The sequence below is a fragment of the Paenibacillus caui genome (genome assembly GCF_019904135.1).
GTDB classification, from domain to species: domain Bacteria; phylum Bacillota; class Bacilli; order Paenibacillales; family Paenibacillaceae; genus Fontibacillus; species Fontibacillus caui.
In genome coordinates, this window is sequence record NZ_JAIOGQ010000008.1 from 1 (window position 1) to 115,343 (window position 115,343).

104 protein-coding genes, 1 tRNA gene, 1 other RNA gene, 2 pseudogenes and 1 other annotated feature (1 of these 109 running past the window's edge) are annotated in these 115,343 nt (G+C 51.4%); of the genes and pseudogenes, 22 read left to right on the forward strand and 86 right to left on the reverse strand.

What is annotated here, in order from left to right; translation table 11 throughout:
* Positions 1 to 193: 193 nt before the first annotated feature.
* Positions 194 to 694, reverse strand: coding sequence for a YpuI family protein (locus tag K7397_RS06410; RefSeq protein ID WP_223067126.1), 501 nt, complete (start codon positions 692 to 694; stop codon positions 194 to 196).
* Between the two features lie 261 nt (positions 695 to 955).
* On the opposite strand from K7397_RS06410, the gene K7397_RS06415 reads away from it, so the two are divergent.
* Positions 956 to 2,848 (forward strand): S8 family peptidase, encoded by a 1,893-nt coding sequence (locus K7397_RS06415; RefSeq protein ID WP_337926688.1) that lies wholly within the window; start codon positions 956 to 958, stop codon positions 2,846 to 2,848.
* Between the two features lie 89 nt (positions 2,849 to 2,937).
* On the opposite strand, the gene rnpB is transcribed toward K7397_RS06415, so the two are convergent.
* The 25 genes from rnpB to K7397_RS06540 all read right to left on the reverse strand — a co-directional run bounded on the left by rnpB (position 2,938) and on the right by K7397_RS06540 (position 31,709).
* Positions 2,938 to 3,338: RNase P RNA component class A (gene rnpB / locus K7397_RS06420), an RNA gene on the reverse strand.
* 73 nt (positions 3,339 to 3,411) lie between these two features.
* Complete coding sequence (locus tag K7397_RS06425; RefSeq protein ID WP_223067127.1) at positions 3,412 to 4,527, reverse strand: Nif3-like dinuclear metal center hexameric protein; 1,116 nt, start codon at positions 4,525 to 4,527, stop codon at positions 3,412 to 3,414.
* Positions 4,503 to 5,261 carry a tRNA (adenine(22)-N(1))-methyltransferase gene (locus tag K7397_RS06430; protein WP_223067128.1) on the reverse strand — a complete coding sequence of 253 codons (759 nt, stop codon included), beginning with the start codon at positions 5,259 to 5,261 and terminating at the stop codon, positions 4,503 to 4,505. The genes K7397_RS06425 and K7397_RS06430 overlap by 25 nt, the downstream gene beginning before the upstream one ends.
* Before the next feature lie 190 nt (positions 5,262 to 5,451).
* Positions 5,452 to 6,582, reverse strand: a complete 1,131-nt coding sequence (rpoD, locus tag K7397_RS06435) for an RNA polymerase sigma factor RpoD (protein ID WP_223067129.1) — start codon at positions 6,580 to 6,582, stop codon at positions 5,452 to 5,454.
* 47 nt (positions 6,583 to 6,629) lie between these two features.
* Positions 6,630 to 8,447 carry a DNA primase gene (dnaG, locus tag K7397_RS06440; RefSeq protein ID WP_223067130.1) on the reverse strand — a complete coding sequence of 606 codons (1,818 nt, stop codon included), beginning with the start codon at positions 8,445 to 8,447 and terminating at the stop codon, positions 6,630 to 6,632.
* Between the two features lie 41 nt (positions 8,448 to 8,488).
* A complete protein-coding gene (locus tag K7397_RS06445; protein ID WP_223067131.1) occupies positions 8,489 to 8,944 on the reverse strand; it encodes a YaiI/YqxD family protein in 456 nt (151 codons plus the stop codon).
* A gap of 37 nt (positions 8,945 to 8,981) precedes the next feature.
* Positions 8,982 to 11,063 carry a glycine--tRNA ligase subunit beta gene (gene glyS, locus K7397_RS06450; RefSeq protein WP_223067132.1) on the reverse strand — a complete coding sequence of 694 codons (2,082 nt, stop codon included), beginning with the start codon at positions 11,061 to 11,063 and terminating at the stop codon, positions 8,982 to 8,984.
* A complete protein-coding gene (gene glyQ, locus K7397_RS06455; RefSeq protein WP_223067133.1) occupies positions 11,056 to 11,940 on the reverse strand; it encodes a glycine--tRNA ligase subunit alpha in 885 nt (294 codons plus the stop codon). The genes glyS and glyQ overlap by 8 nt, the downstream gene beginning before the upstream one ends.
* A 51-nt stretch (positions 11,941 to 11,991) precedes the next feature.
* On the reverse strand, positions 11,992 to 12,225 hold the full coding sequence (locus K7397_RS06460) for a hypothetical protein (protein ID WP_223067134.1): 234 nt from the start codon (positions 12,223 to 12,225) through the stop codon (positions 11,992 to 11,994).
* Positions 12,226 to 12,305: 80 nt separating this feature from the next.
* Positions 12,306 to 13,052, reverse strand: a complete 747-nt coding sequence (recO, locus tag K7397_RS06465) for a DNA repair protein RecO (protein WP_223067135.1) — start codon at positions 13,050 to 13,052, stop codon at positions 12,306 to 12,308.
* Positions 13,053 to 13,115: 63 nt separating this feature from the next.
* A complete protein-coding gene (locus tag K7397_RS06470; RefSeq protein WP_223067136.1) occupies positions 13,116 to 13,253 on the reverse strand; it encodes a YqzL family protein in 138 nt (45 codons plus the stop codon).
* Between the two features lie 138 nt (positions 13,254 to 13,391).
* Positions 13,392 to 14,291, reverse strand: coding sequence for a GTPase Era (era, locus tag K7397_RS06475; protein WP_223067137.1), 900 nt, complete (start codon positions 14,289 to 14,291; stop codon positions 13,392 to 13,394).
* A 56-nt stretch (positions 14,292 to 14,347) separates the two neighbouring features.
* Complete coding sequence (locus K7397_RS06480) at positions 14,348 to 14,782, reverse strand: cytidine deaminase (RefSeq protein ID WP_223067138.1); 435 nt, start codon at positions 14,780 to 14,782, stop codon at positions 14,348 to 14,350.
* Between the two features lie 180 nt (positions 14,783 to 14,962).
* Entirely contained in the window at positions 14,963 to 15,337 is a 375-nt protein-coding gene (locus K7397_RS06485) for a diacylglycerol kinase family protein (protein ID WP_223067139.1), read from the reverse strand.
* A complete protein-coding gene (gene ybeY / locus K7397_RS06490; RefSeq protein WP_223067246.1) occupies positions 15,337 to 15,834 on the reverse strand; it encodes an rRNA maturation RNase YbeY in 498 nt (165 codons plus the stop codon). Before ybeY ends, K7397_RS06485 begins: the two co-directional genes overlap by 1 nt.
* Entirely contained in the window at positions 15,806 to 18,091 is a 2,286-nt protein-coding gene (locus tag K7397_RS06495) for an HD family phosphohydrolase (RefSeq protein ID WP_223067140.1), read from the reverse strand. The genes ybeY and K7397_RS06495 overlap by 29 nt, the downstream gene beginning before the upstream one ends.
* A 168-nt stretch (positions 18,092 to 18,259) precedes the next feature.
* Positions 18,260 to 19,228: a PhoH family protein gene (locus K7397_RS06500; protein WP_223067141.1), complete on the reverse strand. Its 969-nt coding sequence runs from the start codon at positions 19,226 to 19,228 to the stop codon at positions 18,260 to 18,262.
* 6 nt (positions 19,229 to 19,234) lie between these two features.
* Complete coding sequence (gene yqfD / locus K7397_RS06505) at positions 19,235 to 20,416, reverse strand: sporulation protein YqfD (RefSeq protein WP_223067142.1); 1,182 nt, start codon at positions 20,414 to 20,416, stop codon at positions 19,235 to 19,237.
* On the reverse strand, positions 20,413 to 20,706 hold the full coding sequence (gene yqfC, locus K7397_RS06510; protein WP_223067143.1) for a sporulation protein YqfC: 294 nt from the start codon (positions 20,704 to 20,706) through the stop codon (positions 20,413 to 20,415). Before yqfC ends, yqfD begins: the two co-directional genes overlap by 4 nt.
* Before the next feature lie 266 nt (positions 20,707 to 20,972).
* Positions 20,973 to 21,416, reverse strand: coding sequence for a GatB/YqeY domain-containing protein (locus K7397_RS06515; RefSeq protein ID WP_223067144.1), 444 nt, complete (start codon positions 21,414 to 21,416; stop codon positions 20,973 to 20,975).
* 16 nt (positions 21,417 to 21,432) lie between these two features.
* Positions 21,433 to 21,606, reverse strand: coding sequence for a 30S ribosomal protein S21 (rpsU, locus tag K7397_RS06520; RefSeq protein WP_005547957.1), 174 nt, complete (start codon positions 21,604 to 21,606; stop codon positions 21,433 to 21,435).
* 170 nt (positions 21,607 to 21,776) lie between these two features.
* On the reverse strand, positions 21,777 to 22,139 hold the full coding sequence (locus tag K7397_RS06525; RefSeq protein WP_223067145.1) for a histidine triad nucleotide-binding protein: 363 nt from the start codon (positions 22,137 to 22,139) through the stop codon (positions 21,777 to 21,779).
* Positions 22,140 to 22,520: 381 nt separating this feature from the next.
* On the reverse strand, positions 22,521 to 26,579 hold the full coding sequence (gene addA, locus K7397_RS06530; RefSeq protein ID WP_223067146.1) for a helicase-exonuclease AddAB subunit AddA: 4,059 nt from the start codon (positions 26,577 to 26,579) through the stop codon (positions 22,521 to 22,523).
* A complete protein-coding gene (gene addB / locus K7397_RS06535) occupies positions 26,567 to 30,091 on the reverse strand; it encodes a helicase-exonuclease AddAB subunit AddB (RefSeq protein WP_223067147.1) in 3,525 nt (1,174 codons plus the stop codon). The genes addA and addB overlap by 13 nt, the downstream gene beginning before the upstream one ends.
* Positions 30,092 to 30,344: 253 nt before the next feature.
* Positions 30,345 to 31,709 carry a class I SAM-dependent rRNA methyltransferase gene (locus K7397_RS06540; protein ID WP_223067148.1) on the reverse strand — a complete coding sequence of 455 codons (1,365 nt, stop codon included), beginning with the start codon at positions 31,707 to 31,709 and terminating at the stop codon, positions 30,345 to 30,347.
* A gap of 191 nt (positions 31,710 to 31,900) precedes the next feature.
* Between K7397_RS06540 and K7397_RS06545 the strand changes: the two genes are divergently transcribed.
* Entirely contained in the window at positions 31,901 to 32,884 is a 984-nt protein-coding gene (locus K7397_RS06545; protein ID WP_223067149.1) for a Na/Pi cotransporter family protein, read from the forward strand.
* A 22-nt stretch (positions 32,885 to 32,906) separates the two neighbouring features.
* Here K7397_RS06545 and K7397_RS06550 read toward each other — a convergent pair whose 3' ends face one another.
* The 7 genes from K7397_RS06550 to K7397_RS06580 all read right to left on the reverse strand — a co-directional run bounded on the left by K7397_RS06550 (position 32,907) and on the right by K7397_RS06580 (position 38,029).
* Positions 32,907 to 33,338 (reverse strand): NUDIX hydrolase, encoded by a 432-nt coding sequence (locus K7397_RS06550; protein WP_223067150.1) that lies wholly within the window; start codon positions 33,336 to 33,338, stop codon positions 32,907 to 32,909.
* A 91-nt stretch (positions 33,339 to 33,429) separates the two neighbouring features.
* Positions 33,430 to 34,773, reverse strand: coding sequence for a tRNA (N(6)-L-threonylcarbamoyladenosine(37)-C(2))-methylthiotransferase MtaB (gene mtaB, locus K7397_RS06555; protein ID WP_223067151.1), 1,344 nt, complete (start codon positions 34,771 to 34,773; stop codon positions 33,430 to 33,432).
* Between the two features lies 1 nt (position 34,774).
* Positions 34,775 to 35,539 (reverse strand): RsmE family RNA methyltransferase, encoded by a 765-nt coding sequence (locus K7397_RS06560; protein WP_223067247.1) that lies wholly within the window; start codon positions 35,537 to 35,539, stop codon positions 34,775 to 34,777.
* A 106-nt stretch (positions 35,540 to 35,645) separates the two neighbouring features.
* On the reverse strand, positions 35,646 to 36,332 hold the full coding sequence (locus K7397_RS06565) for a site-2 protease family protein (RefSeq protein ID WP_223067152.1): 687 nt from the start codon (positions 36,330 to 36,332) through the stop codon (positions 35,646 to 35,648).
* Positions 36,333 to 36,334: 2 nt separating this feature from the next.
* Positions 36,335 to 37,258: a 50S ribosomal protein L11 methyltransferase gene (gene prmA / locus K7397_RS06570; protein WP_237690740.1), complete on the reverse strand. Its 924-nt coding sequence runs from the start codon at positions 37,256 to 37,258 to the stop codon at positions 36,335 to 36,337.
* Between the two features lie 221 nt (positions 37,259 to 37,479).
* The gene (locus tag K7397_RS06575; RefSeq protein WP_223067154.1) at positions 37,480 to 37,656 is read right to left on the reverse strand and encodes a YfhD family protein; all 177 of its coding nucleotides are present in this window, start codon (positions 37,654 to 37,656) and stop codon (positions 37,480 to 37,482) included.
* 31 nt (positions 37,657 to 37,687) lie between these two features.
* The gene (locus K7397_RS06580) at positions 37,688 to 38,029 is read right to left on the reverse strand and encodes a hypothetical protein (RefSeq protein ID WP_223067155.1); all 342 of its coding nucleotides are present in this window, start codon (positions 38,027 to 38,029) and stop codon (positions 37,688 to 37,690) included.
* Positions 38,030 to 38,163: 134 nt separating this feature from the next.
* Between K7397_RS06580 and K7397_RS06585 the strand changes: the two genes are divergently transcribed.
* The 3 genes from K7397_RS06585 (at position 38,164) to K7397_RS06595 (ending at position 39,402) form a co-directional block, all read left to right on the forward strand.
* On the forward strand, positions 38,164 to 38,511 hold the full coding sequence (locus K7397_RS06585) for a hypothetical protein (protein WP_223067156.1): 348 nt from the start codon (positions 38,164 to 38,166) through the stop codon (positions 38,509 to 38,511).
* A 189-nt stretch (positions 38,512 to 38,700) separates the two neighbouring features.
* Entirely contained in the window at positions 38,701 to 39,120 is a 420-nt protein-coding gene (locus K7397_RS06590; RefSeq protein ID WP_223067157.1) for a hypothetical protein, read from the forward strand.
* A 3-nt stretch (positions 39,121 to 39,123) separates the two neighbouring features.
* Positions 39,124 to 39,402 (forward strand): YxcD family protein, encoded by a 279-nt coding sequence (locus K7397_RS06595; RefSeq protein WP_223067158.1) that lies wholly within the window; start codon positions 39,124 to 39,126, stop codon positions 39,400 to 39,402.
* 132 nt (positions 39,403 to 39,534) lie between these two features.
* Here K7397_RS06595 and dnaJ read toward each other — a convergent pair whose 3' ends face one another.
* The 10 genes from dnaJ to gpr form a co-directional block, all read right to left on the reverse strand.
* Complete coding sequence (gene dnaJ / locus K7397_RS06600; protein ID WP_223067159.1) at positions 39,535 to 40,662, reverse strand: molecular chaperone DnaJ; 1,128 nt, start codon at positions 40,660 to 40,662, stop codon at positions 39,535 to 39,537.
* A 186-nt stretch (positions 40,663 to 40,848) separates the two neighbouring features.
* Positions 40,849 to 42,693, reverse strand: a complete 1,845-nt coding sequence (gene dnaK / locus K7397_RS06605; RefSeq protein ID WP_223067160.1) for a molecular chaperone DnaK — start codon at positions 42,691 to 42,693, stop codon at positions 40,849 to 40,851.
* 179 nt (positions 42,694 to 42,872) lie between these two features.
* Complete coding sequence (grpE, locus tag K7397_RS06610) at positions 42,873 to 43,463, reverse strand: nucleotide exchange factor GrpE (RefSeq protein ID WP_223067248.1); 591 nt, start codon at positions 43,461 to 43,463, stop codon at positions 42,873 to 42,875.
* Between the two features lie 90 nt (positions 43,464 to 43,553).
* Positions 43,554 to 44,582 carry a heat-inducible transcriptional repressor HrcA gene (hrcA, locus tag K7397_RS06615; protein ID WP_223067161.1) on the reverse strand — a complete coding sequence of 343 codons (1,029 nt, stop codon included), beginning with the start codon at positions 44,580 to 44,582 and terminating at the stop codon, positions 43,554 to 43,556.
* A gap of 108 nt (positions 44,583 to 44,690) precedes the next feature.
* A complete protein-coding gene (locus tag K7397_RS06620) occupies positions 44,691 to 45,158 on the reverse strand; it encodes an N-acetyltransferase (protein WP_223067162.1) in 468 nt (155 codons plus the stop codon).
* A gap of 172 nt (positions 45,159 to 45,330) precedes the next feature.
* Positions 45,331 to 46,515 carry a radical SAM family heme chaperone HemW gene (hemW, locus tag K7397_RS06625; protein WP_223067249.1) on the reverse strand — a complete coding sequence of 395 codons (1,185 nt, stop codon included), beginning with the start codon at positions 46,513 to 46,515 and terminating at the stop codon, positions 45,331 to 45,333.
* A 145-nt stretch (positions 46,516 to 46,660) separates the two neighbouring features.
* On the reverse strand, positions 46,661 to 48,478 hold the full coding sequence (lepA, locus tag K7397_RS06630; protein ID WP_223067163.1) for a translation elongation factor 4: 1,818 nt from the start codon (positions 48,476 to 48,478) through the stop codon (positions 46,661 to 46,663).
* Positions 48,479 to 48,592: 114 nt separating this feature from the next.
* Complete coding sequence (locus K7397_RS06635) at positions 48,593 to 49,114, reverse strand: hypothetical protein (protein WP_223067164.1); 522 nt, start codon at positions 49,112 to 49,114, stop codon at positions 48,593 to 48,595.
* Positions 49,115 to 49,133: 19 nt separating this feature from the next.
* On the reverse strand, positions 49,134 to 50,462 hold the full coding sequence (locus K7397_RS06640) for a stage II sporulation protein P (RefSeq protein WP_223067165.1): 1,329 nt from the start codon (positions 50,460 to 50,462) through the stop codon (positions 49,134 to 49,136).
* Between the two features lie 272 nt (positions 50,463 to 50,734).
* Entirely contained in the window at positions 50,735 to 51,745 is a 1,011-nt protein-coding gene (gene gpr / locus K7397_RS06645) for a GPR endopeptidase (protein ID WP_223067166.1), read from the reverse strand.
* Positions 51,746 to 51,921: 176 nt separating this feature from the next.
* Here gpr and rpsT point away from each other — a divergent pair, with 176 nt between their 5' ends.
* The gene (gene rpsT / locus K7397_RS06650; protein WP_223067167.1) at positions 51,922 to 52,194 is read left to right on the forward strand and encodes a 30S ribosomal protein S20; all 273 of its coding nucleotides are present in this window, start codon (positions 51,922 to 51,924) and stop codon (positions 52,192 to 52,194) included.
* 133 nt (positions 52,195 to 52,327) lie between these two features.
* On the opposite strand, the gene holA is transcribed toward rpsT, so the two are convergent.
* From holA to K7397_RS06690, 8 genes are all read right to left on the reverse strand, one after another.
* Positions 52,328 to 53,347: a DNA polymerase III subunit delta gene (holA, locus tag K7397_RS06655; RefSeq protein WP_223067168.1), complete on the reverse strand. Its 1,020-nt coding sequence runs from the start codon at positions 53,345 to 53,347 to the stop codon at positions 52,328 to 52,330.
* Between the two features lie 376 nt (positions 53,348 to 53,723).
* Positions 53,724 to 54,992 carry a zf-HC2 domain-containing protein gene (locus tag K7397_RS06660; protein ID WP_223067169.1) on the reverse strand — a complete coding sequence of 423 codons (1,269 nt, stop codon included), beginning with the start codon at positions 54,990 to 54,992 and terminating at the stop codon, positions 53,724 to 53,726.
* Positions 54,989 to 55,537: an RNA polymerase sigma factor gene (locus K7397_RS06665; protein ID WP_223067170.1), complete on the reverse strand. Its 549-nt coding sequence runs from the start codon at positions 55,535 to 55,537 to the stop codon at positions 54,989 to 54,991. The genes K7397_RS06660 and K7397_RS06665 overlap by 4 nt, the downstream gene beginning before the upstream one ends.
* 174 nt (positions 55,538 to 55,711) lie before the next feature.
* Positions 55,712 to 58,384, reverse strand: coding sequence for a DNA internalization-related competence protein ComEC/Rec2 (locus K7397_RS06670; RefSeq protein WP_223067171.1), 2,673 nt, complete (start codon positions 58,382 to 58,384; stop codon positions 55,712 to 55,714).
* 97 nt (positions 58,385 to 58,481) lie between these two features.
* Entirely contained in the window at positions 58,482 to 59,000 is a 519-nt protein-coding gene (locus K7397_RS06675; protein ID WP_223067172.1) for a deoxycytidylate deaminase, read from the reverse strand.
* An 18-nt stretch (positions 59,001 to 59,018) separates the two neighbouring features.
* Positions 59,019 to 59,594 carry a ComEA family DNA-binding protein gene (locus K7397_RS06680; RefSeq protein ID WP_223067250.1) on the reverse strand — a complete coding sequence of 192 codons (576 nt, stop codon included), beginning with the start codon at positions 59,592 to 59,594 and terminating at the stop codon, positions 59,019 to 59,021.
* 102 nt (positions 59,595 to 59,696) lie between these two features.
* Positions 59,697 to 62,138, reverse strand: a complete 2,442-nt coding sequence (gene leuS, locus K7397_RS06685; RefSeq protein WP_223067173.1) for a leucine--tRNA ligase — start codon at positions 62,136 to 62,138, stop codon at positions 59,697 to 59,699.
* Between the two features lie 133 nt (positions 62,139 to 62,271).
* Positions 62,272 to 62,546: a binding site (T-box leader), on the reverse strand.
* A gap of 131 nt (positions 62,547 to 62,677) precedes the next feature.
* On the reverse strand, positions 62,678 to 63,556 hold the full coding sequence (locus K7397_RS06690; RefSeq protein WP_223067174.1) for an ROK family protein: 879 nt from the start codon (positions 63,554 to 63,556) through the stop codon (positions 62,678 to 62,680).
* Positions 63,557 to 63,763: 207 nt separating this feature from the next.
* On the opposite strand from K7397_RS06690, the gene K7397_RS06695 reads away from it, so the two are divergent.
* A tRNA-Pro gene (locus K7397_RS06695) sits at positions 63,764 to 63,837 on the forward strand.
* Positions 63,838 to 64,055: 218 nt separating this feature from the next.
* Here the strand turns inward: K7397_RS06695 and K7397_RS06700 are convergent.
* From K7397_RS06700 to K7397_RS06710, 3 genes are all read right to left on the reverse strand, one after another.
* Entirely contained in the window at positions 64,056 to 64,619 is a 564-nt protein-coding gene (locus tag K7397_RS06700) for a hypothetical protein (protein WP_223067175.1), read from the reverse strand.
* A gap of 310 nt (positions 64,620 to 64,929) precedes the next feature.
* A complete protein-coding gene (locus K7397_RS06705) occupies positions 64,930 to 65,271 on the reverse strand; it encodes a hypothetical protein (RefSeq protein WP_223067176.1) in 342 nt (113 codons plus the stop codon).
* 78 nt (positions 65,272 to 65,349) lie between these two features.
* A complete protein-coding gene (locus K7397_RS06710) occupies positions 65,350 to 65,571 on the reverse strand; it encodes a hypothetical protein (RefSeq protein ID WP_223067177.1) in 222 nt (73 codons plus the stop codon).
* Between the two features lie 169 nt (positions 65,572 to 65,740).
* Between K7397_RS06710 and K7397_RS06715 the strand changes: the two genes are divergently transcribed.
* The 6 genes and pseudogenes from K7397_RS06715 (at position 65,741) to K7397_RS06740 (ending at position 75,256) form a co-directional block, all read left to right on the forward strand.
* On the forward strand, positions 65,741 to 70,477 hold the full coding sequence (locus tag K7397_RS06715; protein WP_223067178.1) for an HAD-IC family P-type ATPase: 4,737 nt from the start codon (positions 65,741 to 65,743) through the stop codon (positions 70,475 to 70,477).
* 45 nt (positions 70,478 to 70,522) lie between these two features.
* Positions 70,523 to 70,822, forward strand: a complete 300-nt coding sequence (locus K7397_RS06720; protein ID WP_223067179.1) for a DUF5132 domain-containing protein — start codon at positions 70,523 to 70,525, stop codon at positions 70,820 to 70,822.
* Positions 70,803 to 71,027 (forward strand): hypothetical protein, encoded by a 225-nt coding sequence (locus tag K7397_RS06725; protein ID WP_223067180.1) that lies wholly within the window; start codon positions 70,803 to 70,805, stop codon positions 71,025 to 71,027. Before K7397_RS06720 ends, K7397_RS06725 begins: the two co-directional genes overlap by 20 nt.
* A gap of 641 nt (positions 71,028 to 71,668) precedes the next feature.
* Positions 71,669 to 73,108 (forward strand): annotated as a pseudogene (locus K7397_RS06730) (NCS1 family nucleobase:cation symporter-1).
* 50 nt (positions 73,109 to 73,158) lie between these two features.
* Positions 73,159 to 74,499 (forward strand): allantoinase, encoded by a 1,341-nt coding sequence (locus K7397_RS06735; protein ID WP_223067251.1) that lies wholly within the window; start codon positions 73,159 to 73,161, stop codon positions 74,497 to 74,499.
* Between the two features lie 235 nt (positions 74,500 to 74,734).
* Positions 74,735 to 75,256 carry a Crp/Fnr family transcriptional regulator gene (locus tag K7397_RS06740; protein WP_223067181.1) on the forward strand — a complete coding sequence of 174 codons (522 nt, stop codon included), beginning with the start codon at positions 74,735 to 74,737 and terminating at the stop codon, positions 75,254 to 75,256.
* On the opposite strand, the gene K7397_RS06745 is transcribed toward K7397_RS06740, so the two are convergent.
* The 3 genes from K7397_RS06745 to nirB are packed head-to-tail and all read right to left on the reverse strand — an operon-like array spanning position 75,241 to position 78,411.
* The gene (locus K7397_RS06745; RefSeq protein WP_223067182.1) at positions 75,241 to 75,600 is read right to left on the reverse strand and encodes a cupin domain-containing protein; all 360 of its coding nucleotides are present in this window, start codon (positions 75,598 to 75,600) and stop codon (positions 75,241 to 75,243) included. The genes K7397_RS06740 and K7397_RS06745 overlap by 16 nt on opposite strands.
* Before the next feature lie 20 nt (positions 75,601 to 75,620).
* Positions 75,621 to 75,938, reverse strand: a complete 318-nt coding sequence (gene nirD, locus K7397_RS06750; RefSeq protein WP_223067183.1) for a nitrite reductase small subunit NirD — start codon at positions 75,936 to 75,938, stop codon at positions 75,621 to 75,623.
* Positions 75,939 to 75,978: 40 nt separating this feature from the next.
* Positions 75,979 to 78,411: a nitrite reductase large subunit NirB gene (gene nirB / locus K7397_RS06755; RefSeq protein ID WP_223067184.1), complete on the reverse strand. Its 2,433-nt coding sequence runs from the start codon at positions 78,409 to 78,411 to the stop codon at positions 75,979 to 75,981.
* A gap of 448 nt (positions 78,412 to 78,859) precedes the next feature.
* Here nirB and K7397_RS06760 point away from each other — a divergent pair, with 448 nt between their 5' ends.
* On the forward strand, positions 78,860 to 79,642 hold the full coding sequence (locus K7397_RS06760) for a (S)-acetoin forming diacetyl reductase (protein WP_223067185.1): 783 nt from the start codon (positions 78,860 to 78,862) through the stop codon (positions 79,640 to 79,642).
* A gap of 232 nt (positions 79,643 to 79,874) precedes the next feature.
* Positions 79,875 to 80,894 carry a Gfo/Idh/MocA family protein gene (locus K7397_RS06765; RefSeq protein ID WP_223067186.1) on the forward strand — a complete coding sequence of 340 codons (1,020 nt, stop codon included), beginning with the start codon at positions 79,875 to 79,877 and terminating at the stop codon, positions 80,892 to 80,894.
* Here the strand turns inward: K7397_RS06765 and K7397_RS06770 are convergent.
* Complete coding sequence (locus tag K7397_RS06770) at positions 80,883 to 81,050, reverse strand: hypothetical protein (RefSeq protein WP_223067187.1); 168 nt, start codon at positions 81,048 to 81,050, stop codon at positions 80,883 to 80,885. The genes K7397_RS06765 and K7397_RS06770 overlap by 12 nt on opposite strands.
* Positions 81,051 to 81,226: 176 nt before the next feature.
* Between K7397_RS06770 and K7397_RS06775 the strand changes: the two genes are divergently transcribed.
* Genes K7397_RS06775 through K7397_RS06795 form a run of 5 tightly spaced genes read left to right on the forward strand, consistent with a single transcriptional unit; the run spans position 81,227 to position 86,635 of the window.
* Complete coding sequence (locus K7397_RS06775) at positions 81,227 to 82,915, forward strand: spore germination protein (RefSeq protein ID WP_223067188.1); 1,689 nt, start codon at positions 81,227 to 81,229, stop codon at positions 82,913 to 82,915.
* A 49-nt stretch (positions 82,916 to 82,964) separates the two neighbouring features.
* On the forward strand, positions 82,965 to 84,161 hold the full coding sequence (locus K7397_RS06780; protein WP_223067189.1) for a Ger(x)C family spore germination protein: 1,197 nt from the start codon (positions 82,965 to 82,967) through the stop codon (positions 84,159 to 84,161).
* Between the two features lie 6 nt (positions 84,162 to 84,167).
* A complete protein-coding gene (locus tag K7397_RS06785; RefSeq protein ID WP_223067190.1) occupies positions 84,168 to 84,401 on the forward strand; it encodes a hypothetical protein in 234 nt (77 codons plus the stop codon).
* Between the two features lie 15 nt (positions 84,402 to 84,416).
* Positions 84,417 to 85,520, forward strand: coding sequence for a GerAB/ArcD/ProY family transporter (locus K7397_RS06790; protein ID WP_223067191.1), 1,104 nt, complete (start codon positions 84,417 to 84,419; stop codon positions 85,518 to 85,520).
* A gap of 5 nt (positions 85,521 to 85,525) precedes the next feature.
* Complete coding sequence (locus tag K7397_RS06795; protein WP_223067192.1) at positions 85,526 to 86,635, forward strand: GerAB/ArcD/ProY family transporter; 1,110 nt, start codon at positions 85,526 to 85,528, stop codon at positions 86,633 to 86,635.
* Positions 86,636 to 86,897: 262 nt separating this feature from the next.
* Here K7397_RS06795 and namA read toward each other — a convergent pair.
* From namA to spoVAC, 16 genes and pseudogenes are all read right to left on the reverse strand, one after another.
* Positions 86,898 to 87,850, reverse strand: a pseudogene (gene namA / locus K7397_RS06800) (NADPH dehydrogenase NamA).
* 183 nt (positions 87,851 to 88,033) lie between these two features.
* Positions 88,034 to 88,816 (reverse strand): class I SAM-dependent DNA methyltransferase, encoded by a 783-nt coding sequence (locus K7397_RS06805; protein WP_223067193.1) that lies wholly within the window; start codon positions 88,814 to 88,816, stop codon positions 88,034 to 88,036.
* Between the two features lie 102 nt (positions 88,817 to 88,918).
* Positions 88,919 to 89,827 (reverse strand): CvfB family protein, encoded by a 909-nt coding sequence (locus tag K7397_RS06810; protein WP_223067194.1) that lies wholly within the window; start codon positions 89,825 to 89,827, stop codon positions 88,919 to 88,921.
* Entirely contained in the window at positions 89,824 to 90,171 is a 348-nt protein-coding gene (gene rsfS, locus K7397_RS06815) for a ribosome silencing factor (protein ID WP_223067195.1), read from the reverse strand. Before rsfS ends, K7397_RS06810 begins: the two co-directional genes overlap by 4 nt.
* A gap of 65 nt (positions 90,172 to 90,236) precedes the next feature.
* Positions 90,237 to 90,845 carry a bis(5'-nucleosyl)-tetraphosphatase (symmetrical) YqeK gene (gene yqeK / locus K7397_RS06820; RefSeq protein ID WP_223067196.1) on the reverse strand — a complete coding sequence of 203 codons (609 nt, stop codon included), beginning with the start codon at positions 90,843 to 90,845 and terminating at the stop codon, positions 90,237 to 90,239.
* The gene (locus K7397_RS06825) at positions 90,826 to 91,431 is read right to left on the reverse strand and encodes a nicotinate-nucleotide adenylyltransferase (protein WP_223067197.1); all 606 of its coding nucleotides are present in this window, start codon (positions 91,429 to 91,431) and stop codon (positions 90,826 to 90,828) included. Before K7397_RS06825 ends, yqeK begins: the two co-directional genes overlap by 20 nt.
* A gap of 17 nt (positions 91,432 to 91,448) precedes the next feature.
* On the reverse strand, positions 91,449 to 91,742 hold the full coding sequence (gene yhbY, locus K7397_RS06830; protein ID WP_223067198.1) for a ribosome assembly RNA-binding protein YhbY: 294 nt from the start codon (positions 91,740 to 91,742) through the stop codon (positions 91,449 to 91,451).
* Positions 91,743 to 91,783: 41 nt separating this feature from the next.
* Positions 91,784 to 92,647, reverse strand: coding sequence for a shikimate dehydrogenase (gene aroE / locus K7397_RS06835; RefSeq protein ID WP_273545583.1), 864 nt, complete (start codon positions 92,645 to 92,647; stop codon positions 91,784 to 91,786).
* An 18-nt stretch (positions 92,648 to 92,665) separates the two neighbouring features.
* A complete protein-coding gene (gene yqeH / locus K7397_RS06840; protein WP_223067199.1) occupies positions 92,666 to 93,796 on the reverse strand; it encodes a ribosome biogenesis GTPase YqeH in 1,131 nt (376 codons plus the stop codon).
* Complete coding sequence (locus K7397_RS06845) at positions 93,793 to 94,320, reverse strand: YqeG family HAD IIIA-type phosphatase (RefSeq protein ID WP_223067200.1); 528 nt, start codon at positions 94,318 to 94,320, stop codon at positions 93,793 to 93,795. The genes yqeH and K7397_RS06845 overlap by 4 nt, the downstream gene beginning before the upstream one ends.
* Positions 94,321 to 94,472: 152 nt before the next feature.
* Entirely contained in the window at positions 94,473 to 96,734 is a 2,262-nt protein-coding gene (locus tag K7397_RS06850) for a transglutaminase TgpA family protein (RefSeq protein ID WP_223067201.1), read from the reverse strand.
* Positions 96,731 to 97,900 carry a DUF58 domain-containing protein gene (locus tag K7397_RS06855; RefSeq protein ID WP_337926691.1) on the reverse strand — a complete coding sequence of 390 codons (1,170 nt, stop codon included), beginning with the start codon at positions 97,898 to 97,900 and terminating at the stop codon, positions 96,731 to 96,733. The genes K7397_RS06850 and K7397_RS06855 overlap by 4 nt, the downstream gene beginning before the upstream one ends.
* A 98-nt stretch (positions 97,901 to 97,998) precedes the next feature.
* Positions 97,999 to 98,955: an AAA family ATPase gene (locus K7397_RS06860; protein WP_223067203.1), complete on the reverse strand. Its 957-nt coding sequence runs from the start codon at positions 98,953 to 98,955 to the stop codon at positions 97,999 to 98,001.
* Positions 98,956 to 99,197: 242 nt separating this feature from the next.
* Positions 99,198 to 99,548 (reverse strand): stage V sporulation protein AE, encoded by a 351-nt coding sequence (gene spoVAE, locus K7397_RS06865; RefSeq protein ID WP_223067204.1) that lies wholly within the window; start codon positions 99,546 to 99,548, stop codon positions 99,198 to 99,200.
* Positions 99,549 to 100,565, reverse strand: a complete 1,017-nt coding sequence (gene spoVAD, locus K7397_RS06870; RefSeq protein ID WP_223067205.1) for a stage V sporulation protein AD — start codon at positions 100,563 to 100,565, stop codon at positions 99,549 to 99,551.
* Positions 100,565 to 101,068: a stage V sporulation protein AC gene (spoVAC, locus tag K7397_RS06875; protein ID WP_223067206.1), complete on the reverse strand. Its 504-nt coding sequence runs from the start codon at positions 101,066 to 101,068 to the stop codon at positions 100,565 to 100,567. Before spoVAC ends, spoVAD begins: the two co-directional genes overlap by 1 nt.
* Before the next feature lie 459 nt (positions 101,069 to 101,527).
* Here spoVAC and K7397_RS06880 point away from each other — a divergent pair, with 459 nt between their 5' ends.
* Together K7397_RS06880 and K7397_RS06885 are read left to right on the forward strand one after the other, a co-directional pair.
* Positions 101,528 to 102,601 (forward strand): M42 family metallopeptidase, encoded by a 1,074-nt coding sequence (locus K7397_RS06880; protein WP_223067207.1) that lies wholly within the window; start codon positions 101,528 to 101,530, stop codon positions 102,599 to 102,601.
* Between the two features lie 361 nt (positions 102,602 to 102,962).
* Positions 102,963 to 103,895 (forward strand): S-layer homology domain-containing protein, encoded by a 933-nt coding sequence (locus K7397_RS06885; RefSeq protein WP_223067208.1) that lies wholly within the window; start codon positions 102,963 to 102,965, stop codon positions 103,893 to 103,895.
* A gap of 152 nt (positions 103,896 to 104,047) precedes the next feature.
* Here the strand turns inward: K7397_RS06885 and K7397_RS06890 are convergent, their stop codons facing one another.
* The 12 genes from K7397_RS06890 to K7397_RS06945 form a co-directional block, all read right to left on the reverse strand.
* Positions 104,048 to 105,547 (reverse strand): MFS transporter, encoded by a 1,500-nt coding sequence (locus tag K7397_RS06890; protein ID WP_337926689.1) that lies wholly within the window; start codon positions 105,545 to 105,547, stop codon positions 104,048 to 104,050.
* On the reverse strand, positions 105,511 to 106,143 hold the full coding sequence (locus K7397_RS06895; RefSeq protein ID WP_223067209.1) for a cysteine hydrolase family protein: 633 nt from the start codon (positions 106,141 to 106,143) through the stop codon (positions 105,511 to 105,513). The genes K7397_RS06890 and K7397_RS06895 overlap by 37 nt, the downstream gene beginning before the upstream one ends.
* Positions 106,144 to 106,165: 22 nt before the next feature.
* Positions 106,166 to 107,203, reverse strand: coding sequence for an ABC transporter substrate-binding protein (locus tag K7397_RS06900; RefSeq protein WP_223067254.1), 1,038 nt, complete (start codon positions 107,201 to 107,203; stop codon positions 106,166 to 106,168).
* A gap of 45 nt (positions 107,204 to 107,248) precedes the next feature.
* Complete coding sequence (locus tag K7397_RS06905; protein WP_223067255.1) at positions 107,249 to 108,127, reverse strand: ABC transporter permease; 879 nt, start codon at positions 108,125 to 108,127, stop codon at positions 107,249 to 107,251.
* 21 nt (positions 108,128 to 108,148) lie between these two features.
* Positions 108,149 to 108,931, reverse strand: a complete 783-nt coding sequence (locus tag K7397_RS06910; protein WP_223067210.1) for an ABC transporter ATP-binding protein — start codon at positions 108,929 to 108,931, stop codon at positions 108,149 to 108,151.
* Between the two features lie 183 nt (positions 108,932 to 109,114).
* Complete coding sequence (locus K7397_RS06915; RefSeq protein ID WP_237690733.1) at positions 109,115 to 109,492, reverse strand: Na-translocating system protein MpsC family protein; 378 nt, start codon at positions 109,490 to 109,492, stop codon at positions 109,115 to 109,117.
* A 197-nt stretch (positions 109,493 to 109,689) separates the two neighbouring features.
* Entirely contained in the window at positions 109,690 to 110,331 is a 642-nt protein-coding gene (locus K7397_RS06920) for an NAD(P)-dependent oxidoreductase (RefSeq protein WP_223067211.1), read from the reverse strand.
* 296 nt (positions 110,332 to 110,627) lie between these two features.
* Positions 110,628 to 112,070 (reverse strand): glycan biosynthesis hexose transferase WsfD, encoded by a 1,443-nt coding sequence (gene wsfD / locus K7397_RS06925; protein WP_223067212.1) that lies wholly within the window; start codon positions 112,068 to 112,070, stop codon positions 110,628 to 110,630.
* On the reverse strand, positions 112,067 to 112,555 hold the full coding sequence (locus tag K7397_RS06930; RefSeq protein WP_223067213.1) for a GtrA family protein: 489 nt from the start codon (positions 112,553 to 112,555) through the stop codon (positions 112,067 to 112,069). The genes wsfD and K7397_RS06930 overlap by 4 nt, the downstream gene beginning before the upstream one ends.
* Positions 112,545 to 113,549 (reverse strand): glycosyltransferase family 2 protein, encoded by a 1,005-nt coding sequence (locus K7397_RS06935; RefSeq protein ID WP_223067214.1) that lies wholly within the window; start codon positions 113,547 to 113,549, stop codon positions 112,545 to 112,547. The genes K7397_RS06930 and K7397_RS06935 overlap by 11 nt, the downstream gene beginning before the upstream one ends.
* A gap of 287 nt (positions 113,550 to 113,836) precedes the next feature.
* A complete protein-coding gene (locus K7397_RS06940; protein WP_223067215.1) occupies positions 113,837 to 114,535 on the reverse strand; it encodes a hypothetical protein in 699 nt (232 codons plus the stop codon).
* A gap of 92 nt (positions 114,536 to 114,627) precedes the next feature.
* Positions 114,628 to 115,343: the 3' end of a PrsW family glutamic-type intramembrane protease gene (locus K7397_RS06945; RefSeq protein ID WP_223067216.1), read on the reverse strand. 1,315 nt of this gene lie beyond the right edge of the window; the window shows 716 of its 2,031 coding nt (coding positions 1,316–2,031); its start codon lies beyond the right edge, outside the window; it ends in the stop codon at positions 114,628 to 114,630.

Below are 115,343 nucleotides of genomic sequence, written 5' to 3' on the forward strand. Positions count from 1 at the left end.
GATACTTTCGTCGACGCGCTTCTACGTACAGATTTCGCCATACGCAGGCATCCCAGCTACGCGGGGGCTTGGCCCCTCCCGCGACCGGACTTTCACCGGCAAGAAGATGCGTGCTTCTGGGCACGCGAAAATGTAAAGGGATGCCTTTGTGCAGGCATCCCGGGTTCATTGGTAAGTTGTCATTCCCTTGTTTTTAGCAGCCGCTTTTTTGCATGCGGAGCTGCGTTAAATAGTCGCTTTCATAGTAAGTCAAATCATCACGAAGCTCTTCATAAATTTTTGTAACATCAAGAACCACATCCCGTGCAGCACGGACGGGCTTGCGCCGGAAACGGATTGCGTCTTGTCCTGTATAGGCATAGCGGCCATCCTCGGCATAACCTTCACTTTTCGGATAGAAGAAATTGTTAACGCAGTCGTGATAAACATGATAAAGCGCCTTCTCTGCAGCTTCCTTATCGAAGTTCGGCCGACGAAGCAATACACCGAGCTTTTCGTAGTTCGCCTCCGTAAAAACCAGCAAATGGCGAAGATCACTTAAAAACCCTTTGTAGAAACGAGTGGTTTCTTCATCCGGTTCCTCCGCGAGCTGTGGCAGCGAATAATGATTCAGAAATTGTTCAAGTCTTTCTGCGGCTGTCTTCAATTTGTCTCTTGCGGATTCACATAGATGTTGGGTATTCGCTTCAGGCATACAGTCAGTTCTCCTTCCATTCTGTCAAAAGAGGATCTAAAGTTCATTCGAATTATAGAACCTATCCATAGTGATATTCTACCATAAAATACTTTCCAAAGGTATCCCGTCTTGTCCGGGCAAACGCCTTATCCATAAATTCCTAGCCTTCTTCCCGGGGCTATACGAGAATAAAATCTTCGGTGTCGTCGAACGCTAAATTCGGGCTGTAAATCCAAAAACAAGGGGAACGCAAACAAATTATTCAAGAAGGTGGCTATCGTGACGATAAAAAAAGGGTCGATCATCGGCTTATCCGCGGCTTTATTGGCCGCATGCTTGCTTCCTGCCTGCAACTCCGGGACGGCCAGGTCCGGACGGGACGTGGAACAATCGAAGCCGAAAACGGAGCAGCATTTGAAGCACAACATGCTCAAACAGGATATTACGGCGACAGAACGTCTGGCAAGAAGGGATGCCCGCCAGCATCTGGCCGATCTGACCTTAAGATATAACCTCTCCCCGAAAGAGGCTGACCAGTATGTAAAAAAACTTCAGAAAAACCATAGCCATCTGCTGTCCATTGTCCCGGTTGGCAGCTATTCTGGAAAGAGCGCAATCAAGAGCAGCGGGTTCAAGCCTTCACCGGCAGAAGAAAAGGAACTTGGTACTTACATGCGATTTGCAAAAAAGTCACTGCAAAGAGGCAAAAAGTACGAGTCTCCCTCCTTTCCGGAAAATGATCCTCGCTATTTCATTATGGCGCAGCCGGATGAAAGCAAACGTAGAGGCATTATCGGCGTGTTCAGCACCAGTATATTAAAAAGCGTCGAAAATCACCAGCGGAAAAATTTACGCCTCATTCCTTATCCCAAGGAAGGCAGATACAATGTGGAATCGGCTCATCCCGACACGATGCGGGACATCACGGTAAAGACCGGCCACGATAACGAAAATGCCAGCCATTTTTACGAGAACGAAGTAGTCGTTACCTTCAACCAGCCGCTTAACGGGGCCGATCTTCGCCGTATTGAAAAGGATCTTGGCTGCAAGCCCGCTCAAATGATCAGGAATACGTATATTTTTCATTCCGATCATAAAAATACGAAGGAACTGAGCGCGTACTTCAAGCAAAAATGGCATCCTCTTTACGTGGAGCCCCACTACCTGTACTTGACAAACGAAGCTGACGACGATTACGGTATCGGGCTTGATGATACAAGAGATGTAACGGAAGTGCCCAATGATGCCCTGTTCTCGGATTATCAATGGAACCTGCCCATCACAAACACCAATCAGGGCTGGAAGCTCTCTACAGGGGCAAGCGACGTTATCGTTGCCGTCGTCGATACCGGCGTTGATCTGGATCATCCCGATCTCCAGGGCCGCTTGCTTCCCGGATACAATGTCGTCTCGCCGAACGATAAGCCCATGGACGATGTAGGGCACGGCACGCATGTGGCCGGGATTATTGCCGCCAATGTCAACAACAGGGAAGGCATCGCCGGCATGACCTGGAGCACGAAAATTCTTCCCGTTAAAGCGCTGGACAGCAGCGGGTCGGGAACCACCTATTCGGTGGCACAAGGCATTATTTGGGCCGTTGATCAAGGGGCCAAGGTCATCAACCTTAGCCTGGGCAATTATGCGGAAGCCCAATTTCTCCATGATGCGATCAAGTACGCATTTGACCATGACGCCGTCGTGATCGCTGCCACCGGAAATGACAATACGGAGCGTCCCGGCTATCCGGCGGCATATCCCGAGGTACTGTCCGTATCCGCGACGGATTCCAATCTGAAACGGGCGTCTTTCTCCAATTTCGGCGATTATATTGACGTTATGGCTCCCGGAGAGAGCATTGCAAGCACGTATCCCGGCAACCAATACGCCGCGCTTTCCGGCACATCGATGGCAAGCCCGCATGTGGCCGCACTCGCCGCGCTAATTCGTTCGGTCAACCCGGATTTGAAAAATACGGAAGTGATGGACATCATCCGCAAAAATGTGAAGGATCTCGGAACGGCCGGCCGGGATAAATACTTTGGCTACGGCCAAATCAATGTCTATGCAGCCCTTCAGGCCGCTGGAAACAACCGGAGCCCGATTCAGCTTTGGCCGCAGAATGTGGAGCATAAATTAAACGGGCTGCTGGAAAGACAGCCTGCCAAATAAAAACCCCCGGTTAAAGGAAATGCAGCCTTCTTGCAAGGCCTGGACAATTCCTTTAACCAGGGGTTTCGTTGTTATATAAATGTTGCAGTGACGGAAGTTTTCCGTAAGCCGGGTTCTGTACTTGTAGTGGTTGTAACGGGAACTACCCTCCCACCATAAGTGACAATCATCTATCTAGGCCGTTTATTGCTAAACGGCTCCAGCGACCAACCCGAACGCGCCTCGGGCTAAGGCTGCTCTTTAAAAGCTGCGTTCCATTAGGTCTTGCTCCAGATGGGGTTTACCAGGAACGAAGTCACCAACGCTCCTCGGGGTCTCTTACACCTCGGTTCCATCCTTGCCTGTGCCGCATGAAAGCGGCCATCGGCGGTCCATTTCTGTGGCACTATCCTTCGGCTCGCGCCGACTGGACGTTATCCAGCATCCTGCCCTATGGAGCCCGGACTTTCCTCCCGCAGCGGTTGCTGCCGGCGATTGTCTGTCAAACTTCCAAACAACATCTGTTAGTATACAAAAATTTTATGGGTAGCACAACCCCAAAATACAGGAAAATAGCCCATAAATTACCTGAAAGTAAATACTTCGGTATTGACCTCGGATGCCGTCACTTTCGTATCGCTTTTCTGCTCCGCCAGCTTGCCTGCCAGCCAGTCCGCCACTTTCCTTTTCATGATCTTCTCGGCGTTATGGCCGGGGTCGATAAAAGAAATGCCTGCCGCCAAGGCATCCTGCGCCGTATGATAATCGACGTCTCCGGTGACCAGCACGTCCGCCCCGCGAAACTGCGCGCTGCGCCAGTACTTCCCGCCTGAACCGCCGATAACAGCAGCCTTGCGAATTATTTTATCCGGATCTCCTACTACCCGGACGAAGGGAACGTCCAACTCCTGCTTCACCCTTTCCGCGAAGGCTCCGAGCGTCACCGGCTCTTTCAGCTTGCCGACCCGGCCCAGTCCGAAGGTGCGGCCCTTCAAATCCACAGGATACAGATCATACGCCACTTCTTCGTATGGATGATTTTTCAGCATCGCCTGAATGACTTTGTTTCGAATGCTGTTTGGGACAATCGTTTCAATCCGCATTTCCTGGGCTAACTCCAGCTTGCCAGGCTCACCGATATACGGATCGGTTCCCTCGCCCGGCTTGAATGTGCCATATCCTTCAATATTAAAGCTGCAGTGGCTGTAATTGCCGATCCAGCCCGCGCCGGCGTTCAGAACCGCATCCAGAACCTTCCGGTGATGATCCTTCGGCACAAACACGACCAGCTTGAACAGCTTGTCGGTATGTACATCTTCCAGCGAATCCGAGCCATCAATGCCAAGCGCCTCAGCCATCCAGTCGTTCATGCCGCCTTCCGTCACGTCCAGATTCGTATGGCTGATATAGACGGCTATATCATGCTTGATCAGCTTCTCGTAAAGCCGGCCCGCCGGCGTATCCGTCGCAATCTGCGCAAGCGGGCGGAAAATGATCGCGTGATGGGCAATAATCAGATCGGCGCCGAGCCGGATCGCTTCCTCCACAACCTCGTCATTGACGTCAAGCGCTACAAGCACCTGCTTGATCTCTTTTTGCAGCGTTCCGAGCTGCAGTCCGATTTTATCTCCCTCCATCGCCACATGCTTTGGAGCAAGCTGCTCCATCAGCTGAATTACCGTTTGGCCTTTTGCAAACACGACAATACCTCCTTCATCTGCTTCATTTGAATATCAAGCTCCGCTTCTTTCAGTCGTGCCGACGGCTGTTCGGACTTTGACATCTGCCTGCGAATTTTAGCAAGCTTGTCCAGTTCGGACTCCCATTTGGCAAAAAAAACGTCCGGCGGGTTTTTCGTCAAATGCGGTCCAAGCAAGATAAGCCATTCCTTTGTCAAGGGCGGCGCTCCCGGCAGGGTTCGCTCCCGATAGAGCTCTTCATTCAGGGATTCTGCTTCTTCGGTCCGGTCGGCGACCAAAATTTCATAAATTTTGCCGTCTTCTTTAAGAATATGCTCGGCAGTTAAATACCATCCCTGTTCCAGCAGCCAGCGGCGCACCACATCTTCCCCGACATTGGGCTGCAGCACAAGCCGCTTAACCCCTGCAAGCTTGTCCATACCCTCGCCCAAAATATTCGAAATCAGCGCGCCGCCCATGCCCGCAATTGTAATGGTATCCACTTCGCCGTTTCGGATAACGGCCAAGCCGTCTCCTTTGCGGACCGAAATTTTACCGCCAAGCCCGGCAGAAGCCACCTGCCGTTTGGCCGCTTCAAGCGGTCCGTCGTTCACCTCTCCCGCCACAGCGCTTGCCGCGCGGCCGTCAAGAACCGCCGCTACGGGCAGCAGCGCATGGTCGGAACCGATATCGGCGAATTTGCAGCCCGCAGGCAAATAATCCGCCACTTTTTGCAATCTTGCTGATAGTTTCATGTAGCCACCCACATTATCCATTTTTTCAGAATTTGATAAATAACAACACCATTTGCATTATCCAGGCAAAAAAGCTAAAATAAAACTCATACAAACAAAATAAATACATAAATCCCAAATAAAAGAAATTGATTGAGCGTATATTCAGAAAAAAAGACCTTGCTGCATGCCGCAGAAGGTCCGGGGATCTCTATTCGAGAAAATCCTTCAGCCGTTTGCTCCGGCTGGGATGACGAAGCTTGCGGAGCGCCTTGGCTTCAATCTGGCGAATACGCTCCCTCGTTACGCCGAACACCTTGCCGACTTCTTCAAGAGTCCGGGTGCGTCCGTCGTCGAGACCAAAGCGCAGCCGCAGCACGTTTTCTTCGCGTTCGGTCAGCGTATCGAGCACGTCTTCCAGCTGCTCCTTAAGCAGTTCATAAGCAGCCGCATCCGCCGGGGCCAGCGCTTCCTGATCCTCGATGAAATCCCCCAGGTGGGAATCGTCCTCTTCTCCGATCGGCGTCTCGAGCGATACCGGTTCCTGAGCGATTTTCATAATTTCGCGCACTTTCTCTACGCTCAGGTCCATCTCCGCTGCGATTTCCTCCGGCGTAGGTTCACGGCCCAGCTCCTGAAGCAGCTGACGGGAAACCCGAATCAGCTTGTTGATCGTCTCCACCATATGCACCGGAATGCGGATCGTTCTGGCCTGGTCCGCAATAGCGCGTGTAATGGCCTGTCTGATCCACCATGTAGCATAGGTGCTGAATTTAAAACCTTTCGAATAATCGAATTTCTCCACAGCCTTGATAAGGCCCATATTTCCTTCCTGAATTAGATCCAGAAACAGCATGCCTCTGCCAACATAGCGTTTCGCAATGCTGACGACGAGCCGCAGATTTGCTTCGGCAAGCCGCCGTTTGGCTTCCTCATCGCCGTTCTCGATCCGCTGAGCGAGCTCGATCTCTTCATTGGCCGACAGAAGCGGAACGCGTCCGATTTCTTTCAGATACATCCGTACCGGGTCGTTGATTTTGATACCCGGAGGCAAGCTGAGGTCATCGTCAAAGCTGAAATCATCATGATCCCCATTGTCGCCCTCATCACGCTGGCGGGAGGACAGTTCCTCATCGCTGACGTTGGTGACATCGATTCCCGTGTCGCTCAGCTGCTCAAAAAATTCATCCATCTGCTCAGGATCCTGCTCAAAAGGGGAGAGCTTTTCCATGATTTCTTTGTATGTCAGAGAAGACCGCTTCTTGCCCTGTTCCAAGAGCTGATCCTTGACCTGCTCAAGCGTTAATTCCGTTTCTAGTTCAGTATGCTGTTCATTCGTCATATTGGGGCTCCCTCCTCCCTAGAAACTTACGCCTCATCCACTTGTGTTCATTGTCTTTCTAGGGCTATAATCTCACTTGCAATTTGGGCGGCGGTTAAAAAGTCGCCTGCTTTCTCCGCCGCGATCATTTCTTCTTTCTTGCGATCAATGCTGCTCTTCAGGGGTACCTTGCGAATCTCCTTGATGCAATCATCAAGCTCCTGAACCGACCATTCCAGCGGCGTGTCCATTACGGCAATGGAGCTGACTACCTTCTCCAGCTTCTCATCCTGGAGCGATGAGACAAACCGGCTGACATCGGGGGTTTTTCCCTGAGCGTAGTAGGCATATAGATAAGCGGCGATCGCCGCATGTTCCTTAATATTGAATTGATCTCCGAGATGCTCGCTTACGTAACTTGCAACTTCATCATCCTGCAGCATGAACGATAACAGCCGCCGTTCTGCCACATGATAGGCCGGAAGCAACACCGGAGCTTCGGACTGCCTTTTTTTATGCCTACCAGTATTCCACCAATTGGCGTTATTATCCCCATCCGCCCGGTTTTTTTGCATATCGTGCCGGAACTGATTGCATTCCTGCTTCAGGCTGTCAAAGGAGACCTGAAGATCGGCGGAAAGCTCCTTCAAATAGATTTCCCGTTCTGTCGGGGATGGGAGCGGAGCGATCACTTCAATCGCTTCCCTGATGTAGGCAACTTTACCTGCTTCTTCTAGCAGTATATGGTTTTTCTTCAGATATATAAGCTTAAATTTAACCGCTGAAACAGCACCCTCAATCACCTGACTCAGAAAGCGCTCCCCGCCGTATTTCCGGATATATTCGTCAGGATCCAGCCCCTCGGCAAGCAAGGCAATCCGGACCTTGAATCCCGCTCCTTCCAGAATGGGAATACTCTTCATCGCCGCCGATTGTCCGGCTCTGTCGCCATCATAGCAAACAATCGCTTCGTCACAGGTCGATTTCAGGATTGCCGCATGGCTCTCGGTCAATGCAGTGCCCATCGTCGCCACGCTGTTATGGACTCCCGCTTCCCAAGCGCTGATAACATCCCCAAAGCCTTCGAAAATCACAACCTGTCTCTTCTTGCGAATTTCATTCTTCGACTGGTGCAGGTTGTATAGCGTGCGGCTCTTGCTGAACAGCCTGCTTTCCGGCGAATTCAAGTATTTCGGCTGTCCTTCCCCCAGAATCCGCCCGGCGAAAGCGATCACTTTGCCGCTGCGGTTATAGATCGGAAACATCACCCGGTCACGGAAGCGGTCAACAAAGCCCGTGCCGTCGTTCTTTGCCGAAAGCAGCCCGCCTTTCTCCATTGCCGAAAGATCGAACGAACGTTTGTCCAGAAATTGGACAAGCGTATCCCACCGGGCCGGCGCATATCCGATGCCAAACCGGTCAATCAGCCGGTCGCCGATTCCCCGGCCTTTCAAGTAGTCCATGGCCTGCTTGCCATGCTCCGTATTTTTCAGCAGAAAATGATACAGCTTCGCCGACCACTCATTGGCCTGAAGCAGAGCGTCAAGCTCCGGATTATGCGGTGCAGCCGCAGAGCCGTTTAGATCCGTAAATGGAATATGAGCCTCTTCGGCCATCAGCTTAACCGCTTCCGGGAATGACAGTCCTTCCATTTCCATTCTGAATTTGATTGCATTGCCTCCCGCACCACAGCCGTAGCAATGAAAGATCTGCCGGTCCGGGGTAACGGTAAAAGAAGGGGTTTTCTCCGAATGAAACGGACACAACCCTTTTAAATATTTTCCCTGTTTGGTGAGATGAACATGCCTGCTTACGGTGTCAACGATATCATGGTGTAGCAATACAGCTTCAATGACTTCCTCCGGAATGTTTCGTCCGGTACTCATCTTAACCACCTTCATCTCTTTTGCACGTTAATAGTAATTCGCTAAAATTGCCCGTTTTCCTGCCGCCCTTGTAAAAGTTTTGTCAGGTTTTGCTGAAAATGCTGCCGGTCCTCATCCGTAAAGGGACGCGGGCCCCTGGAATGTCGGCCAGCCCGGCGGGCTTTGGCCTGAGCGTGACGGCGTTCCAGCAGATAGTCGATATTGCCGGTATCGTAAATGTCTCCGCGTGGAGACAGAACATCGCAGCACTTGGCAATAGCCAGTGCTGCGAGTCCATAATCCTGAGTGACGACAATATCACCGGAAGCAATATGATTGGCAATAAACAAATCGGCGCTTTGCGAGCTTCGGTCCACCCGGACCACCGAAACGCCTTCCCCGCCCTGCAGCAGATGGTCGAATGAAGCAACCATCAGAACCGGAACCGAGAATTTTCTTGCCGTTTCTGCAATTTCCTGTTTGACAGGACAGGAATCCCCGTCCACAACAATTCTCATTCTTCGGCTCCTCCTAATCCGGAAAGACTTTGAAGAATTAAGCCCACACCAGCTTGCTGAAGTCGGCAAAGCGCTTCAGGTCGCCATCAATCGCGGCCAGAAGGGCAAGCCGGTTAGTCCGGATTTGCTCGTCCTCCGCCATGACCATGACAGCCTCAAAGAAAACGGTAATCGGATCTTTCAGTCCGCCTAGAACCTTGAGCGCACCCTCGGAGTGTTTCTGATCCAGAGCGCTTTGGAATTCGGCCGAAACCGTCTGCCAGGCCTGATATAATTCACGTTCAGAAGCTTCGCTAAGCAAATCGGATCTGACTTTGGGCGAAGAAACAGCTTTGGCCGCCAAGTTGCTGACGCGGTTGAACGATTCAACTGTCGTCTTGAAATCATCCTGCTCGCTTACCGCTGCCGCTAGTGCATTCCCCCGATTTACGACGGACACGACGTCGTCATAACCCGCCGCAATAACCGCATCAACTACATCATAGCGTAGATCATCCGACAATTTCTTTTTTACCCTGAGGCCGAAAAATTCATTCATATCCTGGGTGATTTGCGCTGCAGTCCGTTTCAGTCCTCTTAATTCCTCATGCGCCTCAATCCCGAGCGCAAAAATGTCGCTGAGACCGACAGGCAGCTGGTGGTCAAGCACGATTTGCACAATGCCGGCAGCCTGTCGTCTCAGGCCATAAGGATCCTGGGAGCCTGTCGGAATGATCCCGATCGAAAAGCATCCGACGATGGTGTCGATCTTGTCGGCAATGCTCACGATCGAGCCGGCCAGCGAAGCCGGCGCAGCGTCACCCGCGAAACGCGGCTGATAGTGCTCGTAGACCACGTCCGATACCGGCTTGGATTCACCCGCTTTAAGCGCATAATCCTGCCCCATAACACCTTGAAGCTCCGGAAATTCATACACCATCTGCGTCACCAGGTCGAATTTGCAAATTTCCGCGCCTCGGTTTACGGTCTCTTGGGCACTGATGTCCACTTTGAGCGCGGCGGCAAGACTGCCCGCAATCCGGCGAATCCGGCGCACTTTGTCGCCGACCGTTCCCAGCTCTTCATGGAATACAATGCTCTCAAGCTTTGAAAGCGCGTCCTTGATTTCGAGCTTTTGATCTTCTTCATAGAAGAATTTCGCATCGGACAGGCGTGCGCGCAGCACCTTCTCGTTGCCTTTTGAAATCAAATCAAGCGATTCGGAACCCCCGTTTCTGACCGTTACAAAGAACGGAAGCAGCGAGCCGTCCTTGCCCAGCACAGGGAAGTAACGCTGATGCTCGCGCATCGAAGTAATCAGTACTTCCTTGGGGATATTCAGGAAGGATTCATCAAATGTGCCGAACAGCACGGTCGGCGTTTCCACCAGAAACAGAACTTCTTCGAGAAGATCTTCTTTAATGGCGATGTTCCAGTCTTTTTCAGCCGCAAGCTCTTCAATCTGGGTCACGATCATATTCTTGCGCTCTTCCGTATCCGCTATGACATGCTGCTTCCGAAGAATATCCAAATAAGCGGAAGGCTCGGAAATGACGGCCTCGGTACCGAGAAAACGATGTCCTCTCGTTACATTTCCCGTATTGACGCCGGTAACGGTGAATGGAATGACATCCTGTCCAAACAGAGCGACTAGCCAGCGGATCGGCCGGACAAACTTGAAATCGTTGCTGGCCCAGCGCATATTTTTGGGAAAAGTCATCGCGCTAAGAATGCCAAGGAGCCCGTCCGCCAAAATGTCGGCGGTGTGAATCCCTTTGGTGCTCTTGCTGACATAAATATATTCCGTCCCTCCAAGTTCACGGAAGGTGAATTGTTCCGGATCGGCCCCTTGGCTGCGGGCAAAACCAAGAGCCGCCTTGGTCCAGTTGCCGTTCTCGTCCAGTGCGATTTTGCGGGACGGTCCCTTTACTTCTTCGTGAACGTCTTCCTGCTTCTCCGCCACATCCTTGACAAGGACGGCCAGGCGGCGAGGGGTTGCATATGCGTAGGCAGTCCCGTGGGCAATGCCCGAGCCATCCAGCCATTTCAGCGTCCGCTCCTTGAGCTGATCCACAGCCCCGCGAATAAAGCGGGCCGGCGTTTCTTCAAGTCCGATTTCAAACAACAGATCCTTAGACATGGCTTTCTCCTCCTTTAAGCAGCGGGAATCCGAGCTTCTCGCGCTCTTCCAAAAAGGTCGCGGCAACCTGTCTGGCCAGATTGCGGACCCGCGTAATGTATCCGGTTCTTTCCGTCACGCTGATAGCGCCTCTGGCGTCCAGCAGGTTGAATGTATGAGAACATTTAAGCACGTAGTCATAGGCCGGGAAAACGAGATGCTCGCTCATTGCTCTGCCCGCTTCCTGTTCATACATATTAAACAGTGCAAATAGCATTTTTACGTCTGAAACTTCAAACGTGTATTTGGAATGCTCGAATTCGGGATGATGGAATACGTCACCGTAAGAAATGCCCTCCACCCATTCCAGATCGAACACATTTTCCTTCTCCTGAATATAGGAAGCCAGGCGCTCCATTCCATAGGTGATTTCTACGGCAACCGGATTCGTTTCAATGCCGCCCACCTGCTGAAAATACGTAAACTGCGTAATCTCCATGCCGTCGAGCCAAACTTCCCAGCCAAGCCCCGCGCAGCCGAGCGATGGATTCTCCCAGTTGTCCTCGACAAAACGGATGTCGTGCTTCAAAGGATCAACGCCGAGCGCCTTCAAGCTTTCCAGGTAAATTTCCTGGATATTGTCAGGCGAAGGCTTGATAATCACCTGAAACTGATGATGCTGATACAAGCGGTTCGGGTTTTCCCCGTAACGTCCGTCGGAAGGACGGCGAGAAGGCTCGACGTAAGCCACTTTCCATGGCTCAGGACCAAGCGAACGCAAAAATGTCATCGGATTCATCGTACCGGCCCCTTTTTCCGTATCATACGGCTGGACCAGAATACAGTTCTGCTCTGCCCAGAACTGCTGCAGCGTCAAAATCATCTGCTGAAAATTCATACTGACCACTCCTTGTCTTCATGTTTTGGCACCGGACATCCCCGGCAAGCTTCATACAGACAGTAAAAAAGCTCCCGCCTCTACGCCTGTATTCAGACGTAGGGACGAGAGCTGTATCCCGCGGTTCCACCCTACTTGATCCGGCCTTACCTTAAGCCGAATCCACTTTTCACGTTCCATTCCGTGCTCCCGGGCCGCCATCATGACAAATCCGCCAATCCGGGCTTTCACCGCCCCCGGCTCGCTGCAATTGGCTTTGCATCTATTTGCCAGTTTCCCGTTCAACGCACGACTCTCTTAAGAGAAATATGGATTATAATAATAGATTTCAAGCATGAAGTCAAACCCGGGATGTTGGAACTGCCTCAAATCTGATATTTGTCGAGTTGATCCAAAAAATTTCTGGATTTCAGCTGAATCCCGATCTGCATATCCATGAGGGCGCGCATCAGCGTCTTGAGCTCGGCCTTGGTCGAATCCTTCACTGCCACATTCCCGAGCCTGCGCATATCCAGTCTGCGAAGCAGCCTGAGCAGCTTGAGTACAGACGGAGAGATCGGCATGGCGGCAGGGTCCATATGCCTGCACCGTCTGCTGAGCACACCGCCAAGCCTTGGGCTGAAAAAGTCCAGCTCCTGATCGGTGCCGGAGACGACGCACACTTCAAGCTCAGGCCCATAACCGGCCGCCTGAAGTATTTTCATTTCGTACAAATGAATGACGACGGCAGCATCTTTGCCGCCTTCGAGTGCTTCCAGACATGCTTTTAGCTGAGTGAACCAGAAGGCCCCTGTCTCCTCGTCCTGCAAAATCCGGTCCAGCAGCTCGCAAGCATAGGAGGCGTAGGCAGCGAGAGTAAGGTCTTCACGCAAAAGATGGTGAGATTCCATAATCTCACCTGCGTTCAGCGTCCCAAGACCGCTGTTTCTGAAAAATATATATTGTCCGTATGTAAACGGCAGAGTCAGCGCCGCATGGCGGCTTTTCGGCTTCTTGGCTCCGCGGACAAGCACACCTGCTTTGCCGTCGTGTTCGGTGAGCAGGGTGATGATTTTGTTTCCTTCCCCATAGTCCATGCTGCGGATGACAATGCCTTCAACTCTGTATAGCATATAGCACGACTCTCCCCCTGGCGGTCCGGTCAGCAGCCCTTAAAGGGCAAGAGGGGCCTTTCGTCAGCCTTCCTCTTGTTCCAGAACCAATTCTTCGGGCGCCTCCCGCTCCTCTTCGGAAGGGACGCCGATTTCCTTAAAAAGCATATAAGCATCTACATCGCCAGTCATCGTAAAATACTTCCACGAAAAATCTCGCACGCGTATTCACCCTTTCTTCGATCATGACGCCTTGCCTTTCAAAGAATAGGATGTACGCTGCGTAGACAACTATGCGTTGGAATAACTGGCAGAATAAAACTCGCGGCAAGTGACGAGGGATGCTTCAAAAATAAGGGGTCAGTCCCGGTTGAAGCCCAAATCGCGCAGCACGCGCTCCTGATTTCGCCAGTCCTTCTTAACTTTTACCCATAATTCAAGAAAAATCTTCGACCCAAGCAAATGCTCGATATCATGGCGGGCAAGCTTGCCGATCTCCTTCAGCAGAGCCCCCTGTTTGCCGATAATGATGCCTTTCTGGGAATCGCGTTCAACGAAGATCACGGCTGAAATATAGACTACTCCGTTATCCTGTACCCGCATATCCTCAATGGTCACCGCAATCGAATGAGGGACTTCCTCCCGGGTCAAGTGCAGAATCTTCTCGCGGATCAGTTCGGCGCAGACGAACTGCTCAGGGTGGTCCGTCACCTGGTCTTCAGGATAATACTGCGGCCCCTCCGGCAAATACTTGGAAATCTGGTCGAGCAGCGTGTTCACGTTGTTGCCGAGCATAGCCGATATCGGCACAATTTCCGCAAAATTGTACAGCTTGCTGTATTCCTCAATCATCGGCAGCAGCTCTTCCGGCTGAATTTTATCAATCTTGTTCAGAACAAGAATGACCGGAGTTTTCACTTCCTTCAGCCGCTCGATGATAAAGCGGTCTCCTCCTCCAAAGCCTTCCGAGACATCGGCAAGAAACAGAACCGCTTCAACTTCGCTTAACGTTCCCAGCGCCGTGCTGTTCATATAATCGCCCAGCTTGGATTGCCGCTTATGAATACCCGGGGTATCCAGAAAAATGATCTGCATCTCCTCTGATGTATACACGCCGTGTATTTTGTTTCTTGTCGTCTGCGGCTTGTCGGACATAATCGCAATTTTCTGCCCGATGACCTGGTTCATCAGCGTAGATTTGCCGACATTGGGACGGCCGACAATCGCGACAAAGCCGGATTTAAAAGATGGTTTTGGCATATGTTCTCCTTATTGGATCGTTTTTCTTGTTCGAGTTGTCTTCAAAGACGGATCATTCACGGCTTGCCTCGTCCGTCATGAGATCGGGCTTCATCCAGATGCGACGGGACGAAAGCGAAAGGCAGCAGTTCTCTCATCGTCGTCTCGCGCATTTCACCCTTAAGATTGCCCAGAATTATCGGCATGTCAAGCCCGCAAAGCTCGGCCAGCACCTGTCTGCATACTCCGCACGGCACGATCGGATCGTCGGTATCGCCGACGACGGCGATAGCCTTGAAACTGCCGGGACGGCAGCCGTCGGCAATGGCTCGAAAAACAGCGGTACGCTCGGCGCAATTGGTTGGACCATATGCGGCATTTTCTACGTTGCACCCATGATGAACGACACCTTTGTCATCGAGCAGGGCGGCGCCAACCGAAAATTTGGAATAAGGCACATAAGCGTTTCGGTAAGCGTTCATCGCTTCCTGAAGCAGCGCTTTGTAATCCATATTTATCATATACCTCACTTTATTAATTCAAACAGATATAAGTTGAACAAATGATTGAATCATATGTCACTACAAAAAGGCGAACGCTTCGCTTCTTCAGAATCTATCCATCTTCTCCGTTCTCTATGCTGTTCTTTAGTTCAACTTAAAGTATATACATATCGACTAACGGCATACTTTTCAGGCCCGCCCAAAATACGATAGTACTGGATGGTAAAAAAGCACGATACCGATCAGTACCGAAAACAAGGCAGCGATCAGCACCGCACCCGCAGCTGCATCTTTGGCCGCTTTTGCGAGAGGATGCCACTCTTCCGTCACCAGGTCAACAACGCTTTCAATCGCGGTATTCACAAGCTCAAGTCCGATGACCAGAGCAATGGCAAGCAACAGTACAACCCAGCTTTGAGGCGGCAATCGAAAAAAAGCGGCCGCAGCGAAAACAAGCAGCGCCGCTGACAAATGCACACGCATATTTCGCTGTGTACGAATACTATACCATATTCCGGCCGCCGCATAACGGAAAGTGGACTTCCACCGGGCCTTTGGTTTCATCAGCGAACAAGACCCGCTTCCGCCAGGACCTTCTCCTGTTTGCCCATCATTTCCGCTTCGCTCGCCTCATCCTGATGGTCGTAGCCTAACAAATGAAGAAATCCGTGAACAAAAAGAAAGCCGAGTTCCCGTTCCAGAGAATGTCCGTATTCTTCACTTTGTTCTTTGGCACGCTCGACCGAAATAATAATATCGCCCAGCATTTCCGGTAAGGCTCCCGGATCCTCGCCTTCTTCAAACTCATATAAAATTTCGGGTTCATCCTCTACGCTTTCATTCATGGCAAAGGACAATACATCCGTTGGCCGGTCAATTCCACGGTAATCGCGGTTAAGCTCATGAATTTGAGCATTGTTTACAAACGTAAGAGCAACTTCTCCATCTACTATCCCTTCTGCAGCCGCCGCTTTCTGGAGCAGCGTATCAAGGAGCTCGATTAGCTCCCGGGAAATTTCAAACTGCTCCTGTTCATTGTTCCAAGCCAGGTGAAGAGTCATCCTTCTCACGCTCTTTCTCTTCTTTTTTCTTGTGTTTTTTAATATCTTCCGGATATTCGATTCTGGAATGAAAAATTCCCATCACCGTTTCCTTAAGCGTCTGACCGACAACATCCAGTTCCCTCATCGTCAAGTCGCATTCCTTGAACTGATGGTCGTCCAGACGACTCTTGATAATCTTCTCAATCATCGTTTCTACCTGATCTACCGTAGGCTTGCGGAGCGACCTAACCGCCGCTTCAACACTGTCCGCAATTCCGACAATGGCCGCTTCCTTGGACTGGGCGTTCGGCCCGGGATACCTGAAATCGTCTTCCGTGAAATCCGGTTCCAATCCCTGTTCCTCTGCCTGCTTAAGCGCCTTGTGGTAGAAATAGTGGAGAAACGTTGTCCCATGGTGCTGCTCGGCAATATCCCGAATCGGCTTCGGCAGCTTGTATTCTTTCTGCATTTCCGCACCGTCGCGGGCATGTGCGATAATAATGGACTTGCTCAGCTTCGGATCGATGAAATCGTGCGGATTCTCCATGCCGTTCTGATTTTCGATAAAGTAACCGGGCCGCTTCGTCTTGCCGATGTCGTGATAGTAAGAGCCGACTCTGCATAGCAGGCCGTTTGCCCCAATGGCCTCCGCTGCAGCCTCCGACAAGTTGCCCACCATCACGCTATGATGATAGGTTCCCGGTGTTTCCGTCAATAGCTTTCTGAGCAGCGGATGATTCGGATTGGACAGCTCAACCAGCTTGAGCGCCGACAGGATGCCAAAAGTCACTTCAAAGAAAGGCATAAGCCCGATGACCATGATCGTCGTCAGCAGCCCGCCCGTAAAGGCAAAGCCGATCGCATACAGCGTTTTCGTCTGATCCCAGCCTGACGAATTAATCATTATCAGCGTAACAACCAGAAGGGATCCGAAAATAGATACCATGATCCCGGCCTTCAAAATGGAAGACCGCTGGCTCGCCCGGTGGATGCCGAATATGGCCGCAAAAGACGTCACCAGAGCAAATAAACCGAAATAGAAGTCAAAGATTTGACCCTGATGAATATTCAGCACGACGCTTGCCATGACGGCAAAAATCACGGAACAAATATAAGCCAGCGACATGTCCAGGAGTAGAGTAATGAGCATGCCCCCGATCGCAACCGGAGCCAAGTAGCCCATATAGGGACGCTGTTCATTATGCAGCAGCGCGATGAGATGCATGGAAATGATCGTAATCAGAAAAATCAAACCAAGCATAGACAGCTGAAGATTGTTGTATTTAAACCGTACTGTAGATTCCGATTGGCGGATATACATAAATAATCCGATACCAAGCAGGAACGAGAGCAACGCGACGCCAACTTGCGGCCAGTAATTCACTTTATTTTTAAGCAGGCCGTTATCCTGCAGCAGCGTGTACATTTCCTGGGTAATGATCTGCCCTTTGGACACCAGCACATCGCCTTGCTTAATATATACGGTTCCGGTGTTCTCGCGCGCCTTGACTTTGGCTTCTTTAGTCGTGTCCTCATCATAGAACTTGTTGGCCGTTATGACATAACGGGCCAGTTCCTGCACAATTTCTCGGGAAATACGCTTGCTCAAAGAGCTGGAGCTTACTTGTTCGGCCACTTTAGTCCGCGTTATTTGCGCATCGGTTACCGGTTCGTACATTAAACGGCTAACGATATCCGACGCAATCGGCTTCATTTCCGCAATGTCGTCCGCCGTCAGCTGCGGTATTTTGATAAACGTCTCTTCGGATATATGATAGACCTGCTCATAAATCCTTGTTCTTACTTCATCTAGAAAGGCTGACGAATAATTGCCGACATTCCGGCTGGACATAATAAAGTTTTGAAAATGGGACTGAAAAATTTGCGGAAGATCTTGCCTGTAAATCGATATTTTGTCCTCACGGGACACCTGATCGTCCTGGTTGATCCGCGCGATCTGATCCAGCATTTCCGTAATAATCGCTTCATTGCGGAGCGAAATTTTGGTGTAAACGGGTTTTTCTGCCTCGGCGGCTTCTTCCTGAGCTTTCAGCGTCGCTTTTGTATTCGGAATTTGCATCGGCGCCAAAATTTCCTTCTCGCTCGGCGTGCCTACAGCGATGTTATATCTCTCAGGCAGGAGTTTCGGGGCAAGGCTGACATAAAACAGGATGATCAGCAATAAGAACAGAGCATAGCGCATCCCTACGCTATGCCTCCACCCTACCATTTTCGACTGTATATTCTTTCGGTTGTTATGATCTTTCGAGGTCATCTTAAAACAGCCCTCTCTATCTTTTTGAAATTTGACCCCCGTGCTTCATACTCAAGCTTCCAATCCGCTCTGCTCATTTCCCTGGATTTCCGGATACCCTCTAAGGATTACGGGGGTTATCTCGCTAGATACATGGGTAGACTGTCTTCATTCGGGTGCTATCTATTTCTATGCATTATCGGCAGCCGCATCATAAGCCACAATAATCTTCTGAACCAGTGAATGACGCACCACGTCCGATTCGTTGAAATGGACGAACCCGATCTCTTCAATGCTGCTGAGAATCGAGCTGGCCTCGATCAGACCGGATTTTTTGCCTCTGGGCAAATCGATTTGCGTCATATCGCCCGTAATGACCATTTTGGAACCGAAGCCGAGACGCGTCAAGAACATTTTCATCTGTTCAGGCGTCGTATTCTGCGCTTCGTCCAAAATAATAAAAGAATCGTCCAGCGTCCGGCCGCGCATGTAGGCAAGCGGGGCGATTTCAATCAAACCGCGCTCCAGCGCCTTGCCTACCTGATCGGGGCCCATAACATCGTATAACGCATCATACAAAGGCCGTAAATAAGGATCCACCTTCTCCTGCAGGTCACCGGGCAGAAATCCGAGGCTTTCCCCGGCTTCAACCGCCGGACGGGTCAGCACGATTTTTTTGACTGTGCCTTCCTTTAAAGCTGTAATCGCAAGGACAACGGCCAGATAGGTTTTGCCGGTTCCGGCTGGCCCAATGCCGAATACGATATCGCGTTTCTTGATCATCGTTACATAGTGATTCTGGCCGATGGTCTTTACGCGGATCGGCTTGCCGCGGAACGTAACGGCTATCTCACCCTTATATAAATTAAGCAGCTGATCGGCCCGCAAATCGAGCGCCAGGTCGATGGCATACAATACATCGCGTTCAGTCAAAACATAACCGCCACGGATCAGCTCAAGCAGCACCTCAAACAGCTGCTGCACAACCATGGCATCCCTGTCTGCGCCCCTCAGGGTTATTTCGGACTCGCGGGATACGACTTGCACATCAATTTTTTCCTCGACCAATTTCAGGAACATATCCTGCGGACCAAACAAAGCAAGTCCTTCTGAAGCATTCTTCAGGGGGATTTTGATAACAGTCTGTTGTTCTGCCAAATATACTCATTCTCCTTGATCTTGAACTATAGGAACCTCTTCTGCAATATTTTGCTCTACTTCAAACAGCACTTTCATATAAACTTTACCATTCTCAGTCTTCTCATGCAAAATTTTTTCCTCTTTTATGACAGAATCCGCCCCATTTTTGGCCAAAATATCTCTTCTTGCCTGCGCGAGCCCGCTGTTTTTCGCCTGCTGCGGCGTCTGGCTGACTTCTATTTGCGTCTTTTCCATCACGGCTTCACTCATCCATCCGATCGGGAGCTTCCATTTTCTCCAGGTCAAAGGATCGGTCTCTGTATAAGTTACAGTCTGCTCAAACCGGACGCTGCCATACCCGGTAATCTGAATAGCCGTATTTCCGAAGTACAGATAACCTTTCTTTTTCTTGTCACCGGTAAGAACGTTCTCTTTCTTGACCAGCGGCGCTTCAATTTCATATTCATGCCATACCAGCCCTTTCACTTCTCCCTTGGAAACGACAGACCTCCCGCCCTGAACGCCCGAGATCAGGATGGTGCCTTTTTTGACCCGGTCATTCTTCGTAACCTGCGGGTATCCGCGCTCAGCATAAATATAGGTGATGACCGCATCCGACTTGCTGATCAGATTACGGGGACTGGCGAGCTTTTGTTCTTTCGGCTTTGTAGCTTCGACAACCTCAATCGTCGCTTTCGTGCCGTGTATGGTCACCCCAACCCAGGAGACACCTTCAAGCTTGCGGGCCAAATTTTTGGATAGCTTGTCCTGTTCGGACAGCTTGAATTTCCATTGAAACGGAAACAATCCTTCCTGTTTCGCAGCCAGCTTAATGTCTTCTGTCGGTATTTTGACGTTCCCCTCCACCTCCACATCCCAGACTAGGGAGGACATGGCGGCAATCATTAAAAAAAACAGAAGGAGGCCCACCGCAAACCATTTGCGCTGCAGGAGCCGCGATAGCAAAAAAGGAAATCCTCTGCGCTTCTTTACGTGCACGCGACAGCTTGTCTGTTTTAATAATGGACGGAGCGCGAAGAAATCGCCCACCATCAAGCTCAGCTCCATCCTTCTGTCCGGCAGGGGTTTGATCTCCCAAACCCCTATCCCTTGTTCCCCCAACCTGTTAATCAGCTGCTCCAAATCTCCTCCGCGGATCACGACGGTAACCGATCCACGGAGAAAGCTAAAGGCCGGTTCTTTCACGGCTTCTCCCCCGTTCCACGATACTTGATTTCGGAAATATAACCTTCAACCATTACCTCTTGGGGTACAATGGTCTTGATGACCAGATCTTTTCCCGTCACTTCGAGGCCGCCTTCACTGAGCGCCAGACTTAACCGCTCTTCCGAAAAATGCAGGACGCCCCTGTGATTCTCAATGAGCAGCTGCTTTCCGCCGATCAGCGTAAGCCTGGGCAGCTCAAACACGAGATCCCCCGGCAGGTCGAGCGCATCAACTGTCCATTTGCGAAATTTGCGGGCAATGCGGCTCATACGAGGCAATCCTCCTTCCCCTATGCTACAAAAATATGCGGGATCATCCGGATTTATGAGGAGCAGCCGAATATAGGGTAGTAAGAGAACGAAACAAAATAGGGACGGTCTTTCCTTCAGCAAAAAATAATCCCCGCAAAGTAACGGTCAGCTCTGCAGCTTATGCCGATTACTTTGCAGGGATTCAAATTTCGGTTTATGACCCAGGTTTTATAGTCGCATGCAAAAAACGCCCTCCGGTAAGTGAGGGCGTTCCGCTATTTACTCTATTGCAGCAGCTGCTGCACCGCCTGATTGACAAGCTTTCCATCAGCCCGTCCTTTGACTTTTGGCATCAGCTTGCTCATTACTTTCCCAATGTCGGCTTTCGAAGAAGCACCGGTTTCCTGGATGGTCTGCTGTACAATTACTTTAATTTCTTCTTCGGAAAGCTGCTCGGGGAGGTATCCGGCAATAATGTCAATCTCGGCTTTCAGATTATCGGCAAGGTCTTCTCGGCCTGCTTTGGTAAATTCTTGGAGGGCATCTTTGCGCTGTTTGATTTCACGACTTAGGATATCAAGCACTTCATCATCGTTCAGAGTTCTCTTCTGATCTATTTCAAGATTCTTGATCGCAGCACGAACCATTCGAATGGTGGTGAGTTTGAACTTATCCTGATTCCTCATCGCTTGCTTCATATCTTCGTTCAATCGTTCGCTCAGATTCATGGCAGTTCAAATCCTCCTAAAACTTTCTCTTACGCGCAGCCTCAGACTTTTTCTTGCGCTTAACGCTTGGTTTTTCATAATGCTTGCGTTTCTTCACCTCAGCCAGTACACCATCTTTGGCTATGGAACGCTTAAAGCGACGAAGAGCAGCATCGATTGTCTCATTTTTGCGAACTTTCGTTTCAGACACCAGTTTTCCCTCCCTCCGACCAGACCGTCCAAGAGCATAACACGGTTCATCAAATTTCATTATAGGTCAAAAGAGAACATAGTGTCAACTGGAGACCTACTTTTTTCAGGTTAAGAGTTACTTGGATGCAGGAATATCCCGCTTCCGCCAAGCTTAAGAAACGGGCAGATTCAGGCATGCGAGCTTGATATTCCGGTAAGCGCGCCCAGCTTGGCTCCGCCGAGCAGATGAAAATGCAGATGAAAAACAGTTTGTCCGGCATCCGGGCCGCAGTTGTTGATGAGCCGGTAGCCCGTTTCGGCGATGCCCAGCTTTCGTGCCACAAGCTGCGCGACCTTGTGAAGCTGTCCGATCAGGACATAATCCTCATCTCCCACTTCGTTCATCGAAGCTATATGTTTCTTCGGAATGATGACCACATGCGTAGGTGCCGCAGGCTGGATATCATGAAATGCGAGGAATGAATCATCTTCATATACTTTGCTGGATGGAATATCTCCGCTTACGATTTTACAGAACAAGCATTCTTGCATAAATAGACCCTCCTAATGAATTTAACCGTTTCGGGCTTGGCTGTTGCTAAGCCTTATACTTTTTGCCCCGTCTGTTATTTATCATACCGAAAATAGGCAAAAAAAAGAAGCACCCTGCATTCCCAGAGTACCCGGGAGTGCGCCGTACGGACGTATTGGCAGGAGAAGCTTAATTTCTCTAACCCATACGTCCGTCGGGGTAACTTCTTAAGATAATGTCGGCTTAGCTGTATTATAACAGCAGCAATAAACTGTATCTGTGATCTGCATCACCCAAATATACCCAGTGACACAAATGTTCTGTTCTGACACTTGTGCCGGCTGATTTCGTCTCTGGGAAAAAGTCCCCTTATCCCATTTCTGCAGGGGCAGGGCCCTGCTTCAAAGCCGGACGGCTTCGCCTATCTCAAAGAAGTATAGCCATTTCTCGGCTACAGGCAGGCCTGTGATCTGTTCGACCGCCGTAGCGTACAAATCCAGCTGGACCCGGTAACGCTCCTTCAGGGCGTCAACCCCACCCTCATGCTCCAGCACTCTGTCGCTTTTGTAGTCAAGCAAAATTTGCCGCCCGTCCACGAAAAATAGACAGTCTACAATACCTTGAACGAGAACCGTCTCTCCGTCAAGCTCGCGGCTTATGGACGGATCTCCCGAGAAATCGCCGCCGGCTTCTTCCAGCTCTGGCGCGAAATGCGGGTAAGCCTGCGCTGCCGGCATCCCGTAGGTGAACGGCAGCTCCCGCCTAATCCATTCCGCATGCTGCAGCAGCTGGCCTAACGGGCCGTCAAGAAACCCGGCGATACTTGCCGGGTCCAGCTCGGCAATCTGTTCGGGCAGCAGGATGCAAAGCTCCGTCAGCCTGCTGAACGTCTCTTCCACGATTGCGGATGGGGGCCTTCCCTCCCTGTTCTGCAACTGAATATGCTGCATGACGGTGTGATAGGCCGTCCCGCGTTCTGTCGGCGACATCGTCCGCTGCTCCATAAATCTCGGCCGCCGAAGGTGCAGCTTGTATGCAAAGCCTTCGGGCGGCGTTTCCTTCTCACGGCGCATGGATGCCATTTCTGCCGCATCTGCGGCTGCAGGCTGGTCCTTCGTGATCAACAGCGTTTTCAGCTCGGTGACGGAGGTCTTGGCCGCTAGGCGGCTGGCGGACGAATAGGGATAAGCCCACTCCAGCCGCTGCTCAACTTGTCTTACGATATCTTCATGCTCCTCTGCAGCCTGAATCAAACCGCCGGCCTCCCGCAACGTTCTGAGTGCCGCATCCCCTCTTCCTGCCGGCAGAAGCCCCTCTTCCCGGCCTGCCGCAGCGGCAAGCGCCATATTCCGTGACGGCAGAACGGCAATGCGCCAGTCGGGGCTGTCCTCCCGGGGCGGCAGCAAATGATGGCCGCCGCCGGATACGCCGGCCAGCTCCCGCAGTTCTTCCGCTGAAGCATGACGGATGAGCGCCGGGCCGATCCAGTCCATGTAGCAGCGGCTGCGGGCAAGCAGGTAATCGGGAAGCAGCTCTTCCTTGCTGTGCAGCGACTGGCTCCAGCCTGCAGCTGCTTTTTCCAGATCCTTAACGGCGGAAACAAGAATCAGCTTGTCTTTAGGCCGGGTAAGCGCGACGTACAAAATTCTCATTTCTTCCGCAATCAGCTCCATCTGAGCCCTCCGGCGAATCGCCAGATTCGGAAGCGTCGGATAACTGACCCGCGTGCTATCATCCAAAAATTTCGGTCCGAACCCAAGCTCCTTATGCATCAGGAACGGAGCGTTTAAATCCTGTTTGTTGAACATTTTGGAAAGGCCGGCTATAAAGACGACGGGGAACTCCAGACCCTTGCTTTTGTGGATGGTCATGATCCGAACCGCTTCCTGCTCACCGCCAGAGGCCGCAGGCGCCCCGAAATCCCCGCCCGTCTCCTTGAGCTTATCAATAAATCTCAAAAAGCGGAACAGGCCCGGGGCTCCGGATGAGCTTTCATATTGTCTGGCTCTGTCATACAACGCCCTGAGATTCGCCTGTCTCTGCGGTCCTCCCGCGAGCCCGCCGACCCAGTCCAAATAAGCGGTCTCTCTGAAAATATGCCAGATCAACCCGCTGAGTTCGCCTTCCCTGGCTTGTCCGCGCCACTGCTCCAGCAGCGCCAGGAATCGGCCCAATTTATCGAACAGCTCTCTTCCCGTGTTATCCTCCCCGGAAGCCGGAGATACGCCGCTTAACGCATTGCCGCTTCCGGACACGTCTACCTGACGAGTCCCTCCAGCCAATTGCTCATCTGCGGGCTCTTCCCCGTACTCCAAAGCCGCAGCGTCATGCCAGGCCAGCATCGCCTCATAGAAGCTCCCGCCGGTTTTCGCCAAACGGATGCGGGCCAGTTGTTCCTCATCAAGTCCCACAATCGGGGAACGCAGCACGGAGGCAAGCGGAATATCCTGCCGGGGATTATCGATGATTTGAAGCAGCGACAGCATAATTTCAACTTCGGACGCCTGAAAATACCCCTGATTCAGTTCTCCTACAGCCGGAATTCCCTCAAGCTGAAGCTCCTGAATCATCACCTGTGCCCATGCCGATGTAGACCGCAATAAAATAACGATATCGCCGTACGCAGCCGGACGGGAGTCTTTCAAGCTTTTGTCGTACACCATCAGAGGGGCGCCTCCCTCGCCTAGCAGACCGCGAATGCGGGCGGCAATGGCCCTTGCCTCAAGCCGGACCACCTCCAGTTCAGCCGCCTCTTCCGCGCGCCCCTGAGCTTCCGCTTCATCGCCATCCGTCACGCCTTCGCTGCTGCCATTTGTATCATATTCACCGGCGCTGCGGTCAATCAGCATCAGCTCCGGGGCATATTGAGGCATTCCCTTCTCACCTTTCGGAAACAGATCGCCATACACCAGTTCGGCCCGTTCGTCATAATCGATTTCGGCGACCGACGCATTCATGATCTGGCGAAACAGCATATTGACCGCCCCGACCACCTCCCGGCGGCTGCGGAAATTGCGCGCCAGGTCGATGCGCAGTCCTTCCCCCGTAAAGTCGTCGCCGTAACCGCGGTATTTGGCCAGAAACAACCCCGGCTCGGCAAGCCGGAAACGGTAGATGCTCTGCTTCACGTCGCCAACCATAAACCGGTTCCCTGGAAAAGGCCGGGAAATTAGCTGAACGATCGTTTCCTGGACCGTGTTCGTATCCTGGTATTCGTCTAGCAGTACTTCCTCATACTGCGCTTGATATTCCAGCGCGGCGTCCGAAGGAAGGATTTGCAGCGGCGTTGAATTCGGATGCAGCAAAATTTGCAGGCAATAATGCTCCAAGTCCGCAAAATCCAGCCAGCCTTTGGCTGTTTTCGCAAGCTTATACCGCTCGCCAAATTCGATCACAAGTTCGGACAGTTCGGACATAAGCGGCGACGCTTCTCGCAGCTCGGCCACAAATTCGTCAGCCGTTCTTCCAAACAGCTGCTGCCGCAGATCGCCCAGCGATTTCTTGGCTTCTTCGCGCAAGCTTTTGACTCTGTCCTGCAAGGCGGGGTCCGTCTGGTCCTTGCGGACCGGCTTCAGTTTGCCGAAGGAAGCGGATTGAAAAACGCCATGCAAGCTGCTCCAAGGTCCTTTCTCCACAGCCTCCTTCAAGCGGAGAACAACTTCAAGATCTTCCTCCAAAGTCACCGCATACGGGGCCGGCCCGCCCGGAGACAGAGAGAGCGCTTTTCCCTGGGACAGGACATTTAGAATTCCGTCCAGCGTCAGAAGCGTATCCTGAATAATGCTCTGAATCCAAAGGCTGTCTTTCAGAGTTTCTTCACTCGCATCGGCAAAAGATGCGGCCATGCTCCGCAGCCAGAAATCCGGCCAGGGATGGCTTCGCGAGAAATCATAGAGCCGGTGAACGAGACGCAGCATGGCGTCATCGCTTCGTTCCCCGCTGAACCATTCCACAAGCCTGATAAAGGAGGAGTCCGTACCGCCTTCCTGGCCGTATTTTTCTTCAAACAGTTCCTCCATCACTTCCTGTCTCAGCAGCTGCGCTTCATGCTCGGAGGCAATGCGGAAGCCCGGATCTAGCGGAATCATCGTATAGTATCGTTGGATCACTTCCATGCAAAAGGAATGCAACGTAGTGATCGAAGCGCGTCCCAGCATCGCCAGCTGTCTTTGCACATGCTCATCGCTTTCGTTCTGCTCCAGCTGTCTTTCCAGCGCCTCGCGAATCCGCTGGCGCATTTCAGCCGCAGCCGCTTTCGTAAACGTCGCAACCAGCAAGTGCTCGATGCCGATCTTATGATTCCGGTCCGTAATTTTTCGAATGATCCGCTCGACGAGCACAGCCGTTTTGCCGGAGCCGGCGGCTGCTGCAACAAGCATATTGCCTCCGGAAAGCGCAATAGCCTTCCACTGATCATCGCTCCAGTAGCTGCCAGCGGGTTTCTGTATTACGAGTTCCACGATGATTCCTCCTCCAGACGGTTCCACATCTCATTTCTGCCCGGCTTGCCGAGAACTTTGTGGCGCGCTTCATCGGACGGCTCAATCTGGCAGACCGATTTGAAAGAACAAAAGGCGCAGGGGGTTTCCTGTCCCAGCCGGTAGGGCTCGATTGCCACGTCCCCTTCCGTAATCCGGGTGCCAATGCTGCGGATGGTGTTTCGCGCCGCGGACAGCAGCACGCTCCACTGCTCCGGTGTCGCCACGGCCGCGCTGCTGTAAAACCCGCCATCAGCTTTCACTGCAACAGGCAGTATATCCGAATAGCCTTTCTCCAACTGGTTGTCCATCATGCCCACAATGTCGCGGTCTGCCATAAGCAGGCCCCTCATTTTGAAGCGTCTCAGCATCTCCTTGCGTGCCTGCTCCCCATCCAGGCCGTTGCTGCTCTGAAGAAGCGGGTTATGGACATGGAAATACAGCGTGCCGGCAGGCTGAGCCGGACTTCCCAGCCATTCCTCGGCAGAGGACAAGATGACGTCCAGATAAGTAAGCATCTGCAGCGCAAGTCCGTAATACACCTCATGCAGCTTCAGATCTGTCTGGCTGGATTTGTAATCAATCACCCTTAGCAGGATTCCGCGTTCGTTCTCCGCCATATCCACCCGGTCAATCCGCCCAACGACTTCCATGACACAACCGTTGTCCAGCTCAAAGACAAGCGGAGGAAGCTCCTTATCAGGACCGAAGTCGAGCTCAAGACCGGCCGGTTCAAAGCTTCCTCTCCGGGCTTGCTCGCCAAGGATGACCGACGCTCTTCCCACAATATTTTTCAGTTTTCGGGAAATAAAACCGTAGCGCTTTGAACTGAGCAGAATCTCGCCCTGAAGCTGCGGCACAAGCTGGTCTACGGCAGCTTCGGCTTCCCTTATGCATTCTTCGGGAGTGAGGCTGCCCCAACTGCGGTTCTCGTTCTTGAACGAAACGGCCATGGAGCTGAGCGCAGCATGAAACAGCTGGCCGATGTCAGGCGCTTTAAGCCGGTATAGCTGGCGCTCCTTAAGCTTTAAACCGTGAGAAGCAAAATGCGAAAACGGACAGGCCGCAAATTTCTCCATCCGCGAAACGCTTGTCCGCAGGCGCATGCCGTAGAGCTTCCGGCTTGTCGTCTCGGAGAGTCCCTTTGTCCCGTTGCGGTAGTCCAGGGAACCGATCAGATAGTCCATCTTCTCCTGAAATTCCGGATGCGAGCGGAACCAGTACAAGGCCCCCCACCATACCGGAGAAAGCTCGGCCCCGGCCCTCCACTGCCGAAGCTGCCCGATCAGGGCCGACAGAACCGGCCCGGGACGGGAGATTAGCTCAAGCTGAGCTATATCGTCAGAAGCCGCCGCCGGGGTATCGGCTACAAATCGTTCCCGCAGGGAAGGAAACATCGTGCGGACATCCCGCACGACTTCAGACGGCAGCAGAGCTTTTCCATCTTCATCCGCCAGCGGGTAGGAAATCCACAGCGAACGTTCAGCCGAAGACACGGCGTGGTAAATCAGAAAACGTTCATCCAGCAGCTTTCGGGTGATGCCCGGCTCCAGCGTCAGTCCGATTTCGGACAATCTCATCCGCTCCTGATCGGTCAAAACCCCTTCTTCCTGAAAAACGGCAGGCATGACGCCTTCATTGACGCCGAGCAAAAATACATGCTTCACATGCCCCGAGCGGGTTCGGTCCGTAGATCCCACAAGCACTTGGTCCAGCGATGGCGGCACCAGGCCCAGCTTCAGATCCTGAAGGCCTGTGTCCAGCACGCCGGCAAAAAGCTCTGCGCCAAGCTGTTCATCCCCCATCATGTCCACGATCTGATCCAAAAGATCAAGCACCGCTCCCCAAAGCGACCGATGCTCCATCGCCTGCTGCGGCTTTCCCTTCATGGCAGCCTCATGGGCAAGACGGTCAAGGCGCTGGGCGGCCTGGATATCCTCCAGCAGGCGAAAGACCGCGGCGCACATTTCCCTTGCCGTTTTGCTTTTCTTCAGCCGCTTCTCAAATGCGGACAACGGACCGACAACTGTCTCGCGGCAGCGGCGAATTGTCTCCATCCGCTTAGCGTCGGCCCTGGATGCTGCCGTTTCCCCTTGCTCGCCCGGCTCCAGCGACAGGCTTGGCGCTCCCTTCCACACTTTCTCGCTGTTCCAGCGGGCGCCTTCTATGCCTGATGCCAGCACGTAATTTTCCAACAGGTCCATATCTTCACGCGTAATGCTGCAGTCCGGCGGCAGCAGGAAATCCGTCTTCACGCAGCGGAAAACATCTTCATATTTCCAGAAACGCCGCACGACGTCCAAAGCCCCGCGCAGCATTTCCACAAGGGGATGGTGCACAACGCTTTTGCGCTGGTCCAGGAAGACCGGCACGCCATAGTCTCCGAATATCGGCTCCACGAAAGGGGCATAGTTCTCCAGGGAACGGACATAAACAGCCATATCGCGCCATCTCGCCCCTTCTTCCCTCGCAAGTCTGACCATTTCCCGGGCAGCCGCTTCGACTTCCGCTCGCCGGCCCGCAGCTCCTCTTAATCGCAGAGACCGCTGAAGATCAGCAGGTTCTTCTCCCTGTCTTAGACGCTTCCTGGTGCCATACATGGATTCCAGCGCAGCGAGCGTCTCGCTCCCGGCAAATCTGGGATAAGGCCGCCCGTCTAGCACTTTTACCGGCTGAATCTCAATGCCGGAATTTTCGGCAACCATGCGCAGCTTCATATACGTTACTGCCGTCTTATGAAACAAATTGAGTTCATGCGGCGGGAGTCCGTCGTCATAAGGCCTGTCCAGCGTAAGGGCTACCTTCACTGAAGCGGCTGTTTCCATCAGCTTAAGCAGCGCTGTATATTCCTGCGGAGTAAAGCTGTAAAAACCGTCCACCCAAATTTCCGCTCCTCTTAAAAAAGAAGAGGATGGAGCCCCTTCCGCCAGCTTGGCGACATGATCCTCCGCGTCGATATAAAGTCCGGCCAATTCTTGCTCATATTCGCGAAACAGCAGGGCAAAATCATGCATTTTATCCCGGAGCAGCGGAGATTCCTTGTCCGACGCATCCAAAAATCTGAAATGACGTTCCAAAGCGGCCGCATCCACGCCATATCTCTTGGTTTCGGAATAAAGCATGCTGAGCCGGTCGATCAGCCCCAGTTGCCCCCCGGCATTTCGGTACAGCTTCAGATCGATCTGAAGGCGCCGCATAATGCGGTACAGCAGCATTTTCTTGCCTTCGTCGCTAATCGGCACAAGCGCGGAGCCGCCTGTCTCCTGCATGACTCTAAGGGCAAGCCTCTTGAACCCCAGCACCTGAACACGCACCGTTCCTTGAAGTCCGGGAGAGGCCGCGATCGCCCGCTCAATCTGAAAGGTTGCCTGCTCCGGGACCAAAATTACAATCGGTGGTCCTGAAGGGTTGTCGCGCAGTCGGCTGCGGATTTCTTCAAGAATCAAGCTGCTTTTGCCGCTTCCGGCTCGTCCGATAATCATCTGAAGTGACACGGGAAAACCTCCCTTATATAATAAACGCTCTTATTTCGGAGCGAACTTCCATCTCTATATGGATAGCTAATAGTATACCATAACCCAAAAATAATGGAACATATGTTTGCTATTTGAAGAAACATTTTTTTCCATAATATCAAGTTCAAAAATAAAAAAAGGCAGACCCTCGGACGATACATCCTGAAGGTCTGCCCTGCTCCATCATTTCTCTGAAGGGGTGAGTATGGTAAAGCACCGCTGAAGCGGCCGCTTAAACCGTTTTACTCCGCACTTCAAAGATGGCAAATTTCAAATAATGCCCTTCCTCAACGCCCAAAATTTGCGGATGGTCTTTTCCGGCGGCCCGCCATTCGACAAGCCGCAATATTTTGCCCGCATCGGCCGCAGCTTCGGCGATGGTGCTGAGGAAAAGCTCCGGACGCATGTGGTAGGAGCAGCTGGCTGTCACCAGATATCCGCCCTCATTGACGAGCTTCATGCCGTGCAGATTGATATCCTTGTATCCGCGGCACGCTCCTTTGACCGCCTTTCTCGTCTTCGCAAAGGCCGGCGGGTCAAGAATAACGACATCCCACGTTCTGCCGGTTCCGGCCTCCATAGGCACCGAAGTATCCACCTTTCCTTCGGCGCGCGCCTTCCGTTCCTCCTGGCCTTTTACCTGGCTGCGCAGGTAATCGAAAGCGTCCGCAACGACAAACTCCACTCTGTCGTCGAATCCGTTAAGTCTGACGTTTTCCCGGGCGCTTTCGATGGCATGTTCGGAAATATCAAGACAGGTAACCTTCTTGGCTCCGTACTTGCAGGCATGGAGCGTAAAGCTTCCGGTATGCGAAAAACATTCGAGCACGGTTGCCCCATCCCAATAAGGGAACGAAATTTCCTTGCCGTTGCGGTTTACCGGTACAGTACGGCTGCTTCCGTCTTCCCCTTCTACCTGCTTAAGCCCGATTCCGCTTCGTTCTCCCCAGCCAGTCATCAGAGGAGCAATAGAGTCGCGGTTCTCCCGCTGGTCGAAAAAGTATCCCGTCTTCTGTCCTTCTTCAATATCCACAGAGATCAGCAGCCCGTTCTCGGTTACCGTGACATGACGCGGACAATCGCCGTACAGCGGGCCTTTGGTTTGCTCCAGTCCCTCGATCTCGCGAACGCCTACATCGCTGCGCTCGTAAATTCCTTTCGGATTCATCACCTGTACCAGAGCTTCCGCGATCTGCTCCCGGCGCTGATCCATGCCCAAAGTCAGCAGCTGGACAACCAGTATATCACCAAAACGGTCCACGATGAGACCGGGGAGAAAATCGGCTTCCCCATATACGAGCCTGTAGGCATCCTCCTGAACAAAACGGCGGCGGTGGCGCAGACAATCCCGAAAGCGTTCCGCGAAAAAAGAGGTGTCCATTTCCCGGAGCGGCTGGTAAGCTACTGCTCTTACCGTAATCTGGGAGGCCGGGTTATAGTATCCGGTTGCCAGATACCGGCGCTGATGGTTTACAACGTCAACCAGGTCGCCTGGCGCCGGATCTCCTTCCACAAGGTCGATTTCACTCTGGTAAACCCAGGGATGCCCCTGCTCAAGCCGCTTTTTGCGGCTGCGCTGCAATACAACAATTGCCATAAAGGTATGTCCACTCCTGAATCGTAGATTTTCATTAAGGTTGTGTGTCTTTTTCATGCTGTCCGTTAAAATCGTATTTCCGCACTTCCGGCAGGCTTGTCATGCCCGGATTTCTTTGCGCATAAACATACTCAAGAAGCATGTACTTCTTCCGCGTTATACGTCATCATCAAGAAAGGAGGACCGCCCGGGTGGTTCGCGAAATCATGATCCCGCTGACGTTTGGACTGGCCCTCTTTATTTTCGGTATGAAAATGATGGAGCTTGCCCTGCAGGCGTGGGCGGGACCGGTACTGACGAGACTGCTGAACGCTTCGACGGCCACGCCGCTCAAAGGAATGCTGTTCAGCACCATAGTAACAGCTCTGCTCCAAAGCAGTACGGCTGTCACCGTCATGACCATTGGCCTCGTCAATGCCGGTCTGTTAACCTATGGCCGTACACTCGGCATCATCCTGGGCGGCAATATCGGCACCTGCCTGACCACAGAGCTGATTGCGCTGCAGCTTACACGCATGGGCTTCCCGCTGCTTCTGCTGTCTCTCTGCATCTGGTTTGCCGCAGTTGCTTTTAAAGAAAGGCTTCCCGCCGGGCTAGCGCGTTATGCTTCCCTGCTGGACTCGGTTCAGCATGCTTCCCTCGCCGGCGCAGGCTTCAGCCTTGTTCTGACGGCAATTTCATGGATGCAGAGCACAGGCGGCGCGCTGCAGGCCTACGGGTTGATCGATTGGTTCACCAAACAGGCCGAAAGCAGCATACTGTGGGGCGTCCTAGCCGGCGCCGCCCTAGCCGCCCTTGTCCACAGCAGCGCTGCCGTGATCGGGCTGGCGATGGGACTGGCCGCTTCGGGAGCGTTCCCCGTGCCGCTTGGCATCGCTGTAGTGATCGGCTCGAATGTAGGCACCTGCGTAACGGCGCTGATCGCTTCCATCGGCAGCACCCGATCCGGCCGATTCGTGGCCTGGTCGCATATTCTGCTTAATGTCTGCGGAGCCTTGCTGTTCCTGCCGTTCATTCCCGAGCTTGAAGCGCTGTCGGCATGGCTGTCGCCAGAAGCTTCCAGTCAGATTGCACACAGCCAAACGCTGTTCAACGTTCTGAGTTCCTTGCTCGCGCTGCCCGTCTGCTACCTGCCGGTCTGGAAGCGTCTGGATCAATCCAATTCAAAAGATTGAAATAGCTAGGGAAAACAGCTTGTCAGTTCTCCACTCCGAGCATTTTGAGCGCTTTTTCCAGAATGAAATCATTGTTATCGTAACCGGCAGTCCGCTGCTTCTCCAAAGCCTCATGCGGCTCATACCAGGCGACCCCGCGGATTTCCTCTACTTGCGCTTTCAGGTCGCCTTCTTTGCTTTCCACCAAGTAATAGTGCACTTCCTTGTCCACTTCGCCATGCTCGGCGTGCTGATATTTATAGGCGATAATATCGATCGGCTTCACGATGCTGCCCTTCACGCCCGTTTCTTCCCAAATCTCCCTTAGAGCCGTCTCTTCAACCGTTTCGCCTTGCTCCTGTTTTCCTTTCGCAAAGGATATTTTTCCATAACGGTCTGTAATCAATTGAATTTGCAGCTGCTTGTCTTCCCTGCGAAAAACGACGCCCCCGGCGGATATTTCTTTGTACGGCAAACGGCTCACCCTCTCTTATAGCTTGAACAATAAGGATTCCATTCCTTTTGCGAAATGAAATCCTGCATTCGGACTTAACACACAGAAAAGCTCACCGGCCCGCTGCCTCGGGCAGTGCGTCCAGAATCCGGACGAGCGTGCCTTCGCAGCTGTTGACGCCGGCTTTTGTCACCTTGACGCGGGACAATCTTCCGGTAAGATCCTCGTTCGTATCGAACACCACCTGAAGATAATTGTCGCTCAAGCCCATAGCCCGTCCCGGACCATATTGGCCTTTCTCATCTCGTTCGGGAATGACATCCAGCACGTCACCTACAAATTTTTCGGCATAAGCCAGCTGCATCTGTTCGGACAAATCGATCAGTTCATGCACGCGGGCATGCTTCACTTCCTCGTCCACCTGGTCTTCCATCCGGGCAGCCGGCGTACCGGTGCGTTTGGAATAAGGGAAGACGTGGAGCTCGGAGAAGCCGATCCGCTTGATCGCCTCAAAGCCGTCGCGGAACAGCTCGTCGGTTTCGCCCGGGAAGCCGACAATCACATCGGTCGTAATGGCGACATCAGGCATAAAATCGCGGATTTTCCGGATTTTCTCCTCAAATTCGGCGACCGTATATTTGCGTCTCATCCGTTTGAGCACTTCATCATTTCCCGCCTGCAGCGGAATATGAAAATGACGGCACATTTTCGGCGATTCCTTCAGAACCTTGAGCACGTTGTCATCAATTTGGCTCGCTTCAATGGAACTGATCCGCACCCGTTCCAGTCCTTCCACCTTGTCCAGATCCCACAGCAGATCGGCCAAACGGTAGTTATCCAGATCGTCGCCATACCCGCCCGTATGAATGCCGGTCAGGACAATTTCCTTGTAGCCTGCGGCAACAAGCTGTCTGGCTTGCGCCAGAACGCTTTTGGGATCACGGCTCCGGGACAAGCCTCTGGACCACGGAATGATGCAGAAGGTGCAGAAGTTGTTGCAGCCTTCCTGGATTTTAAGAAACGCGCGGGTATGGTCCGTGAAGTTCGGAACATCAAGCTCTTCGAATTCCCGGGTTTTCATAATGTTGCGAACCGCATTGATCGGCTTTCGTTTCTGCTGGATTTCTTCTACATAAGAAATGATTTTGTCGCGGTCCTGCGTGCCGATCACGAGATCGACTCCCGGAATATCCATAATTTCGGCGGGCGAGGTCTGCGCATAGCAGCCTGTTACCGCAATAATGGCGTCGGGATTCCGGCGAACGGCACGGCGGATGATCTGCCGGCTCTTTTTATCACCCGTATTGGTTACTGTACAGGTATTGATCAAGTACACATCTGCGGTTTGTTCGAAGTCTACCTGTTCATATCCTTCGTTTTTAAACAACTGCCAAATGGCTTCCGTATCATAAAAGTTAACTTTACATCCTAACGTGTAAAAAGCTACGGATGGCATATCAAGCTCCCCCCATTTCTCCGGTTTCATATAATATGCAGGTCAGGGCGGCCATCCCGGCCGTCTCCGTTCTGAGAATGCGTCTGCCGAGTCCGACGGATTTGGCCCCGGCGGATTCAGCCGCGCGGACTTCCTCCTCGCCGAATCCGCCCTCCGGACCGACCGCTATCAGCACCCGATAGGGCCTGCTTCGATCAAGACCGGATGCAAACGGCTGCAGCACATCTCTTAACTGTTCACCTTGCTCTTGTTCATAACAAATACAGACCAGATCGTAATCTGCAAAAAGACGAAGCAGCTCCTTCCACTTAACAGGCTGCCGTACAGCCGGAATGATGCTGCGATGTGCCTGTTCTGCGGCTTCTTTGGCTATTTTAACCCATCTGGCAACCCGTTTCCCTTCCTTTCGTTCATCGTACTGCACAATCGTGCGTTCCGACAGGAAAGGAATAAAGGATACTGCGCCGATTTCGGTGCATTTTTGAATGACTGTCTCCATTTTATCCCCTTTGGGCAGGCTCTGGGCAATATCTACCTGAATCCAGGGCTCTCCCGACTGGGGCAACAGCTCCACAATGGCGGCTGTCACCTCCTGTGGTTCTATAGAGGTAATTTCTACAACCGCTTCCCGTCCCATCCCGTTACTGGCGATGATCTTATCGCCGGGCTTGCCCCGCATCACCTTCGTAATATGGCGCGCATCTTCGCCGGCAATGATGATCTGTTCGTCACCGAACTGTTCGGGCGGTATGAAATAACGCTGCATGCTCATCAATCCTTGTTCCATTTTGCCAAACACCATCATACAACTTTTGACCTGGACTGGCTATACCCTTGGCCCCTTTAGAAAATATCCCGCTTCTATTGCACGATTATTGTGCTCCGGTCAGGAGTAAATAAAAGTGTATAAAGCCTTTGTAAATATCCACGGTAAGTCCGAACAACGGGTCCAGAGTTGCTGCGCGGAGAGGGGGGATAAAAACAAAGAGAAGAAAGATAAGCACAGCCCACTGTTCGTACTGCTGAAGCACGATCCGGAAACGGCGAGGCGCCAAATCTTCGACGATCCGGTATCCGTCAAGCGGCGGGAGTGGCAGCAGGTTGAACAGGAACAAAGAGATATTAATATTAATCAAATATACAAAAAACAGATAGATCGCTTCATTGAGCTTAGACGTATTCTCCGCGCTAATCACGCCGTTTGTCGCAAGGGCCATGTAGATCATGGTCCCGACAAAGGCAATCAACAGGTTGCTAAGCGGCCCGACGGCTGAAACAATAATCCCCATCAACCTTGGCTTGCTGAAATTGTCACGGTTAACCGGCACAGGGCGGGCCCAGCCGAAACCGAGTATCAGCAGCATCAGGGTCCCGAACAAATCGACGTGGGAGGCCGGATTGAGCGTGACCCGCCCGAGCAGCTTGGCGGTAGGATCGCCAAATTTATTTGCAAAATATGCGTGTGAAAATTCATGAATAGTAAAAGCAATAAGAAGCACAATCAGAATAAAAGGAAGGTTCTGAACAGGGTAAGCTAAAATTGAATTCAGAAAGTCCATGTCTACCCCTTTCTCGCCACAAAGACGACCCAATCTTCTTCACGGGCAATTTGTGAAATCTCGAAGCCTGCGGCAATCAAGCCTTCCTCAACCGCCTTTTCCTTGTTCTTGTAGATACCTGAAGCGATATAATATCCGCCCGGCTGCAGCGCCTGATATACGTCGTCTATGAAGAGCAGAATTATTTCCGCCAGAATGTTGGCTACAACGACGCGAACCGGCAATGTAACCCCAAGCTCCGAGGCGTCCTTGCCGCTTTTCAGTACGGCGAGCAGATCGCTTTCATATATCGTGATCTGTTTCTCCAGGTCATTCAGCCGCGTATTTTCGCCTGCGCTTGTCACCGCAATAGGGTCAAGATCCAGCGCAAGCACATGTTTGGCCCCCAGACGGACTGCGCCAATCGCCAAAATCCCTGAGCCGGTTCCGACGTCAATCACTTCATCGCCTTCCTGAATGACGCTTTCAAGCGTACGGAGGCAAAGTGCGGTGGTAGGATGGGTGCCGGTACCAAAAGCCATGCCGGGATCGAGCTCAATAATCTTCTCTTCCGGCGTTTCCGGCTCATACGCTTCCCATGTCGGCTTGATCGTCAGCCGTTTCGACACGCGAAGCGGTTTGAAATACTGCTTCCAGTTGTTGGCCCAGTCGTCTTCACTGACATCCCGCAGCGAAAACGCAGCCTTACCCGGATCAATATCGAACTCGCGCAGCTCTTCAATCCGCTCTTTCACCTCACGCTGAATAGCTTCCAAATCGCTTCCCTCAGGGAAATAGCCGCTAACCTTGGCTTCTCCCTCCGGAATATCGTTCGGCGGGATTTCAAACCATTGTCCCAGCGAAGTGTCCCGCGGTTTATTGTTATCAACATGCTCTTCGATAGAAACGCCGCCTGCTCCCGCTTCATGCAGGAAGTTGGAAACCATCTCCACCGCTTCCTCTGTCGTATGTATTGTTAACTCTTTCCAAATCTTCAAACCTGGTTCCTCCTCAGTATTTGCATGACATCTATTGTACTATAAAAACAGACAAAAAAGAAAACCGCCAGCGAAAGATCAACCCCTGTCTCTGCCTGCTTCACAGGAGGATGATCAAAACCGGCGGAAAACTCATAGTTTCCTTTATATGTTCGCTCTATAATATATCCTTACAGTTTTGTCTTGCCTTTCTCCTGGCGGGCATCCGCCCGTTCGCTCCGCTCCAGCGCTTCCCAGTCCTCCTGGTCAGCGCGCTCTTCCGAAAATTCAACATCCAGATTATGTCCTGCCAGCGTTCTTGATATCTTTTTCGGAAGCCGTCCGGACCGTCCGTTGTAATCACTCATGGTTCACTCGTCTCCTTCTACTTCAATCTACTTAAATCATCCCGCCTGCTTCTTCAATAATCCGCATAGCCTGATGGTGGGTGTCCTCATCAACGACAACTGTCATCAGGATATCCCTGCCCGTAGGCCCGCCCTGGCCTCCGTCACTCATCCCGCTCTCCGCCGGATCGGCTTCAGTAAGGATATCTGCCGAACGGTGCGTCAGTTCCGAATCCAAAACGAGGCCGGAAACGGAAGTTACGGCAGCTCTGTTGCCGTACCTGCTGAAACGGTCGATCGACATATCGATAACCCGGAGCGCCTGAAGCTTGCGGGCTGCCCCCTCCGCTTCTTCCGGACTTTTGAAGTAAGCCAGTATATTTTTCTCCGACATTTCCTTCACCTGCACTTTATCGAGTATACTTACAGTAAATACTGCTGTCACAACGTTATTGTGCGACCTGAACCAAAATTTATGCTTACTGCCCTAGCAATATACAAAAAACCTTTGTAAAGGAGGCAATACAGGTGGACATGAATAAAAAGTTTAAACGCTTGAATCCGAATCCTGCTCCGGTCCCTCATCATGATTTGGCTCCACTAAGAAAATTAGGCATGAGCATCAAAAAAGTAAACGAGCAAATTTATCAGGTAACGGTTCAAGCTGAAGTTCCTCATCCGGGCTATGGCATAACCATTTCGGCAATCCGTTTTGCCGGGAAGACGGCCTTCATTTATGTAGCTCCGCTTCTTCCGGATCCCGGAGCCTTTTATCCGCAGGTTATTTCAACCGCTCGGGCAACAACCTATATCGATGCAAAATACACCCCTGCTTTCCCCCCTGAGTATGAACCTTATTTGAGCAAGTTCATATAAGCTGTGGAAGATTATTGAATCGTGCTCCTTCTTTTAAACTGGCAGCTTGTTCAGCTTCGCATCATCTTAGGATGATGCGAATTTTTTTGTACATTTTTATTTAAAAAATGAAACGTTTACTCTTCTTGCCCGTATTACTCAGTATAATTCCAAAAAACAAATTTTTTTTAGGAGGGTATACAACTTAAGATGTTGAAGAAATTAACGATGGTATTTATGGCATTCACCTTGTTGCTGGCCTTTACGGTTCATGACAATGCGGATGCAAGACGTTCTGGCGGGAGCTACAAATCAGGCGTCCGTTCACACACAACAACACCTAAAAAATCTACTACGACAGATAGTGCAACAAAATCCAATACAAGCTCTAAAAGCAGTACAACGAACCGCGGCTTTTTCAGCGGCGGCAGCTTCATGAAAGGCATGATGATCGGAGGTCTCGCCGGCCTGCTGTTTGGCGGTTTGTTCTCAAGCATGGGCGGTTTTGGCAGCATTTTGGGCCTCGCGGTTAACCTGTTTGCGATTTATCTGATCATTGTTATGGCCGCAGCATTGTTCCGCCGTTTCACCCGGCCGCGCAAGCCTGATCCAAGAGATGGACGGTACTGATCAATGATATTGACGGAAGACGAAATTATTAATGCGGTTTGTATTCAAACCGCGAGCCGCAAGCAAATCCGCCCCACGGACGTAAAGGTAGAACTGGCATGGGATGAGGAAACCGGCTTTACGGCAGAAGTTTGGGCCGGAGGGCGCAATCAATATCTAATTGAAGCTAACCTTATCGAAGCGATTATTTTGTATCTGAATAGTGAATATGGAATCCGCGCTTTCAACGATGAGGTTAGACTTGAACTGGAAGACGAAATTATTGCCGTTGTGACACAATAACGGAGGATGGGCTGCAGCAAGCCGGCTACGGTTTGCCTGCAGCTTTTTTTTTGCATTTGGATCATAGCAAAAGAGCACAAAAAGAAGGCTCCACCGTTTTTTAACGGCGCAGCCCTCTATTTATGCTCTTGATTAGTCGCCCCTGAAGGCGCGTTTCATTCGGTCAAAGAAGGATTGCTCGTTCTCATGGGTTTGCTCCCCGCTATGAGCTGCAAACTGCCGCAGCAAATCCTTCTGCTCCTCACTCAGCTTGCTAGGCGTTACCACAACAACCTTAACGTGCTGGTCGCCCTGACCTATGCCACGGAGCTTTGGAACCCCTTTGCCCTTCAAACGGAAATAGGTTCCCGTTTGTGTTCCTGCCGGAATTTTAAGCTTCACTTTTTCGGTCAACGTAGGGATTTCAATCTCGTCACCAAGCGCCGCCTGAGTAAAGGTTAGCGGCACTTCGCAGTAAATGTCATCGCCTTCACGCTCGAAAAAGTCATGCGTTTTCACGCGAATGACAATATACAAGTCGCCAGCCGGGCCGCCGCGCAGTCCTCCTTCTCCTTCACCGGACATACGCAGCTGAGCGCCGTCGTCCACACCGGCCGGAATCCGCGCGTGGATTTTACGCTGCTTCTTCACCTGTCCGTTGCCGCTGCAGGTCGGGCATTTTTCTTTAATGATTTTGCCTCTGCCGCCACAGTTCGAACAAGCACGGCGGTTTACCATACGGCCAAATGGCGTATTTTGCACAACTTCCTGCTGTCCTGTACCATGACATACCGAGCAGACTTCCGGTTTTGTTCCCGGTTTGGCGCCGGAACCAAAGCAAGTGTCACAGCTTTCAGTCCGTGGAATGGTAATATCCCGTTCAACACCGAAAACCGCTTCCTTAAATTCAACTGTCATCGTATACTGCAGGTCATTGCCCCGCTGCGGCGCATTAGGATCTCGTCTTCCGCCGCCTCCGCCGCCGAAGAACATGTCAAAGATGTCTCCGAATCCGCCGAAATCGGCTCCTGAGAAACCGCCGCCTCCCATTCCCTGATTCGGATCGGCATGACCAAACTGATCATATCTTGCACGTTTCTGGGAATCGCTCAGGACGTCATAAGCTTCCTTGACCTCCTTGAACTTCGCCTCGGCATCGGCCGCTTTGTTCACGTCCGGATGATATTGGCGCGCCAGCTTTCGGTAAGCTTTTTTGATATCGTCGTCCGAAGCGCTCTTCCCGACGCCAAGCACTTCATAATAATCTCGCTTATCAGCCATTGTTCCACCTCCACCAACCTTCTACAAAAGGAAAGTCAAAGCGCGGAATGCCTAGCGCTTTGACCTTCCCATTTGTGCAATCTATTCGTCCGATGCCAAAAAGGCTCCGGTTTTACGGGCAGAAGCACGGCCAAAGTGTACGGATCATCAAAACTCCGCAGAAAAACTCCACTTTGGCGAACCTCATTATTTCTTGTCTTCGTCCACTACTTCATAGTCAGCGTCTACGACGTTATCTTTACCGGAAGCGCCCTGGCCCTGGGAAGCATCTGCTCCGCCTTCAGCTCCTGCAGCTTGAGAAGCCTGTTCGTACAATTTTACGGAAAGCTGCTGCACGACTTCAGTCAATTTATCGGAAGCCGCCTTAATTTCATCAAGGTTGTCGCCTTGCAGCGCTTTGGACAGTTCTTCCTTCGCTGCGTTGGCTTTTTCGACTTCGGCACTCTCCACTTTGTCGCCAAGCTCTTTAATCGTCTTGTCGACGCTGTAGATCAACTGGTCGCCATTGTTCTTGGCTTCAATAAGCTCTTTGCGCTTCTTGTCTTCTTCGGCATGCAGTTCCGCATCCTTCATCATGCGCTCTACTTCCTCATCGCTGAGGCCGCTGGAAGAGGTGATTGTAATTTTTTGGCTCTTGCCCGTTCCTTTATCCGTTGCAGAGACGTTCACAATACCGTTGGCATCAATATCGAAGGAAACTTCAATTTGCGGCACGCCGCGAGGAGCCAAAGGAATATCGCTCAGCGTGAAACGGCCCAGCGTTTTATTGCCTGCAGCCATTTCGCGTTCACCTTGAAGCACGTGGATTTCAACGCTTGGCTGGTTATCGGCATAGGTCGAGAAGATTTGTGATTTACTTGTCGGGATCGTAGTGTTGCGATCGATCATTTTCGTAAATACGCCGCCTGCAGTCTCAATTCCGAGGGACAGCGGAGTTACGTCAAGCAGTACGACGTCTTTGACGTCACCGGTCAATACGCCAGCTTGCACTGCGGCGCCCAAGGCAACAACCTCGTCCGGGTTAACGCCTTTGTGCGGCTCTTTGCCTGTCAGTTTCTTGATGGCTTCCTGAACTGCAGGAATCCGTGTGGAACCGCCGACCAGCACGATTTTGTCAATATCGGCCGGTGTCAGGCCTGCGTCGCTCAAAGCTTGACGAGTAGGACCCAGTGTGCGCTCTACCAATTGGGCGGACAGCTCTTCGAATTTCGCACGAGTCAGGTTTACTTCCAAGTGTTGAGGAACGCCGTCAACTACCGTAATGAACGGAAGGGAAACCGTAGTTGTCAGAACGCCGGACAATTCTTTTTTCGCTTTTTCGGCCGCATCTTTCAAACGTTGAACAGCAGCTTTGTCTTTGCTGAGGTCAATGCCTTGTTCTTTCTTGAATTCATTAACCAGATAATCAATGATGACTTGGTCGAAGTCGTCGCCGCCCAGATGGTTGTCGCCGCTGGTTGCTTTAACTTCGAAGAAGCCGTCGCCGAGTTCAAGGATCGATACGTCAAAAGTACCGCCGCCAAGGTCATAGACAAGAATCGTTTGGTCTTCGGCTTTTTCAAGACCATAGGCAAGCGCAGCTGCCGTAGGTTCGTTGACGATACGCAGCACTTCCAGACCGGCGATTTTACCGGCATCTTTCGTTGCTTGACGCTGGCTGTCGTTGAAGTAAGCCGGAACGGTAATAACGGCTTGCGATACCGGTTGGCCCAGATAAGCTTCGGCATCAGCTTTCAGCTTTTGCAAAATGATGGCCGAAATTTCTTGAGGGGTGTAATCTTTGCCGTCGATCGTTTCTTTATGATTCGTACCCATGTGTCTTTTAATGGAGATGATGGTACGGTCAGGATTCGTAATAGCTTGGCGCTTTGCCGTTTCGCCGACAGTGCGTTCGCCGTCTTTTTTAAAGCCAACAACAGAAGGAGTAGTGCGGGCGCCTTCCGGATTAGGGATAACGACAGCTTCTCCGCCTTCCATTACAGCAACACAAGAGTTTGTTGTACCAAGGTCAATACCGATTACTTTGCTCATTGGAACATGTCCTCCTAAAAAGTTTTATGAAGCATAGGCTTCTTAGTGGTAACTTCGCAATAAAACTTGCTTCGTAAGCATTCGCTTAGGTTTCTATGAAGCATAGGCTTCTAAAGCAGTAACTTCGCAATAAAACTTGCTTCGCAAGCAGTTGTTTCAAGCAGCTAAGCCGCTCATGCTTAGCCGCTCACTTTTACCATGGCCGGACGAATCACCTTGTCTTTCAAAAGATAACCCTTTTGCAATTCCTCGACCACGATGCCTTCCTCATATTCATCAGACTCCACCTGCATGATAGCCTGGTGATATTCAGGGTTAAAGGGCTGTCCAACTGTTTCCATTGGAGTCAGGCCCTCTGCCTTAAGAACCCCTTCGAATTGGCGGAAAATCATTTCCACGCCTTTTACGAATGAAGACTGCTCGCCTTGCTCCGGCTTGGCGGCAGCCAAGGCACGATCGAAATTATCAAACACCGGCAGCAGCTCGCCAACAAGCTTGGCTGAAGCATACTTGCCGAGTTCTTCTTTCTCCTTCTGCGTCCGTCTGCGGAAATTGTCATAATCCGCCTGGACTCTGAGCAGACGCTGCTTATGTTCTTCCGCTTCGGCGCGAAGCTGTTCCAATTCAGCGCTGCTGCGATCATCGGCAGCACCTCCGGCTTCGGCTTCCACTTCGTTGACATCCACATTTACGGTTTCATCCAGAACTTCTTCGATTCCTTCGGCTGCTGCATTTTTTTCATTGTCCAATTGATTTGTGTCGTTGTTCATAATCGCTTCCTCTTCTGTTCGATTGGTATTCTTCAAGAAATCTTCACCTCCTAGAAGGGGTTAATCCTCACCTATCGCTCAAAACCACCCTTAGGACTTGGACAGAATAGCCGTAAGGTTGTTGGATAAAATGTTTAAAATGCCCATCACCCTCGCATAATCCATCCGTGTCGGACCAAGGATGCCGATCGTTCCGACCGCCTCGCCTTCCACGGTGTAGGTCGCCGTAATGAGGCTGCAATTGGCAATAGCCTCATGATTATTCTCGGTGCCGATCCTAACCTGAATGCCGGGGTCGGACGCGACAGACGAAATCATTTTGGCGAGCGTAGGCGTTTCCTCAAGGAGATCAAGAATGCTCTTGACTTTCTCCACATCCTTGAACTCCGGCTGGGTCAGCATGTTTGTTGCTCCGCTCAGGAAAAGGCGCTGTCCTTCCAGGCCGGAATCCAGCGCATCATCCAGAATGCTCATCAGTTCTTCGTAATGGGATACATGGCGCTGCATTTCCCGCCCGATTTCCTGATAGATTTCGGATTTCAACTTAAAGATCGGAATTCCGGACAATCTGTAATTCAACAAGTTAACCATCCGTTCGATTTCTGAAACAGAAACACCCGGCGGAATGGAAACGGTCTTGTTCTCTACTTGTCCAGTATTGGTTACTACAATCGCCACCGCTTTATTTTCATTTAAAGGAAGCAATCCAAAATGACGAAGTGATGTGTTAAAAACCTCCGGTCCGAGCAGGATCGAGGTGTAGTTCGTCATATGGGATAAAATGGAGCCTGCATGCTGCACCACCTGCTCCAGCGCACTCAGCTTTTCGGCAAAAAAGGTTTTAAGCATTTCGAGTTCTGCCGGAGCCAGAGATGTTATCGGAACCAAATGGTCGACGTAATACCGATAACCTTTATGGGATGGAATTCGGCCTGCCGACGTATGCGGCTGCTCCAAAAATCCGAGTTCCTCCAAATCAGACATCTCGTTGCGGATCGTCGCCGGACTGTACCCGACATCGCCCCGCTTCGAAATGCTTCGGGATCCTACCGGCTCTGCAGAACGGATGTAGTCATCCACAATCGCTGTCAAAATCAATCTCTGTCGTTCCGTCAACATATGCAGTCCCTCCCGAATGGTTATCGAAGCATGGCCTCTTTAGCACTCACTTCAATAGAGTGCTAATTACTAATACAAAAATACCAGACTGACAAGACGATTGTCAAGTCAGTCCAGCATTTTAAGAACGGCAATCTCGTCACAGTTTTGCTGCTTCGGACAGTTGACGCAATCCGTCCAAACCTTCTCCGGAAATATCTCTTTGTTCACCACGTGAAAGCCATTTTTAAGAAAAAAGGAAACCTCATATGTCAACGCCATAATTTTAGGAATGGACTTCAGTCTGGCCTGTTCAATCAGCTTGTTAACGATCATGGATCCCAGTCCATGACCCTTGCTGCCTTCCATAATTCCAAGAGACCGAATTTCTACCAAATCTTCTCCTAGCCGGCACAGCGACCCGCAGCCGACGACAGTCCCGTCTACCTCCGCCACTACAAAATCCTGGATCTGACGCTCCAGCACCTTCCGTGACCGGGGGAGCATAATTCCCCTGCGCGCATATTCTTCAATCATAATAAACAATGGCTCTACATCATCAATTGTTGCAACTCTGCATACGGCAACGGCTGGCATCGGCCGCGCACCTCCCCGGGCTGATAATATGAATAAATATACACCAGAAGGTATAAAACTTCAAGAGGCCCGGCCAGATATTTTTAACAGAATCTTACCTGAGATAAAGAAAAGCGGATGCAGCCTGCAAACAACCCAAGACCCGACGAAGACCCGACGTCTATCATGGCAATCAACCTTCCGTCAGGTGGCCGATAAATGCACCGAATACGTCATTTCCGTATAAAACGCCTTGTTCACTGAGCCGGTAGCCGTCCCCGTCGCTGCGTTTCAATAGAAGGCCGCTATTCAGCAGGCGCGCGAGCGGAGCAGAGAAAATATCCTCGAACCGTCTGCCAAACTGGGATTCGAAGCGTGAGCTCTGCATGCCGTCAAGCATGCGAAGACCTACCATGGCGAAATCCTCCATCGCTTCCTCTGTCGAGACCGTGAATTGTTCCAATCTGGGCAATCCCTTGGCGGTTGCTTCGTTATACGGCGTTACTCCCTTGACGTTCATGTGGCGCCGCCGTCCCACATATCCATGGGCGCCCGCTCCGAGTCCGTAGTAATCCTCATTCCGCCAGTACGTCATATTATGACGGCTTTCATAGCCCGGTTTGGCGAAATTGCTAATCTCATACTGCTCGTAACCAGCAGCCTTCATTCGGGACATGAGCAGCAAATACATTTGCAGCTCATCCTCTTCATTCGGAAGCGGAAGCTGGTTCTTCTGATACAGCGTATGGAACAACGTGTTCTCCTCGACCTTCAGGCTGTAAATCGAATAATGCGGCAGCCCAAGCTCAAGCGCCTTCGTAATGCTTTCGTCCAGCATCTCCACCGTTTGGTTCGGCAGTCCGAACATCAGGTCGATCGAAAGATTGTACAGGCCTGCCTTGCGGGCATTTTCCAGGCTCCGGTACACATCGTCGGTATTATGAATACGGCCGATTCCGCTCAGCAGGGAATTCTGGAAGGACTGGACGCCAAAGCTGACCCGGTTGACTCCGCCAGCCTTCATGACAGCCAGCTTTTCCAAATCCGTTGTTCCCGGATTGGCTTCCATAGTGAATTCAATATCGGGCGCCCAGTTTGGAAAATGCTTCTTCACCGACGAGAGAAAAAATCCCATCTCCGCAGGGGTTAGTACAGTCGGAGTTCCCCCGCCTACAAAAATTGTGTCGATTCTCTCCGGCGGCGTTTCCTGAGCCGTCAGCTCCATCTCGCGGTCAAGCGCCTTGAGATATTCCATAACCGGCTGGTCCTTCAGCACATATGAATTAAAATCGCAATAAAAACATTTATTGGTGCAAAACGGAATATGGATATATACCGCCTTTGGCGAACCGGATGCTCGTTTGTTCATGGCAGGCATCCCTGTTCCGCCGATCTCCAGCTGTTGACTCATTCTATGAAATGCCTCCTTGTTTAGGACAGGCAAAAGCAGATTCTCCGTTAAGGCCGCTTATCGCCTTCCGCTATTGATAAAAGGGAAAGCCAGCCGGCTTTCCCTTCTTCCATTAATTATCGTCTATCTTCAGCACGGCCATGAAGGCTTCCTGAGGCACCTCAACGTTGCCGACCTGCTTCATACGCTTCTTGCCTTCCTTCTGCTTCTCAAGCAGCTTCCGCTTCCGTGAAATGTCGCCGCCATAGCACTTCGCAAGCACGTTCTTGCGCATCGCCTTGACCGTTTCCCGCGCAACGACCTTTGTGCCGACGGACGCCTGAATCGGCACCTCGAACATCTGGCGCGGAATCAGCTCGCGCAGCTTCTCGCAGATGATCCGACCGCGGTGATAAGCTCTGTCGCGATGCACAATGAAGGACAGCGCATCGACCTGTTCACCGTTAAGGAGAATATCCATTTTCACCAGATTCGACTTCCGGTAGCCGGACAGCTCATAATCGAAGGAAGCGTAGCCTTTGGTGCTGGATTTCAGTTGATCGAAGAAATCATACACAATCTCCGAAAGCGGGACCTGGTACGTAATCGTTACACGAGTCGTATCCAGGTATTCCATATTCACGAATTCGCCGCGCTTGCCTTGGCACAGTTCCATCACCGTTCCGACATAATCGTTCGGCACGATGATAGATGCCTTGACATATGGCTCCTCTACGTGATCAATCTTGCCGACCTCCGGATAATTGGATGGGTTGTCAATTTCGATCGTCTCGCCATTGGTCAGCGTTACCTTGTAAATAACGCTCGGCGCAGTCGTGATCAGCGGAATATTGAATTCGCGTTCAATCCGCTCCTGAATGACGTCCATATGAAGCAAACCGAGGAAGCCGCAGCGGAAGCCGAAGCCAAGCGCGCTTGAGGTTTCCGGTTCAAAGCTCAGCGATGCATCGTTGAGCTGCAGCTTCTCCAGCGCTTCCCGCAAATCGTTGTAATCGGATGTCTCAATCGGATACAGACCGCAGTAGACCATCGGATTGATTTTGCGATAACCCGGCAGCGGCTCGGCCGTCGGATGTTTCGCATCCGTGACCGTGTCGCCGACCCGGGTATCTCCAACCGTCTTGATGCCGGCCACAATAAATCCGACATCCCCGACGTTTAGCTCATCCACAATCGTCATGCGCGGCTTAAACGCCCCGACTTCAATGACCTCAAAACTTTTGCCCGTCGCCATCATTTTGATCTTGGACCCGGCTTTGATCTTGCCGTCAATAACGCGCACGTAGACGATAACGCCCTTGTACGGGTCATAGTGCGAGTCAAAAATGAGCGCTTTAAGCGGCTGATCCGGATCCCCGCTCGGGGCCGGAACCTGCTGCACAACCTGCTCCAGGATCTCTTTGATGCCGATGCCCGCTTTGGCCGATGCCAGCACCGCTTCGCTTGCATCCAGTCCAATGACGTCTTCGATCTCCTGCTTCACCCGGTCGGGATCGGCGCTCGGCAGATCGATCTTGTTAATGACCGGCAGAATTTCAAGATCATTGTCCAGGGCCAGATACACATTCGCCAGCGTCTGGGCTTCAATCCCTTGCGCCGCATCAACCACGAGCAACGCCCCTTCACAGGCGGCCAGGCTGCGGGACACTTCATAAGTGAAATCCACGTGTCCCGGGGTGTCGATCAGATTCAGCAGATACTCTTCCCCGTCGTCTGCCCGGTATGAAAGGCGTACAGCCTGAAGCTTGATCGTAATTCCTCGTTCACGCTCCAGCTCCATCTGATCCAGAACCTGCTCCTGCATTTCACGAGACGTCAACGCCCCGGTATATTCCAGAATCCGGTCGGCCAATGTAGATTTACCGTGGTCTATATGTGCAATGATACTAAAATTTCTGATTTTCTTCTGTCTTTCTCTTAAGTCGCTCATGCCTTACCCCCACAACAGGTACTTGGAACCATCACTTCATTATAACAGCCTGAGGGTATGGCATCAATGGCAAGCCTTTCTGAGCCTTCCTGAGCCTATCCGGGTGCGATGCAGCTAGTTTGTAAGGGATCCAAACAGCGATACAACCCAGTTGATGCTTTTCTGGGACGCATCCTGAAGCAGCTCTCCCGTTTTATCGGCAAAGTGGTCGACGGCCGTCTGGGGCGAAGGCTGCAGCAGCATTTGCCCCGGCGTCTGATAGCTCTGCCCTCCGCCTGGCGCAGAACCGGGTGACCCGCCGCCCTGCGGGACGGCCTGTGTTTCCGTCTGGGAGGGCGCAGTTCCTGGAGTGGGCTGGGATCGATTTTGAACATAATAATAGGTCTGTCCATTCGAAAGCTTGACATAGGTTCCCTGCTCATAGATCGAACCTGCCCCTCCAGCGCCGTCCGCCCCTTGCACAGCCGCCGGCGTTCCGCCGCTTCCGGTTCCGGCTGCCGGAGGTTCATAGCCGGCGGTTTGCGCCTGTGCATTATAGTCCGTGGACGGATTGTCCGAAACAAGCTGCATGCCAATGGCTGCTCCTGCCGCCAGAAGAGCTCCATATAACACTACTTTTTTGAATGCGCGTGACATGCGGATAATCCTCCTTTTATTAAGAATGGTTCAAATCGGTCGTTTGTTTCTTGCCTTTGTCGGTGTTTTTGACAGTGTTTTTGCCGGCTTGAACCGTGCTGGCTTTCTTCGCTTTCTGATCTTCAAAATAAACGTCGGCAATGATGTCCGCCAAAATCTTCGAAGAACGCTGAAGCTCTTCCTCCGAGTTGTCAATGCCTCCAACTTCAATCAGTAGGCTGTTCGGAGAAAGCGACTGATTGTACTCCCCGTTGCCCTGGGCGCTTGTTTTCCCCCATATGCCCCGGGAGAGACCTGGATAAGCCTTTTCCATCCGCTCATGAATTTTACTCGCAAAAGCTTCATTTTTGCGCCAGTCCGGATTGCCATGACCGATTATAAAATAAATTTGCGCGTAGCTGACCCCCTCGATCGTGGTTGTTGTCTTCTTGTAGCTCTGCGAGTCACGGTGAATATCAATGAAGTAATTTAAAGTTTGATAGTCAGCGAGCGCATCCTTGAGCGTAGCACGCGAATATTTGTAAGAGTAGTTATAATTGTAGCCGCTCACTTCCTTCATATAGTCTTCAAAGACGTGATGGGCTCCTACTCCTTTTTTCTCCAATTCTTCGGCAATAAAGTCGCCAACAACACCAACATTTTTGGAACGATTGGCCGAGCTTGGATTGTCGGTCTTCGTACCGAGCAGGGGGTTATAGGATTCGTGCGGATGGGAGTGGTAAACCATTACGGCTTTGACTTTATTTTTGGAGGGCTGCGTAGCACTCGAATCCCCATCCTTGTCCCCGCTGTCCTTGGAATTTCCGGGTTTTCCGCTACTGCCGTTCCCTTGGGAGGGATCGTCTACTTTGTCTTTGTCTGTATCCGGCGTTTTTCCGCTGCCGTCCCAGATTCGGTTGTCCGTGCGGTAATCTTCCGGCGCTGTGGGCGTTCCGCCTCTGGAGCTGGCTCTGAGCAGAATAGGGCTGTTGTTGCCAAGTCCGGGAACTTCACGCGAAACGAGACTTTTCGGGTCCGAGGGATTGATGTTCGTCAGAAGCTGAAAGACGAAGTTCGTCATATGTTTACCGGAAAAGACATCGGAGGACTCGCTCTTCTCAGGTTTCAGATGAGGAACCTCCATGCCGAGCATTTCAGCAAAAAATCCGCTGGACAGCGTGGAAGCCAACCCTTTCATGGAGGATACCGGCGAAGTGTTCAAACTTTTTTCGGCCAGCCCCCCGACTCCAAGCATGATGAAAAAAAGCATCGACATTAGCGCCAGCACAATCAGCGTTTTACCCGTCGCCAATATCTGAATGATCTTCCGTTTTAACAGGCCGATATTCCATGTTTTGAACCCGTTCATGACTCTATGTCCTCCTTCATCCGGTTGATGAAATCTCTTACACTTCAACTCTATGAGCCGGATAATAGAAGTAGAACAAGTTATTGATAAACAAGTAGAAACGGTTCAGTCGCCCTTGTAAGGGAGATGAACCGTCTTTGTACGGCTGTACGGGATGCACAAATAGATGGAGAGCCAGGCCAATACTTTTCTATTTCAGCACATAGAAGCCTTGCAGCGCTGCGGGATTCATAGAAAGCTCTCTATCAGGCCGGAAGGATACAATCCATAGTTTAATGCGTATAGGCTCCGACATTATCCGAATTTACCGCCTGATGCAAGGAAGCATTTAACCCGCTGGCAACGACATTCGCGATATCTTCCACAAACTCGTCGATTTCTTTTGGCGTAACGATGACGTCATGGCCAAGCGGCTGCAGCACTTCCTTGACGAGCGCCAGCCTTTCCTGCTCGCTAAGATCGGTCAGCATTCCCATGATCTGCTTGGTCTGCTCGCCGCCGGCATTTTCACGCCCAAAATGGTCTTTCATCATATCAATCGCGCTGCCCACGATCGTCGATGCGTAACAAACAGTAGGAACGCCGATGGCAATACAAGGGATGCCCAGAATCTCCTGGGTCAGGCCCCGCCGTTTGTTGCCGATGCCCGATCCGGGATGAATGCCGATATCCGCAATCTGAATCGTCGTATTGACCCGTTCGAGCGATTTGGAGGCAAGCGCATCGATCGCTACGATCACATCCGGTTTCGTCCGGTCGATAATGCCCTGAACCACTTCGCTGGATTCAATGCCTGTCACCCCAAGAACTCCAGGTGCAATCGCGCTGACCTCGCGATACCCTGGCCGCACCTGTTCGGGCGCCAGCTCGAAATAATGCCGGGTCACCAGAATATTCTCCACGACAAGCGGACCTAATGAATCCGGCGTCACATTCCAGTTGCCCAAGCCCACAACGAGCACCTTGGCATTTTCAGGAACGCCGATCTTGTTCAAAAATCCCGTAAATTCCTTTATGAACACCTGAGCCACCCGTTCCTGCAAATCCGTATCCTGGGTTCGCAGGCCCGGAACCTCCAGGGTGATATAATGCCCTTGTACGCGCCCAATCTGACGTGATGCCGCTTCATTCATTACATCTAGCCGGGTTACTTTAATGCCGTCATGTTCTTCGGCTTGTTCGTTTAGTCCCGGTATTGGCCCCCCGTGCGTGGCCTCGGCGATCTCTTTGGCTTCCAACGCCAAATCCGTCCGGATACTGTACTGCTGCAAATCCAGTTCCATGTTTTAAAACCTCCTTTTACCGCTGTTTCTTGTATTGTGCGGGAGAAGCACAAAGTTTATACAAAAGAAATAACGTGGATTTTACGGATTTTATTGCATTTTGCCTTGCCTCGTGCTAAACTATTTTAAGTTGTGAATCATCTGGGTGATAATGCCTTTTACAGGAGGTGAATGCAATGCCAAACATTAAATCCGCAATCAAACGCGTAAAGACTAGCGACAAGCGTCGTGCTCTGAACGCTTCCCAAAAATCGGCACTTCGTACCGTTGTTAAGACTGCCGACACAGCACTCGTTAACAATGACGTAGAAGCAGCCAAAGCTGCAATCATCGCCGCTACCAAGAAACTGGATAAAGCCGCTACCAAAGGTTTGATCCACAAAAACGCAGCTGCACGCAAGAAATCCCGTCTTGCCAAAAAACTGAACGCCCTTACGTCCCAAGCGTAACCCGGCCGTTTATATACAGCTAAGCTGACAAGCGCCAAAAGACCTGAACGAAATTTTTCGTTCAGGTCTTTTTACTTTGGGCAGTGCTATAGAAAAATGGCCCTTCCCCTATACGGGAAAGGGCTGTTACGCTTCAAGCCCCCAAGCGCAGCAGGAACATTTCAATGCCCAGCACCTTGTCCATGCGTCCGCTTTTCATTTCGTAATCCAGCTGGGCAAGGTGTAACAAAGCATTGTTCAGTTGGGCCTGACTGAATTTGCGCGCCTGCTCGCTGGCGATTTTGACGGCATAGGGATGTAGTCCAAGCTGGGAGGCAATCTGCTGCTGGGAATAGCTATGGCCGCCGAGCTCCTTAACCTGGAGCATAATTCTGAACTGGCGGGCGATCAGCGCCGCAATTTTGATCGGCTCTTCCTTTTGTTTAAGCAGCTCATAAAAGGTATTGATCGCCCGGTCAAGCTTCAAATTCGCAATATCTTCAACCATTCCGAACACATTTTGCTCGGTCGTTCTGGCAACTAGCTTTTCAACCGCTTCCACGCTGATTTCCCCGCCTGCGCCCGCAAACAGAGAGAGCTTGTCCAGCTCTGCGGACAAAGCCGACATCTGCACGCCCGAGCTTGCGATAAGCGTTTCCGCTGCCTTTTGCAGCATCGAGCACTTCCGCTTCCCGGCTTCGCGAACCACCCATTGCACCAGCTCCTCTGCCTTAAGTGGCATAAAGGAAATCACTTTGCCGGACGATTTTATCGTTTTCACCGTTTTTTTGCGTTCATCCAGCTTCTCTCCGTTTACGACAAACAGAACGACACTGTGATCGGCCGGATCGGCCAAATAAGACAGCAGCCGGTCAACGTTATGTTCGATTTTGCCTCCCTCTTTGCCCGCCGAAAACAGTGAACCCGCCTTCACGATGACGAGCTTGCGCTCCACCAGAAAAGGCAGCGTCTCCGCTTCCTCGACAACGAACTCCACCGGCGTTTCCGTCAAATCCATATGAATGACCGCAAACTCCCGGTTATCGGGCTCCACCAGTTGATCGGTAACCGTGTCAACAAATTCCCGGATCTGATATTTTTCGGTGCCGTAGCACAAATATAAAGGGCTGATCTTGCCCTGCTTGATTTCTTTTATGGCCGTTCTGGCATCCATCTGTTCTTACCCCTCCCGTGAAATCCCCTTCTAAAGCGACGAGAATACCATGAATCAATGCCGATTTGCTCACAGGGAACCAAACTTTTAAACCTTAATTTTTATCCAAAACGCCGCTTCCGGCGCAACCTGCCACCGACTGATGTTCCTATTGTAAAATAACTTTCTTCCTCAAACAACAAAGGAACCTCAGGCTCGTTCAAAGAGCTGAAGTTCCTTTGTTCCAGTGCATCTATATAAACACAGGCAAGAAAAGCTCTAGAAACTTTTCTGCCTATGGTCATACGACGTCCGGTTGCCGATCACTTAATTGTTCGTTCGGTAGTTCATGCAATAGTTACTATATACTCTATTCCGATCCTTTGAAAAAGGTTCCTCATTTTTGAAGAGAGGCTGCCGCCTGTTTCGCGTCTACCTTTGAACTAACGGTAACGCCATCCTGAATCACGCTGTAGGAGAACACAGCGCCCTCCGCGGCCCATTCTCCGCCTGCCCATTCACCTTTAAGCGGATCGTCGTATATTTTTACCTGTTTGCCTGAAGAAATATCATAGACATTCAAATGTTCGTCTTCGAGCATCGCCACATAGTTGCCATCCGGAGAAACCCATTGGTTGGAAGGAAGCAGGGAAGTAATATCAAAAATCGTCGACTCCTCGTTATGACGGGAAATTTGAGGATCGATCATTTCGTCGTCCAACCTTTTATCGCCCTCTAGAGGCTCCCCCTTGGGCTCCTGGGCGTTATCATCAGCCCCGGAATCCGCGACAAACAGCTGCTGGGGATCCTGGCTGCTGTCGGCTGATGCAGGAGCGCTTCCGCCTTCAGGGTTAGCCGGGGAAACGGATGGACTTTCGCCAGGTGCGGCCGTGGCTCCCGCGCTATTTGGAGCAACCTTTTCTCCTGAAGCATGACTGCTTTGCTGGCCGTTGTCCGGGTTCGGTGAAGCCGTGGCGTTCGGAGAGTTCGAAGAAGTGCTGCCGTTCTTGGCATCCTTGGTGTCCGCAGGTTCCGGAGTCGGCTCCGGCTGCTTCAGGGCCGTCCCGTTGTTATTGCCAGAACTAGAGAACATACTATCGGATGGCGAAGCTGCTCCTCCGTCCGAACCGGAAGAGCCTTCTACCGTATTTCCGCTGTTGGTACCGGCAGAGCTGCTGTCCGATGTGTCCATCGTAGAACTCGTTGTCATATCCTTCTCAGTTGCGGGCTCCGCATTCGGAATCTGCTTCGGCTGAAATTGATAGATACAGAACCCGAGAATAATAGCCGCAGCCGCTCCCCCGGCTGTCCGGGCCCATAAACGTGTTCTCCGTTTGGATGAAATCCGTTCCTGGTCTTCCTGCCTGCTGTTGCGCACGCTACGCATCAGCGGCGCCACATTTCCCTGGGCGGGACCCGATTTGTCTTCTGCCGCTTCCAATCGGTCCAATTCGTCAAGCTGCGGCATAATGGCATCTACCAGACTGTAGCGGGGCTTGACGTCGGGCAGGTTGTCCAATTGGTCCGACACCCTCTTCAGCATATCGAACATTTCGGAACAATCCGCACAGTTGTCCAAATGCTGAAGCAGCTGCTTCTGCTCGGTTTCACTCAGATCATGGTCCAAATACCGATTCATCCATTCCACCGCCTCGGAGCATTTCATCCCGACACACCACCTTTCTGATAATCTTGGAGTAAGCTTTGAAGCTGTTGTCTGGCTCTATACAAATAAGATTTGACTGTATTTAACGGTAAATCCATACTGTCCGCAATTTCATTGTAGGAAAAATCCTGCAGATAGCGGAGCACAACGACCGACCGGTGATGCTCAGGAAGCTTATTAATGGCATCCTGGATATCCTTGGCCAAATAGCCCGACATCACCTGGCGTTCGACACTGTCATTTCCCTGGAACACCATGTCGTGCTCTTCAATGGAAACCGTCGGTTTGTTCCGCCTGAATTTATCGATGCATATATTGGTTACAATTCGCTGTACCCATGTCTTGAATTGCGCCTTTTCTTCGTATGAACCGATTTTTGTATAGATTCGGATCAAGGCCTCCTGCGCTGCATCATGCGCGTCCTGTTCATTGTTCAGGATATAAAAGGCCGTCCGGTAAACATGCTGTTCAATCTCTCGCAATAGGGTGATTAGAGCGTCGCGATCGCCTGATTGAGCGGCCCTGATGAGTTCCTGCTCTACCACTGTGATCCCCCTTCCTTGCAACCTTACAGACGGAGAATGTCTGCAAATTGTTGCATCGACCAGTGTCTTTTTTCATAAAATAAATCATATGTAGGAACTATGGCTCACGGTGTCTATCATAGAATATCAGAAAAAAAGAATGGAGTCATTAGGGCAGGAATCACATGCTGTGCTCTATTCCCTGAGTCTGTGTCTGAAACTGATCTCCCCCTGATAAACTTTCATTTGAACTTCACCCATGAGATCTGTCCTGTAAATCGCTGTACCGCTTGATTCTAGACGTTTCATAACGTCGGCATTCGGATGTCCGTAAGTATTGTTCGCGCCTACGGAAATTACAGCATTTACCGGATGCCAATAATCCAGCCACTCCTTCGTCGTCGACGATTTGCTGCCATGATGGCCCACTTTGAGCACGTCAATGCCGGATGGACGGGCCAAACGGGACGCTGCCCCAGCCTCAGCATCGGCCCTATCCATTCCCAAAGCTTTTGCACCGTTCTCCTGCTTAAGACGAGCCAGCAAAAGATGTTCGGCACCCGCATCCAAATCCCCGGTAAACAGAAAGGTTGCACCTTCCATATTTAACAGGAAAACAACTGAATGGGCGTTTTGCTCGGTCACCAAAGGTATTTCGGTCATTTGTCCGGGACGGGACGCTTCATTTTCATTTGCCAGCGGCCCAAGAAACATCAGCTCTGTTGACGAGTCTGCCTTTAAACGCATTCCATAGCTTGCAAAATAAATAGGAATCTTGTAACGTAGCGCAAGATCTGCCAGATCGGCATAAGTTGTACTTTCGCTGATGCTTCCGTTCACGATAAGAGACTCTACCGGAATCTCCTTCAGCACAGCCTGCAAGCCGCCGGCATGATCCTGATCCCAGTGGGTGACAATGACGGCATCCAGGGAATGGATCCCCCTTTTTTTGAGCAACGGGACAACGACCTTGGCCCCTACCTCATATGGCTCCCTCCGGCCACGCCAGGCATCAGCGGCTTTCCGGAACGAAACAGTTCCCCCGCCGTCAACCAGTATATTCCGCCCTTTTGGAGTTATGATCAATATACTGTCTCCTTGACCGACATCTAAAAACTGTACATACCCTTTCCCTCCGGCATAGGCCGGCTGATAACCTGAATACAAGGTCCCTGCCAAAATCACGGCAAGCGCGAGACTCAACCATCCTGCACGCCGGCTTGATGCCTGCATGATCGACACCCCAACTCCCGATCTCACAGAGGGAGAGGGCCGCATTTCCGGATAAAGCGGGACGGTTTCATCTTTAGACACGGATAACCCCACCGGTGCAAGCAGACGGCTGCTTATTTTCAGAAGTAAGAAAAGAGTCAGATAGTAAAGTCCAATCCACCAGAGAGGCGGAGATTTCCAGATCATCCCGAACCCGGTCCGGCCCTCCAGCCAGGCAACCGCTTCAAAGGTGAGATAATTGACAAGCTGTACGGGATATGCGGCCCAGGTGCCGAGAGGAAGCCATACAGAACCGAGAAGCAGAGCCGCCGTTCCTAACGGCAGGGACAGCAGACTGACGAACGGAACCAGGACAAGGTTGGCCGCAAAAGACAGCAGCGAAAATTGATTAAAATAGTAGATCGTAAGCGGAAAGGAGACAAGCTGGGCTGTCAACGTGATGGCTGCCGCATCTGCCAGCCGTTTCGGCAGAAATCCGAACCACTGGCGAACAACGGGAACAAGAACGATCAAACCCTCCGTTACGGAAAAAGAAAGCTGGAAGCTGACATCCAGCAAATAATAGGGCTCCCACAGCAGCATCAGCAGCGCCGCCGCAGCGATAATATTCAGCCCGTCCTTCAGCAGCTGCCTGCGCATAAGGTACAAGCCGATCATGGCCATAATTCCGGATCGTACCACAGAAGGCGAAAGCCCTGTAACAAGCATGTAAAAAGGAATAAAAACAAGCACGACCGAAAACGCAGTTTCTCTCGGAACCTTTGCCAGACGAAGCAGCCAGAACAAAACGGCGACATTGACTGCGACATGGCTGCCTGAAATCGCTAGAATATGCGTTAAACCCAGGGCTGAAAACCCTTTGTAAATATCCGGATGGAGCTCATCCGTATCTCCAATCAAAAGTCCTTTCATATATCCGGCGCTGCGTTCTCCGAAAATGTCCGCTACCCTGTTGCCGATGGCCGCCCGCAGCCTGTCATTATAGCCCAGAAGGCTTGCCGGGCCGAAGCTTCCGGAGTCAATGTGTACCGCTGCTGCACCTGCCCCCTTCACGATCCAGTGGATGCGTTTGTTGTGCAGGTACGAGGCGTAATCAAACCCTCCGAAATTCCGCGCGCCCGCCGGCTTCTCCAGGGAACCGGACATGCGAATTCGCCGGCCTCTTTCCCAGGATTGTATGCTCTCTATTTCCTGTTTCTCAGCCAGACGGACCTGCACCTTGACTTTCTCGCCACCCGCCTTCGCCCATTCGGCTCCCTGATTTGCCCTGGAAATCCGCTTCACCACAGCAGTGAAATCCACGCGGTCTCCGTCTCTCTCCACGGCGGAAACGATCGTTCCTTCAATCTGGACGGAAGCTCCCTCCAGATCTTTCTCTGCTGCATGAAGCGCTTCAGGCAGGCGGGTTACATTCCGGCTATCGTTAATCTGCCAGTAAAAGGATGCTGCAGTCAAAATAATGAGCAGCCATACGAACCGCTTCAGCGCGCATCCCGCAGCCAGTGCCAGCAGCGGGGCCATCAGCACAAGCCCGGTCCAAAGCAGCCAGAACGATCTTCCGCCGCCGCTAAGCAGGGCGAGCCCGCTGCCCGCGATCCAGCAGCACGCGGCTTTCAATAGCGGCCTTTGCTTCACCTCGGCATTCTCCTTTCAATTCACAGCAAACAGAAAAAACCTCCGCAAAGCCTTGGGGCAGCGGAGGTTCTTCCTCTAAATACTCGGCAATACCTATTTAATTGCGTTCCTTGTCAAGCGTACCGGCAGGCGGGTTATATTGGTCAAGCTGACGAAAAACGATTCCTTTCTGCCGCATGAGTTCCCTTACCTGCATCGTATCCTTGGTATATGGCCGATGATATATGATTTCTACGATACCGCTGTTGGCCAGCATTTTCGCGCAGGTCCAGCAGGGCTCATCCGTCACGTACACGCTTGATCCTTCCCTGTCCGCACGGTCTGTGAACAGCAGCAGATTCTGTTCGGCATGAATCGTTCGGATGCAGCGCTGTTTCCTCACTACCTGTTCCCTGCCGTCCACCAGGACGGTCTCCAGCTCTTCCGCAATCAGGCAGCCTGCCTCCGAACAATCCGGCACACCGGACGGCGCACCGTTATAGGCGGTTCCGAGCAGCTTCTTTCCCTGCACCAGCACCGTCCCTACATGGCGTCTGCTGCATCTGGAACGGGTCGAAACCATATAGGCGATATCCATGAAATACGTGTCCCAATCTTTACGATCGTCTGCTTTCATTACAAAGATCTCCTGTTCTCAGAGCCCGATATACGGCATCATCTTCTGGAACATTTTGTCCCCGATCCCTTTCACATTCTTCAATTCCGCCAAAGACGAGAACGCTCCATGCCGGTTCCGGTAATCAAGGATGGCCTGCGCTTTCTTCGCTCCTATTCCCGGAATCTCCTGCAGTTTCTCGAGCCCGGCCGTATTGATGTGAATTAATCCGTCCTCTTCTCCCGCAGCACTGCCAGCAGTTCCTGCGACCTTCCCTAAAGCAGATGAGGTTGATGCGAGAATAGCTGCAGACGAACCGGCCGAAGCCGTGGGACCCGACGAATCGGGACTCTTTTCTGATGAAGCTGTAATTGCTGTTGATCCTGATCCTTCCGGCTGCTTGTCACCTTCAGAATCGTTCTGAAGCTTGGCTGCGGCCGGTGAGTTTGCTCCCTTGGCGGCAGCTGATTGCTGCAGCGTTCTGGCCTGGGCCATGGCGTCATTGACCGGCACCCATCCTTCAATGCCGGATGCTGGTTTGCCGCCAACCGCCAGCAGCATCAGGCCTGCTCCGCAAACGGCAGATACGACCGCAATCGCGATCCGTTCCTTCATCACTACTCCAGCCCCAATCTATCAAGAATTCATGACGGCTCTATGGATGTATCCATGAAGTTCTTTTCAAGATGTCAAATCACGGCTGCGCAACAATTCATTTTAGCCTACTACGATATTCACAAGCTTGCCGGGCACAGCTATAACCTTGCGTACGGTTTTGCCTGAAACAGCGGCGGCAACATTAGGAAGCGACAGGGCATGCTCCTGCATGGCCGCCTGGTCCAAATCTTTGGAAATTTTGGTGCGTTCCACAATTTTGCCGTTCACCTGAACCACAATTTCAACCTCGGATTCAACAGTCCAGGCTTCATCATAAGAAGGCCAAGGCACATAAGTTACCGTTTCCTGATGTCCAAGACGCCGCCACAGTTCTTCCGCCAGATGCGGCGCAAGCGGGGACAGCAATTGGACAAAATTTTCGGCGGCCGCTCTCGGCACAACATCGGTCTTGTAAGCCTCATTGATGAAAATCATCAGCTGGCTGATCACTGTGTTGAAACGGAGCCCTTCCATATCCTCGGAAACCTTCTTGATCGTCTTGTGCCATATGCGTTTGAAATCGTCGCTGCCTTCGCCATCCACAATTTTAGAGCTCAGGCTGCCGTCCTCGGCAACAAACAGGCGCCATACGCGGGACAAGAAACGATGGGCTCCATCTACGCCATTCGTGTTCCAAGGCTTGGTCGCTTCCAGCGGCCCCATAAACATTTCATAAATGCGGAGCGTATCTGCTCCATATTCGTTCACGATATCATCCGGATTGATGACGTTGCCACGGGATTTACTCATTTTCTCATTATTGGTACCCAAAATCATGCCTTGGTTAACGAGCTTTTGGAACGGTTCCTTCGTCGAGACTACACCGAGATCGTACAGTACTTTGTGCCAGAAACGGGCATACAGCAGATGAAGCACGGCATGCTCTACGCCGCCGATATACAGGTCAACCGGCAGCCATTCCTTCTGCTTATCCGGCGAGCAGAGTTCCTTGTCGTTATGCGGATCGATGAACCGCAGGTAATACCAGCAGCTTCCTGCCCACTGCGGCATCGTGTTCGTCTCGCGACGCGCCGGAAGGCCTGTTTCCGGATCTGTCGTATTCACCCATTGGGTGACGTTGGCCAGAGGCGATTCTCCCGTACCGGAAGGCTTGATCTGGTCGATCTCCGGCAGAACGAGCGGAAGCTGATCCTCCGGCACCGGCTTCATGCTGCCGTCTTCAAGATGGAGAATCGGGATCGGCTCACCCCAATAGCGCTGGCGGCTGAACAGCCAGTCGCGCAGACGGTAAGTCACTTTACCGCGACCTTTGCCGTTCTCTTCAAGCCAGGCGATCATTTTGCGAATGCCTTCCTCTTTGCCTGTTCCGTCCAGGAAGCCGGAATTAACGTGCAATCCGTCGCCGCTGTATGCCTCCTTGGAAAGGTCTCCGCCCTCTACGACTTCAATGATCGGAAGATCGAATTTTTGGGCGAACTCGTAGTCCCGCTGGTCATGTCCTGGAACGGCCATAATCGCTCCGGTTCCGTAACCTGCCAGTACATAATCGGCAATCCAGATCGGAAGCTTGGCTCCATTGACCGGGTTCACCGCATATGCGCCGGTGAATACCCCGGTCTTGTCCTTCGCAAGATCCGTTCGCTCAAGATCGCTCTTGCGGGCAGCCTGATCCTGATAAGCGGTTACCGCCGCGGATTGCTCAGGAGTAGTAATCGCCGCTACCAGCTCGTGTTCAGGAGCCAGCACGGCATAAGTTGCCCCGAACAACGTATCGGGACGGGTGGTGAATACAGTCAGACTCTTCTCGTGACCATCCACCTGAAAAACTACCTCAGCCCCTTCGGATTTGCCAATCCAGTTGCGCTGCATATCCTTGATGCTCTCCGACCAGTCGAGCTCTTCCAAATCTTCAAGCAGCCGCTCGGCATATTCCGTAATCTTCAGCACCCACTGGCGCATCGGCTTCCGGATAACCGGATGTCCGCCCCGTTCGCTCTTGCCGTCGATAACCTCTTCATTGGCAAGCACCGTACCGAGCGCCGGGCACCAGTTCACCGGCATTTCGGCTACATAGGCAAGTCCTTTCTTGTATAGCTGGATAAAAATCCACTGTGTCCATTTATAATATTCCGGGTCCGTTGTGCTGATCTCGCGGTCCCAATCATAAGAGAAGCCCAGCGATTTGATCTGCCGGCGGAAGTTGTTGATATTCTTGACGGTAATATCCCGCGGATGCTCTCCGGTATCCAGCGCGTGCTGCTCCGCCGGAAGGCCGAAAGCGTCCCATCCCATCGGATGAAGCACATTATAGCCTTTCATCCGCTTGTAGCGGGAGACGATATCCGTAGCCGTATAGCCTTCCGGATGGCCTACGTGAAGCCCCGCTCCCGATGGATATGGAAACATATCAAGGGCATAAAACTTGGGTTTGCCCGGTTCTTCCTTGGTTTTGAATGTCTGATTCTCATCCCAGTAGGTCTGCCATTTCGGCTCAAGGCTCTGCGGGTGATAGCCGCTGCCAATTTCGTTATTTTCCGACATGAAAAGGTTCCTCCTTCATTTGCTGCACTTAACAATTTCAAAATAGAGTAAGACTTAAAGACGAGTACCTTGGCACCGCGCCGTATTAAGGCTTCCTACATATTAAAAAACCTCTCATCCATAGCGTATAATCGCTAGGGACGAGAGGTTTATTCCCGTGGTACCACCCTAGTTAGCTTCGGGCATGCTTTGCCTTTGGCTCACTTTGCGCCCGTAACGCAGGCGAATGCGATGATGTTCCCCCTGCAGCCAATCCAAAATGCGTGCTCAGATGCCCGCGAACATGGCTTACAGTGTTTGCATCATAACTCAGAGGCGAGTTCATTTCGAGCTGCTCACCGGCTTGCACCAACCGCCGATTCTCTGAACAGCAGCAGCAAAATTAATAATCCTCATCACAGTTGTCAAAATATCCATTTTTAATACCCATTATTATATCTAACGAACAGCTGTCAAGTCAATGAGCCTTTACGGGATGGGTTCATGTTATAAACCTGCCTGTTCTGGAGACTATTAACTTGAACCGATGAAACGTTACCTTAAAATCCGCGGTCCAAAGCCATTTGCGAAAGCGCCAAGGCGCCGCACAAGCCGGCATTGTCGCCAAGCTGTGGCGGAACGATGTAGCTGCCGATATTTTCATTCAGGCTTGGATGCTGCACATAACCGCCGAGCAGCTCTTTCAGTTTGGCGTGAATCAACGGGAACAGCTGCAGCTGCTTCATCACGCCGCCGCCCATAATGATTTTCTCGGGAGACAGAACCAATACATAATTCATAAGGGCTTGAGCCAGATAATAGGCTTCCATCTCCCATGCCGGATGATCCTTCGGAAGATCGCCAGCCGGAACCCCCCACCGTTTCCCGATGGCAGGTCCTGCCGCAAGACCTTCGAGACAATCTCCATGGAACGGACACGTTCCTTCGAATTTATCGTCCGGATGACGGCGCACAATAATATGGCCCATCTCAGGATGGGACAGCCCGTGAACCAGCTTTCCGTCGATCATGGCTCCAACGCCGATCCCTGTGCCCACTGTGATATAGATGCAGCTGCCCGTGCCCTTCGCGGCTCCCCACAGGGTTTCGCCAAGCGCAGCACCGTTCACGTCGGTGTCAAAGGCAAGCGGAACATCAAACTCGGACTTAAGCGTACCTACAACATTGAAATTGCTCCAATAAGGTTTTGGAGTGGTTGTGATATAACCATATGTATCACTATCAAGGACCGGATCAATCGGTCCGAAAGAGCCAACACCAAGCGCTTCGATTGGTTTGTCTTTAAAAAAGGCGATCACTTTCCCCATCGTTTCTTCCGGTGTTGTCGTCGGAAAGCTGACACGTTCAAGAACCTCTCCGTCTTTGGTCCCTACGCCGCAAATAAATTTGGTTCCGCCAGCTTCTATAGCTCCTAGCATATCCTTCTCCCCAATCTGTTGAATAATGAAAATTTACTCATAACGATTGTATCACAAACTGATGATGAATGTATGTTAAAAAGTAACCGTTTTCCGGAAAGTTTCACATCTCTGTAATACAATCTTGTACGTGCTGGGACTTTACAGATACAAAAAAAGAGGATTATAATTTATAGGCAGCTTGTTATTTGTTCGTGAAGTAATTAACGAGACGTGGCTCAGCTTGGTAGAGCGCTTGCTTCGGGAGCAAGAGGTCGCAGGTTCAAATCCTGTCGTCTCGATTTTTTTTGCAATAAAGAGTTTTAGAGACAACAACCTTTTGGATTAACAAATCTGAAGGGAGTTGTCTTTTTTATGCAATCGCCGCTTCATATATTCAGATCATCATCTTGAAACTGAAAAAGACGGAGAGCATCGTCGCCGGCGCACTCCGTCTTTCCTTGTCTACTTCCGAATCGGCCCTTAAAAAGCAGTTATGCGAACAATCACCCGGTTAAGCTTACGGTACGATCGTTTCGCCGGGGCCGTGGAAGTCATCCACATTAATATGTCCCCAACCGCCTGTTTTGTTGTCTACCACTTTAAAATAAAATTGGACCCCATACGGGATAGGCCAGATCACCCTGCGGTAGGTTTCGCTGTTCTCCCCTGTAGCGCGATACAGCTCTTCTCCCGTTTCATTGTTAATTAAAGCAACATACAAATTATCGATATCATTGCCCCCGCCAATAAGGAAATCGACATACAATTTGCCCCAATAGGAATAAAACGTGGTCGACTTCAACGTGCCGGTAGCATCGTCGCCTGCATTCTTATAACCCCAGACGTGGTAGGTGCCCACATGATTGAAAGGCCCGCCCCAGCCCCAATCCGTATCGTTCGTCACGGTAAACGCATTGCCGGTTACCGTCCAACCGTTAAAATTGCCCACTTCAAAACTGCCGTTCGAAACGTAATTAGGGGGAACGGAAGCCGAAGCCGGAAGAATGGCGAAAAGGCTTACAAAAAGCGCTGTCACGATCAATGTCAAAAATTTTTTTCTTGAACCAAATACTCGAGTCATGCGATTACCTCCCGGTTAAGTATATTCAAAGGGCCGTTTCATAGATTAATTTACCATGAAATCCCAGTCTATGAACATAAACATATGGAATATTTTGTGTCATTTTCGTATAAATGAACACTTTTTACTATCTATTGAGATTACATTAGGCCGCATGACCTAATTGAGCAGGGTTAAACTAGGGAGTGTCTTTGACCAAGGGAAGCTCGTGATGGGGTTGCTGCCGCTATTATTCCGGACGGTATCGGTCATAGTGGACCTTTCAAAATAGTCAAACAAGAAAGACGGGGTCACGGCCCCGTCTTTCTTGTTACTGAATCGCTTCTTCAACCGGCTCTACAACCTGGTTTACCAGCGAGTTCCGGCTTAACATACTGCCCGCCTGCCCGCCTACAATTCGTCCCACACGGTTGCCCAGCACGCCGCCAAGCATTGCCCCAACCACGGTACCTACGCCGGGCATCATTGCACTGCCGAGCACCGCTCCATACTCCACTCCGGCCATTACGCCGACCGCCCCGGTTACGTTCTCTACCGTTTGCGCCGTATACTGCTTCTTGCCTATCTTTCCTTCCTGCAAATTCCTGGTGTCTTGAAGCTGCGACATGCCTCCGGCAAGAAGGCCTGCCCATAATGATCCGCCTTGGAACATAGGAAGCCCTCCATTCTTCTTTATAACTGCATAACCGCATCTAGCGGTCTTATTTGATTGTGCCCAATTTGTGTTTAGTTATTGGTTTTTACGCTTGGGAAATATTTTCTCATCGTTCGTGGTCAGAGATTGAAGCTTGCTTTGTGCCGCGGCACCTGCATCCTTCGCCATTTCGGTTAGATCGAGTACAGTCTCCGTTCCTCTAACCGCCCATCTTCTCACGGTTTTTCTAGCTTCCGGCGACAATGCAAACAATAAAGCTGCTGCCCCCAGTATCAAACCTGCACGTGATTTAATCATGAGAACCCTCCAAAAAATGGATTAACTTAAGTGAATAAGATTATCTCTCCAACGATGGAGTTTTATGCGTTAATGGCTCAGCAAATCGGAGGTGCATAACCTAGATTAAATTGTAAATACTACTTTCGCGTAAATAAACTGCAGTAAACCTCTTAAAAGGAGCAATTTCATGTCGACTACCGCTCATCACAGCAGGTTTGTCCGCTTTTTGCCGGGGCGTATTCGCCTGGAATTTGCAGGTCTGCTGCACAGCAAACAGGCAGAACTATCTTTACGTCGGGAGCTGGCGCTCCTGGCAGGTGTTACTAGAGCCGAAGCATCCTCGATCACCGGCCGAATTCTCATTGTATATGACGAACGGCAAACTTCCGGGCGTCAGCTTCTGCATCAGCTGGAGCTGCTGGAAAGCAAATACACCGGTCATGGTCAAGAAGAAAAAAACGTCGAAGCATGTCAGGATACGCCTGTACATATAACTGCAGAGCAGGAAGCATTCCCCGAAGTGTGCGCCTCGTCGGAAACGCCGAAGCTGCCGCTGCAGCCTTCAGTGCAAGCAGGTTCTTTTCAGGATTTAAGAACTGTGCCGGAAGCGCTGAGGACAATACCGGATCCGGTCTTTCCGCGATCCGCTTCACCGCCAGGCGTTCCCCTTCCACTTGCAATTGCAATGGGCGGACTTCTGGCGCTTGGAACCAAACAGTTGATTTTCGGCAAGTCAGCACTCGCACAAAACCCGGTACCTTTCTACATGTCCGGGGTGGTCGCCGCCGTTACAGGTTACCCTTTCCTTCGGAGGGGTTTTACTCGTCTCACAGAGCAGAGGAAGCTCAGCCCCGATCTGATCCTGGGCACCGCTGCGTTAGGGCTTGCACTAGTCAGGGAGAATCTTGTCGTATTGGGAGCTTTAAGCATTATGCAATACGTGAATTGGAAACGCAGCCGGATCGGACTGACCGATGCCGATACTCAGCTGCTTTCTCCTGAAATTCAAGCCTATAGCGAACGTGCCGGCCGCTGGGGCGTGGCGGCCGCAGCGGCCACCTGGCTGTTCACCCGCAGTCCCCTGCGGGCCATTGCGGTCTTGCTTGCCGCCAATCCACGGCCGGCGACGATTCCGGTTAAGACGGCGTGGCAGCAGGCGGAGCTTTATTCCAAGGAAGCTGAGCCGAATCTTCCCCAAGGAGCTTCGTTAGCGCATTTGGCCCAAACCGGAACGCTGCTGCTGGAAGACTCGTCCTTGCTTATGCAGACGAATATTCAGGAGACAGAATGTGTGTCCCACGAGGAAGACCCGGACAAGATCATTTGTCTGGCAGCAGGATTGATGAAAAAAACCAAGCATCCGTGGAAAGAGGAAGTGCTGCAGAAAGCAGAGCTAACGTGCCGCACGTTACGCTCGGCCTTCCACGTCGCCGAGGAAGAGGACGGAATTACCGGTCTCATCAGCAATACGTCTTATTGCATCGGCAATCTCGCGTATTGCAAACGGCACGGAATTTCGTTCGAGCGGTATTACCTTGAAGCTAAACGGATCGAAAACAAAGGTTACGATGTGCTGTACCTGGCTAAGCAAATCGGCGGCAATTGGGTAAGCCAAGGGTTGATCTATCGCGGACAGCAGCTCAAGTCGGACCGAAGAGAACTGCTCGCGCGAGCGCGGCAGCAGGGCCTCAAGACCGCCGTGCTGGAGGATAGCTCCGGCATCGGCCGGGAAGCGCTAGCCCGGCTCGGCCTCAACACGGATTGGCTGGATACTCATATCACTGAAGCGGCGGAACGTATCGCAAAGCTTCATGAACAAGGAAACCGTGTCCTCCTGGTGAGCGAGTCTTCCGGTGAGTACAGCCGCTATTTATTGGAAGCCGGCGTCGCGGGCGTCACGTTCGACCAGCTAGGGCAGGTACTCGATGCCAAACAGTCCGCTCAAAAGATGGAGAGCACTATAAATGAGCATTTCCAAATTACTAAGAAATGGAACCTATTCGGATCGCTGCTTGCCGCCTTTGGCGTGCTAAGCGCCCCGATTGTGAATTTAGCCAGCGACTCCCTGTCACTGATCTTTCTTTCCCGTTCACAAAAGCTGGCCCAGCAGGCATTTCCTGCAGACGTAGCCTTTGACGCCCGAGCCCAAAACGAGGTGGCCGCGACAGCAGAAGCCGCCATGTGGCACGGTTTGCCATGGGAATCAGTCACGCAGCAGCTTCAGGTTAATGTGCAGCGCGGCTTAACAGCGGCTCAAGTGAACGAGGCGCGCGGCCGATACGGAATGAATCGGCTGGCCGAAAAGGAGCATACACCCTGGATCGTCTCCTATGCCGGCCAGTTCAAAGAATTTACGACGCTGATTTTGCTTGGCACCTCGGTGATTGCCTTGTTTACGGGCGGACTGTTTGACGGTCTTGCCATGGGAACCATTCTACTTGCAAACGCAGCGATTGGCACGTTCCAGGAGCGAAAAGCCGAGCGGATTGTTGAAAGCTTGAATCAGTTTCAGCCTCCAGCCAGCAAGGTCATCCGCGACGGCATGGAACAAAACATTAGTGCAATCGACCTTGTACCGGGCGACATCGTGTGCCTTGAGCCGGGCGACCGGGTCCCTGCGGATATCCGCCTAATTCGCGCGTGGAATCTGGAAGTGAACGAATCGGCCTTAACCGGCGAGTCGGTCCCCGTTGCCAAGAAAGAGACCGAGGCCGCAGGAGATTGTCCGCTTTCGGAGCGCAGCTGCATGCTGTATATGGGTACGGATATCTCCCGAGGAAAAGCCTTGGGTGTGGTCGTGCAAACCGGCATGAATACGGAATTCGGGCATATGATGTCACTGCTCAAAACCAATGAGAAGACGGTCACACCGCTTCAGGAAAAGACAACTTCCATCAGTAAAAAATTTATTAAATGGGCATTTATCGCCGGAAGTATCGTATTTGTTTCCGGGCTTCTTCGAGGCGTTCCGTTTACTCAGTTAGTGAGTACTTCAGTCACGTTGATTGCTTCGGCCATTCCTGAGGGGCTCCCGGTTACGATTACAATCGCGCTGAGCGCGGGCATCTACCGGATGTCCAAGAAAAATGCCCTAGTCCGCAAGCTGTCGGCATTGGAGACACTGGGCCATGCGACCATTATCTGTACGGATAAAACAGGCACGCTGACCAGAAATGAAATGACGGTCCAAGAGGTCGCCACCATCGGCCGCGCCTGGGAAGTATCCGGCATCGGGTACCGCCCGAATGGCGGTTTCCGGGAAAAGAACCGGGCAGATCATGGCTCCGGCTTGCCGGATTCCAAAGCACATGAAAACTCCGTCACGCAGCCGGAACTCCAGCGAATCCTGCAGATTGCCTGCTTGTGCAATAACAGCAAATTGGTAAATGAAGGGGACTCCTGGTCGATGCAAGGAGATCCGACCGAGGGTGCTCTGCTGACGATGGCCTATAAAGGCGGGGTCAAGCCGAAACAGTTGACCCATTGGCAACGCGGCGCTGAGGTCCCTTTTGACTCCGGCATAGGAAAAATGAGCGTGGTATGCAAGGATACCTCGTCCGGGCATAATTGTTACATTTTCTCAAAGGGCTCCGTAGAATCAATTCTCAGCCGCTGCAGCAAGTATCAGCAGAATGGCGAAGTGTACCCGATCACCGAGCAGGTTCAAGCGGATATCCTGAAGCAAAGCGAACGGCTCGCCTCCAGCGCGCTCCGTGTGCTCGGCTTCTCTTACCGTCCTCTGCAAACGGACGAGCATGACCAGCAGGCAGATCTCGACGAGCGGGATATGATCTACGTAGGCATGGTCGGCATGATTGATCCGCCGAAGGCCGATGTGCGAAAAAGCATCGAAGAGGCGATTTCCCTCGGCGTTAGGCCTGTTATGATTACCGGGGATCATCCGATCACGGCCATCACTATCGCTGAGCAAATTGGAATTACGGGCGGCAGCCTGCCGGGTCAAGTACTCACGGGTCATGAACTTGACCGCATGAGCGATGAGGAACTCGAGCAGTCTGTCGACCGGGTGTCCATCTTTGCCCGAATGACGCCTGAGCATAAGCTGCGCATCGTCAGCATGCTGCGCAAAAAAGGGCATATCGTCGCCATGACTGGGGATGGGGTGAATGACAGTCCCGCGATCAAGCGGGCTGACGTCGGAATCGCGATGGGTCGAGCCGGGACGGAGGTCAGCAAAGCCACTGCCGATATCATACTGAAAGAAGACCACTTCGGCTCCATCGTAGACGGAGTCAAGGAAGGCCGTACAATTATCGGCAATATCCGCAAAGCGCTTGGCTGTCTGCTGACCGGCAATCTCGCGGAAATTCTCGTCACGAGCGTCGCGGTTATTGCCGGTATGCCGATTCCGCTCGTGCCTATTCAAATTTTGCTCATGAATATGCTGACGGACGCGCTGCCGGCTATGATTCTGGCCGTCAACCCAGGCAGCAAGGCTAAGCAGACGAAGCGGACGAATATCGTGGACAAGTCGCTGTATCGCAAGGTAATTACGCGCGGAGTGCTGCTTGGCGCCGGTTCGCTCGCTCTGTTCAGTCTGGTTCTTGCCTCCGGGCAGCCAGTGGCTGTGGCGCAAAGCGTCGCTTTTGCGACTCTGGTGGCAGGCCAGTTGATCCAGACGTTCAGCTGGCGTCAGGAAGACACCGAACAAACAGTGGGCGATTGGAGTAAAGACCGCTTCCTCGTAGGCGCGTTGAGCATTTCCTGGCTCGCCCTTCTGGGCGCTCTCTATGTGCCTCCACTCAACCAGTTTTTCCATACTGCACCAATCGCTCTGCATCACTGGGGCCCAATTCTGCTCGTCGCAGGTTCTATTTCTTGGGTCTCCAAGCCGATCCTCTCCTTACTCGAAAGAATGGGCGGGAAGACGGACAAGGCGGCCCTCTCCTATTCCGCAGCCTAGCTGCGGGATAGGCTTTTCAAATCAATTCAAGGAGGTTACCCGCACATGCTCGGGAGAAATACAGAAAAGCTAATCGTTGGCACTGCACTTGCTTTTGCGGCCTCTACGCTTTGGCCGATTGTAAAGAATACCTTGAAGCCACTCGCAGAAACCGGGATGGAAGGCGCCGCAAGTTTGACAGACCGTATTCAATACGCCCTGCAGGTAGCTCGCGACGAAATCGAAGACATTGTCGCTGAAGCCCAATTCGAACGGCTGAGAAAGCAACTCGATCATGACATTTCCACAGAAGCCACTTTAACTGATGAAACTGGAGGCACACTGCATGCAAAATCAAACGATTGATCATCATCTTCAGGAAGCGCTTGCGCATTTGGAGCAAGCCATCAATCTAAGCATACATACCGTGATGGAAAATCAAGCCTCCAGCAAGGAGATCGGCAGCAAGTGGGAGCAATTTTTAGGGGAATTTTACGGTATGGTTAAGGACAAGGGTAAAAAGACACGGATAAACCTGCTCAGTTGGATCTCTTTCGCCAAAATCCGCTGATTCCGCGATAAGCCTCCAGAATAATGGGGACGCTTTGTCCTGGGCAAGTCCGTCCGGGCAGCGTCCGAAGGAGGTCTATTCCCTGAAAACTTTTGATCGTTGGAAGCTGGATAAGCTGGTTTCAAGTCCGAAGCAAATGCTAAGCTTGCCTGGCGACCTGTATCGAGAAAAAATGGTGTCTTTATCAGACAATTCCTCCTCTAAAAAAACTTCCATCTCTCCTTTTTCTGAGCCTTAATCTCCTCAATCATTTCAGCACATTCCGTTGATATCCTCTCTAAGAAATCATCTCATCCAGTACATGTTCCAATGAATCCCTCACATTTCATTCAAATATGTAACAAAATATAACGTACGCATCAGAAAACCTCCACCTTCTATACTCCCAAGGAAAACAGATCGCGTCTAACTTGTGAATCTTTCTTACATCTTCAAGAATCGTTCAGTCTCACTGAAAACATATAAACTCTTATATTTTCCAAAAATCCCCGTCCTTTATGCAGATTGAATAATTCGCCTATTCAGTTTTGTGAAGTTTGAATAATGAATAATTAAAATTTTCGCCTTATACTTATGTCAACTAGAAAGGTTATCTTCCTATACATGTTAATATTACTAACACATAAGAAAGGTTGATATGGATGGAGTCAACAAAATTTTCCCCGTCTCTCAGCAATTCAGATTTATTACCGGTTAAAAAGGAAGAAAGAAACTGGAAGGCATTTAACTTTGCTTCCATCTGGATGGGGTGCATTCATAATATCCCGACTTATGCGACAGTTGGCGGACTCGTAGCTATCGGCATGTCTCCTTGGCAGGTTTTGGCGGTGATCCTGGTCGCTTCGCTGATTCTATACGCAGCGCTTTCGTAAAATGGACATGCGGGCGCAAAATACGCCATTCCGTTTCCGGTATTTATTCGTTCGTCATTTGGTGTCCTCGGAGCGAATATCCCTGCTCTCCTTCGCGGTTTTGTTGCCATTATGTGGTTTGGAATTCAAGCCTTTGCCGGAAGCACCGCACTCAACATCCTAATGTTAAATATCTGGGATGGTTGGGGAACCCTGGGAGGAGACTGGAACCTGCTTGGCCTTCACTTGCCCGGACTGCTGTCTTTCCTTCTATTCTGGGGGTTGAATGTTCTGGTCTTGCATCATGGAATGGAGTCGATCAAAAAGTTCGAGGTTTGGGCAGGACCTTTAGTGTATGTAGTCTTTGGCGGCATGGTTTGGTGGGCGATTGATATCGCTGGCGGCCTGGGACCCATCTATGCCCAGGCCAGTAAGTTTCAAACCTTCGGCGAACTTTTTTGGGTGTTTGTAGCATCTGTAACCGGGATCATCGGCATTTGGGCGACCCTGATCTTAAATATTCCCGATTTTACCCGTTTTGCAAAATCCCAGAAAGAACAAATCAAGGGACAATTTTTGGGATTGCCGGGTACCTTCATTTTATTCGCTTTTGCGAGCATTACCGTTACCTCCGGTTCTCAGGTTGCTTTCGGCGAACCGATTTGGGATGTTGTGGAAATCCTTAAATATTTCGATCATCCATTTATTATCGCTCTTTCCGTAGTTACGCTCTGTATGGCATCGGTTTCCGTTAATGTGGCTGCCAATATTGTGTCGCCCGCTTACGATTTAGCCAATCTGTTCCCGAAATGGATCACCTTCAAGCGCGGGGGATATATAGCGGCTTTCCTGTCTTTATTGACTGTTCCTTGGAAAATGATGGAGCAATCGACCAGCATCTTTGCCTTCCTGGGCACGATTGGCGGAGCGCTCGGACCTGTAGCGGGGGTCATGTTTGCCGATTACTTCATCATCCGGAAGCGAACTTTGGCGGTAGAAGATCTATACAAGCTAAATGGACAATATACGTATTATAAAGGATATAACTACCGTGCATTCGCGGCAACCGCCATTGGTGCACTGGTATCTCTGATCGGGCAATTTGTTCCCTCGTTGAAATTTTTATACGACATTTCCTGGTTTGTAGGGGTTCTAATTGCTTTTGTTGTGTATATTGCCCTGATGAGATTGCATCCGCCAGCTATGACGGCGATTAAGGATAGCAAATAGTCCTTCAGTGAAAATTCGGTTTGAGGTGATAAGAATTGAAGGCTTATGATATGGTCGTTAAAGGAGGGCGCGTCGTCTTGGAAGACGACGTGAAACTCCTTGATATCGGTATTCGTAACGGGGTTATTGTAGAACTAAGCGAAAATATAGACAAGGGCGCAGGAGAGAGTGTAATCGACGCTTCAGGCCTGACGGTCATGCCGGGCATGATCGATATTCACGTTCATTTTGATGAGCCGAACCGCGCGGATTGGGAAGGTTTTCAGAATGGATCAAGGCTGATGGCGGCAGGGGGGATTACCACCTATTTTGATATGCCGCTAAATGGCAATCCTCCTACTACGAGCGTTGCCACGCTTATTGAAAAACAAGCGTTAGCGGACTGCAATTCTTATGTAGATTATGCCCTGTGGGGCGGTTTAGTCCCGGGAAACCTGGATGAACTGGAAGGAATGGCCGAGCAGGGAGCCATTGGCTTCAAGGCGTTTATGTCCTCCGCCGGCTCCGAGTTCGGACGAGTGGATGAAATGACCCTTTACCGGGGGATGGAGAAAATAGCCAAGCTGAATAAAGTTCTGGCGCTTCATGCCGAAAGTGAACCGATCATTAAGGAGCTGACCCGGGAAAAATGCTCAAACGGACGAGTATCGGTCCGCGATTATGACGAATCCCGACCTCCGCTGGCGGAGATGGAAGCAGTCAGCCGCGCCTTGCTGTATGCTGAAGAAACCGGATGTGCGCTTCATTTTGTTCATATCAGCCATCCGAAAACAGTGGAATTGATCGAACGCGCGAAGCAAAGCGGATCGAATGTGACGCTTGAAACCTGTCCCCATTACCTGTTGTTCACGGACGATGATTTTGAACGAATCGGCCCATCCGCCAAATGCGCTCCGCCGCTTCGGAACGACCAGGCCAAAGAACAATTGTGGGAGAAGCTCAAGAGTGGAGAGATCGATATGATTTCCTCGGATCACTCTCCTTGTCCTGCCTTTATGAAATTTAATAATCCGAATAATATGTTTGAAGTGTGGGGCGGCATTTCAGGAGGCCAGTTCTCTCTGGAGGCGATGGTGACCGAAGCTCATATGAACAGGAATATGCCGCTGCAGCAGCTTGCCAGATATCTTTCTACGAATCCGGCGAAGCGGTTTGGCTTATATCCGCGTAAAGGAGCCATCTCCTGCGGCTTCGACTCCGATTTGGTCCTTTTAGATATGAATCTGGAACGCACAGTAGAAAAGGAAGAGCTGCTTTCCAAACACCCGCACAGCCTTTACGAAGGGCATACACTGAAATGTGCCGTGCAAATGACCCTAAACCGGGGAAAAGTGGTTTACGACCGCAAGCATGGCATTCAAGAAGAATGCTGCGGTCAAAACCTTCGGTAGCCGTTGGTCTCTCGCCGGGATAACCTTCGGCAAAGCCTGGCTTTTGCTGATACTTCCGTTTCGTAACAGGAAAAGAGGCCGTCCCTAGTCTTTGATGACTGTTGGGACGGCCCCTATCTCTTATAAATCAAGGCCCGATACTTGGCGCCAAACCGCCAGAACTGATATAATTTGAATGATTGTGCGAAAATTTTGAATAACCGCCCTATACTCTTAAGCTTTGGAGGCATTTTCGTTGATATTACATAAAGGCGAGACCCTATTTCGGCAAGGAGAATCGGGACCGCTTTATCATCTTAAGAGCGGCATGCTGAAAATCAACCGTGTTCATCAGGACGGTTCCCAGATTTTGGTCAATGTTATTGTGCCGAATGAAACTTTTCCCCATCACTCCCTGATCAGCCCGAACCCTTATTACGGGACGGCAGTTGCACTGGTTACTTCTGAAATTGATATTCTCCCCGAAGAGGAATGGTACCGGGAGCTGGAGAAGAACCCGGAACGATATCGATTCATCGCAAAATTGCTGCAGGACAAGCTGCGCATGATGCAGCAGCGGATTGACCAGTTAACCGAAATTACACCTGCCGATAGACTGCGCAAGCTTCAGGCCTGGTTTGATTCTTACATCTCCCCGACTGCCTTGAAGGATATACTGACACAAGATGAAATCGGACAATTCATCGGGCTTCGGCGGGAAACCATTAACCGGCTGCTTCGCAGCCAGTCCAGGACAGGTGGTCATTCGAAAGATTGACTAGAGATGTTAGCTGCATACCGCTCATCCGGTATTTTAGTTAGCACAACATACAAACTGGATGGGGACTCCTCTTTGCTTCGGTATGAAAAGACTTCATCCCCGGCAATATGAACAGCGTCCCCTTTTGACACGGGAGTTTCCTCCCCGTTGCTCGTGACCGTTCCGCTTCCTTCTATCACCAATATATAGACATGGGCGCCGGGATGATTATGAGCCGGCAATTCCGTTCCGGGCCCAAAATTCAAAACAAATAAGGCATGGTCTTCTCCTTTAAAAACAACCCGTTTTGTAAATTTGCCCTGCTGAAACTCTTGAAGCTCTTCAAGGCTTTTCTTCTCCATACAACACATCCCTTTCTTTTTCAAAATTCGATATGCACTTCGTCATGCTCTACCCTTATAGGATAAACAGCCACTTCCCCTTGGTCTGGTGCCTGAACCATCCCTGTCGTTAAATCGATCTTCCAGTCATATAAAGGATCATACAGATAATGGCCGGATATAATACCCTCCGCCAGCGGCCCTCCTTTGGGATGGGGGCTTGAATTGTCCACCGCGTAGAAAGAATCGTCCGAGGTCCGAAAAACGGCGACTTCCTTCCCCTCTATAACAACAACCCGCCCAATTTGCGGTAAAAAGTTGTTTATATGTCCCATGTTTACCGTCTGTGTTCTACCCATTTTGTTTCCCCCCATCGTATCCTGGTTCATTGTTACGGGCTCAGCCATTTTCGGTTGGATTCAAGCTGCTGAACAGCAATTCCCGAGTCCTGGAATCTTGCAAAGTTTTCTTCCACGGATCTTCAACATACTGCAGGGCAAGCTCCACTCTTTCTACCAGCGCTTTGCGGTTCTCTACATCTTCAACAACGGTGCTTCGGATTTGTTCAAGTCCCATTCGCTCTACCCATTCAGACGTTCTTTCGAGATAATTGCCCGTTTCCCGGTAGTGCTGGATGACGGCACCGCAAATTTCGATCAACTCTTCATCTGTCTTCACTTTGCACAGCGAATCGGCAAGACGCGCCTTAATGCCTCCATTGCCGCCGATAAATATCTCCCATCCGCCATCGTTGCCCACAATGCCGATATCCTTGGTGCAGGATTCCGCACAGTTCCGCGGGCAGCCATTAACCGCCATTTTGAATTTGGCCGGAAAATCAAGCCGCTCGAATTTCCGCTCCAGCATTGCCCCCATGCTCATGGAGTCCTGTGTGCCAAACCGGCAGAACTGGGAACCGACGCAGGTTTTGACCGTGCGCAGCGATTTGGCATAAGCATAGCCTGACGGCATATCCAGCTCTTCCCATACTTTCGGCAAATCTTGTTTTTTGACACCGATCAAATCCAGGCGCTGGCCCCCGGTGACCTTGACCGCCTTCACCTCATATTTCAAGGAAACCTCAGCGATTTTCTTCAAATCTTCGGGAGTCGTAACTCCTCCGTACATCCGTGGAACAACCGTATAGGTTCCGTCCTTCTGGATGTTCGCGTTCATCCGTTCATTGACAAAGCGCGAAGCCTTGTCATCCTGATGCGTATCCGGATAGATCATCCCCAAATAATAGTTCAGGGCCGGCCGGCATTTGGAGCAGCCTTCCTCCTGGCTCCATCCCAGCACGTGCATGATTTCATTGGCGGTCGTGAGCCCTTTGGCCCGAATCTCCGCCACGATCTCATCCCGGCTGAGTACGGTGCAGCCGCAAATTCCTTGTTTGCCAGTCTGCTCAAACCCGTCGCCAAGCACATACTGGAGAATCTGCTCGACGACCGGCTTGCAGCCGCCGCAGGAACGGGTGGCTCCCGTCTTGGCCTTGATTTCATCCACCGTAGTTAGGCCCTGCTTCGTTATGGCCTCCACAATGGCCTTTTTGGTTACTCCGTTGCAGCCGCAGACGATTTCTTCATCCGCCATCGTTTCGACGGAAGACCGTTTTTTATCCCCGCCGCCGCAGCCTGCCCCGGTAAGCTCCGCATACAGCTCCTCGGTCATTTCGGCATTTTGCTTCACCAGCTTTTGCAGCTGGGCCGAACCCATGATATCCCCAAAAAGAACGGCGCCGACCAGCCTACCATCACGCAGCAGCAATTTCTTGTAGGTTCGCTTCCAGTCATCTTTCATGGCAATGACGGTATGCTCGGGCCCATCGATAAATTCCCCCGCTGAAAATACATCCACACCCGAAATTTTCAATTTCGTTGAGACGACAGAACCTTCATAGGGAGCCGTCTCCACACCGCTGATCCGTTTGGCAAGCACCATTCCCTGCTCAAACAGCGGCGCAACAAGTCCGTAACATACTCCGCGGTGTTCCGTGCACTCGCCAACCGAAAAAATGCCTTCTATTGAAGTCTCCATAAAATCATTAACAACGATGCCGCGGTTGACAGTTAATCCGCTAGCTTTGGCCACCTCGATATTTGGCTTGATCCCTACCGCCATCACGACAAAATCCGCTTCCAGTGTGCTTCCATCTGCAAATCTAAGGCCGCTGACCCGTTCCTCTCCAAGCAGTTCCGTCGTCTTTGCTCCCATCATGAACTTGATGCCCTGTCTTTCCAGCTCGGTCGTCAGCATTTGCGCGGCCTGATGATCCAACTGACGCTCCATCAGATCCTCCATCAAATGAACAACGGTCACATCCATGCCGAGTCCAACCAGTCCCTTTGCCGCTTCAAGCCCAAGCAGGCCGCCGCCAATGACGGCCGCTTTGCTGTATGCTTTGGCCGCTTCCATCATTTGCTCGCAGTCCAATATATCCCGAAAACCTGCGACACCCGCTTTATCGCTGCCCGGAACCGGCAAAATAAATGGAGTGGAGCCGGTGGCAATAATCACTTTATCGTAAGGAAAACGCTGACCTTTCGCGGTTACGATCTCCTTATTATCCGGATCAATACGCTCCACGGTCGCTGAGGTATGAAGGGTAATTCCTTGCTCCGCATACCAGTTCAGATCATTAAGTATGATGTCGTTTATCGTCTTGCTGCCTTCCAGCACATAGGAGAGCATAATGCGGTTATAGTTGGGATGAGGTTCACTGCCAAATACGGTAATGTCAAAACGATCGGTAAGCTTTAATATTTGTTCCACCGTACCGATGCCCGCCATCCCGTTGCCGATCACGACTAACTTTTCCTTGGATAAATTCATTTTGAATTTGCCTCCCGTCTGACCAAATAAATCTTGTAATATGTGAAAAAAATCACCTATGTGCGTAATAAGAGTCTCGGCTGATTATGATTCAGATTTACATCACAAGCTCATTCTCTTTCTTTGTTTAAATTTTACTGATAAACAAGCAAGTGCCGAGTGAGTGTAATCACATTAAATTTGAACAATTTCCGAGATAACATCAACATCAATCCCTCATGCATGCTCTATATTAATAAAACCAAATTTCTGTACCTTACAAATTGTGAACAAAATAGACCAATTTAGGAATCAAGATGTCTTATTTGCTTGTCCAAACTTTTCCTGCCCACTCAATAGTGCTATAATGTTGTCGACAGGAATGTAACGAATGCATACATACTTTTATCTACATCGCGACCTGCATTCGCGATAATTCCTAATCTAGTATGTGAAGGAGATCACAAACATGGGAAAAGTGGATGGAAAAGTAGCATTGGTAACTGGCGGCGGTCAAGGCATTGGCCGTGCAATCGCTTTGCGTTTGAGTCAAGACGGATTTGCCGTAGCAGTCGCTGACCTTAATCAGGATACTGCAAACTCGGTTGCTGAAGAAATCAAAGCAGCAGGCGGACGTGCTATCGCTCTGAAGGTAAACGTATCGGATCGAGACCAGGTCTTCGCTGCTGTTAATGAAACCGTTGAGAAACTGGGCGGATTTGATGTCATCGTCAACAATGCGGGTATTGCTCCTGCTAAAATACTTGAGGAAGTTACGGCAGCCGACATTGAAAAAGTGTTTAACATTAATGTAAACAGCGTGATTTGGGGCACCCAGGCAGCAACGTCGAAGCTTAAAGAGCTGGGTCATGGAGGCAAGATCATCAACGCATGTTCGCAAGCCGGTCATGTCGGCAACGCTAACCTTTCCGTTTACTCTGCGAGCAAATTTGCGGTTCGCTCCTTAACACAAACTGCGGCTCAAGAGCTGGCTAAATACGGCATTACCGTTAACGCTTATTGCCCTGGTATCGTGCAAACTCCGATGTGGAGCGGAATTGACAAAGATATTACTTCTGCTAAGGGCAAAAAACAAGGAGATGCTACCGAAGAATTCGGCAGCAAAATTACACTCGGCCGTCTCTCGACGCCTGAAGACGTGTCCGCTTTCGTTTCCTACCTGGCAGGCCCTGATTCCGATTACATGACTGGACAATCTCCGCTGATCGACGGCGGCATGATGTTCCTGTAAGAAGAAGCAGCCAAATTCATGGCTAGGCAGAACTTATCCTTACTTGTACAAAAAGATAGCTGCCTTTAATGCAGATTTTAAAAAAGTAAACATCGGGCCGGTCAAGAGTTCATTCTTGGCCGGCCTGTTTGCTTTTGTTAATCCACTACTAACGCGGCCCTGGGCCGCTTTTTTGCGTTTCTGTATTTTGCTGCGTTAAGGTTAAGACAAGAACTTCGAAAGGAGACAAGCGATGACCTTTTCCGTCGGCATTATCGGCACCGGATTTGGCGCACAGGTCCATGTCCCAATCCTGCAGCGGCATCCGGACTATTCCGTTATGGCTATCAGCAGCATGCGTCCCGGGAGAGCTGAAGCCGAAGCCCAAAAATACGGCATCCCTTCGGCTTATTCAAATTGGCGGCAGATGCTCCGGGATACCCTCTTGGATCTTGTAGTTATCGCAACATCCCCCGATCATCATCATGAAATGGCGGCGGCCTCGCTGCAGGCAGGCATCCCCGTCCTGTGCGAAAAGCCGCCCGCGCTGAATGCTGCCGAAATGGAGACTCTGCGAAACGTATCTGCTCAGGCCGGGCTGGTGGCCGCCTTCAACTTCGAATGGCGCTACCTCCCCGAGCGTCAGAAAATCGGCAGCATCCTTGGCAGCGGACAGCTCGGAACGATCTTTCATGTCCATTGGTCAGAAGCCTGGCCGCTTTGGCCCCGTATCAGGGACGAGGAAAATTCATGGCAATGGCAAAAGCATAAAGGCGGAGGCATGCTGGGAGCCGTGGGCTCGCACATGATCGATGCCCTGCTCCACTGGTTTGGGCCTTTCGCAAACATTCATGGCTTCACCACCAACCATGTTGAACAGCGCAAGGGACCTCACGGCATGGAGCCCAGTACAGCGGATGATTCCTTTTTTCTTCATGGCACATTTAAAAAGGGGGCGAGCTTTTCCCTTCAATTTATAACGGCTGCAGTCGTGCGAAAATCCGTGCTGGAGATCTTCGGATCAGAGGGCACCTTAAGTTTGGAGGGCAGCGAGCTGCGGTGTGCTCTTCAGCCCAATAAGGAATTCACGGCTATCCAATATGACAAGCCCATGGACTCATCTTCTTTTCCACGTTCCATTCAGCCCTATATTCATGCCCAGTGGATGCTGTACAATGATTTGGCTAAGGCGCTTGCCGGAAGGCTCCCTCCTTCCCTTCCCATTGTGGCGGATGCGCTGAGAGTACAGGAGGCCATGGATTTAATGCGATAAGCTGCCTTTGTCTACGACAGCCCGTCCGAATTTTGCAGCACGATTCTCCAGGCCGTCCGGATCGCAAATCGTTACACCGCTTTGGTCCCAATACGGATTCTCGGACGGCACCGACTTATATCCCATTGCCGTGAGACGGCTCACGATATGCTTCATTGTTTCCTTCCTCCTTTAGGTTCAATTGAACGCAGCATAGGAAAAATTTCCCTCTGCTGCGTTTTTCCTCACTATGCCTATAATAGCAAATCCTCCAATGTAAATTTTATGTATTTAAATGTAAGCTCATGGAAATAATTGATTCGAAGTGCAGTAAGCGAATGGAGGATGATCTGATGGCTATGTTTCGGAAGCGCAGCAAGAAATCAACCCAATACTCATCTGAACAAAGCCGTGAAACCAAGGATTCAGGCTCACAACCTCTTGAAGCAAGTCTGCAAAAAAATATCCAGCGAATTAAAGAAACCCTTGGAAACAGCGGAGATTTGATCATTCGCGAGATTCAGATCGGAGAAGAAAAGGGAATCAAAGCCGGGCTTTTCTATATCGATGGATTGACAGATATAAAGTCCATTCAGGACTTCATTATAGAACCTCTTATGCTGGAGACCCGGAAAACTCCGCTCAAGGAGAAACTCTCATCCGGGCAAGACACCTTGCGTATCATTAAAGATTTTTGCCTTCCATCAGGAGATGTCAAAGAGGAAGCCGATTTTGAAACTCTGATGACCTCCCTTTTATCGGGACGCGCTCTTCTTTTGGTAGAGGGACAGGCACAGGGAATTACGATTGGCCTGTACGAATGGGAAGATCGCGGGGTAATGGAGCCAACCTCCCAAACGGTGATCCGGGGACCGAGGGAAGGTTTTTCCGAAACATTACGTACGAATACTGCGCTCATCCGCCGAAAGATCAAAGATCCCCATCTTTGGATGGAAAGCCGAAGAATAGGGAAGTTCACCAAAACGGATATAGCGATCATGTATATCAAGGGCATCGCAAATGACAAGTTGGTGGAAGAAGTGCGAGCCAGACTCGATCGAATCCAGATCGACGGGATATTGGAAAGCGGTTATATCGAAGAGCTCATTCAGGATAACACGTTTTCCCCTTTTCCTACGGTATACAATTCAGAACGTCCGGATGTGATTGCCGCCGGACTTCTGGAGGGCCGAATTGCAATTCTCGTGGACGGTACGCCGTTTGTTCTTCTGGTCCCGGCCCTCTTCACACAGTTCTATCAATCTGCCGAAGATTACTATCAACGCGCCGATATTGGAACCATCCTTCGTGTTCTGCGATATATCGGTTTATTTATCGCCTTATTGGGCCCTTCGCTCTATGTCGCCATTACTACATTCCATCAGGAGATGCTGCCCACGCCTCTGCTGATCAGTCTGGCGGCTCAACGGGAAGGAGTTCCCTTTCCCGCCTTTATTGAAGCATTCATGATGGAAGTAACCTTTGAAATTCTGCGTGAAGCGGGAGTCCGAATGCCGAAGTCAGGGGGACAAGCGATATCCATTGTCGGAGCGCTGGTCATTGGGCAAGCAGCCGTTGAGGCGGGGATCGTGTCGGCCGCGATGGTGATAGTCGTATCGATTACAGCCATATCCAGCTTTTTATTTCCTTCCGTTAATATGGCTATTCCCGTAAGAATATTACGGTTTGCGCTGATGGTGCTCGCCGCTTCGTTCGGCTTGTTCGGAATAACGGTAGGGCTGATCGCGCTTGTGCTCCACCTGTGCAGTTTGCGCTCCTTCGGTATTCCTTATATGAGTCCTATTGCTCCGCTGATCCCTTCGGATCAGAAAGATACACTGCTTCGTCTCCCTCAATGGGGACTAATCACCAGACCCCGGTTGATCAGTCAGAGCAACGTAGTGCGTGAGCATAATCTCAAGCCCTTGGACCCCAAGTCGCAAAATCAGCAAGAGAAAAATCAAAAACAAGATCAAAAACAAGATCAAAAACAAGATCAGAATCAAGAGCAGAATCAGCAGAATCAAGAGCAAAAACAGTAGCGAAAGTCAAATTTCTGGCCGTGGATTGATACAGAAAGGAATGCATCCCATGAAACGAAAATTCATCCTTCCCGGAATCGTTATTGTCTTGTCTATCTTGGTTACCGGTTGTTGGAATCGCCGGGAATTGAACGATATTGCGATCGAGGTGGCCATCGGAATCGATAAATCGGGAGATCAATATCGGGTCACCTCTCAAGTGGTCGACCCCGGAGAAGTGGCCGCGAAGAAGGGCGGTGATCGTACGCCGGTCATTACTTTCCATGCTACAGCCGACAGCTTATTTGAATCAAGGCGGAAAATGACAACCTTGAGCTCCCGGAAAATCTATGCCGCTCATGTTCGCATCGTTGTCATCGGCGAGGAATTGGCCCGGGAAGGAATCAGGGGAATTTTGGATTATCTGGCGCGGGATCATGAACACAGGCCGGATTTTTTCCTTGTTGTCGCGAAGGGAACAAGCGCTGAAAACGTACTGAAGATCATAACGCCCCTTGAGAAAATACCGGCTAATAAGCTGTATTCATCCCTTCAAACGTCCGAGAGAGCCTGGGCGCCTACGACAAGCGTAACCCTGGATGAACTCATATCCGACATTGTGAGCAAAGGAAAACAGCCTGTGCTGACCGGACTTGAGGTGAAAGGGGAACAGGAAGCAGGCGAAAGCAAGGAAAATGCGCAAAAGATTGATACTCCCACTCAATTGAAATTTTCCGGTATCGGTGTGTTTAAGGATGATAAGCTGATCGGCTGGTTGAACGAGCCGGAAAGCAAAGGATACAACTATCTTATCAATAATGTAAAAAGTACGGTAGGACATATTTCATGTCCCGACGGCGGCAAGATTGTGCTCGAGGCGATTCGTTCGAAAACGAAAGTGAAAGCAAACGTCAAAAACGGGGAACCGGGGATCGACATTCGTATAAAAATGGAAGTAAATGTAGGCGAAGTACAGTGCGGGATTGATCTCATGAAGCCCGACACGATCGCTGAGTTGGAAAAGAAATCGGAGCAGAGAGTGATATCCATCGTTCAGCAGTCGATTCATAAAGCCCAAAAAGAATACGGCGTCGATATTTTTGGATTCGGTGAAGCGATGCATCGTTCACATCCCAAATATTGGAAGGAGGTCGAAGAGAACTGGGACCGGGAATTCGCCGATCTTCCCGTACAAGTGAAGGCAGATGTAAAAGTGCGGCGTTTAGGTTCAGTTGGCGAATCTTTCCTGAAGAAAGAAAAGGAGTAAATTTCAATGGGAAGCATCGTATGGATTACTGCCGCTGTCGTTGTGATCATGATCATCGAGGTTCCCCCTCTCCTTAACAACGGAATGAAAAAAGAACTTTGGGTGTTCGGGATTCTTCTTCTCTTGGCAGCAGGGCTAAGCATAGCTGAAGGATTGCAGCTTGGTATCCCTAACCCCTTGGACGGAATCGCCGTGATCTTCAAACCGTTTCGTGATTTATTATTCGGTCTGCTCAAGTAGAAAGGAAGAGAAACCATGCAGGAGATCGGGAAAATCGGGGTACGGCAATGGATGATCCTCGTCATTCTATATATGATTGGCACAACTATGCTGATTATCCCTTCAAGCCTTGCTACCGAAACCAAACAGGATGCCTGGCTGCCGGCGCTAATCGGCATTGTGGCAGGGCTGCTGCCGGTAGGGTTATACAGCTCCATTGAACACCTCTATCCCCGAATGACCTTGATGGAAATGAATGAAAAGGTATTGGGGAAAGGACTCGGGAAAGCAGTGTCCCTTTTGTTCGCAGTCTGGGCATTGATTGCTTCTTCCCAGGTTTTGTATTATGTCGGCGATTTCATGAACACGCATATTATGCCGGAAACGCCGATCCAGGCGTTCCATATTATTTTTATGCTTGTAGTTATCATGGGAGTGCGTCTCGGACTGCAAACGCTCGCGCGTTCTGCGGAATTTTTTTTCCCATGGTTCATTGCCCTTTATCTTGGATTGCTCCTGTTCATTTCTCCTAAAATCAAGCTGGATAACATTCAACCCGTGTTTGAGACGGAACTAAAACCCGTCATACGGGCTGCGTTGTTTTTTTTAAGCTTCACTTCGCTGACACTGATCGTTCTGTTAGTGCTTTTTCCGAGCTATATCAATAAACCCGGAGAAGCACGCAAAGCATTTTTTTGGGGGAGTCTCATTAGCGGGGTGATGATTATGGTCATTGTCGCGACTAATATTCTGGTTCTCGGTTCCGATCTGACCGCAAGAAGCGTATACCCAAGCTATGCTTTAATTAAAAAAATAAGCGTCGGCAATTTTCTGCAACGAATCGAGGCCGTTATGGCAGGATTGTGGTTTATTACGCTCTACTACAAAATAGCCCTTTATTTTTACGCTGCCGCTTTAGGGCTTGCGCAAACGTTCAGCTTGAAGGATTATAGGCCGCTGACCTTGCCTTTGGGCATGATCGCGATTGTACTGTCGCTTATCGTTTATCCAAATGTTCCTTATCTGAAACAATGGAATACGGAATTCTGGCTCCCCTTAATATTAACGATCGGGCTGATCTACCCCCTCATCTTGCTCGGGGTGGGCGCATGCCGCAAAAAGCTGTCCGGAAAGGGATGAAACGAATGACGAAAAACGAAAAAATAACCCCCTTCCAATTGTTTTCTCTCATCATGCTTTTCGAGTTAGGCACATCGATCATGGTCCCCTTGGGGGTTGACGCCAAACAAGATGCGTGGATGACTATCCTGATCGGCATGGCCTGCGGGATATTGATGTTCAGCATATATGCCTACCTTTTCAACCGTTATCCTAAATTATTGCTCACCGGCTACATGAGCGTCATTTTTGGAAAAGTTCTCGGATTCATTCTGGGAATCGCGTACGTACTCTTTTTTATCTATGGAGCTGCGCGGGATTTAAGAGACGGCTTGGAGTTGCTGGCGCTATTTTACGATGTGACCCCTATTTTTGTGCTTGGGATCTTAATGATTGGGGCCGTCGGCTATGCTTTGTTTATGGGCATTGAAACGTTGGGGCGAACGGGGGAAATTTACTTCATCGCGCTGTTTCTTTCAGGAATAACATGGCTTCTGCTGCTGCTCTTCTCCCCGGATACCGTGAAGATCAATCAGGTGATGCCGATATTGGAAAATGGATGGATGCCTGTATTCAAAACGGTTTATGAGCAAACCGCCATGTTTCCTTTTGGGGAAATGATCTGTTTTTCGTTCGTCCTTCCCTTTTTGAACAACGCTAAAACAGGCTATAAAGTTGGATTGACAGCGATCCTGGCGAGTGGAATTATCATCGCCCTGGTCGTCTTTCTTGAAATATCCGTGCTTGGCGTAAGCAAGCTGCAGATGTCCACATTCCCCTTATTATCCATGACCCAGCGGATTCGGGTCGGGGATTTTATACAGCGGCTCGACGCAATTGCCGTAGCCGGTGTCATTGTTAATGATTTCTTTAAGGTAGCTATCTTCAGCTATGCGGCCTTAAGCGGTTCTTCAGACTTGTTTAAGGTTTCGAAAAATAAACTGGTTATTCCAATCGTATTGATCGCTCTACTGGCTTCCCTATTCATTGCCCGCAATGTTGTAGCCCATTTCGAACAAGGGAAATTTGCGCTAACGAATATTTTCCCTATATTTGCGGTGGCCATCCCGTTCTTGCTGATGATGACCGATCTCATTCGGAAAGGTCTCGGCTATGACAAGCAGCGTCAGCGCTGAAACTGGCGATAAATCAGCATTGGGGGAAGCATCCTTTCCGTCCCTCTTTTCACGGTAGAATCGGCGGAACCGGGTATGTAACGTTTGAATCATCGTTTGTTCATCGGCCCAAGCCATTTTTTTACGCATAAAAAGAGGGCGACTCCAAGCCCCACCCCTGCTTGGGTTCGCCCTCTTTAGTACGGCTAGAGCCGGGTCAGTCTGCTGAGACTAAAGTCGGCCTCGTATCGACATGCTTTGGGCCGCCCCTGCCGCCGCCGAATTACCAGCCGCGGGCATACTGCTTGGGAGACTGCAGCTCGACCCCGAGGCAGGCTGCCGCTCTTCTCGGCCAATAAGGGTCTCGCAGCAGTTCCCTGCCGAGAAAGATCAGGTCGGCCCGGCCGTTCCGCAAAATTTCCTCGGCCATTTCCGGTTCGGTGATCAGGCCAACGGCTCCCGTTGGGACATCCGCTTCACGCCGGATTTGTTCGGCGTAAGGAACCTGATATCCCGGGTAAACGGCCGGAGGACCATTCAGCACTGCGCCTGAGCTGACGTCGATCAGGTCTACTCCAAGCTCCTTCAGCCATTTGGCATAGGTTACATATTCGTCTGGCGTATCCCCTTCCGGGTGATAGTCATGGGCCGAAACGCGGACAAACAGCGGACCGTCCCAGACGGATTTTACCTCCTGAACTACTTCCTTAAGGAACCGAAAGCGGTTCTCCTGGCTACCGCCGTATTCATCTTCGCGGCGATTGCTCAGCGGGGACAGAAACTCATTGATCAGATAGCCATGAGCGGCGTGAACTTCAATCACGTCAAATCCGGCTTCCTTCGCGCGGCGAGCTCCATCCTTAAATGCTGCAATTGTTTCATGGATTTGCTGCGCGGTCATCGCCAGCGGCGTCTGGTAACGGTCATTAAACGCAATGGCGGATGGAGCGATAATCGGCTCCTTCAGTTCGGATTTGCGGCCCGCGTGGGCAATCTGGATGCCGACATGGGACCCCCCGGCATGAATAAGCCGTACGAGCTCCTGAAGCCCGGCAATATGGTCTTCACTCCAGATCCCCAGATCATACGGGGAGATCCTGCCCTGCGGAGTCACCGCAGTCGCTTCCACTATAATCAGCCGGCTTGCCCGACTGCCCGGGACGGATAGTGAATTTTGTGCCAATCCTGAACTTTGCCTGATCCATCTTCTACAGAGTACATACACATAGGTGCCATGACAATCCGGTTTTTGAGCGTAAGCTTCTTAAGCTGATAAGGTTCAAAAAGCACAGACCTTCACTTCCTTTGTAAATTTTCGGGATCCATACCACTATACTTCTTTTTTTCGTATATCGCAATATTTCAATATCCAAATAAAACGGCCCCTTTTCCAGAGGAAAAAAGACCGTCTGCTGCCTATTATTTGACCGCTACATAGAAAAGGCGCTGGGCCCCTGCTTCCGCGGGTATCCATTTGAAATCGGCATAGCACTTTACATCGCGGAATCCGGTGCGCACAAGCTCGGCCTTCATCCAGTCCGGGTCGTAAGCGCGCTGCACGTGAGTTTCTTCAAAGCGCTCGTAGAGGGCTGCGCTTTCCGCATGGCCGCCGGCCTCTCTGGCGAAGATCGACAGATGATGCTCGATCTCGCAGCGTTCCTCATCAAAATCGCAGGTCCAGATGTACGCGATCCGCGGCTCATCCAGGACAAAAGGCTGCTCTTCATCATAACGCCGCAGCGTGTCCGGATGATGCACGTCAAACAGAAATGTGCCGCCGGGCTTTAAACCTGCGTAGGAGCGGGCGAATACGGCCGAAACCTCTTCCTGTTCAAGCACGTAATTGATGCAGTCGCAAAAGGAAATGACTGAATCCACCGGCTCCGCCAGCTCCCACGAGCGCATATCCTGACGCACCCATCTGATGCTTCCCTCTCGGTAGAGCCGGTGTCCTTGCGCTGTAGCCTCCATCTTGCTTTGCGCCACAGACAGCATATCCTCCGACAAGTCAATACCGGTTACCTGGTACCCGGCATTCACGAGCGGAATCGTAATGCTTCCGGTGCCGCAGCCCAGCTCCGCCACGGTTTTCGGCCGGCCGTGCTTGTCCCAGGCCGCCTCGGCAAAGCCGATCCAGTCCGCGTAAGGCATATCTTCCATTAATTCATCATAGACATAGGCAAATTTTTGGTAAGCCCGCATGAAATGATTCGTCTCCTTTATCAGGGCGTGAAGTCTTCTCCCGCAGGCTGGCTTTCGCGAGGAGTGACTTTCATCCCGCTGTATCAGACGGCGGCCCTAGCTTTATTCTTCAGCCGAGCTCGAGCTCTCGCCCTGATTCACGAGATAAGTCCAGCTTTCTTTCTGCGTGATCTTTCCTTCACGCATCAGCTTGCCGAGGGCCCGCTTGAATGCCGCCTTGCTTATGCCGAAACGCTGCTTAATGATATCCGGAGGCGTCGCGTCTGAATACGGCATCGAGCGGCTGGGCCGCTGCTCAAGATAGGCAAGAATCCGGTCCGCATCCTCGCCCCGGCTTATCTCCTTGCGCGCCGACAGCGCGAGGTTGACGCGCCCGTCCTCCCGCACATGCGTCACGCGGACTCTGACGGTTTCGCCAAGGCGCAGCAGGCGCGGCCGTTCCGAAGCGTGAATCATCCCGATCGCTCCGAATCCGACAACCCCTCCGTCAACGATCACAAACGTCCCCATTTGAAGCGGTTTGTACACGATCGCGTCAAACCATTCATTTTTCCAGGACGACGGAGCATGGAAAGCCTTCGCCGCCAGCTCCTGTTCGCCCGCCAGCTTCGCTTTGAGCCTTCCTTGCTTATCCTGCTCCATAATGACATAGACCCGGTCCCCCACCTCGGGATGAAGCTCCCTCAGTTCTGGAAGCTCGCGGATCGGCAGGAGCAGCTGCCGTCCGAGTCCCATTTCAAGAAAACAGCCCAGGCGCGGATGAACATCCGCTACCTCGAGCAGCGCCAACTCTCCCAAAGTGAGATAAGGCTTCTTCATCGTCGCCGCCGGACGGTCTTCGGTGTCAAAAAACAGAAAAACTTCAACGACGTCCCCCGCCTGAATCTCTCGAGTCAGCTCCGAATAATGAAGCAGGATGTCCTGCCCATCGTCTCCGCGCAGAAAATAACCGTAAGGGGACACCTCGCGATCAACGGGCAGGGAAACGATAGTGCCTGCGATCAGACTCATACCATCTCCACAACTTTGGCGTCGGACCAAAGGCGTTCGATATTGTAATATTCGCGTTCATCGCGGTGGAAAACATGCACAATCACATCGCCTAGGTCCATCAAAACCCAGCGAGCCGAATCCAATCCTTCGACTCCGCGCACGTGTCCTCCCGCCTCGGACACCTGCTTGCGGATTTCCGAAGTAATCGCTTGAACCTGGGTATCGGAATTTCCGTGACAAATCACGAAGAAATCGGCGATCAGCGAAATACCCTTCAGATCCAGCGCTACAATGTTCATCGCTTTTTTATCATCAGCGGCCTTAACCGCAATATCGAGCAATTCTTTTGGCGAAACTGCCATTCAGTACCCTCCTAAAAAGTGATCGAGTCCCCAACGACCCGGCTTTGTTTCATCTGTTCTAACCTTTATCCTTGTTCTCCAGCCTCTCGGCCAGCTTGCCTGATCTGGGTGACCAAATCGTTTCGCGCCAGCACCGTCAGCGGAAAAATAACCTTGCGCTTTTCCAGCAGGAAGGAGATCGTGGAATCGAATCCTGCCACAAGCGCATCTTCAAGGTTATGTTTTGCCAGTTCGCGAATCGTATCCACTCCGGGAAAATTTCTTCCCGGCTCAATGTAATCGGCAAGACATACGATTTTATCAAGCAGGGACATCCCGACACGGCCTGAAGTATGGTACCTGATGGCATCCAGCACTTCCGGGTCCGTTACGCCGTAATCCCGTTTGGCTACAAATGCTCCGACTTCGGAGTGAAGCAGCTGTTTGTCGTAATCCAGCAGCTCCTGGGACAGCCCCTCGTCCTTATTGTCTTTAATAATATTCACCTGGACATCGATTGGCCAGTATTTGGCCACATCATGCAGCAGCGCGGCGAGATCCGCCTTTTGCGGATCTGCCCCAAACCGCTTCGCGAGCTCTACAGAAGCAGCCATGACTCCTTCGGTATGCTTCCAGCGTTTTTCCGGCATCTGTTCTGACACTGCCTTGATCAATTCATCCCGGGTATATTCCATAAACTCCACTCCTTAGCATGGACTCATACACGGCATCCGGTACCAGATAGCGGATGGACTTTCCTTTTCTCAGCCGGCTTCGAATCAGACTTGAAGAAATATCGACAAGCGGCATCTCCGCGAGCACGACGGCACTCTGAATAAAATCGGGCAGCGAATCCAGCTCCATCATGCTCCCGGGACGCTGAAGGCCGATAAAGGTCAGCAGGGTTACGAGCTCTTCGATCCCTTCCCATTTCGGCAAATAATTGACCATGTCCGCACCGATGATGAAATAAAAATCATGTTCGGGATAGGCCGCCCGAAGCTCCCTCATCGTTTCCACCGTATAGGAAATACCGCCCCGGCGCAATTCGATATCCAGCGGCAGAAAAGCGGGATTGCTTTGAGTCGCGGCCTTTACCAGTTCCAATCGCTGTTCGCCGCTTACACCCGCACGAGCCTTATGAGGGGGCAAATGGGAAGGCATGAACCATACTTCCTCCAGATCGTACTGATCCCTGGCCGCTTCCGCGGCCAGCAGATGCCCGATATGAACCGGATCGAAAGCGCCCCCCATAATGCCCACTTTTTTTCTGGAAACCATGGCATCAAAACCTTTCCTTAGTTAGGCAGCTCGATTTGTTTATGTTCGCGGGACTCCTTGTACAGCACGATCGTTCTGCCAATCGTCTGCACCAGCTCGGCTCCGGCGCCCTCCGCCAGCTCCGCTGCGATATCCTTCGGATCTTCCAGACAATTGTTCAGCACCGATACCTTGATCAGCTCCCTGCGTTCAAGAGCTTCCTCAATGTGTTTGATAATTCCTTCGTTTGTCCCGCCTTTGCCTACCTGGAATATAGGATCAAGATGATGCGCCTGGGCGCGTAAAAACCGTTTCTGTTTACCTGTTAACATGAACTTTCATGGCTCCATTTCCATTTAAAATCATAGCTTTATTATACCCCGAATTCCGCCAGAACCGCTTTTCGCATGACCGGAATTGGCGCAGGACGGCCGGTCCAGTACTCAAAAGCAAAAGCGCCCTGGTACACGAACATGCCGAGCCCCCCGTGGATCCGGCAGCCTTTGGATACGGCCTCCTGCAGCAGCAAGGTTTTCAAGGGGTTGTAAATCAAATCGCTGACCACAATTCCTTCCGGAATGAGCCCTACATCAATGGGAGTTTCATTTAGATTCGGATACATCCCTACAGAAGTGGTATTGATAATAATGTCCGCCCTGGCTGTATAATCCTTGATTTCCTCGAATCCGCAGGCGGTAAGCCTGCCAAAGGATTGCCATTCCCGGGCCAGCCGCTCGGCATTTTCCTTCGTGCGGTTGGCAACAATCACTTCGTCGGGGTTTTCTTTCAGCAGCGCCCAAATAATTCCCCGCGCCGCACCTCCGCAGCCGAGCACAAGCACTGTCGAGCCGGACAGATCCCCCGCCGCTTCTTCTTTCAATGAACGGATATACCCGATCCCGTCGGTATTAAAACCTTTTAAAAATCCATTGTCATTGACAATCGTATTGACCGCTCCGATGGCTCTTGCGTCCTCATCAACCGCATCCAGAAACTCCATCACATTCACTTTATGCGGTACAGTGATGTTGACGCCTCGAAATCCGAGCGCCTTGATTCCTTTCACAGCGGCTTCGAGCTGCTCAGGGCGGATATGGAGCGGTACGTAAGAGCCGGCAAGTCCAAGCTCACGCATTGCCGCTTCATGCAGGACCGGGGATTTGCTTTGTTTAATCGGGTCCCCCATCACGCCAAGCAAAAGCGGTCCGTCATCATGTTTAAGTATGTTCGATTCCAAATTCAATAACCTCCGTTGCTAGATCAGCGATTCGCGGACAAGAACCTTTACGCCTTTCGGAGCATGAATTGCGACGACAGCTCCCTGATCACTGTTCACTTTGATCCAGCCCAGACCCGAAATGAACACGTCCGACCGCGATCCCTTGGCGATCCGGAATTCGTGTCTTGTCCAGTCCGGCAGCTTCTCCAGATTCTCCTTTGACGGTGGCGAAAGCAGCTCTCCGGCATGGTCCGCAAACAGCTGATCCGCCCGCTCCAGTTTGGTCCGGTGAAGAGGAGCTCGACCGCTGACAAAACAAGTGAAGGACTGATACCCGGATCCCTGAATGAAATCAAACCGGGCAAAACCGCCAAAGAACAGGGTCTGTCCTTCGCTGAGCTGATAAACGGCCGGCTTCAGCGGTTTGTCTGGCAGCAGCACACCCAAATCCTGGGTATCCACCATTTCCGTATACCTTGAAGGATACATAATTCCCGGTGTATCCACAATGAATTTGCCGTCGTCCAGCGGAATATTGACCATATCCAGCGTCGTTCCCGGATAACGGGACGTAGTGAGCTCCTGGTCCAGGTCGCTGTAATCGCGGATCAGACGGTTAATGAGAGTCGACTTGCCGACATTCGTCGCCCCGACCACATAGACGTCCCGATCGCCCCGATGCTGGCCAATAATGTCCAGCAAACGGTCAAAACCCTGGTTCTGCTTGGCGCTGCACAGCACCACATCCTCGGCCTTAAGCCCCATGTCTTTAGCCTGCTTCTGCACCCAATTGCGAACTTTATTCCAGTTGGTCACCTTCGGCAGCAAATCGGTCTTGTTGACCGCAAGCAATACGGGATTATTGCCGATAAAACGCTGTAGTCCGCTGATCACACTGCCCTGAAAATCAAAAATATCCACGATGTGGATAACGAGAGCATCAGTCATGCCAATTTGTCCGAGCAAACGCAAAAATTCATCCTGATCCGGCGTTACCGAAGAGGACTCGTTGTAATTCTTGATCCGGAAGCAGCGCTGGCATATGACCGGCTCGTTCTGCAGCGCTTTCTCCGGCACATATCCCGGCTTGCCCGTATCTATCGTCTGCAGCCGGATTCCGCAGCCGCTGCAGCGCGGAAGACCGGAAGCTTCCTTAACTTTCGTCATTTCTTATTTTCCTCCCTGGGCCATAGTCCGGCTTTATGCAGCCGTCCTTTCACTATGCGTTCAAGCTGGCGGTTGATCCTTGTTCCAAAACCTTCATCCGTCACCGAAATCGGCAATACGAGCACTGTAAACAGCCCTCTTCGGTTTCCTCCATAAACATCGGTCATCAGCTGATCCCCGATCACAATCGTTTCCTCGGGTTTCAATCCCATCATGTTCATGGCCCGGTGAAACGGGGCACCAGAAGGCTTGCGCGCCTTGTATACATACTCGATATTCAAAGGGGTGGCAAATGCCGATACCCTTTTCAAGTTGTTGTTGGAAACGATCACGAGCTTGAAGCCGTACCTTTTAACATTCTCAAACCATGCCGCCAGCTTGGGCGTAGCCAGCGGATCCTTGGCGCCGACAAGCGTATTGTCCAGATCCGTAATAATGCCTCTGTAACCCTTGGCATAAAGATCTTCCAGATCTATGTCAAACACCGTATTTACCCGCAATTTGGGCATAAACTTTTCAAACAATCATGTCACCTCAGTTTCATACGACAAACTATACCATAATCCTGGATTATAGCAAACAAGAGCGGCCGGGCACTTGCCTGTACAAGAAAGCGCCCGGTTCCGTTCTCAAAACGCCGCTTTCCTATGCGATTCGCTGAAAACGAACTATCGGTTTATTCAGCCTTCTTTGACCGGCTTCGGCGCAGGGATTGCCGCAGCCGTTTGGAGAGATGGCGCGTCTTTATCCAATCGTCCTCATCCACGCTCCCTGTGCTGTACTTGGCTTGTTCAAACTGCTCAAGCAGCAGATGAAGCGATTCGGAGACCTCCGGCTGGTCTCTTTCCCATCGCAATACGGCTTCCCTTAGCGTCTCATGTGGAGCGCGGCCGTATCCCTGCCGCTTCATCTGTACCTGCCAGCGGCGCGCTTCCGCCACTACTTTGTCCGCAGCCGTCAGGCTTCGGCCATGCTTGATGCGAAGCAGCCAGAAATAAAGTCCGTTCCGGTACCGCCAAACCGTAAATGCGGCCCAAACGGCGATAATGCTGCCTGCGATCCAACCGATCAAGGCTGCGTTTAAATTGCTCCCCTTCGCCATATTGTCCGGTTGTACAACCGGGTCCTGCTCTTCCGGCTCGGGTTCTTCCGTCGCAACCGGTTCAGCTTGCTGTTCCTGAGCCGATGCATGGGTTGGAAGCGTAAAGCCCGGAGTTGCCTCAATCGGCACCCAGCCGTACTCTTCTCCGAAATAGACCTCAGCCCAGGAATGCGCATCCGCATTCGTAACCATATACGTCTGCTCAGAGCTCTGCGGAATGCCCGGATTCATCCGTTCCACAGCATCTACCGAGTTCAATTGCCCCGGTGCGTACCCTTTGACCCAGCGCGCCGGAATATCCAGCGAACGGGCCATCATGACCAGCGAGGTTGAAAAATAATCACAATAGCCTTCTTTGATCTCGAACAGGAAGCTGTCAACAAAATCGCTGCTCTTTTTCCGGCTGAGATCAGGCGTATTGGTATACGTATAATTTTCCGTAAGATAGTTCTTCAGCAGCGATACCTTCCCGTAGGGAGTGGTGCTTGACGCCGTAATCTGTTCCGCAAGCTCCTTCACGCGATCCGGGAAAGCTGACGGAATCTGCAGATACGATTCTTCATCCGGACGGTCTCCATACAAGTCGCTGAAGGTGGCCCGCTCCAACCGATCCGTTGGAATCACGGACACTTCCGAAACAACCGTGTACTGTCTTGGATAGCGATTGTTTCCCTGTTGACTGTTCGAAAAGCCTGCCCAATACATCTCAGCCCCTTGGCCGTTCCAGACCAGTCTGGGGTTTAAACCGGGCAAATCGGCTTCTTCTGGAATATCAATCTTCGAAATGGAGTAAGCGCCGAATAAAACGGGGTACGAACGGTTCGTCAGCATCGTAACCCGCTGTACTACCTGCTCCGTTGGCACCGTACCCTGCTGCGGATTGCTCACGCTTTCGCCCGAAGCAGTTCCCCTTAGTCCCAATGATTCGCGAGTGTTGTCCACCCAGCCCGTACCCGTATAATATTGCCGGGTTTCCCCACGCCAATAAGCGCGTGCATTCGAAGTAACATTCATCACGGGGCTGTTGTCAAAGTTGAAGCCGCCACCGAGATTGCTGTCATCCCGGCTGTATCCGGAAGAGGCGCTCGCTGCATTGCCGGATGTACCTGAACCCGTCGCCGAGGAACCGGAGACAATTCCTTCGCTGCTCCAGTTATTTTTCAGAAGGGAATAAGGGTCTTTCAGCACAGGATTAACGGTTGGCATGCTGACGCCAATCCACAGCACACAAGCAAATATGACCACAATGTTGCCGAATATTCGCAGAGGACTTTTTCGCAGCGCTTTCCAGCCCTTGGGGTGATTGAGTTCCATGCGCCGGAAATGATTGGTGACCAGCCAGCCCATGCCCGCAAAGACGACCCACGCTGTCTCTGTCCATAAAAAATAGGGTGTAAAAGAATCCAGGATCGTAAAAGCGACAAGATTAAGCCCAACGAATATCAAAACTCTGCTGCGCCGGTCGATAAGACGGACAGACAGTTCAAAAATAGCCCAGGCAGCCATTGTAAACCAAATATATGGGGATAAATGCTCGGTGAATTGCGCGAGTCCGCCTTGAAATCCGCTTCCCTCAGGAACGTAAACCTTGTAAATCATAAGAATCCGCGCATGAATGAAGATGATAGCCGCAAACTTGACAATCCAGCGCAGCGCTATCCCTACCGGAAAGAATTCGGCGCAAGCGGTAGCCACCAGCGTATAAAGAACGAGCACGGATGTTTCATCATACCACATGGGCAAGGTAAATCTGTACCATTGGTAAGCAATAATAAACAGCCAGATTACGGTCGCCAAATAATACCAGGAACGAGACATCTTCCTTAACGTCTTCATATCCGTCCACCTCCCATCGCCGTAGGCAGCTCCTTGAGAGACGTAACATAAACCCCGCGTATGCTCTGCTGTAAAGGAAGGTTTTCCCGCCCGTCAGCCTGCACGCCTTGAGCCTGCACACCGTGAGCTGAACCCCCGATTTCAACATGATAAGGGGTCATCTGCCGCTGTCTGGCCCAGGAAAGCACATCCAGGCTCTGCTCACCGGTGTTCGGACTGATGTAAACAAAAAGAATGCCCGGTTTGAATGCATGCTTCTTCGTCTCCAGCCGCTTTCGGTTATTGCCGTATCCGGCCGGATTCAGATCGACCAGATGGTAGATCATTTGCTGACGGTGGGGCAGTGTGGTCTCCGGTGGAAAAATAGTCGGCTTCTCACCCAGCGTACACAGTCCCATGCTGATCCCGTTGCGTTCTCCGTATGCCAGCAGCGAAGCCGTCGTTGAGACGGCCAGCTCGAACTGTTCCTTACCGGCATAGCTTGAGCTTAGCCCGTCGAGCACAAGCATCGTTCTCGGCATGGATTCATGCTCGAATTCCTTGGACTTCCAAGTACCGGTTTTGGCTGTAGCGTTCCAATGAATCCGGGACATCCGGTCCCCATATACATAATCCCGTACACCGCTTAACTGCGTCGTCTCACGGCGGGAATAAGCTTGTATCGTTTCCGGACCGGCCATTCGAAAACCGCGGTCAAACAGATGCCAACGCGGAATATAAACCGTTCGAGGCAGAACCTGAAACCCGCCTGGTACGAAAATGGTCCGCTTATGCTCCACAAGTCCGAAAATGTCTTCATAAATCAGTTCCGTATCCGCAAAAGTATATTTGCCGCGTTCAAGCGGCGGCGTTTGAAAGGCCAGTCTCCCTCCTGAACGGACATTCGGGATGACACTTTCTTCGAAAGACCAGGATTCTCCGGTATGTCTTTTCAATACTTCGCGGACAATGACATAAGGGACCGGCAGAAATCTGGGAGGCTCCATATGAAAATGGATGCTTACCTGGCTGCCGGCCTGGATGGAACCGCGTTCTTCCGCTACGGAAAGAGAACGGGAGCCTTTTGTTTTCAGCATCGTTCCAAGTGCGCCAAACAGCCAATAAGCGCATAACAGCGATACCATAACAAACAGCATAATCGATGTTTTGCCGCCCTGAAAAAGCACATACAGCAAGCAAATTCCCCAGACAAAAGCAAGGAGCCTCCGTCCTGAAAGCTTCCTTTTCTTGTTAAAGGGTGCAAAGTGAAACCGGGGCATACGGGTTAACGCTCCACGGACACAGGCACCTGCACCTGTCCCAGAATGGACTGCAGCACTGCCCCGGAATGAGAATTGTCCAGTCTGGATTCAGGACGGAGCAAAATCCGGTGGCCAAGCACCCAAGGAGCGAGCTGCTTAATGTCATCAGGAAGCACAAAATCCCTGCCGCCCAGAAAGGCGTATGCCTTGACCGCGCCCAGAAAGGCGAGGGAAGCCCGCGGGCTTGCTCCCAGCAGAACAGCTTCATGCTCCCGGGTGCTGCGTACAATTTCCAGCAAGTATTCCGTCACCGCATCGCTGATGTGTACCTTTCGGATTTCCTGCTGGATTTCGGCAATCCGGAACATGTCCGTTACCGGCGTCAAGGCATCTGCCGGCTGTCCGTACTGGTGGGAGAGCATCATGATTTTTTCGGTATCCGCATCAGGATACCCCATCGTAATTTTGATCATAAAACGGTCAAGCTGCGCTTCCGGCAGTATGTAGGTGCCTTCAAAATCAATCGGATTTTGGGTGGCGCACAGCATAAAAGGATGAGGCAGCGGATAAGTAACGCCGTCAACGGTTACTCCGCGTTCCTCCATTACTTCCAGAAGGGCGGATTGCGTCTTGGTTGTCGCCCGGTTAATTTCGTCGGCAAGCAGGATATTCGTCATGACAGGCCCCGGACGAAATACAAACTTCTCTTCATGGGGATGATAGATGGATACTCCCGTAATATCGCTCGGCAGAATATCCGGATTGCACTGAATCCGGCGGTACTCTCCATTCATGGACCTTGCCAGCGCTTTGATCAATTGGGTTTTGCCTGTTCCCGGCACGTCTTCAATAAGCACGTGTCCTCCCGCCAGAAGAGCGGTAAGGAGCAGCTTGATTTCAAACGACTTGCCCAGGATACAGGATTCCAAGTTCTTTCTTACGGCGGATATTACAGCTATTGATTCAGGGTTCAAGGGCATGTCGGCATCCTCCCATATCAGCTTGATCGAATAGAATATAATGACTTTCATGATGTGAGAAACAAAACTGCTGGATAAACAACAGTTTCTCTTATTATTGTACATGATAAAGGAGTAAGAAGTACATGTGACATCTGCTTTAAATGCGCCATAATCTTCCATGATATTACAGAGGCACACAAAGAAGCCCCCAGTCACGCCAAAGTGCGTGGTTCTGGAGGCTTCTTTTATTGTGGAGAATTTCAGCCCTTGGGACGAACGACAAGCGCGGCAAGAAACGAGAAGATGATCGCCGAGGATATGCCTGCGCTAGTGACGTCAAATATCCCTGTAATGACGCCAACCCAGCCGTCGCGATGCAGCTCGCTCAAGGCGCCGTGAACCAGCGAATTACCGAAGCTTGTAATCGGAACGGAAGCGCCTGCTCCTGCAAATTTGACAAGAGGCTCGTACCAGCCGAAGGCATCCATGATGGCACCGCCTACAACCAATGCGCTCATCGTGTGCGCCGGAGTAAGTTTGGCTACATCAAACAGCAGCTGGCCGATGACGCAAATCGCCCCCCCGATAATAAATGCCCACAAAAATATCATTTATAATCCCTCCTTTTCTATTGCAACCGCATGCGCGATGCATGGAATCGACTCTCCCTGCTGATAGGACAGCGGCGACAAAAGCGCTCCTGTAGCTACAATCAGCACACGGTTAAGGTCTCCTTTTTGGATCCGCTTCAGGATATGACCGTAGGTCACGACGGCTGAGCAGCCGCAGCCGCTGCCCCCGGCAAAAACGTAAGGCTGCTTCCCCCGGTCATAAATCATCAGCCCGCAATCCTGAAAATCGGTCTGATCCATGAAAGTACCATCCTGTTTCAGAATATCCTTCACAATAGGCAGGCCTACTGCGGCCAAGTCCCCCGTTACGATCAAATCGTAATCTTGCGGAGTTTTCCCTGTGTCCCGAAAATGGGCCACAATCGTATCCGCCGCGGCAGGGGCCATCGCCGCCCCCATGTTGAACGGATCGGAAATCCCCAAATCCTGAATTTTTCCGATCGTGGCATGCGTTACTCGGGGGCCGCTCCCCTTTGCGGAAACGACAGCGCAGCCGGAACCCGTGACGGTGTACTGCGCCGTCGGCGGCTTTTGCGAGCCGTATTCCGTCGGATACCGGAACTGCTTCTCCACCGTACAGTTATGGCTTGCGGTGCCTGCCAAGACATACCCCGCGTTGCCGCTGTCCACCATCAGGGATGCGAGGGCAAGGCTTTCCATCGAAGTCGAGCAGGCCCCGAAGACACCCAGGTATGGAGCCCCGAACGTCCGTGCGGCAAATGAAGCGCTGATGATCTGGTTCATTAGATCGCCGCCGACAAAGTACTGCAGCTGTTCTTTCGAGATGCCCGCTTGCATGATCGCTATGCTGCCGGCATGCTCAAGCAGCTTGCGCTCGGCTTTTTCCCATGTCGTCTCGCCCAATTCCAGGTTGTCGAATACATAGTCGAAATCAGCCGCAAGGGGTCCTTTTCCTTCATCGGGCCCAACGACCGCAGAAGATCCGATAATGGCCGGCTTCGAGGAAAATTCCCAGGTCTGAGAGCCGATAAGCATCACAAGTGCCTCACTTGAATGCCGAATATGGCGTATATAACACCAACAATAAAGGCGGCCACGACCCCGAATACGATTACCGATCCGGCCAGCTTGAACATGTTGGCTCCGACGCCGAGCACCAGTCCTTCCGTGCGGCTTTCCAGCGCGGACGAGCACATGGAGTTGGCAAATCCCGTTACCGGTACGGCCGAACCGGCCCCTGCCCATTGGGCAATTTTATCGTATACGCCCATGGAGGTGAGGATAATGGAAAGAATAATCATCACGGCGACTGTAGGATTGGCAGCCTCTCTTTCGGTCATGTCAAAAACCGCTTTGAAAAATTCCTGAACCGCTTGACCGATCACGCATATGACTCCTCCCGCCAGAAACGCACGAACACAGTTGGCGAAGACATTTCTTGAGGGCTCGTGTTTTTTGGCGATTTGCTTGTAGTTCTTGGCATCAAGCGATAAGGAGTTAAGCTTGACTTTCGACCCCGGTCTCGTTTTGGTTCCCATAACTGTATCCTCCTTTGCAGCAATATGATTTTCTCCGAAGTTATTATCTGTTTATTGGCCTAATGTTATGTTTGTTAAATGATCCACCCGGTAAAAAATATGGAAAAAAAACGACTCACCCGCTTCGGAAGGTTTCCCTTGATCCGAGAGGTGAGCCGTTTCATTGACAATAAATACATGAATTTATACATATAGCAATTGCAAAATAATAACAAGCAGAATAAACAAAATACAGATCAATAGCCACTGCCTTTGGTTGTTCTTCAGCATACCAGCGCCTCCGCTTTTCGTTAATCAGGCCTGTGAGTATATTATGCACGCGAGTTCGCTATGGTGTCTCATCAAAGGTGAAAAGGCATAATCATGCCCCGGCAATCAGGGTGCAGCCTGAAAGTCCTCGTGTCATGGACAAGACTTCGTTCTTGGTTCATACTAGACTAGAAGAAAGGAGAGTACATAATGGAACAGAAAACATTGGAACTTTTCAAGCAGCTAACGGAGTTTTCGTCCGTCTCGGGATTTGAAAGGGAGCTCCGCGGATTTGTGAAGCAGCAGATGTCAGCCTATACGGAGGAATTCGTTCAGGATCGTCTGGGCAGCCTGTTCGGCGTGCTGCGCGGCGACGAGAACGGTCCAAAGGTCATGGTTGCGGGGCATATGGACGAAGTCGGATTTATGGTGTCAGGCATCAGCAATAATGGCATGATTTCGTTTCAGCCGCTCGGCGGTTGGTGGAGCCAAACGGTGCTTGCGCAAAGACTCCAGATTATAACACCAAAGGGTCCCGTAACAGGCGTTGTCGGGTCTATTCCACCCCATTTGCTGGACGAGTCCCAGCGCAACAAGCCGATGGACATCAAGCTTATGTATCTGGATGTCGGGGCGGACAGCCGGGAGGAAGCGGAAAGCTTCGGCATCGGTCTCGGGATGCAAATCGTACCGATTTGCGAGTTTACCCCCCTCTCGAATCCAAAGAAAATCATGGCCAAAGCGTGGGATAATCGTTACGGGGTCGGCCTGGCTATCGAACTGATGGAAAAGGTACACAAAGAAAAGCTTCCTAACGTGCTTTACTGTGGGGCAACCGTTCAAGAGGAACTGGGCCTCCGTGGTGCCCGTACGGCAGCCAATCTGATTCAGCCCGATGTATTTTTTGCGCTTGACGCAAGCCCCGCCAACGATATGACCGGCGACAAGCAGGCCTTCGGGCGTTTGGGAGACGGTGCGCTGCTGCGGATTTTCGACCCGACCATGCTGACACACCGCGGTATGGTGGAATATGTTCAGGATACGGCTGAAACGCATAAAATCAAATACCAGCATTTCATTTCCAGAGGCGGAACCGATGCCGGGCAAGTGCATCTTAGCGGAATCGGCGTTCCATCGGCGGTGATTGGCATCTGCTCCCGCTATATTCATACTTCTTCGTCGATTATCCATACGGATGATTACGCGGCGGCCAAAGAACTGCTCACCAAGCTTGTACTCGGCCTCGACCGAACAACGCTCAATACCATTCTGGAGCGGGCTTAAAAAGGAAGAGTTTCATAGCAGCAAATATTCCCCGTAAAGTGACGAGAAAGCTCTGCAGCTTGAACCGGTTGCTTTGCGGGGAGCTCCTAGTTTTTATAACCCCCAAACCCCGGATTGTCGTGCAGGCTTCGGTAGTTCGGCGCCTCTTTTGGCGGTTAATATTTGTATACGCTTTTATTTTTTTGATATTTCCCTCCATTTACCTCTTGCTTTCCATTCAGGACCTAAATCAGGAAGAAGAATTGACTCATAAATATTCCCCGTTTGGCGCAAATTGGAATCTTAGGTGCAACTATTTGGGACACTTCCTCGTCAAGAGATTGACTCCTAAAAATTAACCAATAAGAGGTGATTTGGAAAAATGAAATCCTTACGCATGCTGCTTCTGACCTTCCTCCTTCTCCTGACGGCAGCTGTCCCGGCTTGGGCCTTCTCGGATACGCAGTCCGATGAAAATGCCGCGAAAATCGATTCTCTTAAGGATGCAGGCATTATTAGCGGAGAACCCGGAGGGAAATTCAATCCGCAGGGAAGTCTCTCCTATGCCTCCGGCGTTTCAGCCATCGTCAAAGGCCTGAAATTAAACCTTGACGGCTACAAATTTATTCGGCCGCCGAAGGCGAGCGACTCTTTCCCTAACGTGAAAGATGACGCCTGGTATTCGAACGCATTCGTAATCGCCAGCGTCAATGGTCTGGGTATTCCAAAGAATGTTCAGCCAAATCAAGCCATGTCCCGCGAGGTATTCGCGCATTTGCTGTCCCAGGCGATTAACAAAACCGGAATCTATCCGACCATCCTGAAATTTACGGAAATCAAGGACGGCCCATCTATTACGCCGGCTTATTCCAGCAGTATTCAGCATCTGCTGGGTATCGGAATTTCCTTGCTGGACAAGGACGGTAATTTCCTGCCTAAAAAGGCGATCAGCCGGAGCACCTCCGCCGGGTGGCTGTTTGACAGCATTGAATATGTAAACAAAATGAAAGAATCAGAGAATGTTCCCGTTCCGGGAAAGGATCCCCTTTCGCAATACTCGGTCTCGACAGTAAAGATCAATGACAAGATTTCGGAGGTAACCATCACTGCACAGGCGCCTACTCCCGGTTACTCGCTGAAGATCAGTTCGATCCAGTTCAAAGGCGATCAGGCTGTTATTTATACCACAGTGACAAAACCTGATCCCGGCAAGATTGTGGCGCAGGTCATCACCGAAGTGAAAGTCACAACCTATATTTCGTCAGCTTTTGCACCTGTGCTGGGAAATGCCAGCGCCAAATCCGGGGTTAAATAAGCAAAGGCAAACGGCCATTTGGCCGGGCCTTGACCCTTGCTGCATTCAGCCGAGTGAGCAGCAAAGACAAAAGGCAGTCCAAAACCTGAAACCGTTTTGGACTGCCTTTTTTGTATGGACTATGGACTAACGCGCTCTATCCGGCGAATTACCTAAAGGCCTATCGATGAAGAATCCGCTGTCCGTTTCCGGCGGGCCTGGCGAAAGAAAAACAGCAGCAAAAGCAGAAACATGATGACAAGCAGCGAGCATAATGTAAAAACAGTGCGGTATCCGCTTAACCCCGCTTGTCCGGCCGCCTTCGATAAGGCCTGATTCGAAAGCAGCGCGCCTGCGGCCGCCGTGCCGAACATCATGCCCAAATTTCGCGACAAAGCGAGGAGGCTGCTGATGAGCCCCATATGGCTTGGCGGTGTGCGGCTCATCACAAGGCTGTTGTTCGGCGAGGATATCATCCCCATCGCTGCGCCCATCAGCACGATCAGCACAACGATTGCAGCCGGCGGAAATGAAGGTGACAGAAAGCCAAGCGCGGCCAGCGACGCCGCCATAACCGTCATGCCCCCGGCCATCCAAGGAAGGGGGCCATTCTTATCCGAACGGCTGCCGCTCAGCGGAGCGGACAGAATAAGTGCCAGCGGATAGCCCATCATGATCAGCCCTGTTCCCGCTGGACTGACGCCGAGCTGTGTTCGCAGAAACACAGGCAGCAGGAGCTGAACCGCAAAAGCCGACATGTAGCTTGCTATCGTAATCATAATCCCGGTATTGGAGCCGGGATCGCGGAGCAGCTCGGGTTTGATGAACGGTGTTCTATCGCCGCTCTTCCCGGCCCTTTCTTCCGCATCCCCCCATCTTGGAGACCTGCACCAAAGGGCAAATGCCGTCATCCCCGCGCAAAATAACAGTAGCAGAAGCAGAGTTGCCGGGGAGGTCCATCCCCAGCGGCTTCCTATGCTGAGCGCCGTTACCAGGCCCGTCACCGCCGCGGCAAACAGCGCCGCCCCGGTCAAATCCAGACCGGCATGACCGCTTTGCCCGTCGCGGGGAATAAGGCGCTGCGCCAGAAGCCACGCTACCGCTGCAACGGTGGCCAGAAGCCAAAAATTCAATCGCCAGGAGAACCACTCGATGAGCAAGCCGCCCAGACTGGGGCCCGCCATCGACCCTCCAGCCACAAAGGTGCTGATCAGGCCAAGCGCTTTGCCGCGCTGATGGTTCGGAAACACCGAAACGATCAGCGCCATGTTCGTTGCCTGATACATGGAAGCCCCCAGTCCCTGGACCATCCGAAAAACAACCAGCAGGCCGAAGGAAGGAGCCCACGCGCAGCAAAAAGCGCCAAGCATAAAGATGAAATATCCGGCATTGTGAATCTTTCGTTTTCCAAGCGAATCCCCAAGCTTCCCCATCACGGGCAGGCAGACCGTAATGACGAGCAGATAGACAGTAATAACCCACTGGGTTGGCCCGATGCCTGTCCCAAAGTCAGCGGCGATATCAACAAGGGCAATGTTGAACATGCCTGCCGACAGATTCGACAGAAACGCTCCGAGACAAATGATATAGGGAACTAGAAACCGCGCATGCTTCCCTGTAGTTTCCCGGTAACCGATCAGCGCAGGGCTGCCGCTTTTCGGCTGTATTCCCACGCTTGAATGACCTCTGGTGTATCTGTCACCGTACCGAAGTACTCCTCAATATTCTGGAGTGTCATTTCATGCGCTTCCCGGGAATACGAAGCACAGGCATCCTTCAGAAGAACGATATGATAATCCAGCATAAAGCCGTCGCGGGCCGTTGACTCTACACACACATTAGTGCTTACTCCCGTCACCACAAGCGTATCAATCTGAAGGGTGCGCAGTACAGAGTCCAGACGCGTATTCACAAAAGCGCTGTAGCGATGTTTGTTCACTATGAATTCCCCTTGCTCCGGCTGGACCTCGAAAAATTCCGCTCCCCAGCTCCCCGTACGGCAAACCGCCGCGGATTTCCCGGCCGACCGGGTAGCCCAGGCTTCCGAGTCCGTAGCCTCTTCATGAAAAGTCTGAATGAAGATGACCGGCACTTTCTGCTTTCTGGCTTCTGCCAGCAGCCGGTGCAAATTCGGCATCATGTCTCTGACCCCGCTGACATCTGCTCCTCCCAGGCCCAATGCCCCTTCCGGATGGCAGTAATCATTTTGAACATCGACTACCAGTACCGCGGCTCTACGGCCAAGGATCAACTCTTCCAATGTTATCATCCAGGTTCACCCCGTCAGTTCATTATTTGCCTTGATTGACAAACTGCATGTCCACCAAATTCGCATAGCTGTAATCACCGGTGAAAATTCCGGTTTTGATCATAACATCCATATCCTGGTTGACGGCTGCCTCGGAAATTCGGGCGTCCGGGCTCCACAGGTTGTCCGCATAAGCTCTGCCCAGCGCTGCCTGGACCGCTTCATCAGTAAGCGTAGGGAACTCGGCTTTCAAATCCTTCTTGGCCAGTTCCTTGTCGGACTGAACCGCTTTGAGAGCTTCCAGAATCGCGTTCGCGAATTTCTGTACCGTTTCCGGGTCCTTTTCAATCGTAGATTTCTTGACGCTAAGCACCGAATATGAGAAATCCCCCAAATCATGAAACTTGTAAAACGGCTCTTCCCACACCCCTTTGGAGATGCCGTCGCTTACTTGCGGCTCCGCTCCATTTGCGATATCGGCCGCTCCCTGCTGCACCATGGTCACTACAGTGGAAGCGTCCGCGGGCTCCAGCAGCGTCACATCCTTTTCAGGATCGAGTCCAAGGCTGATCAGGAAATAACGGGTCAGCAGATTAGGCGTTCCTCCATGCCGACCTGCCGCAATCTTTTTACCTTTGAGAAACGCCTTCAGATCCTCGGGCGAACTGCTGGCTGGTGCCATTCCCTTCTTGGCCACCAAATAGACATTCGCCCGGTTGACCACATTTGCGATCGACACGATCGGATCCGAGCTGTTTCGGCTGGCCAGCGCATTGGATTCGACTCCCCCGATCACTCCCCAGGCATCGCCGCTGACAACCGCAGTAACGTGGGCGCCTCCTGCTGCCTGTATAACCTCTACATCCAGTCCTTGTTTGGCAAAATATCCTTCACGCTGCGCTACATACAGCGGAAGATACCCGGTAGAATGCAGCGGCTCGGCGATAACGATTTTCTTGAGCTTGCCTTCCGCAGCAGCAGCGTCAACCGTCCCCGGCTCCTTTTTGCTACAAGCGGAAAGCAGACCTGCCATCATGGCGAGCACAAGCAGAAACGGTAAAATGGCTCTCTTGTTCCTCATCATACGATTCCCCTTCTCCCTTTCTTTTGGTTAAATGAGTTTCATTTACTTGACAAACCCTTTGGACAGCCATCTTTCCAGCAGGACAACGCCCCAGTACATCAACATGGAAAGCAGCGAAAGCACTACAACCCCAACCCATACCAGATTGATATCCAGAATGGTGCCTGCATACATAATCATCCGTCCTACTCCTTGACTGGAAGCGATAAATTCGCCCACGATCGCTCCTGCCAAAGCCAAAGCGATATTGATTCTAAGGCTGCTGATCATCCAGGGCATGGACCAGGGAACAACCACCTTGACGAACACCTGATGTCTTTTGGCGCCAAGGGAATACATCAGCTTTTCCATATCCGGATCTACACTTTTGACCCCGCTGTATGCGGAGAGCGCCGATACCACCACGGTCATGGAGAAGGCGAGTGCCACTTTGGAAAAAAAGCCGATGCCCAGCAAAATGACCAGCACAGGAGCAAGCGCCAGCTTGGGCAGTGCGTTGAGTATGATCAAATAAGGCTCGCTGATGCCGGCATACGATTTGGACCACCAGAAGGATAAACCCAACAGGGAACCGAACAGCGTCCCCGTTATAAAACCGATGATTGTGGACCCTGAAGTATAGGCGATATCGCGAAGCAGCGTTCCCTGCGTCATTTGCGTCCAGGTTGTCCGCAGTATGGCGCTTGGACTGCTCCAGTAGTATTTGTCTAGCCAGCCATAACGGGTAAACAGTTCCCAGACTACGAAGATCATGACCGCCACAGCCAGGCGGCCAAGCGCAATGCGGCGGGACCGTCTCTTGGCTGCCGTCTCCTCATCCTGAATAAGCGGCGCAGCTTCAGGGCGCCTTGCAGGGCCGGCTGCAGGTTCAGCCGCTTTTACGGTGTGGACGACAAAAGCATCGTGACGTGCGGTTTCCATCATCTATTCCTCCTTTGCACCTTAAGAAATTTGCTCCCGATCATCATGACCAGCCGACAATAAATCCATCAAGTGATGCTTCAGCTCCATGAACGCGGGGGAAGTCATATCCTCGGTCTTTCTCGGGCGCGGCATCGTAACCGTAATCTTTGCTTTGATCCGGCCCGGCCTTGCCGAGAACACATAAATATCGTCGGACAAGTAAATAGCCTCATCAATGTCATGGGTTACAAACAAAACCGTTTTGCCGAAATCCTCCCAAATCTGCAGCAACCAGTTCTGCATCGTAAGCCGGGTCTGTGCATCGAGAGCGCCGAAGGGCTCGTCCAGCAAAATAATATCCCGGTCATACAGCAGCGTTCTGAGCAGCGCAGCCCGCTGCCGCATGCCCCCTGACAGTTCCTTCGGGTAGTGCTTGTCAAAACCTTTTAAGCCGTATTTCTCCATCAAAGGGAGCGCCCTCTTCACGGCTTCCTTGTAAGGAACCCCTTTCACCTCCATGCCGAGGATGATATTGTCCAAAATCGTCCGCCAAGGAAGGAGCATGTCCTTCTGCAGCATGTAGCCCACATATCCGGCCTTACCGACAATGTTCTCCCCGTCAGCCAGCACCTTGCCGGAAGAAGGCGGGATCAACCCGGCAATAATGTTAAACAGCGTGGATTTGCCGCAGCCGCTCGGACCGATAATGCTGACAAAGCGCCCTTCTTCAATCTGCAGATTGGTTTCCTGCATAGCCGGGATGTCTTCGCCGTTTCGCCGAAACCATTTGCTGACACCCGAAATCTCGATTTTGTGCGTCAACCCTTTCTCCTCCTTTAAATGATGAAATGGATTTTTCTCAAAAAAAGCCAAAAAATGGTACAAAAAAATCGCCAGTCTAGTCCACTGTACGCGTATGCTCAAAGGCACCCTGCGTCAGGTCCAAACTGACGATCGATCGGCTCTCCAACAGAAGCCCGCTCAAACTGAATTTGAACGTGCTCCTTAACGGAGTTCCGATAGTTCATTCAGATAACACTCCACGTCACGCTCCAGAAAAATGATCGTACCGGACAATTCGGTCTCCGTATCATAATCTTTGAGTATAGTGACGATATTCAATTGAAACTGCTCTTCCAAAGCTTGCTTGATTTCTTGCTTGAATAACTGAAATAAAAGATGGTCCAGCTGTCGGGTGGAAAGAGGGTAGTTCGCATCCAACAGCTTCAAGACCGGTACTCTGCTGTTCTTGGAAATGATCACAATCTTATTGCCGACAAAATCAACTTTCTGCTGTTTTACACCTACGTTAAACAATTTCTGGTTTATCGTATTGTAAATCCTCAGAAGGTCCTGCTTGAATTCGCCTGCGGTTGTCATCATCCCCCACATCCCTCATGTCAGGAAATCTCCCGCAATAACGGGTGTGTTCTAGCAAACTGCTTCGTATGTGTTTTATTATAGGCAAAACACATGTTAAGTCAATAGTTTTTTCATTAAAATCCAAGGGTAAAAATCATATTGTGTAAAGTAACATGACACTTGATGGTCCATATTTTAAAGGTTGTTTGGTCGTTTGGTCAATTTGAAATAAACGGATATTTGCGAATGAACTGCGCATCTGAAATTTGCTTTAGAATAAATGCCGCAATGTCAGCGCTCCGCATCTTCATCCCTGGCATATCCGTCTCGTTCACTTTGATTTTCCCTGTGGCAGGTCCATCGGCTACGAACGGAAGTCTTACCAATGTCCAATCGGCATTGCAATTCCGAAGAATATCGAGCTCTTTGCGTTTGTCTTTCATCATCGCTGGATAGAGCAGGGGAAATATAGCTGCTCCGATCCGGTTTCCTATTGATTTGCGGTCTCCGGGCGCGTTCAAAGAACCGCCTGTAACCCCGATATACCGCTGAATTCCTGCCTCTTTCATCAACAATAAGATTTGCTGAGTAACCTGGCTGTAAATCGGAAACGGTTCTCGGTTAGGCTGACCAAAAGAATTAATGACCGCTCCGCACCCCTCAAGTGCTGCGGAAACTGCCTTTGAATCCTTGGCATCTCCCTTCACAACCTCCAACCGATCATCTGAAACAGTCACCTTCTCCGGATTCCGGACGAGCATGCGTACAGGGTACCCCTCCGCCAAAGCCTGCTTGACGATATAGCTTCCGACCTTGCCCGTCCCCCCGATGATGGCAATTTTCATTTTTTCATGTTCCATTCATATCGCTCCTTAACCGTATGTAGAAGAAATCTGGATCCTATTTCGATGCCCCGATCGGACATCCATTTACAATACCATAAATCACAGCGCCGAGAACTTTTTATTTCAACCTATTCCCTATATTTCATGACCATAAAGTGAGGCCCGCCATGGTTGTCATTACCGTCCTGTTCCTGGCGAACTCGTTTTGCATGCCTTGATGTAGCGAATAGGCTTCCAAAGAAAAAATCGCCCTTTGGGATTGGCGAGAAACGGACCATCTCCAAAGGAGCGATTGTTTGCTTCAAAACAATTTAATAATAATATCTGTTTCTTCTGCGGAACACGCGCAAATTCACAATCTGGTAAACGAGCCAGACGACAGACACGGCCAGCATCATGTCAAAGCAGACATTGAACATAAACAGATGCTTGCCGATATCGGCCTGGCCATCGCCCAGAATCGGGATCAGGAAGCTGAACAAGCCGACTAGCCCGATCAGCATCAGCAGCTCGTTCCGGATCCGGCTCGGGGTGTCCCAATAACGGATGTATTCAATGATAGCTATCAAATAATAGACGACATAGAACAGAACGATGAACAGCAGCGATCCCGGCATATACTTGCTTTTAAACTGGCTCCAGGCGCTGTAGGTGTAGTTCAATGCGCCGGCTGGCTTATTTTCGCTCTTGGTATAAGAGCCCAGATAAGACGGACGAATGCTCATGCCGTTCTCCGCGGCATATTCCATTATGGAGATCAGCCTGGACGGATGCTTCAAGTAAAAGAACAACACGTCTTTGTGCGATACCCGGTCATAGAAATCCGCTTGCAGCGAAGGATCATCCTGCTTGATCGCCGTCCCCGGCTGAAAATAGTTGGTTCCTGCCAAAACCGACAGTCTCTCGGGCAGTCCCAGCTCCTTCAGGTCGCCGTTAACGTCGGGAGAACCGTTCAGAATTCCGTAAAAAACCGTTTGGTACAGATTGATATGCTTGAGATCCTTAGGCGCCACTGCGTAGAGGATAACCGAGATCGCGCAGAGCGACACCGACAGCCACATCGTCAGCCTGCGCCATGAAAAATCATCCCTCAGCTTCATGAATCTGAGCCCGATCAGGGCAAAAGCAATGCCGACCGGAGCGTTCTGAATCTTGGATGTCGTCAGAAAGAAAACCGCGATAAAGAACAGCCAAAGCACCTTTTTGGAGGGCCGTTCCTGATGGGCAAGCCATAGCCCGAAACCGATGGAAAGCAGCATGAACACAAGCGATACCGGCTCGCCGAATAGCGAATTGAAGTAAGCCAGATAGCCGATATCATAAAATACAAGCAGCAGGCAGAGGGCCAGCACGACGGCTGCCACTCTTGAACCGTATTTATTGGCCCGGATCAGCACCCAGGTGGCCGCAAGCAGCAGCAGGCCGTACAAGGCTCCAAGCATCCGGATATCAAAGGCCGCAGGATGGAACAGGCTGCCGATCAGCCGTGCGGCGGCTACAATTAAAAGCTGTGATGAAGGATAGAATCCTCTGAAGAAAGAATCATAGGCAAAATACTGGTGGGCAAAGCCGAAGAAACGGTCTTCGTAGCTTTCGGCCCCGTCATAATAATTCAGTCCGATCGAATTCATGATCCGCAAAAAGTCGCCGTTATCGGCCACCCCTACAAAAGGCTTGGCAAAAAGTATGTATACGATCATGCATAATCCCGCCAGGACGGCAAAAGTCTCGATATTCAGCCATTTTCTCATCATGTGCCGGATCCCTCTCTTTCAGACGGCTTCGGGACTTCCGGCGCTTTGGCCGGTCCTCCCTTCACCATAAAAGTAATCTTTTTCTGCCCGATATAATTGAGCACCGTGTACAGTCCGCTGCCGATTAATGCGGCCGCATTGTCCTTGAATCGCTCGCTCACACCAGGCATGACCAGAACGACGCCTTTGTCGGCTATAAGGGCTGCCAGCCAGTAGGCTGTAAAATAGCAAACCGCCGTTATGATCATAAACTTCCAAACTGTTTGTCCGATACTCGCGCTTGAACGGAAGGTAAAGCTTTTGTTCATAAAATAGCTGTTAACCGCTCCGACCGCGTTTCCAATCAAGGTTGATGCCCAGTAGTTGAGCCCAATAGCATTTAGGCAGAGAAAAGTGACGGTCAAGCCGATAATGGTATTGATCACACCCACTATAATAAAACGGATTAATCCGCTTTGAAACAAAAGCTTCAGTTTAGCGCTCATAGGTTGTCACCTTTTCGGATTTCACGGCTGCCGCGCCTTTTGCCGGGAGATGCTGTTCAATGAGATACAGCGGTCTGCTCTTCACTTCTTTGTAAATCTTGCCGACGTATTCCCCGATCAGCCCCAAAGAGATCAGCACCATGCCGCCGATGAACCACACCGACAGCATCAGCGATGTCCAGCCGGTAACCGTATTGCCTGCCAGCTTGGAAATCAGGGCATAAATGCCGACAACCAAACTGATGCCGAAACACAAAAAACCGGACCCGGTGACGAACCGGATCGGCTCCACACTGAGCGACGTTATGCCTTCAAGCGCGAAGTTGATCATCTTCTTCAGCGGATATTTCGACTCACCCGCAAAACGCTCCAGCCGGTCGTAATAAACCTCCGTCGTCTTCAGGCCGATCAGCGGCACGAGGCCCCGAAGGAACAGATTGACCTCCCTGAATTTGGACAAATGCTCCAGCGCCGTACGGCTCATAAGCCGGTAATCCGCATGGTTGTATACCACCTTGAGTCCCATCTTCTTCATCAGCTTGTAAAAGCCGAGCGCCGAGTTCCGTTTGAACCACGTATCGGTATCGCGCTTTCTGCGCACCCCGTAAACGATCTCATACCCTTCCCTGTACTTCAGCACAAATTCACGAATAGCCCGTACATCGTCCTGCAGGTCGGCGTCGATGGAAATAACGCAGTCCGCACGGTCTTTCGCCTGCATCAGCCCGGCCAGCAGCGCATTCTGATGCCCCACATTGGCCGCCAGCTTCAGGCCGGATACCCAGGGGGACCGGTCATGCTGCTCCTCAATCAGCTCCCAGGTACGGTCGGAGCTTCCGTCATTTACAAACAGCAGAAAGCTGTCCTGAGAGATCAGCTCTTCCCTCATTAGTCCTGTCAGCACATCGCTGAGCTGCCGGACCGTCTCTTCGATGACAGGCTCCTCGTTATAGCAGGGAACGACGATTCCCAGCTTTGGTCTTTGCCGATTCATAGTGTAACCACCCATTTTCCTCACTTCCCGCTTGGTCGCATGTCGAAGCAGCCCCGGGCCTTTTGTGACAGTTCACCCGAGACTGACGAACGAAATTATATGTATTGTATCATTTTATGGGTGAGCGTTAAAGCATGGCCTTATTTGAACCTTGCTGAGCCTACGGAAAAAGAAAGCCGGAAATCCACATGCTCCCTGTATTCGCAGAAATAGCCCCATCCCGCCGGGGGACCATAGCGATGGCCGTCCCGGCAGAGCGGGGCTTATTGACTCGCTTCCTTCTACTGCTACACTTGCGTCAAAATATAAACAAGAGGCTCGGCGCCTGCCTTTGTGCCAAAGAAATACAGCCGGTTGCCGATGAAGAGCTCGTAATAACGGTGGGGCGAGGGCTCAGGCTTGCCGCGCAATCCTATCCGGATTTGCGGCGGCGCTTCATCTTCGAGGTCAAAGCGCGGCGGATCCGTCAGCTGCATCAAAAACTCCATCGGCACCGCCGAGGCGTAGGTTGCCGGCGCTTCGTCGTCGAGCAGCCAGTTCGGGCTGCCGCCGAGCTTGTTGCCGGGCGCATCCGGACTTGGCGCAGGCGAAACCAGAAGGCGCTCAAACCGGATTTTCGGTTTATATTCCCCGCGCAGCGTCCCGTCTTGGGTAGGAAAAGGCAAGATTCGAAAATTGCGCTGGTAAGCGGTCAGAAAGCCCTCCGGTATGTCAGCCCCGGCAAGTTCGCCCTCCAGCATCTCCGGTATAAGGTAGCGCTCGTCGGCGCAGCAGGTGCAGGCGAACAGCGCGATAGACCGGGACCCCCAGGCGTGGCCGTCCGGGAATGCGATCTGAAAAAAGAAAGTCAGTGGTTCGCCGCATAGCGCGCACGACGGCAGGGGGACATCTGCCGGAAGCCTCGGTATACCGCCGATAAACGATAAATCCTCCGGCACCTGATCTCCTCCGGACGGGTTCTTGTTCAACAACCAACTTGGATTCATTGCATTCGCTCCCTGCAGCAAAATTTCATCTATAATTCCAGTTTATCACACCAATCATTAGATTCCGCTAAAAATTGGCTTATCCTGTACGCTTAAGGGTTAGGGAATACGCGCGTTATCGTTTCCCCGTCGATCCGTACCTGGTACAACACCTCGTACGGTCTTGTCGACCCGCCGTCGTACTTTGGCACGACGCGGACAAAGACGTTTTTACCGGCCGCGACCTCCTCAGCGATCCGCCTTTCGAACTCGCGGTATATTCCGCGGTTGATGGTTGGATTCTGAGGGAACAGGTTGCCGGAGGTTTTCGTGCCGAGTCCGCCCAGTTTGTTTCCGATGGCATGGCCCGCGTCGTCCGTACCACGGCCAAGGAGACGGGCGAAGATGCGCGAAGCGCTGTTTGTTTCCGTTCCTGTGCCGAGATGGTGCGGTTCAAGCTTGGCGAATACGGAACGGATCTCGCCCCTGCTTCCAAGCATGGTCCTGTAGGTCAATCCGCCGGCCGTCCTGATTTCGTACCTGACGAGCCCTTTGGCGGTCGGAAGCAGCCGTGAGGCGACTATTTTGCCGAAAGGGATGCGGCTTAGCCCAAGGGTAAAGACGGCCGCAGCAGCATACTCCGGTGACATCAGACGGCGCGGATTCCGGATGATATCGGCGATTTGATGGCCGCTTGCTGCAAAACCAAAGCCTGCGGAAACCAATCCAATGGCTGACCATACGCCTAGAAAGGGAAAGGACAGGGCGAATGCGCCGGCAATGAGCGCTCCTTTTTCCAGGCCGGACAGACGATCCCACCAGTTTTGCA

What these genes read in the sequence shown, in the direction of transcription:
- glyS (WP_223067132.1), bottom strand. Translation starts at nt 11,063, where the DNA reads ATGTCTAAGGATCTGTTGTTTGAAATCGGACTTGAAGAAACGCCGGCC.
- hrcA (WP_223067161.1), bottom strand. Translation starts at nt 44,582, where the DNA reads ATGTTGACGGAACGACAGAGATTGATTTTGACAGCGATTGTGGATGAC.
- yqeH (WP_223067199.1), bottom strand. Translation starts at nt 93,796, where the DNA reads ATGACGAAAGTTAAGGAAGCTTCCGGTCTTCCGCGCTGCAGCGGCTGC.
- prmA (WP_237690740.1), bottom strand. Translation starts at nt 37,258, where the DNA reads ATGGTTTCCAACTTCCTGCATGAAGCGGGAGCAGGCGGCGTTTCTATC.
- K7397_RS06900 (WP_223067254.1), bottom strand. Translation starts at nt 107,203, where the DNA reads ATGAGGAACAAGAGAGCCATTTTACCGTTTCTGCTTGTGCTCGCCATG.
- K7397_RS06905 (WP_223067255.1), bottom strand. Translation starts at nt 108,127, where the DNA reads ATGGAAACCGCACGTCACGATGCTTTTGTCGTCCACACCGTAAAAGCG.
- K7397_RS06720 (WP_223067179.1), top strand. Translation starts at nt 70,523, where the DNA reads ATGCTCGGGAGAAATACAGAAAAGCTAATCGTTGGCACTGCACTTGCT.
- K7397_RS06700 (WP_223067175.1), bottom strand. Translation starts at nt 64,619, where the DNA reads ATGACTCGAGTATTTGGTTCAAGAAAAAAATTTTTGACATTGATCGTG.
- rsfS (WP_223067195.1), bottom strand. Translation starts at nt 90,171, where the DNA reads ATGGCAGTTTCGCCAAAAGAATTGCTCGATATTGCGGTTAAGGCCGCT.
- K7397_RS06765 (WP_223067186.1), top strand. Translation starts at nt 79,875, where the DNA reads ATGACCTTTTCCGTCGGCATTATCGGCACCGGATTTGGCGCACAGGTC.
- dnaJ (WP_223067159.1), bottom strand. Translation starts at nt 40,662, where the DNA reads ATGGCTGATAAGCGAGATTATTATGAAGTGCTTGGCGTCGGGAAGAGC.
- K7397_RS06495 (WP_223067140.1), bottom strand. Translation starts at nt 18,091, where the DNA reads ATGACCTCGAAAGATCATAACAACCGAAAGAATATACAGTCGAAAATG.
- K7397_RS06640 (WP_223067165.1), bottom strand. Translation starts at nt 50,462, where the DNA reads ATGAACGGGTTCAAAACATGGAATATCGGCCTGTTAAAACGGAAGATC.
- grpE (WP_223067248.1), bottom strand. Translation starts at nt 43,463, where the DNA reads ATGAACAACGACACAAATCAATTGGACAATGAAAAAAATGCAGCAGCC.
- dnaK (WP_223067160.1), bottom strand. Translation starts at nt 42,693, where the DNA reads ATGAGCAAAGTAATCGGTATTGACCTTGGTACAACAAACTCTTGTGTT.
- K7397_RS06445 (WP_223067131.1), bottom strand. Translation starts at nt 8,944, where the DNA reads ATGAGAATTGTTGTGGACGGGGATTCCTGTCCTGTCAAACAGGAAATT.
- K7397_RS06825 (WP_223067197.1), bottom strand. Translation starts at nt 91,431, where the DNA reads ATGGTTTCCAGAAAAAAAGTGGGCATTATGGGGGGCGCTTTCGATCCG.
- K7397_RS06850 (WP_223067201.1), bottom strand. Translation starts at nt 96,734, where the DNA reads ATGAAGACGTTAAGGAAGATGTCTCGTTCCTGGTATTATTTGGCGACC.
- dnaG (WP_223067130.1), bottom strand. Translation starts at nt 8,447, where the DNA reads ATGAGTACCGGACGAAACATTCCGGAGGAAGTCATTGAAGCTGTATTG.
- nirB (WP_223067184.1), bottom strand. Translation starts at nt 78,411, where the DNA reads ATGAATTTATCCAAGGAAAAGTTAGTCGTGATCGGCAACGGGATGGCG.
- K7397_RS06680 (WP_223067250.1), bottom strand. Translation starts at nt 59,594, where the DNA reads ATGAAGGAACGGATCGCGATTGCGGTCGTATCTGCCGTTTGCGGAGCA.
- mtaB (WP_223067151.1), bottom strand. Translation starts at nt 34,773, where the DNA reads ATGCCATCCGTAGCTTTTTACACGTTAGGATGTAAAGTTAACTTTTAT.
- leuS (WP_223067173.1), bottom strand. Translation starts at nt 62,138, where the DNA reads ATGTCGGAAAATAACGAAATTGGCAGCGGCTATCACCCGCAGAGCCTT.
- K7397_RS06560 (WP_223067247.1), bottom strand. Translation starts at nt 35,539, where the DNA reads ATGCAGCGTTATTTCATACCGCCCGAACAGTTCGGTGACGAACAGATC.
- K7397_RS06410 (WP_223067126.1), bottom strand. Translation starts at nt 694, where the DNA reads ATGCCTGAAGCGAATACCCAACATCTATGTGAATCCGCAAGAGACAAA.
- K7397_RS06795 (WP_223067192.1), top strand. Translation starts at nt 85,526, where the DNA reads ATGACGAAAAACGAAAAAATAACCCCCTTCCAATTGTTTTCTCTCATC.
- K7397_RS06595 (WP_223067158.1), top strand. Translation starts at nt 39,124, where the DNA reads ATGATATTGACGGAAGACGAAATTATTAATGCGGTTTGTATTCAAACC.
- K7397_RS06580 (WP_223067155.1), bottom strand. Translation starts at nt 38,029, where the DNA reads ATGTCGGAGAAAAATATACTGGCTTACTTCAAAAGTCCGGAAGAAGCG.
- K7397_RS06480 (WP_223067138.1), bottom strand. Translation starts at nt 14,782, where the DNA reads ATGGATTACAAAGCGCTGCTTCAGGAAGCGATGAACGCTTACCGAAAC.
- K7397_RS06770 (WP_223067187.1), bottom strand. Translation starts at nt 81,050, where the DNA reads ATGAAGCATATCGTGAGCCGTCTCACGGCAATGGGATATAAGTCGGTG.
- K7397_RS06760 (WP_223067185.1), top strand. Translation starts at nt 78,860, where the DNA reads ATGGGAAAAGTGGATGGAAAAGTAGCATTGGTAACTGGCGGCGGTCAA.
- K7397_RS06775 (WP_223067188.1), top strand. Translation starts at nt 81,227, where the DNA reads ATGGCTATGTTTCGGAAGCGCAGCAAGAAATCAACCCAATACTCATCT.
- K7397_RS06515 (WP_223067144.1), bottom strand. Translation starts at nt 21,416, where the DNA reads ATGAATCTGAGCGAACGATTGAACGAAGATATGAAGCAAGCGATGAGG.
- K7397_RS06805 (WP_223067193.1), bottom strand. Translation starts at nt 88,816, where the DNA reads ATGCGGGCTTACCAAAAATTTGCCTATGTCTATGATGAATTAATGGAA.
- yhbY (WP_223067198.1), bottom strand. Translation starts at nt 91,742, where the DNA reads ATGTTAACAGGTAAACAGAAACGGTTTTTACGCGCCCAGGCGCATCAT.
- K7397_RS06880 (WP_223067207.1), top strand. Translation starts at nt 101,528, where the DNA reads ATGGAACAGAAAACATTGGAACTTTTCAAGCAGCTAACGGAGTTTTCG.
- hemW (WP_223067249.1), bottom strand. Translation starts at nt 46,515, where the DNA reads ATGCCTGCCATGAACAAACGAGCATCCGGTTCGCCAAAGGCGGTATAT.
- K7397_RS06430 (WP_223067128.1), bottom strand. Translation starts at nt 5,261, where the DNA reads ATGAAACTATCAGCAAGATTGCAAAAAGTGGCGGATTATTTGCCTGCG.
- K7397_RS06745 (WP_223067182.1), bottom strand. Translation starts at nt 75,600, where the DNA reads ATGGAGAAGAAAAGCCTTGAAGAGCTTCAAGAGTTTCAGCAGGGCAAA.
- K7397_RS06725 (WP_223067180.1), top strand. Translation starts at nt 70,803, where the DNA reads ATGCAAAATCAAACGATTGATCATCATCTTCAGGAAGCGCTTGCGCAT.
- era (WP_223067137.1), bottom strand. Translation starts at nt 14,291, where the DNA reads ATGCCAAAACCATCTTTTAAATCCGGCTTTGTCGCGATTGTCGGCCGT.
- K7397_RS06810 (WP_223067194.1), bottom strand. Translation starts at nt 89,827, where the DNA reads ATGAGTCTGATCGCAGGCACTATCGTTTCCCTGCCCGTTGATCGCGAG.
- K7397_RS06660 (WP_223067169.1), bottom strand. Translation starts at nt 54,992, where the DNA reads ATGAAATGCTCCGAGGCGGTGGAATGGATGAATCGGTATTTGGACCAT.
- K7397_RS06780 (WP_223067189.1), top strand. Translation starts at nt 82,965, where the DNA reads ATGAAACGAAAATTCATCCTTCCCGGAATCGTTATTGTCTTGTCTATC.
- K7397_RS06895 (WP_223067209.1), bottom strand. Translation starts at nt 106,143, where the DNA reads ATGATAACATTGGAAGAGTTGATCCTTGGCCGTAGAGCCGCGGTACTG.
- K7397_RS06930 (WP_223067213.1), bottom strand. Translation starts at nt 112,555, where the DNA reads ATGAGCGCTAAACTGAAGCTTTTGTTTCAAAGCGGATTAATCCGTTTT.
- spoVAC (WP_223067206.1), bottom strand. Translation starts at nt 101,068, where the DNA reads ATGGGAACCAAAACGAGACCGGGGTCGAAAGTCAAGCTTAACTCCTTA.
- lepA (WP_223067163.1), bottom strand. Translation starts at nt 48,478, where the DNA reads ATGAGCGACTTAAGAGAAAGACAGAAGAAAATCAGAAATTTTAGTATC.
- ybeY (WP_223067246.1), bottom strand. Translation starts at nt 15,834, where the DNA reads ATGACTCTTCACCTGGCTTGGAACAATGAACAGGAGCAGTTTGAAATT.
- K7397_RS06940 (WP_223067215.1), bottom strand. Translation starts at nt 114,535, where the DNA reads ATGAATCCAAGTTGGTTGTTGAACAAGAACCCGTCCGGAGGAGATCAG.
- K7397_RS06885 (WP_223067208.1), top strand. Translation starts at nt 102,963, where the DNA reads ATGAAATCCTTACGCATGCTGCTTCTGACCTTCCTCCTTCTCCTGACG.
- K7397_RS06920 (WP_223067211.1), bottom strand. Translation starts at nt 110,331, where the DNA reads ATGGAACATGAAAAAATGAAAATTGCCATCATCGGGGGGACGGGCAAG.
- yqeK (WP_223067196.1), bottom strand. Translation starts at nt 90,845, where the DNA reads ATGGAATATACCCGGGATGAATTGATCAAGGCAGTGTCAGAACAGATG.
- K7397_RS06715 (WP_223067178.1), top strand. Translation starts at nt 65,741, where the DNA reads ATGTCGACTACCGCTCATCACAGCAGGTTTGTCCGCTTTTTGCCGGGG.
- spoVAD (WP_223067205.1), bottom strand. Translation starts at nt 100,565, where the DNA reads ATGCTTATCGGCTCTCAGACCTGGGAATTTTCCTCGAAGCCGGCCATT.
- rpoD (WP_223067129.1), bottom strand. Translation starts at nt 6,582, where the DNA reads ATGACGAATGAACAGCATACTGAACTAGAAACGGAATTAACGCTTGAG.
- K7397_RS06525 (WP_223067145.1), bottom strand. Translation starts at nt 22,139, where the DNA reads ATGCAAGAATGCTTGTTCTGTAAAATCGTAAGCGGAGATATTCCATCC.
- wsfD (WP_223067212.1), bottom strand. Translation starts at nt 112,070, where the DNA reads ATGATGAGAAAATGGCTGAATATCGAGACTTTTGCCGTCCTGGCGGGA.
- K7397_RS06620 (WP_223067162.1), bottom strand. Translation starts at nt 45,158, where the DNA reads ATGCCAGCCGTTGCCGTATGCAGAGTTGCAACAATTGATGATGTAGAG.
- K7397_RS06565 (WP_223067152.1), bottom strand. Translation starts at nt 36,332, where the DNA reads ATGGACTTTCTGAATTCAATTTTAGCTTACCCTGTTCAGAACCTTCCT.
- nirD (WP_223067183.1), bottom strand. Translation starts at nt 75,938, where the DNA reads ATGGGTAGAACACAGACGGTAAACATGGGACATATAAACAACTTTTTA.
- rpsT (WP_223067167.1), top strand. Translation starts at nt 51,922, where the DNA reads ATGCCAAACATTAAATCCGCAATCAAACGCGTAAAGACTAGCGACAAG.
- K7397_RS06575 (WP_223067154.1), bottom strand. Translation starts at nt 37,656, where the DNA reads ATGAGTGATTACAACGGACGGTCCGGACGGCTTCCGAAAAAGATATCA.
- K7397_RS06590 (WP_223067157.1), top strand. Translation starts at nt 38,701, where the DNA reads ATGTTGAAGAAATTAACGATGGTATTTATGGCATTCACCTTGTTGCTG.
- K7397_RS06790 (WP_223067191.1), top strand. Translation starts at nt 84,417, where the DNA reads ATGCAGGAGATCGGGAAAATCGGGGTACGGCAATGGATGATCCTCGTC.
- K7397_RS06915 (WP_237690733.1), bottom strand. Translation starts at nt 109,492, where the DNA reads ATGATGACAACCGCAGGCGAATTCAAGCAGGACCTTCTGAGGATTTAC.
- K7397_RS06675 (WP_223067172.1), bottom strand. Translation starts at nt 59,000, where the DNA reads ATGAAAGCAGACGATCGTAAAGATTGGGACACGTATTTCATGGATATC.
- K7397_RS06860 (WP_223067203.1), bottom strand. Translation starts at nt 98,955, where the DNA reads ATGCCCTTGAACCCTGAATCAATAGCTGTAATATCCGCCGTAAGAAAG.
- yqfC (WP_223067143.1), bottom strand. Translation starts at nt 20,706, where the DNA reads ATGAGCCGCATTGCCCGCAAATTTCGCAAATGGACAGTTGATGCGCTC.
- holA (WP_223067168.1), bottom strand. Translation starts at nt 53,347, where the DNA reads ATGGATGCCAGAACGGCCATAAAAGAAATCAAGCAGGGCAAGATCAGC.
- K7397_RS06710 (WP_223067177.1), bottom strand. Translation starts at nt 65,571, where the DNA reads ATGATTAAATCACGTGCAGGTTTGATACTGGGGGCAGCAGCTTTATTG.
- spoVAE (WP_223067204.1), bottom strand. Translation starts at nt 99,548, where the DNA reads ATGATATTTTTGTGGGCATTTATTATCGGGGGGGCGATTTGCGTCATC.
- K7397_RS06635 (WP_223067164.1), bottom strand. Translation starts at nt 49,114, where the DNA reads ATGTCACGCGCATTCAAAAAAGTAGTGTTATATGGAGCTCTTCTGGCG.
- K7397_RS06705 (WP_223067176.1), bottom strand. Translation starts at nt 65,271, where the DNA reads ATGTTCCAAGGCGGATCATTATGGGCAGGCCTTCTTGCCGGAGGCATG.
- K7397_RS06690 (WP_223067174.1), bottom strand. Translation starts at nt 63,556, where the DNA reads ATGCTAGGAGCTATAGAAGCTGGCGGAACCAAATTTATTTGCGGCGTA.
- K7397_RS06785 (WP_223067190.1), top strand. Translation starts at nt 84,168, where the DNA reads ATGGGAAGCATCGTATGGATTACTGCCGCTGTCGTTGTGATCATGATC.
- K7397_RS06485 (WP_223067139.1), bottom strand. Translation starts at nt 15,337, where the DNA reads ATGAAACCAAAGGCCCGGTGGAAGTCCACTTTCCGTTATGCGGCGGCC.
- recO (WP_223067135.1), bottom strand. Translation starts at nt 13,052, where the DNA reads ATGCTATACAGAGTTGAAGGCATTGTCATCCGCAGCATGGACTATGGG.
- K7397_RS06935 (WP_223067214.1), bottom strand. Translation starts at nt 113,549, where the DNA reads ATGAATCGGCAAAGACCAAAGCTGGGAATCGTCGTTCCCTGCTATAAC.
- glyQ (WP_223067133.1), bottom strand. Translation starts at nt 11,940, where the DNA reads ATGAATTTTCAGCAGATGATTTTGACGCTGCAGCAGTTCTGGGCAGAG.
- K7397_RS06735 (WP_223067251.1), top strand. Translation starts at nt 73,159, where the DNA reads ATGGTCGTTAAAGGAGGGCGCGTCGTCTTGGAAGACGACGTGAAACTC.
- K7397_RS06540 (WP_223067148.1), bottom strand. Translation starts at nt 31,709, where the DNA reads ATGGCAATTGTTGTATTGCAGCGCAGCCGCAAAAAGCGGCTTGAGCAG.
- gpr (WP_223067166.1), bottom strand. Translation starts at nt 51,745, where the DNA reads ATGGAACTGGATTTGCAGCAGTACAGTATCCGGACGGATTTGGCGTTG.